Source organism: Streptomyces sp. NPDC028910, from assembly GCF_055564955.1.
In genome coordinates this window covers 56,876-172,218 of sequence record NZ_JBVHVF010000012.1, presented here as the reverse complement: position 1 = coordinate 172,218, position 115,343 = coordinate 56,876, and the positions used below count along the sequence as shown (strand labels likewise).

Below are 115,343 nucleotides of genomic sequence, written 5' to 3'. Positions count from 1 at the left end.
AGAACACCCCATCCACTCCCTGACGGCGGACTGCCACGTGCCGCCGCCGACCCACGAAGAGGGGGCGAACCCACCATGGACGCATTCACCGCGGGTCTCCTGCAGCGCATCAGGACCACGCAGTCGGACCTCAGGCAGGCCCGCGAGACGGGCGACGACTTCCTCGCGGAAGTGGAACTGGCGGAGCTGGAGGACCTCCAGCGCCTTGCCGCCGAGCACGGTGTCCCGGTCTCGGCCACCGTGCCCGCCTGCTGACCTGACCGAGATCTGACCTGACCCGGCGTGACCTGCTGACCAGCACGTACGCGAACCCCGGCGGCCCTAGAGGGCGGCCGGGGTTCGCGTGCGTCCGGCAACCGGCCGCGGGGCTAGTCGTGCCAGGCCCCGCACTCCTCCAGCAGCGGCTGGAGCGAGGCGAAGACGGCCGGGGTGGCGGCCAGGACCAGCTCCCCCGAGGCCGGCTCACCGGGACGGCCCCCCGTCACGGCGCCCGCTTCCCGGGCGATCAGCTCACCGGCGGCCAGGTCCCAGGGGTTGAGGCCCCGCTCGTAGTACCCGTCCAACCGCCCGGCGGCCACGTCACACAGGTCCAGGGCCGCCGAACCGCCCCGCCGGATGTCCCGCACCCGCGGGATGATCCGCGCCACGACCTCGGCCTGGTGGGCCCGCCGGGTCTGCACGTACGCGAAGCCGGTCCCGAGCAGCGCCTGGTCCAGCGGCGCCGCCGGCCTGCACGCCAGGCGGGCCGTACCCAGCCACGCCCCGCCGCCGAGCACCGCGTGGCAGGTCTCCCCGCGCATCGGCGCCGCGACGACGCCCACCACGGTCTCGCCCCCGTACTCGGCCGCGATGGACACGCCCCAGCTCGGAAGCCCGTAGAGGTAGTTCACGGTGCCGTCCAGCGGGTCGATGACCCAGCGCACCCCGCTCGTCCCCGGGGTGTCCGAGCCCTCCTCCCCCAGCAGCCCGTCCTCGGGCCGCCGCTCCGCGAGGAGGCCGGTGATCAGCTTCTCCGCCGCGATGTCCATCTCGGTCACCACGTCGATCGGGCTGCTCTTCGTCGCCGACACCGCCAGATCGGCCGGCCGTCCGTCGCGCAGCAGCGCCCCGGCCTGCCGGGCGGCCTCCAGGCCCACGTCCAGCAGTTCGGCCTTCAGCTCTTCAGAGATCACGGTCTCGGCTTCCTACGCGTAGGGACTGTCCGCGCCCGCGGCCGCCGGCCGGGGGCTGCGCGCCGGGCAGCAGCCCACCGCGCACAGGTCATGGCTCTGGCCCAGCTGGCCCACCCAGCATTCCTCGGCCGTCTCCCCGCGCTCCCGGGCGGCCCGCTCCAGCACCAGCTCCCGTACGGCCTGCGCGAACAGCGGATCGGCGCCGACGGTCGCGGAGCGCGCGACGGGCAGGCCCAGTTCGGCCGCCTTGGCGGTGGCCTCGGTGTCGAGGTCGTACAGGACCTCCATGTGGTCGGAGACGAAGCCGATGGGCACCATGACGGCCGCGGGCGCGCCCGCCGCGTGCAGGGCCTCCAGGTGGTCGCAGATGTCCGGCTCCAGCCACGGGATGTGCGGGGCGCCGCTGCGGGACTGGTAGACGAGCTTCCAGGGGTGCGCGACACCGGTCCGCTGGGCCACGGTGTCCGCGATCACCTCGGCGACGTCGAGGTGCTGCTTGACGTACGCCCCGCCCGCGCCGCCCTCGGTGTGGTCCTCGACGGGGCCGGAGGTGTCCGCGGCGGCGGTCGGGATGGAGTGCGTGGTGAAGGCGAGGTGGGCGCCGTCACGGACCTCGTCGGGCAGCGCGGCGAGCGAGGCCAGCACCCCCTCGATCATGGGCTCCACGAAGCCGGGGTGGTTGAAGTAGTGCCGCAGCTTGTCGACCCGCGGCAGCTCCACGCCTTCCTCGGCCAGGGTGGCCAGCGCGTCGGCGAGGTTCTCGCGGTACTGCCGGCAGCCCGAGTACGAGGCGTACGCGCTGGTGGCGAGAACCGCGATCCGGCGGCGCCCGTCGGCCACCATCTCCCGCATGACGTCGGTCAGGTACGGGGCCCAGTTCCGGTTGCCCCAGTAGACCGGCAGGTCCAGCCCGTGCTCCGCGAAGTCCTTGCGCAGCGCGTCGAGCAGCGCGCGGTTCTGCGCGTTGATCGGGCTGACCCCGCCGAAGCCGAAGTAGTGCTGCCCGACCTCCTTGAGCCGCTCGCGCGGGATCCCGCGCCCGCGCGTGACGTTCTCCAGGAACGGCACGACGTCGTCGGGTCCCTCGGGGCCGCCGAAGGAGAGCAGCAGAAGGGCGTCGTACGGGGCGGCGGTCCCGCCGGCGGGCGGGAGGAGCTGGTCTGACATGCGTCGAATCCTGCCACCCGGCGCGCTCGGGAGAGAAGCGGCCCGGCCAGCGCCCGCCCCGCAGCCCAGGTAAGGTGACCCTAAGTTCTTGAGTCGGAACCTTCCCCGTGCGGGTGCCCCGTGGGCGGTCCTAACCTGTATGGGCCCACGACGTCCCTTACGGAGGGCCCTTGCCCAGTCCCTATCGCGCGATCTTCGCGGCCCCTGGCTCCAAGGGGTTCAGCGCCGCCGGCCTCATAGGCCGGATGCCGCTCTCCATGGTCGGCATCGGCATCCTCACGATGATCACCGAGCTCGGCCGCAGCTACGGCCTGGCCGGCGCGCTCACGGCCACGATCGCCCTCTCCGCCGCCGCGGTGGGCCCCCAGGTCTCCCGGCTCGTGGACCAGTACGGGCAGCGGCGCGTGCTGCGCCCGGCGACGCTCGTGGCGGTTGCCGCGGTCACGGGGCTGCTCTTCGCGGCGGCCGACGGCTGGCCGGACTGGACCCTCTTCGCCTTCGCCGTCGTCGCGGGCTGCGTGCCGAGCGTCGGCTCGATGGTCCGGGCCCGGTGGACGGCCATCTTCCGCGACACGCCCCAGCTGCACACGGCGTACTCCTTCGAGTCCATCGTGGACGAGCTCTGCTTCATCGTCGGCCCGCCCCTGGCCGCCGCGCTGTCCGCCGGGTGGTTCCCCGAGGCGGGCCCGCTGGTCGCCGTCGTCTGCCTGCTGGTCGGCGTCTGGTGGCTGACCGCCCTGCGCGACACCGAACCCGAGGCGCATCCCCGGCACGCGCAGTCCGACACCTCCTCCGCCCTGCGCTCCCCCGGCCTGCAGGTACTCGTGGCGACCTTCGTCGCCACCGGCACGATCTTCGGTTCCGTCGACGTGGCGACCCTGGCCTTCGCCGAGGAGCAGGGCAGCAAGTCCACCGGCGGCGTGCTGCTGGCGGTCTGGGCCGTCGGCTCCTGCCTGGCGGGCATCGTCTTCGGGCTGCTGCACTTCAAGGGCCGGGCCGAACCAAGGTGGTTGCTGGGCATCTGTGCGATGGCCGTGAGTATGATCCCCCTCCTACTGGCCGGGAACCTCGCGCTTCTGGCCGTGGCGCTCTTCGTCTCGGGCCTCGCCATCGCTCCCACGATGATCACCACGATGGCCCTGATCGAGGCGCACGTACCACACGCGAAGCTGACCGAGGGCATGACCTGGATCAGCACCGGCCTCGCGGTCGGTATCGCACTGGGGTCCTCCGTGACCGGCTGGGTCGTCGACGCAGCCGGGGCGCAGACCGGGTACGTCGTCTCGCTCGCGGCGGGGACCGCCGCGGCCGCGGTCGGGTTCGCGGGTTACCGCCGGCTGAAGAGGCCGGCGCAAGGGGAGGAGCCAGCTACCGATGGGGACGGCGACAGCAGGGAAGAACAGCCAGACCGCGTGGCATAACTGGGCGGGCAACGTCACCGCCACGCCCGCCCGCGTGGTGACCCCGGCCTCGGTCGGGGAGCTCCAGGAGACGGTCCGCAGGGCCGCCGCGGAGGGACTGCGGGTGAAGGCGGTCGGCACCGGCCACTCCTTCACCGCGGCCGCCGCGACCGACGGGGTCCTCGTACGCCCGCAGGCCCTGGCCGGGATCCGGTCCATAGACCGGACCGCCGGCACCGTCACGGTGGCGGCGGGCACCGTCCTCAAGGACCTCAACCGGGCCCTGGCCGGGGAAGGCCTCTCGCTCACCAACATGGGCGACATCATGGAGCAGACGGTCTCCGGCGCCACCAGCACCGGCACCCACGGCACCGGCCGCGACTCGGCCTCCATCGCCGCCCAGATCCGGGGTCTGGAACTGGTCACCGCCGACGGCAGGCTGCTGACGTGCTCCGAGAAGGAGAATCCCGAGGTCTTCGCGGCCGCCCGGCTCGGCATCGGCGCGCTCGGCATAGTCACCGCGATCACCTTCGCCGCGGAGCCCCTCTTCTTCCTGACCGCCCGTGAGGAGCCCATGGGCTTCGACCGGGTCACGGCCGAGTTCGACGAGCACGTCGCGGAGAACGAGCACTTCGAGTTCTACTGGTTCCCGCACACCGGCAACTGCAACACCAAGCGCAACAACCGCAGCCAGGGCCCCGCCGCCCCGCCCGGACCGGTGAGCGCCTGGATCGAGGACGAGTTGCTCTCCAACGGCCTCTTCCAGGCCGTCAACTCGCTGGGCCGCGCGGTCCCGGCCACCATTCCCGCCATCGCCCGCGTGGCCAGCCGCGCCCTGTCGGCGCGTACGTACACGGACATCCCGTACAAGGTGTTCACCAGTCCGCGCCGGGTGCGGTTCGTGGAGATGGAGTACGCCCTGCCCCGCGAGCGGGTGGTCGAGGCGCTGCGGGAACTGCGGGCGGTGGTCGACCGCTCCGGGCTGCGGATCAGCTTCCCGGTGGAGGTGCGCACGGCCCCGGCGGACGACATCACGCTGTCGACGGCCTCGGGGCGCGAGACGGCGTACATCGCGGTGCACATGTACAAGGGCACCCCCTACCAGGCCTACTTCACGGCGGCCGAGCGCGTCTTCACCGCGCACGGCGGGCGTCCGCACTGGGGCAAGGTGCACACGCGGGACGCCGCTTACTTCGCGGAGGTCTACCCGCGGTTCGGCGAGTTCACCGCGCTCCGGGACCGACTGGACCCGGACCGGGTCTTCGGCAACGACTACCTGCGGCGCGTCCTGGGCGACTGAGTTCAGGGAGCGCTGTTACGGACAGCCGAGCGAAGCGGATAGTTCCATTTCTGGTGATTCCGTGAAGCAAGACACCCGAAAACGGACTGCGCGTGCAGGTGGGACCCGGCGGAGGGCAGCACAACTCCCGCCGTCCGGGAGAAGTTCGGCGGCGCGGCGGTCCACCCAGGTGGCCCGAATGGAGTACTGTGGCGAGCCCTGGGGCCGTCCTTCCTTTCGGATGTCCGGACCCGGGAGAGGGGGCCGGCTGATGGAAAACGGCACTCAAAGACCGGTGATGCCGCGGTATCGCACGGGCTCCTGCTGCGCACAGTAATCGTTCGGTCACTGTGCGTGCCCAACAGGTAACCGTGCCATAACGGCGATCAAGGGCGCATGCCCGACACGCCGGTTTAACTCGGCAAGGTTGTGGCAGGCTGCACCCGGGCAGGCCACACTCGACTAGCGGAAGCAGCGACGCACGTGACGTCGGCAGGCACCACCCGGGAGGTCCCCATGCCCGAACTGCGTGTCGTGGCCGTCTCAAATGACGGCACACGACTGGTGCTCAAGGCTGGGGACAGCACGGAGTACACGCTTCCGATCGACGAGCGGCTGCGGGCTGCCGTGCGCAACGACCGCGCGCGCCTGAACCAGATCGAGATCGAGGTGGAGAGCCACCTCCGCCCCCGCGACATCCAGGCCCGCATACGGGCCGGTGCCTCCGCGGAGGAGGTCGCTCAACTCGCCGGCATCCCCGTCGACCGCGTACGCCGCTTCGAGGGCCCGGTGCTCGCGGAGCGCGCGTTCATGGCCGAGCGGGCCCGCAAGACCCCCGTGCGCCGCCCCGGCGAGAACACCGGGCCGCAGCTCGGCGAGGCCGTGCAGGAGCGCCTGACCCTGCGCGGGGCGGAGAAGGAATCCGTCCAGTGGGACTCCTGGCGCCGCGACGACGGCACGTGGGAGGTCCTCCTCGTCTACCGGGTCGCGGGCGAGCCGCACTCGGCGAGCTGGACCTACGACCCGCCGCGCCGGCTCGTCGTGGCCGTGGATGACGAGGCCCGTTCCCTGATCGGCGAGTCCGAGGACCTGCCGGCGACGCCCGAGCCGAGCTTCCCCTTCGTGCCGAGGATCGCGCGGCTGCCGCGCGACCGGCCGCTGGACCGTGCGCTGGACCGGCAGCTGGAGCGGACGACCAGCCACGCAGCGCCCGCGCCGGACCCGGAGGAGGAGCGGGACACGCTGACGAGCCTGCTGGAGGCGGTTCCGAGCTTCCGTGGCGACATGGTGGTCCCGGAGCGCACCGACGCCCCGGCGACGGAACCGGAGGCGGAGGAGCCGCCGGCCCCGGCCGCTTCGGCGGGCGCCGGTTCCGCGTACGCCGATGTCCTGATGCCCCGCACGGTGGCGGGCCACCGCGACCGTCTGACGGGCACCACCGACCGGCAGGCCGAGGCCGACGGGGTCCGCCCCGGGCGCCGTGCGGCGGTGCCCAGCTGGGACGAGATCGTCTTCGGCACCCGCCGCAAGAAGCAGGAATAGCGTGCGCGGGGTCCGCCGCCGGCCGGCGGCGGACCCCGGCTCGTCACATCCGCTACTGCGGCAACGGCCCCGTGGCCACCGGGCGGTCGGGGTCGCCGGACCACTCCGACCAGCTGCCCGCGTAGAGGTCGGACGAGATGCCGGCCACCTCCAGGGCGAGGACCTCATGGGCTCCGGAGACTCCCGAGCCGCAGTACACGCCCACCGGGGTCCCCTCGGACGCGCCGAGCCCCTCGAAGCGGGCCCGCAGTGCGTCCGCCGGCAGGAAACGGCCGTCCGGGCCCACGTTCTCCGTGGTCGGAGCCGACAGCGCGCCCGGGATGTGGCCGCCGACCGGATCGATCGGCTCCACCTCGCCGCGGTACCGCTCTCCCGCCCGGGCGTCCAGCAGCACCCCCGTACGCGCCCGCACGGCCGCCGCGTCGGCGTCCAGGAGCCCGACCGCTCCCGGACTTGGCTTGAAATCACCCTCGGTGGGACTCACCCGGTCGGCCGTCACCGCACCTCCCGCCGCCGTCCACGCGGCCAGTCCCCCGTCGAGCACTCGCACGTTCGGGTGACCCGTCCAGCGGAGCAGCCACCACGCCCGGGCCGCCGCCCAGCCCTGGCCGCCGTCGTACACGACCACGGGCACGTCCGCCGAGACGCCGGCCCGCCGCATCACCGCCCCGAAGGCCTCCGGGTCCGGCAGCGGGTGCCGCCCGCCCGACCCGGCCGGACCTGCCAGTTCACGGTCCAGGTCGACGTACACCGCGCCGGGCAGGTGCCCGGCCTCGTACGCGGGCCGCTGGTCGGGGCCACCCAGCTGCCAGCGGACGTCCAGCAGCACCGGGGGCCGGGAACCGGCCAGCTCGCTCTTCAGTTCGGCGGCGGAGAGGATCGCAGATGTCACAGTCATGTCCGCCATCTTCCTCCCCGCCCGGCGCCGCCGTGACAAGCCCGTGACCGGCGGGGCGCAGCGATCCGGTCAACTCCGTGCCGGGGGCCCGCGATGCGGCCCGGTCGGGGCGCGCCGAGCCCTCCGTAGTGGAAGCATCAGCACCGGTAAGCGGCACGACGGAGGAGACGGCTGACATGACCGAGGCAGCGCAAGCAACCCGGCGACGCACGCCCGGCACCCCGTGCTGGGTGAGCCTCATGGTGCACGGCCTCGGGACCACCGAGGACTTCTACGCCGATCTCTTCGGCTGGGAGTACGTACCGGGGCCCGAGCAGCTCGGCCCGTACGTCCGGGCCCTGCTGGACGGCCGCGAGGTGGCCGGGATCGGTCAGATGCCGCCGGACCGGCATCTTCCGGTCGCCTGGACCACGTACCTCGCCACGGACGACGCCGACGCGACGGCCGAGACGGTCCGTTCGTGCGGCGGCACGGTCGCGGTGGGGCCGCTGGACGCCGGTGTCGCCGGACGGGTGGCGATCTGCTCCGACCCGCTGGGCGCGATCTTCGGGCTGTGGCAGGCGCAGAGCCACATGGGCACCCGGCTGCACGGCGCGCCGGGCACCCCGGTCTGGAACGAGCTGGTCACGCAGGACACCTCGACGGTCGGCAAGTTCTACGAGCACGTCTTCGGCCACGAGGCGAAGACGCACTCCACGGCCTCCGACGACTTCGACTACCTCACCCTCCGGCTGGAGGGCCGCCCGGTGGCCTCCGTGCACGGCGTCGGCCGCTCCCTGCCGCACGACCGGGGCCCGCACTGGATGGCGTACTTCGAGGTGGAGGACACCGACGCGGCCGCGGCCCGGGTCGCCGAGCTCGGCGGGCGCGTCGTCGACCCGCCGCGCGAGGGCCTGCGGGGCCGGCAGGCCACGGTCGCGGACCCGGAGGGCGCGGTCTTCGCCCTCGTGCGGTCACGGCCCGACACCCCCTAGGGTCGCCGCCTCATCCGCTCCGGAGCCCGGTCACTCGGCCGGGACGGGCACGGGGACGGGAACGGGAACGGGGTGGAGGGTGGCCTCGCCGGTGACCTGGATCCCGGTTCGCCCTCCAGGGGCCACGGGCGCCCGGCCGGGGACGCGGACGTCGACCGGTTGCTCCATTCCGTCGACGGCGACGGTGACCATGGCGTCGTGGCCGTAGAAGCGGACGTCCGTCACGGTGCCCCGGGCCTGCGCCGAGTCGGCGTCGCTCAGCCGGAGCTGCTCCGGCCTCAGCAGCACCATGCCCTCGCCCCGCACGCCCGGTTGACGGTCCGTCAACGCGACCCGGCCGAGCGGGGTGGTCGCCGTGTCCCGCTCCGCGGTGCCGCAGACCATCACGGCGTCACCGACGAAGGCGGCCACCCAGGGGTCGGCGGGGCGGTGGTAGACCTCCTGGGGGCTGGCGCACTGGGCCACGCGGCCGTCGCGGACGACCGCGACGAGGTCCGCCGTGGACAGGGCCTCCTGCTGGTCGTGGGTGACCATGACGGCGGTGGCCCCGGTGGCCCGCAGGGCCGCGCGCACGTCGGCGCGTACGCCCGTGCGCAGGGCGCTGTCGAGGGCGTTGAACGGCTCGTCGAGCAGCACCAGTTGCGGCCGCGGGGCGAGGGCGCGGGCCAGTGCGACGCGCTGCTGCTGGCCGCCGGAGAGTTCGTGCGGCATCCGGTCGCCGTAGCCGGCGAGTCCGACCAGCTCCAGCATCTCCTCGACGCGGGCCCGGCGCGCGGCCCGGTCCGTGCCGGTGAGGCCGAAGGCGATGTTGCGCGCCACGCCGAGGTGCGGGAACAGCGCGCCTTCCTGGGGGACGATGCCGATGCGGCGCCGCTCGGGCGGGAGGTGGACGCCGGGGCCGCCGAGGGTGCGGCCGCCGATGGTGACGCTGCCCGCGTCGGCGCGCAGGAATCCGGCGATGACGCGCAGCAGTGTGGTCTTGCCGCAGCCGGAGGGGCCGAGGACGGCCGCCAGGGCGCCGCCGGGGACGGTGAGGTCGAGCCCGTCGAGGACGGTGGCACCGGAGCCGTAGGCCTTGGCCAGTCCCGTGATCTTCAGGTCGGTCATGTGCGGTGCCTTCCGAGGAGGTACGAGGGCACGGCGGCCAGCAGGATCAGCGCCGCGGCGTAGGGGGCCGCGGCGGCGAACGATCCGGTGCCCGTCTCCGTCCAGAGACGGGTGGCCAGGGTGTCCATGCCGGTGGGGCGCAGCAGGAGGGTCGCGGGCAGTTCCTTCATGCAGACCACGAAGGTCAGGGCGGCTCCGGCGGCGACGCCGGGGGCGGCCAGCGGCACGGTCACCTCGCGCAGCACCCGCAGCGGGGAGCGGCCGAGCGAGCGGGCGACGTCCTCCAGGACCGGCGGGGACTGGAGGACGGCGGCGCGGGTGGCGCCCACCGCCACGGGCAGGAAGAGCACGGCGTAGGCGCAGACCAGCAGCGGGAGTTCCTGGTAGAGCGGTTCGGCGTAGCGGACCGCGAAGAAGACCAGGGACAGGGCGACGGTGATGCCGGGCAGGGCGTGCCCCGCGTAGGCGGACTGCTCCAGGAGGTGTGCGGTGCGGCCGCGGTGGCGGGCGGCGATCACGCCGACGGGCAGCGCGAGCAGCGTGGTGAGGGCGGCGCCCGCGGCGGCGGCGCCGAGGGTGGTGCCGGCGGTGTCGAGGAGCCGGGCGGGGTCCCAGGTCGCGGAGTTGCCCACGGCGAGCCAGTACCCGAGGGTGCCCAGCGGGGTGAGGACGGCGACGGCGGTGACCGCCGCGCACCATGCCAGGGCGGGTATGCGCCAGCGGCCCAGCGGTGCGGGGACGGCGGGGCGCGCGGTGCCGGCTCCCGTCCTGGCGTGGCCGGCGCGGCCCCGGGTGCGCGCCTCGGCGGCCACGAGCAGGATGGTCATCACCACCAGGACGACGCTCAGCGCGGCGGCCGGGGTGCGGTCGAAGCTGGCGCGGTAGGAGGTGTAGATGCCGCGGGTGAAGGTGTCGTACCGCATCAGGGAGACGGCGCCGAAGTCGGAGAACACGTACAGCGCGACCAGTACGGCGCCGCCCGCGGCCGCGGGGCGCACCTGCGGCAGCGTGACGCGCAGGAAGGTCTTCAGCGGTCCGTGGCCGAGCGAGCGGGCGACCTCCTCCTGTGCCGGGTCGGTGCCGCGCAGCGCGGCCGTGACGGGCAGGTAGACGTACGGGAAGCTCACCAGGGTCAGGGCCAGGGCCGCGCCGGTGAAGCCGACGAGCTGGGGGAAGGCGGACAGCCAGGCGAAGGCGGCGACGTAGCTGGGCACGGCCAGCGGCAGGGTCACGAGCACCGACCAGGCCCGGGCGCCGGGCAGCGCGGTCCGTACGGTCAGCCAGGCCAGCGACACGCCCAGCAGCAGACTGGCGGTCATGACGACCGCGGCGAGGGTCAGGCTGCGGCCGAGCAGTTGGGCGGTGCGCTCGTTGGCGATGACGTCCCAGGCGAAGGCGGGGCCGCGCTCCAGGGAGCGGACCGCGAGGTAGCCGAGGGGCAGCAGCGCGAACACCGCGGCGACGGCCGCGGGCACCAGCAGGACGGCCGGCGGGCGGGCCCCGGCACGCAGCCGCCCGGCCGGCGTGGTGACACCGGTCGGGCGGGCGGCCGGATCCGCCTGTGGGAGGGGATCCGTGGACGGCATGACGGCTCAGACCATCCCGGCGTCCTGCAGCATCTTCAGGGTCTCCTGAAGGGATTCGAGCTTGCCGAGGTCGATCTTCGGAGCGTCGAGGGAGGCCAGCGGCGGCAGATCCTTGACCGTGCTGGTGACGCCGGCGGCCAGCGGATATTCCTTGGTGTCCTCGGCGAAGTACTTCTGCGCCTTTTCGGACAGCAGGAAATCGACGGCCTTCTGGGCTGCCGCGGACTGGGAACTGCCCTTGACGATGCCGACTCCGGCCGCGTTGACGAGGGAGCCCGGGTCGCCGCCCGGCAGGAAATGGATCTTCGACTTGACCTTGGCCTCGCCCTTTTCGGCGACCTGCTCGTACCAGTAGTAGTGGTTGACGAGGCCGAGCGCGACCTCGCCCTTTCCGACGCCGTCGAGCACCTTGAGGTTGTTGTCGTACACCTTCGGTTCGTTGGCCTTGAGGCCCTTGAGCCAGGCGCGGGTCGCGTCGTCGCCTTCGAGTACGCGCATGCCGGTGACGAAGGCCTGGAAGGAGGCGTTGGTCGGGACGTAGCCGATCTTGCCCTTCCACTCCGGCTTGACCAGGTCGTGCACGCTGTCGGGAACCTTGGCGACCTGGCCGGGGTGGTACGCGAGGACGCGTACGCGCCCGGAGGTACCCACCCAGTCGCCCGCGCCGCCGCGGAACGCCGGGTCGACCTTGTCGAGCGACTCCTGGGGCAGCTTCTCCAGCAGGCCCTTGGTGGACAGGGCGCCGAGGGCTCCCGCGTCCTGCGAGAAGAACAGGCCCGCCTTGGTCTTGGCGCCCTCTTCCTGGATCTGGGCCGCGAGTTCGGCGCTCTCGCCGTAGCGGACGGCGACCGTGGTGCCGACGGCCTTCTCCAGGTCGTCCAGGAGCGGCTTGACCAGCTTCTCGTTGCGGCCCGAGTAGATGACGAGCCCTGCGTCGTCCTCGTCGACGCCACAACCGGCGGCAGCGGGGAGGAGGAGCGCTGCCGCGAGGAGCGCGGTCAGACGTCGGACAGAGGGGCGTCGCATGGAAAGCCTTCCTGCATGTGCAGCGGAGAACCTTTAACGCCCAATAAGTAAGGTAAAGCTAACCTAAAGGTCAAGAGTGACGCAGGCAACGTTTTGATCGCGTCGGCGAGGCGGCGGAGCCGACCCTACCGGTGATTTTCCTGTGGATCTTTAATGAGCAGGATGTGACTTTCCTGTGACTATCCAATGAGGTAAGGCTTTCCTAAGATTCGCACGTGACGCCCCCTTCCGCCCTGCTCCCAGGTATCAAAACCGTCCCGTTCGCCCGTGCCCTCGGGGCCCACGGCGACCGCGCCGCGGTGATCACGGCCGACGGTCCGGTGACCTACCGCGAGCTCGCCGCACGCGTGGACGCGACGGCCCGCCGCCTCGGCCGGGAGCGCCGGCTGATCCTGCTGTTCGGCGCCAACACCCTCGACGCGCTCGTCATCCACCTCGCGGCGCTCGCGGCGGGGCACCCCGTGCTGCTCGTACCCGGCGACCACCCGGAGGCCGTGCAGCCCCTGATCGACGCGTACGACCCGGACGTCGTGGCCCGCCCGGACGGCGGTCAGTGGGTGCTCGACGAACGGCGCCCGGTCTCCGCCCACACCCTGCACCCGGACCTCGCGCTGCTGCTGAGCACCTCCGGGTCCACCGGATCGCCCAAGCTCGTCCGGCTCTCGCACGAGAACCTCCAGTCCAACGCCGAGTCGATCGCGCAGTACCTCGACATCCGGGACACGGACCGGGCCGCGACCACCCTGCCCATGCACTACTGCTACGGCCTTTCCGTCATCCACAGCCACCTGCTGCGCGGCGCCGGGCTGATCCTCACCGACCTCTCCGTCGCCGACTCCTGCTTCTGGGAGCTGTTCCGCACCGGCCGCGGCACGACCTTCGCGGGGGTCCCGTACACCTTCGACCTGCTGGACCGGGTCGGATTCGCCTCGATGGAACTGCCCCATCTGCGCTACGTGACCCAGGCGGGCGGGCGGCTGGCCCCCGACCGGGTCAGGGAGTACGCCGCGCTGGGCCGCGCCGCCGGCTGGGAGCTGTTCGTGATGTACGGCCAGACCGAGGCCACGGCCCGCATGGCCTACCTGCCCCCGGCCCTCGCCGAGACCCGCCCCGAAGCGGCCGGAGTCGCCGTCCCCGGCGGCTCGTTCCGGCTCCGGCCGCTGCCGGACTGGCCCGGGGAGGACACCGGCGAGCTGGTGTACGCGGGCCCCAACGTCATGCTCGGCTACGCCCACACCCCGCAGGACCTCGCGCTGGGCCGGACCACGGCGGAGCTGCACACCGGCGACATCGCGCGGCTCACCCCCGGGGGGCTCTACGAGATCGTGGGCCGCCACAGCCGGTTCGTGAAGATACTCGGCCTGCGCATCGACCCCGCGCAGGTCGAGGCGATGCTCGCACGGCACGGCGTCACCGCCCTGTGCGCGGGCGACGACGAAGCCCTCGCCGTCGCCGCCACCGGTACGCGCGCCTCCGACGCCCGGCGGATCCGGAGGCTGGTGAGCGACGAGTGCGGTCTGCCGGCGCGCGCGGTACGGGTCCGCGTCGTGCCCGAACTGCCGCGCCTGGCCACCGGCAAGCCCGACTACCGGGCGGTCCGCGAACTGGGCCGAGCCGTCGCCGAGGACGCGTCCGGTACGGGGACCGGCCGGGGCGCGGACCCCGAGGACCTGCGCGCCCTCTACGCGGCGATCCTGGACAAGCCCCTGGCGGAGGTGACGCGGGACAGCTCCTTCGTCACCCTGGGGGGCGATTCCCTCTCGTACGTCGAGATGTCGCTCCACCTGGAGGAGCGGCTCGGCCACCTGCCGGTCAACTGGCACACGACGCCGATCCGGGACCTGCGGCCGCCCGAGCGGGGGCTCCCCTCCCACCGGCGCGCCCTGGAGACCGGCGTCGCCCTGCGCGCCATGGCGATCTTCTGCATCGTCGGTTCTCACATCCACGTGTTCGGGATCAAGGGCGGGGCGCACCTGCTGCTCGCCCTCGCGGGATTCAACTTCGCGCGCTTCCACCTGACCGGCGCCGAGCGCCGCGAGCGCGTGCGCCGCATCGGGACCAGCATCGCCCGCATCGCGGTGCCGAGCATGGTGTGGATCGGCTTCGTGCTGCTCCTCAACGACGACTACACCCTCGCCAACCTCGCCCTGCTCGACAGCGTCTTCGGTCCGCAGGACAGCAAGACGGGCATGCAGTTCTGGTTCATCGAGGCCCTGGTCTACATCCTGGTGGCCGCCGTCGCCGTGCTGAGCGTCCCCTGGGTGGACCGGGCCGAGCGCCGCTTCCCCTACGCCCTGCCCCTGACGATCGCGGCCGTGGGCCTGCTCACCCGCTACGACCTCCTCGGCCTCCCGGACCGGACCCGGATCCCGGACGCGATCACGGTCTTCTGGCTGTTCGCGCTGGGCTGGGCGGCCGCGAAGGCGACCACCTGGCGCCGGCGGCTGGTGGTCACCGCGGCGGCGGTGGCCACGGTGCCCGGCTTCTTCCCCGGCGACCCCGGACGGGAGGCGATCGTCGTCGCCGCCTTCGCCCTGCTGGTGTGGGTCCCCACCCTGCCCGGCCGGGAGCGCGTCAACCAGCTGGCCGGCCTCCTGGCGACGAGCTCGCTCTACATCTACCTGACGCACTGGCAGATCTTCCCCCTCATCGAGGGGTTCTCCCGGCACCTGGCGTTCCTCGCCTCGCTCCTCTTCGGCATCGCCTACGCCGCGGCCGCGAACCGCCTGATGAGGGCGCTGCCTTCGGTGAGCGGGCGGTGGCCGCGGCGCGGCGGCTCGCGGCCCGCCTGACGGAGCCGCTCACCAGCCTCCCGTGCGCACCGGCCGCGCGTCGTCCCCGGGCGCCTTGGCGGTGACCATCAGGCCGGCGATCAGGGCCGCGAGCAGCATGCTGCCCGCGGCCCAGAGGAGGTTGGTGAGGTGGTTCCCCATCAGGCCGGTGAGCAAGGCCCCGCCCATCGCGCCGCCCACGTGCTGGGCGGCGATGACGGTCGCGGAGGTCGCCCCGGAGCGCTCCGGGGCGATGGCGGCGGTCGCGGTGGCGAAGACCGGTACGAAGGCGATACCGAGGCCGAGGCCCGTGAGGACCATGCCGGGCAGGACGCCGACCGCGTACCCGCCGTCGATATCGAGAGCGGCCAGGAGCAGCAGCCCGCCCGCCGCGACCACCAGGCCGGCCACCATCAGGGTGCGGGGCGCGACACGGTGGAGCAGGCGGGCGGAGAGCTGGGTGGAGCCGATGACCGCCGCGGCGGCCATGGGCAGCAGGGCCACTCCCGTCTCGGACGGGCTGTAGCCGTGGACGTGCTGGAGGGAGAGGGAGACGGTCACGGACAAGGCGACGACGCCGACGCCGGCCAGGAGCAGGGCCAGGACGGCGCCGAGGCGGTCGCGGGCACGGACGCCCGCCGGATCGGGGAAGCGGCTCGACATCCTGGTGTGCCACCACAGGAAGACCACGAACAGGATGACGCCGGTCACCGACGTGACCAGGATCAGCGGGCTGATCGCGCCGCTCAGCTCGGCCTCGGTGAGGGCGTAGGTGAGGGCGAGGAATGCGCCGGTGCCGAGCACCGCGCCCAGCGAGTCGAAGCGGACGCCGGTGCCGGCCGGGGCGTCGTGCAGCAGGGTGAGCGCGCCGATCAGGGCGATCACGGCGAGGGTGACGGTGGCGTACAGGACCCCGCGCCAGGACAGGAGCTCCGCGATCCAGCCGCCCGTGAACAGGCCGAGGGCGGAACCGCCGCCGACGACCGCGGCGTAGACACCGAAGGCCTTGTTCCGTTCCTTCGGGTCGGTGAAGCCGGTGGTCACGAGGGCCAGCGCGGCCGGGGTCAGCAGCGCGGCGAAGACGCCCTGGAGGGCGCGGGCCCAGACCAGCAGGGTGGGATCGCCGGCCAGGCCGCCGAGCGCGGCGGCCACCGCGCTGCCGCCCAGGCCGGTGATCAGCATCGTCCTGCGCCCCACCAGGTCCGCGAGGTGCCCGCCGAGCAGCACCAGGCCGCCGAGGGTGAGCACATAGACCTTGAACATCAGGGCCAGGTCGTCGCCCCGAAGGCCGAAGTCGGCCTGGACGGAGGGCACCATGGTGTTGAAGGTGGCCACGTCGAACAGCACCATCAGCTGCGCCAGGGCGATCACCGCCAGGCCCCACCAGCGCCGGGGGTGGGGTGGGGCAGGGGGTGAGGGCGCGGACCAGGCGCCCGGGGCAGGGCCCGGGGGCGGTCCGAATCCCTGGGCGGGGCCGAAGTGTGCCGGGGCCGTCGGGGCGTACGCGGGCGGTGGGGGCAGCGGATTGTTCTGGAGCTGGAGCTGGGGCTGCGCGGACGGCATCCGGGGGTCCGGCTGCGCGGCGGGCGTCCCGGCGGGCGTCCCCGCGGGCGTCCCGGCCGGGGCTTCGGGTCGGGCTTCGGGGGCGTAGTCCAGCAACCGGGCGGCATGACGGCCCAGTTGCGCCAGCACCGCGCCCGGCAGCCATTCCTCGGCCTGGTCCGTCGCCGTGCGTGCGGCCACCTCGTGCGGAGTGGGCCTCTTGGCCGGGTCCTTGTCCAGACACGCGCGTACGAGATCGACGAGTGCCTCCGGCACGCCGGTCAGGTCCGCCTCCTCCTCGGCGATCCGGAAGAGGTGGGCGTTCAGGCCGGTGTCCCTGGCGCCGAAGAGGAGGCGTCCGGTGGCGGCGTAGACGAGGACGGCGCCCAGGCAGAAGACGTCGCTGGCGGGGGTGAGTTCGAGACCGCGGACCTGTTCCGGCGACATGAAGCCGGCGGAGCCGATCAGCATGCCGGTGTGGGTGTGCAGGCTGTCCCCGGCGAGGCTGTCCATCGCCCGCGCGATGCCGAAGTCGATGACGCGGGGGCCGTCGACCGTGACGAGGACGTTTGAGGGCTTGAGGTCACGATGGATCAGACCCGCCTCGTGGACGGCCTGCAAGGCGAGGGCCAGGCGGTTGGCGAGGGTGTGGACCGAGTGCTCCGGCAGCGGCCCGAAGTCCTCGGCGACCACGGTGTGCAGGTCGGGCCCCGGGATGTACTGGGTCGCCACCCAGGGCACGGCGGCCTCGGGGTCGGCATCGAGCACGTCCGCCGTCCAACTTCCGCCCACCCGCCGTGCGGCGGCCACCTCACGGGCGAAGCGCTTGCGGAACTCGGGGTGGCCGGCGTACTCCGCCTGCACGACCTTGACGGCCACGGTACGTCCGCCCTCGGAACGCCCCAGATAGACCAGGCCCATACCGCCCGCGCCCAGCCGGGCGATCAGACGGTACGGGCCTATGCGGGTCGGGTCTTCGGTGATCAGCTGGTCCACATGGCCAAGATAGTCCAACTATCCAACGGAGGTGGGGTCATCACCCGGATCGTAGGGCGGCTGGCCGGTGAGGGAATCCGCTCGTGGACGCGGCCGTCAACTGCCACCCTGGACGGATGCTGTTGAAGCTGACCGGGTCCAGTTGTTCCGGCAAGTCCACCCTGGCCTTCGCCGTAGCCGACCGGCTGCCCGGTGTCGCCGTGCACGACTTCGACGAGCTCGGCGTTCCGGGGGGCGCCGATCGGCAGTGGCGCCATCGGATGACAGAGCTGTGGGGGCGACGTGCAAGGGAGTGCCAGGACCGGGGGATCGACCTCCTGCTGACGGGGCAGTCGCCGTTGGGGGAGGTACTGGCCGCTCCCTCCGCCCCGCTCCTGGACGGGATCGCGGTATGCCTGGTCGACGTCGCCGACGACGTCCGGCGGGACCGGCTCGCCGCCCGCGACCCCGGCGCATGGGACACGGCGGCGGTCGACGCCTTCGTCGGCTGGGCCGCCTGGCACCGCGGGCACGCCCGCGACCCCCGGCACCGGCCCGACGTCCTCGCCGACGGCGCCTGGCCGGACATGGCCTGGCAGCGCTGGGCGGGGTGGACGGCGGCCGACCCCCGATGGCAGGTCCACGTGCTCGACACCACGGACCAGCCGGTCGCGGCTGCCGTCGGCCGGGTCGAGCGGTGGGTGAGCGCGCAACGCGATGCGCTCAGGACCGGCAGGCTCCCGCTGAGCCGGGGCTGGGCGGAGCGGACGCCCGCGTAGCAGGGCGCCGCGTCCCGGCTCCTCCCGCCCCCGGCGCTACCTGGCGGTCAGGTCCCTCAGGGCGATGTTCAGTTCGAGGACGTTCACTCGCGGCTCCCCCATGAAGCCGAGGGTGCGGCCGTCGGTGTGGTCCCTCACGAGCTTCTCGACCTGCGCGACGTCGAGCCGGTTCCGCTCGGCGACCCGGTGGACCTGGAGCTTCGCGTACGCCGGGGAGATGTGCGGGTCCAGACCGGATCCGGAGGAGGTGACGGCCTCGGCCGGTACGTCCTCGGGCCTGACCTGGTGGTCCGCGGTGGAGTTGTCGGCCACGACGGCTTCCTTGGCCTGCGTCACCGCCTTGATCAGGCCCTCGTCGTCCCCGGCCTTGTTGGTCGCACCCGAGACGATCAACGAGTACCGCGTGTTCACGCTGTTGCTGCCCAGCCCGTGGGAGGGACGCGGCTGGAACCACCTGAGGTCCGGCTCGGCCGGCTCTTCGGCGTCGTGCGGGTCCCGCTTCGGCAGGTCGTACCTCTGCCCGATGAGGGAGGAGCCGACGACCCGGCCGCTCGCGTCCTTGATCTCGGAGCCGTTGGCCTTGTCGTGGAAGGCCGCTTGGGCGATCCCGGTGACCGCGAGCGGGTAGAGGACGCCGCAGATCGCGGTCAGGACGAGGAGGGCGCGCAGGCCCGCTCCCAGCAGGCGTGCGGTGTTGGCTACGGAGTTGTTCATGGCGGGTCACCCAATGCCGGGGATGAGGGAGATGAGCAGGTCGATGAGCTTGATGCCGATGAACGGGGCGATCAGGCCGCCGAGTCCGTAGAGGCCCAGGTTGCGGCGGAGCATCCTGTCGGCGCTGGTCGGCCGGTACTGGACGCCCTTCAGGGCGAGCGGGACCAGGGCGATGATGATCAGCGCGTTGAAGACGACGGCGGAGAGGATCGCGGTCTCGGGCGAGTGCAGGCCCATGATGTTGAGCTTGTCGAGGCCCGGGTAGACCACCGCGAACATGGCCGGGATGATCGCGAAGTACTTCGCGACGTCGTTGGCGATGGAGAAGGTGGTCAGCGCGCCCCGGGTGATGAGGAGCTGCTTGCCGATCTCGACGATCTCGATGAGCTTGGTGGGGTCGGAGTCCAGGTCCACCATGTTCCCGGCCTCCTTGGCGGCCGAGGTGCCCGTGTTCATCGCCACGCCGACATCGGCCTGGGCCAGGGCGGGGGCGTCGTTCGTACCGTCACCCGTCATCGCGACCAGCTTGCCGCCCGCCTGCTCGCGCTTGATGAGGGCCATCTTGTCCTCGGGCGTCGCCTCGGCGAGGAAGTCGTCGACCCCGGCCTCGTCCGCGATGGCCTTCGCGGTCAGCGGATTGTCACCCGTGATCATGATGGTCCTGATGCCCATCCGGCGCAGCTCGTCGAACCGCTCCCGCATGCCCTCCTTGACCACGTCCTTGAGGTGGACGACGCCGAGGACGCGGGCACCCCCGTCGTCCTCGACGGCGACGAGCAGCGGCGTGCCGCCGGCCTGGGAGATGGTGTCGGTGAGCGCCTGGACGTCGTCGGACACGGCGCCACCCCGTTCGGTGACCCACGCGACGACCGAACCGGCCGCGCCCTTGCGGACCTTGCGGGCCCGGCCGTTCTCGCTCATGTCCACACCCGACATACGGGTCTGGGCGGTGAAGGCGATCCACTCGGCCTGCGCGAGCTCGCCCCGGTGGCGTTCGCGCAGCCCGTACCCCTCCTTGGCGAGGACCACGATCGAGCGGCCCTCGGGGGTCTCGTCGGCGAGGGAGGAGAGCTGGGCGGCGTCCGCGAGTTCGGCCGCGGTGGCGCCCTCGACCGGGACGAACTCGGCCGCCCGGCGGTTGCCCAAGGTGATGGTTCCGGTCTTGTCGAGCAGCAGCGTGGACACGTCGCCCGCGGCCTCGACGGCCCGTCCGGACATGGCGAGGACGTTGCGCTGGACGAGCCGGTCCATGCCCGCGATGCCGATGGCGGAGAGCAGCGCACCGATCGTCGTCGGGATCAGGCAGACCAGCAGTGCGACCAGGACGATCATCGACTGCTCGGCGCCCGCGTAGATCGCGAAGGGCTGCAGGGTGACCACGGCCAGCAGGAAGACGATCGTCAGGGACGCCAGCAGGATGTTGAGGGCGATCTCGTTCGGCGTCTTCTGCCGGGCCGCGCCTTCGACCAGGTTGATCATGCGGTCGATGAAGGTCTCGCCGGGCTTCGTCGTGATCTTGATGACGATCCGGTCCGAGAGCACCTTCGTACCGCCCGTGACGGCGCTGCGGTCGCCGCCGGACTCGCGGATCACCGGGGCGGATTCGCCCGTGATCGCGGACTCGTCGACGGAGGCGACGCCCTCGACGACGTCACCGTCGCCCGGGATGATGTCGCCCGCCTCGCAGACCACCAGGTCGCCGATCTTCAGATCGGTGCCGGGCACCCGCTCTTCGGCCTTGCCGGCCAGCCGCCGGGCGACCGTGTCGGTCTTGGCCTTGCGCAGGGTGTCCGCCTGGGCCTTGCCGCGGCCCTCGGCCACCGCCTCGGCCAGGTTCGCGAAGAGCGTGGTCAGCCACAGCCAGGCGGTGATCGCCCAGCCGAACCAGTCCGTCGGATCCTTGACCGCCAGCACGGTCGTCACGACCGATCCCACGAGGACGACGAACATCACCGGGGACTTCGCCATCACCCGCGGGTCGAGCTTGCGCACCGCGTCCGGGAAGGACGTGACCAGCTGCTTGGGGTCGAACAGTCCTCCGCCGACCCGGCCCCCCTCGGGCTCGTGCCCGGTCGGCGCGTCCTGGTGGGGTGCGCGGGCGGGAGCGGACGTGGTGGGAGTGGGCGCAGGGGCACTCGACGCGGTGGGAGTCGACGTGGTGGGAGTGGACATCTCGTCCTCGTGCTTCTTCATGTCGGTGGTCACGACGCCAGCCCTTCGGCGAGCGGACCCAGCGCGAGGGCCGGGAAGTAGGTCAGACCGGCGATGATCATGATCGTGCCGACCAGCAGGCCGGCGAAGAGCGGCTTGTCGGTCCGCAGAGTGCCCGCCGTCGCCGGGACGGGCTGCTGCTCGGCGAGCGAGCCGGCCAGCGCGAGGACGAACACCATCGGCAGGAAGCGGCCCAGCAACATCGCGAGACCGATGGTGCTGTTGAACCACTGGGTGTCGGCGTTCAGGCCGGCGAAGGCCGAGCCGTTGTTGTTCGCGCCGGAGGTGTAGGCGTAGAGGATCTCGGAGAAGCCGTGCGCCCCGCTGTTGGCCATGGACCCGGCCGGGGTCCCCAGCGCCATCGCGGCGGCGGTGAAGGAGAGCGCCAGGGCCGGGGTGACGAGGATGTAGCAGGCCGCGAACTTGATCTCGCGGGTGCCGATCTTCTTGCCGAGGTACTCGGGCGTGCGGCCGACCATCAGCCCGGCCAGGAACACCGCGATGACCGCCATGACGAGCATCCCGTAGAGGCCGGACCCGACCCCGCCGGGTGCGATCTCGCCGAGCTGCATGCCGAGCAGCTGGATGCCGCCGCCCAGTCCCGTGTAGGAGGAGTGGAAGGAGTTGACGGCGCCGGTGGAGGTGAGGGTGGTGGCGACGGAGAAGATCGCCGATCCGCCGATCCCGAAACGGGTCTCCTTGCCTTCCATCGCCCCGCCGGCGATGTCGAAGGCGGGGCCGTGGTGGGCGGACTCGGTCCACATCATCAGCGCGGTGAAGCCGAGCCAGATGGCGGCCATCGTCGCCAGGACCGCGTACCCCTGCTTCAGCGAGCCGGCCATGCGCCCGAAGGTGCGGGTCAGCGAGAGCGGGATGACGAGGATCAGGAAGATCTCGAAGAGGTTGGACAGCGGGTTCGGGTTCTCGAAGGGGTGGGCGGAGTTGGCGTTGAAGTAGCCGCCGCCGTTGGTGCCCAGCTCCTTGATGACCTCCTGCGAGGCCACGGCCCCGCCGTTCCACTGCTGCGTCCCGCCCGGGCCGTGTCCGTTCAAGAACTGGCCGACCTCGTGGATTCCGGCGAAGTTCTGGATCGCGCCGCACGCGACCAGGACCAGTGCGCCGACCACCGAGATCGGCAGCAGGATCCGTACGACGCCCCGTACGAGGTCGGCCCAGAAGTTGCCGAGCTCGCCGGTCCGGGAGCGCGCGAAGCCCCGTACGAGGGCCACCGCGACGGCCATGCCGACGGCCGCCGAGACGAAGTTCTGCACCGCGAGGCCGCCGGTCTGCACGACGTGGCCCATGGCCTGCTCGCCGGCGTACGACTGCCAGTTGGTGTTCGCCACGAAGGACGCGGCGGTGTTGAACGCCTGGTCGGGGTCTATGGACCGGAAGCCGAGGGACCCCGGCAGGGAACCCTGCAGGCGCTGGAGGCCGTACAGGAACAGGACGCTCACCGCGGAGAAGGCGAGCACGCCGCGCAGGTAGGCAGGCCAGCGCATCTCGGCGTCCGGGTTGGCGCCGATCGCCTTGTAGATCCACTTCTCCGGCTTGTAGTGCTTCTCGGAGGCGTACACCCGGGCCATGTGGTCCCCGAGCGGACGGTGGGCGAGCGCCAGCACCGCGACGAGCGCCAGCAGCTGGAGCACGCCGGCAAGAACAGGACTCATCGGGGCTAGAACCTCTCCGGGAACACCAGGGCGAGGACGAGGTAGCCCAGGAGAGAGGCGGCGACCAGCAGACCGATCACGTTTTCGGCGGTCACAGCCTGGTCACCCCCTTGGCGACGAGTGCGACCAGCGCGAAGACCGCGAGGATGGTGGCGACGAAGGCCAGATCGGCCATCGTGAGCTCCCGAAGAGGTTCGGAGGTATTCGGACAGCTCGAGAGAACACCCCCGTCAGGCCCGCGAAGACTCCCTTGACGGGGCCCATACGCCTCCGGTGGCGACTTTGACGCCCCTCTAACGGCGCCGCGCTCCGCCTGCGTCCCCGGGGGATTCCAGCCAGCCGGACCTCCGGTCAGGACATGGGCGAGGCCAGGTTCGGCTTGCGCTCCACCTCGGTGACCTTCACGTCCTCCCTCTCCGAAGCCCCGAACGCTTCGACGATCACCCCGCTGCTGGTGCCGGTGACTTCCAGGGCCAGGTGGCTGCCCATCATGCGCAGGTCGAGCCGCGCCCGGGGCGCACCCGCATGGTCAGGCATCGCGTGGGTCACGGACGCCGGATAGTCCAGGCCCTCCAGCTTCTTCCGCATCGCCTGGAAGCTGGTGGTCTCGGTGCCCTTGAACGCCTCGCTGATGCGCTTCGCGTGCTCATCGCCGCTGCACTTCTCGATACCGGTCAGTGGCACTTCCTTGACCGGCTTGGGCTGTGCGGAGGAAGGGGTCGACGTCGGCGGCGCGGGAGCGTCCGAAGGAAGCGGAACCGGAATCTCTCCCCCGGCGCCCGGCCTGCCCGGCGCGCTCGGCGGGGTCCGGCCCGGGCCGTAGCTGGGCGTGGAAGAGCCCTCCCAGCCGGGCAGGTCCTCGGGCCTGGGCGGCTCACCGTTCGCGCCGCCCTGGGGTGCGTCGGGGTCGCAGCTTCGCATGATGCTGGCCATCAGCTGAAGGAGGCGCAGCTCCGGATCGTTCTCGATCGAGGGGGCGTCCGGAGGGGTCGTCGCCTGGACGGCGCCGCCCGCGGGGGCATGCTCGGCGATGGCGTTGTGGGCGGCGCAGCCGGACAGCGCGATGCAGGCGAGTGCGGCCACCAGCACGGCCTTGGGGAGGGGTTTCGGTCGCATGCCCGCATCATGCAGCGTACCGATCGCGGCGTACATGAGTACGTGTACTCATCTCGATCATTTTGAGCCAACCCGCAGGTGGGAGGCCTCTTTTGACTACCTCTCAGTAACCGTTGCGCACCGGCGTCCGCACTCCTATGGTCCATGATCATCGATCACCACGGGTCGACCTGATGGAGGGAAAACCGTGCGCAGAACTGCGCTCCCCGTCGTTGCCGCCGTGTCCATGGCCCTGCTGATTCCCCAGCAGTCGGCCTCGGCTACCGAGCTGCCCACGCAGCCCCTCGCCCAGGGCGAGATCCAGTACATAGGCCCCGGCATGTACCTGTCCGCGAGCGACAGTTACCAGATCTCCGAGAACGATGTTCCGGCTGGTCTGATGAGCCGGTCCCACACCGTCGCCGGCCAGGCGCAGGGCGTCTCGCAGGCGCAGGACGCCCCCACCACGCGCTCCGACCTCGGTGTGTTCGGCCCGAGTTGGGAAGCCGAATTCCTCGGCGGGCAGCTCAACCGGAAGCTGGTTCCGGGCTCCGGTGCGATCACCACCACGGACCTGGACACCAACGAATCCACCCGCTACGACCTGACCGATTCCGTCGCCGCTCCCAACGGCGGCAGCGTCAACACCTACAAGGCGTCCGACGGCTCCACCGTGGTCGAGAGCATCACGTGGGACGACCTCGCGGGTCAGCTGAAGACCACCGTCGTGGAGACCCTGAACCTCGACCTGACCAAGGCCGACGCGGGCGACAACACCCCCACCGACCAGTTGGGCAACCCGATCTCGGCGGCCGACCTCAAGCCTTCCTACACGTGGAAGCAGGTCGGCGGCACGGGCGACACCTGGCGCGTCACCGCCGTGGGCAACAAGGCGTACAAGCAGTCCACGGTCTCCTACGACAGCGTGGGCCGCGTGTCCACCGTCAAGGAGCCGGCCCGGGGCGAGGCCCCGGCGCAGTCCCTCAAGGTCAACTACGCCACCGCGACCACCGCGTCCGGTGAGACCCTCGGCGACGTGGCCGGCCAGGTGAAGGACATCACCCTCACCGCCGGAGAGACCGTACAGACGCTGGCCCGTTACTCCTACGACGGCTCCGGGCTGCTGCGGAAGGTCGCCAACCCCGCCGAGGGCACCGACCTGAACGCCTATACCTACGACAGCAACGACCGCGTCGCCACCGCCACCGCTGACGACGGTGCCCGCTGGGAGCTGACGTTCGCCGGTGACGCCGCCGCCCCGCAGGCGCAGGAGACCACCGGCACCCGCCCCGCGCCGGACAGCTCGCTCGAGGGTGCCCCCAGCATCTCCGAGGCTGACGGCGTCACCCCGGCTGCCGCGGACTTCACCGGCGGGGAGATCACCGACCCGCAGGCGTACCCGCGCTACTGCTCCACCCCTGCGACCTGGATGTGGTACCAGTACTCCGGTTGTGCCACGAAGGTCGCGCACTACGGCTGGCGCAGCCCGTACTTCAAGTGGACCCCCACCGGCGCCCGTGTGGTCGGCGTCAACCACGACCACTGCACCAAGCCGGGTCCGGACCGGCCCATGGGCTGGGACTTCCGCGCCGCGTGCGACTCGCATGACTACGGCTACGGAACCATCGGCAACACCTACAAGGGTTACCGCTACTACCTGGACCGCAACAAGGGCATCGCTGTCGACGTCACGTTCTACAACCAGCTCTACTACAACACCTGCCCGGCCTACTTCTTCAGGAGCGCCTGCCGGTCCACGGCCTACACGTACTACACGGCCGTCTTCTACGGCGGACGCCCGAAGAACGGCGCTGACGCCACCTGATCCACCAGCTGTCCCGGCCCGTTGAACGCGAGGGGGCCGGGCGGCGAGAACACCTCGCTGCCCGGCCCCCCTTTTGCGCGCCCGAACGCCCTTTCCTCGATGGAGTAGCAAGTGAAGAGACCCGTATGGGCCTTGGTCACCGCCACGGCGGCCGCCATGGTGCTCACCGCGATACCGGCGAACACGAACCCCCTGCTCGGCACCAGCCCCGCCTTCGCGACGGAGACCGGACCCGTTGACCCGCCGCTGCTCGACGAGACCGCGACCGGCGGCACCGTCCGCGTCAACGTCGTCACCGACCAGCGCACGGACCTGTCCTCCGCCTCCGAAGCGGGCGAAACCCTCGTCTCGTACGACACCCTGCCCCTGGTCACCCTCCGCGTGGACAACGCGGGCCTCCAGCAGCTGAACAGCAAGCCCGGCGTCATCAGCGTCACCAAGGACGTCCCGGTCGCACCCACGCTGAACGAATCCACCGTCAAGATCGGCAGCGCCGCCGCCACCACCGCCGGAAAGACCGGCACCGGCACCACCGTCGCGATCCTCGACACCGGCGTCGCCGCCAAGCACCCCTTCTTCACGGGCCGCGTCAAGGCCGAGGCGTGCTTCTCCGTCAACGACGAAAGCTACGGCGCGACCAGCCTGTGCCCCAACGGCACCGCCCAGCAGGAAGGCGCCGGCAGCGCCGACGCCGAAGCCGGCCCGTGCGCCACCATGAGCGCCGCGTGCTCCCACGGAACCCACGTCGCCGGTATCGCCGCCGGTAACGGAGCCGGTATCAGCGGCGCGCCCACGCGCGGTGTCGCCCCCGGCGCGGACCTCGTCGCCGTCCAGGTGTTCTCCAAGTTCGACTCCGACGACTACTGCGGAGCCGGGGCCAGCCCGTGCGTGCTCAGCTTCACCAGCTCCCAGATCAAGGGGCTGGAGAAGGTCCACGCGCTGAAGAAGGCCGGAACGAACATCGTCGCCGCCAACATGAGCCTGGGCGGCGGACGCTGGACCAGCGCCTGCGCCACCGACCCGCGCAAGGCGATCATCGACAGCCTGCTCACCGAGGGTGTCGCCACGGTCGTCGCGGCCGGCAACAACGGCTACACCGACGCGGTCAGCGCTCCCGGCTGCGTGTCCTCCGCCGTCACGGTGGGCTCCACCACCGACGACGACCAGCTCTCCGCGTTCACCAACCGCGGCCCGCTGCTCGACCTGTTCGCCCCCGGCACCTCCATCGTCTCCTCCGTGCCCGGCAACACCTACGGCAGCAAGAACGGCACCTCCATGGCCGCGCCCCACGTGGCCGGCGCCCTCGCCGTACTGAAGCAGGCCTACCCGACCGAGGGCATCACCAGCCTGGTATCGCTCCTCGCCACCAGCGGCACCCCGATCGCCTACACCGGGGCGAGCACGCCGCGCATCGATGTCGGCAAGGCCGTCACCGCGATCGAACCGAAGCCCGAAGAGGACAAGAAGCCCCGCGCCTTCCACGTCGACAACGACAAGGACGTGGTCATCCCCGACGGCGTGGGCTCCCCGGCCCCCGGCCCGGCCGCCAACTCGCCGGTCACCGTCAGCGAGTACCCGGGCAACGCGTCGAGCAAGACCACCGCCTACGTCAACATCACCCACACCTACCGGGGCGACATCAAGCTCGAACTCGTCTCCCCGACCGGCAAGGTCTTCCTGCTCAAGGCGTCCAGCGGTTCCGACGGCGCGGACAACATCGTCGGCGAGTTCACGGTCGACGCCTCCGACCAGCCGGCCAACGGCCAGTGGAACCTGCGGATGACCGACGTGGACGACGTGGACACGGGCAAGCTCACCACCTGGTCGCTGATCTTCCCGACCCCGTTCGAGAAGACCGTCACCGAGCCCGTACCGGACACCGGCACCCTCGCCTCCACCATCACGGTGGCCAATATCGACGGCAACGCCGCCGGGCCGCTCCAGGTCTACACGAACATCACCCACACCAAGATCGGTGACCTGCGGCTCATCCTCACGAGCCCGGACAGCAAGTCCTACACGCTCAAGCCCTACGGCTCCGAGCCCGGCGGCACCCTCGCCACCACCTACGGTGTGGACGCCACCAACGCGGTCGCCAACGGCGTCTGGACCCTGAAGGTCACCGATTCCACCGGCGGCTCCACCGGCGAGCTGAAGGGCTGGTCGCTGGGCTTCCCGGCGTACGAGAACCAGACCGTCAAGCCCGTGCCGGACAAGAACTACGACGAGATCTGGACCAAGGTCGACGGCCTGTCCGGAACCGGCTCCAGCAAGCTCCAGGTGTACGTGCACGTCGAGCATCAGAAGCTGTCCGACCTGAAGCTCGACCTGATCGCCCCGAACGGCTCCTTCCACCTGCTCAAGGCGGCCGGTACGTCCGGTACGACCACGGGGACGGGAACCTTCAAGAAGGTCTACACGGTCGACGTGACCGACCTGCCGGTCAACGGCTGGTGGAAGCTCCGCGTCGATGACGTGATGACCGGCAACACCGGCACGGTCAACAACTTCGTCGTCAGGTTCTAGCCCCCGACCGACGGCGAACCGGCGCGCCCCCGCACCTGTCCCGTGCGGGGGCGCGCCCCTGAAACGAAAGGCCCACCCGCGCTACATGAAGAACAAGACCCGCACCCGCACGGGCACCGTGCTCGCCGCCGTGGCCGCTGCCACGGCCCTGGTCGCGACCACCGCCACCAGCGCGCACGCGGCCGAATACAAGGTCACCTCGAACTGCGACGTGCCCTGGATCAACTGCGCCAACGAGCCGCTCCTGATGCTCTTCTACAACTCCAAGGAGCTGGCGGTGAAGGACGGTTACTACACCTCCAGCTGGTCCTCGTTCTACGGCAACGTCTACGACTACCACGGGTCCAGCCAGTACCAGGGCTCGACGCTCAGCACCTACCGGTACGTCTTCAACGGCAACGGCACCGGGTCCTGGCAGTACATGAAGAACAACGCCGCCTCGGTGCAGAACTGCTCCGGCACCGACGCCTACCGCGTGTACTACAACTCCGGATACGGCGGCACCTCTCAGTACTTCCAGAAGCGGGAGCCTTGGGGGAACTGCCCGTGGTCGAACCTGATCACAGCGCTGAAGAACGAGAACGCCTCCCAGCACTTCGCCTGACCCCGAAAGGAAGCCGAGCCCGTGAAGTTTCACCAGCGCGTATCCGCCGCCACGGTGGTGGTGGTCGCGACCACCGGCATGCTCACCGCCTGCACCAGCGGCAGCACGCCGCCCGTCACGCCGGCGAAGCCGGTGGCCGGGGACCAGCCGATGGTCGACAAGGAGAAGTGGCCCAAGCCCACCCCGGAGCGCGGCCTGGCCAAGGGCATGACGCTGCCGCTCGAGGCGTACATGCAGACCTACCAGGAGACCGTCGTCCTCGACGGGGCCATGCGGCGCCTCCAGGAGCGGTGCATGGCGGACTACGGTCTTCCGGTCCAGTTGCCGGTGGAGGGCACGAACCCGCCGCCGAACGACAACGACGCGAACATGGAACGCCGCTACGGTCTGACCGACCGGGAAGCGGCAGCCGCGTACGGATACGGTCTGCCCGGAGAGGCCACCGGGCCCGTGCGGCAGAAGCTCCCGGAGCTGGAGCCGGTCGCGATCGAGGTCCTCACCGGCCGGAAACCGGCCGCCGCCGCGAAGAACATGCCGCAGCAGCAGGCCGAGCCCGCCCGCGACTCCCACAACGGCAAGAAGCTCCATGACGGCGGGTGCACTGGCTGGGCGGCCCGGCAGATCGACGAACCCACGCAGGACGAGCTGACCTTCATCGCCGAGGTGAACGGCACCTCCTTCACGCGGTCGATGCAGCTCCCGGCCGTCAAGAAGGCCCTGACCCAGTGGTCGCAGTGCATGGACGGCAAGGGGCACAAGGGTCTCGCGACCCCGTTCGACGCGGCCAACCAGGTGCCTCACGTGGAGGGCAAGCCCTCCACGGAGGAGAGGGACATCGCGGTGGCGGAGGTCGACTGCAAGACGCAGACCGGCCTGGTCGAGGTGTGGTTCAAGGAGGAGTCCAAGCTCCAGACCGCGCTGATCGCCGAGCACGGCAGCACGCTGGACACCATCCGGTCGCGCAACGCCGCCGCGGTGCGCGCGGCCGGTGAGAAGACCGGCCACTGACGAGCCGACTCCGGCGCGCACGGGTCGAGCCACGGCCGGTCGTTCGGGTCAGCCTCGCCTCCTGCCGACGGCGTAGGCGAGGCCCCAGGCTGCTGCCGCCGCGACGACGAGGCCCAACAGGGAGAGCCCTTCCGTATCGCTCTGGGCACCCCACCATGCCTTGGCCGGGAAGAAGGGGTCGACCTCCATCATGTCGCCGATGGCAGCAGGCGTTTCGCGATCGGCGAGGATGAGCGGAATCGCGTTGGTGTAACCGAAGAAGGCGCCGAGCGGGGCCACGATGGCCGCGCCGATCCGGGCACCGTTGCTGCGCCGGCCCACCAGGCCCGCCAGGGCGCCGACAGCCACTCCGTTGAGGAGGGCATGGACCATGTAAAGGGTGTGCGCCTGGTTTTCCGACTGGTCTTCGTATGTGGCCAAGAGGATGCCGGTGTAGAGCACCGAGACGACGACCGAGGCGAGCAGCCCGAGGAAGAACGCCCCGACCGGGTGGCCCGGGTTCGGCCGCTGTCCGGAGGGGGCGGGGTGGGGGTACGGCTGGCCGGGCGGCTGCTGCATCGGCCAGCCCGGCTGCGCCGGTGCCTGCCCCGGCACGGGCGGCGGGCCACCGTAGCCCAAGGACTCCTGGGACACGGCAGGTTGGTGGTACGGGTTGTGCTGCGGCGGCTGGTGCTGGCTCATGATCCCCCATTGAAAGAAGAAGGTAGGGGAAGCAAGCTATCAACGAGTTCAGGCGTGGTTGACCGGGAGGACGTCCGGGGAAGCGAGGACAGCTTGCCCTCCCCCGCCCGGTCGTCCCGCGTGGCTGGGACCGGGCTCAGGAACGCTTCGTGGCGGTGAAGAGGTACCGATTCAGACTGAAGAAATAGTCGTGGCCGAGTCCACGCAGGTCGTTCGACCAGGCGGCGGCCTCGTCATCGGTCAGTCCGCTGCGCCCGACGACGTACGAGGCGACGATGTCGATCAGGCCGGCGCTGTACGTGTCGCGCCGGTAGCCGACGTTGAGCAGCGGTATGACGAGCGGTGGGGACGTCTCGAAACCGGCCCGGCGCAAAGCCGGGAGAAGGGTGCGGGGGAGGTGCGGATCGGCGAGATGCTGATCCCATGCGGCGAGCATCCGCGTCATCCGCGGCTGGTCGGTGCAGTGCCACACGAGGGAGTCCCAGTCGGTGTCCAGCACCGCGACCCGCCCACCCGGCACGAGCACCCGGTGGATCTCGGCGAGCGCGCCCGCCACGTCCGGGACGTATTCCAGGACTTGCGTCGACACCGCCACGTCGACGCTCGCATCGGCGCACGGCAAGTGATCTGCCGCCGCGGGTCGCAGGTCGACCTTGGCCCCGCCCGGCACAACAGCCCGGGAGCGGGCCAGCGCCAGCATGCTTTCGCTCACGTCGACGCCGATGACGTGACCGTGTGTGCCGACGGCCGCGGCCATCTCCGCGGCCAGGAGACCCGGTCCGCACCCGATGTCGAGCACGCGCTCGCCGGGCCGCAGCGCGAGGGTGTCGAGGACGGTGCGGCGCTGCGCGACGACGTCCGGTGTGCGGTAGGTCCGCTCGATCCTGCGTGCCGCTTCCGCGTTGAAGGTGAGCATGTCGGTCATGATGTGCTCCTCGGGTGGGTGGTCTCGCCGGGCTCCGCGAGCTCGGCGAGATAGTCCTGGGCTGAGTCGTAGGCAAAGGTCAGGATCCGTGTGCCGGGACGGCAGGTCCGCGCACAGGCGAGTGCGGCGACGACGTTGGCCGCGGAGGACAAACCGACCGCAAGGCCTTCGACCCGCATCAGCGTCCGCATCATCGTCGCGGCCTCGTCCTCGGTGACGACGATCTCCTCGTCGATGAGCGCGACGTCGAGGTTGGCGGGCACCAGTCCGACGGCCAGACCTTGCAATCGGTGTGTGGTGAACCGGTTTTGGGTGAACGAGCATCCCGGAGGCGTGACCGCGGCGATCCGCAGATCCGGTCGGTGTCGGCGCAGAGTCCGGCCGATTCCGGTGAGATGCCCGCCGGTCCCGACGCCAGCGATCATCACGTCCGGCAGTTCGCCGGCGAATGCGTCCAACAGCTCGATGGCGGTGGTCCGGTCGTGCATGGCTGGGTTCGCGGGGTTGGCCTGCTGGTTGAGCAGGATCCAGTCCGGGTGCTCGAACTGCAGTTCCATCGCCTTCTCGCCGTGCGAGTTGCCGCCCAGACGGTGATCGGACAACACGATCTCGGCACCGAACGCTCGGAGGAGCCGCTGCTTGGCCGGGCTGTAGTTGTCCGGGATGACGAGGACCAGGCGGTATCCGAGCGATGCGGCGACCATCGCGAGCCCGATGCCGGTGTTCCCACCGGTGGGTTCGAGGATGGTCTGCCCGGAGCCGCGTACGAGGAGCCCCTCCTGCTCGGCGGCCAGCACCATGTTGAGCGCGATCCGTGCCTTGTGGCTTCCGCCCGGGTTCAGCATCTCCAGTTTCAGGTACACGGTCCGGTCCAGGCCGGCGGTCAGCCGCCGCATTTCGAGCAGCGGCGTGCGGCCGATGAGATCCAGCACCGAGGAGGCGATCACGGGCGTGGCCATGTCCATCACCCCGCCCCGGCCCGTGACGCGGCGGAGCCGGCTCCACCGCCACGCGTTCGCCGGACACCGGCGGCACGGGGTACCAGGATCGACGTACTGGTGCCGTCGGGCACGGTCAGCCGGACATGCGCAGGGGGCCTGCCGGCCGCTCCGTCCAGCCCGAGCAGCAGATGCCGGTTGCCGCGGTCGAGAACCACCACCGGCGTGGCGTTCTGGCGGCGGCCGGACAGTCCCTCCACGCGGAGGCCGGGATGGGCCAGACCGCTGCCGCGCACCAGGAGGAGGCCTTCGCCGATCACTTCGATAGCGGTGATGCCGATGGTGGCTGCGCCCCGGATCTCCTGATAGTGGTTCAACACGCTCACCCGGGCACCTGCCTGGATGTCGCGCTGCACGAGGGCATGGCATCCGATCACGACGTCGTCACCGACCTTCACCGGGCCGAGAATGCGTGCGAACGCACCGATCTCGACTCGCGAGCCGATGGCCGGGTGCCGCCGGCCTCGCGGATTGTCCGCGATTCCCCTCGATCCCAGGACGACACCCTGCAGGACGTAGCAGTCGTCGCCCAGGGTCGCTGTCTCGCCGATGACCGTCCCCATGCCGTGGTCGACGACGAATCGCCTGCCGATCACGGCCGCCGGGTGGATTTCGACCCCCGTCTCCACCGTGGCCTGCTCGGCGATGGAGCGCGCGAGCATCCGCAGGTGACTGCTGTCGGCATCGGAGCGCGGGGGCGTGCCGAGGATCGAATGCGCCAGTCGATGGCTCAGCACTGCCCGGAAGCATCGGTAGGAGCCCACGACCTCACGCCATGAGCCGTGGGCCGCGGGATCTCGCTGCGTGAAGGCGAGCAGGTCGCCTTCCACCAGGTCGACGAGCTCAGGTGAGCACGGTTTCCACGCCCCGAGCACCGAGCGGATCTGGCGCATCCGCGGACGCGCGACGTCCCACAGCACGGCAGCCAGCGCCGCGTGCCGCTCCCGGGCCTCCGCATCGCCCACGGCGATCAGGTGCGAACGGCTACGTTTCATCGAACAACCTCCCCAGTTCACGTTGGTATGCCGCTTCCTCCTCCGGATCGCCGCAGACGATCACATACAGGAATCCGCCCTTCCCGGATGCCGGCGAGACGGGCATCGTCATGAGCACGCCGCGCCCTCGATCACGGTCGAACAGGAGGCCGGCATCGGCCACGGTCTCCAGGAAGCCCGCAGTGGAGATCGGCTTCCAGGTCGCGGGGGTGAGCCGCTGGCTGAGCACCGTCATCTCGTCGGGCAACAGGCCCGCCATGGTGTCGTAGAGGTGAGTGGATGTCGTCGTCCGGGCGTTGACCTCGGTGAAGGCGATCCGCCCGTCCCCGGTGGCCACCGCGTCGGCGCAGAGCTGCCCTCGGTATCCGATGCCGTGGTAGGCACGGGCCAGGGTCTCGGCCCCGGAGACCAGCTCCCGACGTTGTGACTCGGTCAGCGAGCGCGCCGGGAACGTCTCGAAGGCAAGCCTCCGGTCGATGAAGGACAGGTGGCCGACGCCTCCCAGCTCGACCCCGGCATCGGTCAGGGCGTACTCGGCGTAGTAACTGGCGGTGGCATCGAGCAGCTGCTCGACCACGACGGCGTACCTGCCGTCCGCGGATGCCCAGTCCCACCGGTCACGCCAGTACCGCGACACGGCGTCCTGCCGTCCGTCCAGCTCGTGTACCGTCCGGCCGCCGACGTGATGGGGTGCGTCCCTGCCTGGCCGCAGGACCATCTCGTTGCCCGCCCCGGCCCCGTGGTGCGCCATCTTCACCATCACGTCGTGGCCCGCGTCCAGCAGCCACTGGGTCGCCGCAGTCGCCTCAAGGGGGTTGCGGCACACCGACCCCGCCGCGACGCGCACGCCGCCACCTGCGGCCAGGGCTCGGAAGGTCGCCTTACTGTTGGCCAGCTCACCTCCGCCCTGGGCGATGAAGTCGGCTCCCGGCAGGCGATCCCGGATGCCGAGTCGTGATGCGAACTCGCTCAACTGGGCGGACGGGAACAGGCTGAACACCTCGGTGACGCGGGCGACGTCCCGGGCGATCGAGTCGAGGAACCGCCGGTCGAACAGCGCGAGGAAGTCGATCCGTCGCCCGCCGTGCAGGCCCTCGGGACACAGACGGACGTCCACCCGGGACATGTCGGTTCCTTTGACCCTGCCGACGTGCCGGACGAAGGCCGGATCCGGCGTGTCGGAGACGAGGACGAGATCGCCTTCCTCCGCGAACCAGAACACGCGTTGCGCCCAGGCTCGGGGGTCCGGCCGGAGAAAGAGGGTGTCGTCGATGTCGTTCGCAATCAAGAGTCTCATCGCATCCCCATCGCCGGTGCCCCGTGCGTGAGGCGCAGGGGCGCGCCGACCGAAGCGACTTCGCTCCTGGCCTGGAGTGCGGCGCGGCCGCGCTCGTCGTGGATCGCTCGTACCCGGGCCACGACCTCGGTCATGACGTGCCGGCACTCGGCTTCGTCCGCCGCGGCGACGGTCGCGTACCCGATCCCGGCGGACGAGGTCTCGGACATGTCCCGCATCGGCACGCCCAGGGGCACGAGAACGACGCCGTCGACACCCGGGACCGCCTTGATGTCGGCCTCGTGCACGGTGTTCGGGAACCCGGCCACCGACGGCAGGTGAACCCATCCGTGGACCTTGTCCGGCGACGCCGTGAGCGTTTCCACCTCGTCTCCCGTGAACAGCTGCGTGGCGGCGGCGAACAGGTCGAGGCCGATCGTCTTCTCAGCCACCGTCCACAACCCGCTGCCGCCGGGTCGGCAGGCGAGTTCATTGGCGACGAACCCGCCCGGGTGGCCGAACGCCTCGAAGTGGAAAACGCCGGTCTCCAGTCCGAGCGCCCTGAGCGCGCGCGTCGCGAACTCGTTCGCGGCGGCGTACGCGCCGCGATGCCTGGCGGGAGGCAGGCCCATCGACCGGGTCGGCTCGCCCCGCTTGGTGCACAGCAATGGTTCGCCGTACCGGGAGACCATCAGCCTGCCGATCGCTCCGTTCCGGACGAAGCCGTCGAAGTGCCATTCCGGGCCGTCTATGAACTCCTCCACGAGAACCCTGCGCAGCTGGGGGTTGTGCCGCGCGACCCGCACGATGTCGTGGACGGTCTCCGCGACGGACACCGACTCCGCGCCGCCGGCGGCCGGCGGCTTGACGACGACCGGGAACACCAGGCCGGCCGCGGCCAGCAGCGTGCGCACGGCGTCGACGGACTGCGCCGCCGCCTCCGGCAGGACCGCGAACTTCGCCGTCGGGACGTCTGCCTCGCGCCACTTGGTCTTCTGCAGGGCCTTGTCCCGGCAGGCGAGTGCGACGGCGGGGTCCAGAGCGATGGCGCCGAGCTGCTTGCCGAGGATGGCGGAACCGACGACGCCGTACTCGTTGGTCGTCAGCACGGCGTCCACCTTCGGTATCGGTCCGAGGTGGTGCAGAGCCGACCACAGCGCTTCCACATGGCGGTAGGAATCGACCGCGCAGGCGCGCGTCGCGAGTTCCCTGAGCCCGGGGGTGCGGTACATCCGGTCCCCGTCCGCCGCCTCGTACAGCACCGTGATCTCGTGGCCGCCGCGGTGGAGCCCGCGGATCGCTTTGGGATGTGCGCCGATGTGCAGAACGTGCATGGTCTTCCTCCTTCAAGAGTGGGTGATCGGGCCGTGGTGGATTCGGACGCCCGGGTCGGGGCCGGGTGCGCGCCGCGGGGGGCGATCCGGAACGGCGAAGTACTCCTGGCACTCGCCGGTCCGGCGGACGTCCCAGGTCGCGCAGTGCAGCGAGCCGCCGAACTCGTAGACATTGCGGAACGGGACCGTGAGGACCTCGAACCCCAGCCCGCGCAGCAGCTCGTGCAGGTTCTTCTCGCTCGCTTCGCAGACGACCACGTCCGGAGCGACGCTCAGCAGGTTCATCGACAGCCATTTGGAGGACTGGCAGTAGCGGGGCATCTCGTCATTGCCGTACGCCGGCGTCGGCGCGTCGACGAGTCGCCATCCGTTGCGGAGGAAGAACTCCCGCTCGTCGGCCTTGAGCGGCCGGTCCGGGTTCGTGAGCACCAGCCCTGGTCGCAGCGGGACGAACGTGCAGTCGATATGGGAGGGAAAGAAATCGAGCGGGAAATGCAGGACATGGACGCGGAAACCGCGAGGTTCGAGCTCTCTTCGCAGCCAGCGGATACCCGCCCGGTTGGTCGTCATGGATTCCTGGACGAAGATGTCACGGCCCGCCCTCGTGATGTCAGCCGCGTCGAAGACCACTTCGTCCTGCGTGACGCAGAACTCGAAGTCGTGCATCCTCGCGTGCCGCTCATCCAGGGTCAGCCCCCAGAATTCCGGGCGGTACATCGTGTCGCCCATGGAGGGCTTCGGAGCCGCGGTCCACACCACGCGCTCGTCGGCGGTCCAGTAGTCGTAGACGAGGCTCCGGTACGGCAGGTACTCGAAGAACCTGGCTCTCCGCGACATCGTGGCCTCGATGATCTGGTTCCCCACCGTGATGAGGACGTCGCGAGGACAGACGGAGCAGTACTGGTTCGCGACCTCGAAGGACGGCGTCTTCACGGCCGTGGTGAAATCAGCGGCGCCGGGACGGCGAACCGTCACCCCGAGCGTGCGCAGGAGCTCGGCGAGCCCTTCGAGCTCGTCGTTCGCGCGGGCTATCACGTCGGGCGACTTCGGCCCGGTGGGAAAGCTCCGACCGCTGGGGGTCCCGCGGAGTTGGGGGCGGTATCCGGATTCGGTGGGTTCGAAGCAGGCTCCGTCCGCGCGGCCGATGAGGATCTCCTCAAGCGGGTCCCATTCGTTCCACGAATTGACGATCGGGCCGGCAAGCGCTCCGGGCCGGGTCACCCTTGACGCGTCGGCGTCGATGTCCGCCTGCTGCGGGGAAGCAATCTCCAAAGTCATGTCAATCCCTCTCTGAGTCGGCATATGCCTTGATTTCAGACGGCTCCCTGGCGAGTTCCTTGGTGGCCGCCCGGTCCGAGGACTCGGATTCCCATCGGGTGAACTTCGGCAGGGCAACGGCCAGCAACGCTGCCGCGAGAACGGATGTCGCGCCGCCGATGACGGCGGACAGGCCGGGTGAGGTGATCGCGCCGAGCGCCCCGGCACGCATACCGCCGAGCTGTGGACCTCCGGCGCCCACGACGAATTCGACCGCGCTCACCCTGCTCCGGTAGCTGTCGTCCACCGTGGTCTGGACGATCGTCGTGAGGAAGACGACGCTGACGACGTCCGCCATACCCGCGACCACCAGGAGCGCGATCGCGAGTACCGGAACCTGCACCAGCCCGAAGACCGCGATGCAGGTTCCCCATGCGGCACCCGCGAGCAGCATGCCCCGGCCCTTGTGGGCGACTCGACCGGCCCGCCCGGAGAACAGCGATCCCAGGACGCCTCCGACGGCCGGCGCCGCCATCAGCATGCCGAGCGTCTCGGCACTGCCACCCAGATTCAGGTCATTGATCGCCGGAAGCAGCGCGGTCGGGGTCGCGAGCAGCGTCAGGCTGAGGTCGGCGAGGAATGCACCCCTGAGGACGTCGTTCACGCGGATGTAGCGCAGGGCGGCGACGATGGCCTTGGCACCGGGGCGGGCGATCGATCCTTTCGGCGGCATGGCCGGGAGTTTCGCGACGACGTAGATCGCGGCGATGAAACTGAGAGCGTCCACGGCGTAACAGACCTGCAGTCCCCAGACACCGGCGACCGCACCGGCGAGGAGCGGACCTGCGATCCCGGCGACATGCATGGTGAGCATGGTGAGGGCGGCGCCTGCCGGGATCTGGTCCTTGGGCAGCAGGTGCGCCATGAAGGTGCGTTTGGCCGGGACGCTGATGGCACCGAGGGTCGACTGGGCGGTGCAGAGGACATACAGCAGCCAGAGCCGGTCGCTTCCGGCGATGGCCTGCACGGCGAATGCCAGCGACACCGCCACCTGACCGATGCCGGCGAAAAGGACGATCTTCCTGCGGTCATACGTGTCGCCGAGCGTGCCTCCGACGAGCGCTACGGACAGCATGGGAATCACGGTGCACAAACCGATGACGCCGACCGCCAGAGTGCTCTTCGTAAGCAGATAGACCTGGAGCGCCACGGCGAAAACGGTCATCTGTCCGCCCACGCCGGAAACGGCTTGCCCGATCCAGAGCAGGCGGAATGCCGGCGACTGCCGCAGTGGCGTCACGTCGAGCATCAGTTTCCCGGCCATGCCATCCAGATCCTTCCTCGCTCGCGCATCAATGGCGAAGGCTCACGGGCAGCGCTTCCAGATTGCGAAGCGTCGCGGAGCGCATGTATCTGGGCTCGCCGGCCAAGGTCAATGCCGACGGCCGCTCGTTCAGGAAGTCGATGAGCTCGTACAGCCAGTCCGTTGCGAGTTGCGCGCCGGCGCAGATGTGCGGACCCCATCCGAATCCCAGATGCTGGTTGGGCGAACGGTCGAGAATGAGCTCGTCCGGCCGGTCGAAGTACTCCGGATCCCGGTTGGCAGCGGCGAAAAGGGTCACGACGGCCTCACCCCGCTCGATCGTGGTGTCGCCGATCCTCGTTCGCTCGGTCGCCACCCGGCTCGTGCCTTGCGCCGGGCTGCAGAAGCGGATCAGCTCCGCCACCCCCGTAGCCGTCAGGCTGCGATCGCGCAGCTGATCGAGCACGTGTGGATGCTGCAGCAGAGTCAGGACGACGGCTCCGGTCGAGGCATAGACCGTGCTGTAACTGGCGTTGAAAACCGCACTCACCGTGTTCCGGACGTATGTGTCCGGCATCGTTTTCGTGTGCGGGCTCTCCCGCAGGCTCGCGATCATTCCCGGAAGCCGGGTCTCCGCGAACCAGGTCTTCATCATCGCGTGAAGTTCGAGTCCCACTTCCTCCCCGGGCTCGCTGTGGCTCGGCTCGAGCCCGCTGTCCATCCGCCTGGTCAGCCCTTCGAAGATCCTCACGTATGTTTCCAGCGGCGGCGGTTCCACGCCGACCAGGTCACAGGTGATCTGCAGCGCCAGCGGGGCCGCGATCTCGCTCATGAGGTCGAACTCGTCGCGATCGCGGAGCCGTTCGAAATGCCCCTCGAGATCGGGTCGGGCGCGCCGACAGATGTCCCGCATCTCCGGTGCCCGCATGGCGTTGACGATCAGAGCACGCAACCTCGCCTGCTCCGGCGGGTCCTGGTACTGGATGTTCAGTCGCTCATCGGGAACGTCGGCGCCGACTCGGCGCAAGTCCCGAGCCCACAACGCGTGGTTGCGCAACACGTCGCGGCAATCGCGGTATCGAGTGAGCACCCAGGACTGCATCTGCTCGTGCCAGAACACCGGCGCACGGGCACGCAACTCGGCATAGACCGGATACGGGTCGACAATCGTTGACCAGTCCAGCGGGTTGTAGCTGATGGATGTCGTCATTGCCCTTCGTTCCCTTTTCGGTCTCGGCGGATCATGTGTGAAGTGAAGTGAAGTGAAGAGAAGTGAGGTCGGGCCCGGCATCTCCCGGGCCCGACCTGCTTGAACTAAAGGCAATGGTCATACCGCATGGCGACCCCTCCTTTCCCCGTGAGAAATATCGGCCGCGGACTCTTAAGCCATGCGGCAGGCGACGGACGGAACCGCCTTGGTGTGTACTGTCGGCGATGCGAAGGCCGTGGCCGGGACCAGCACGACGGTGCCGACCAGAGCCAGGGTGGCCGTGGCCGCCGACAGACGACGCGTCCAGAAATGCCCATTCATCGGATCCTCCTCAGGAGGTGAAAGCTCGGCCTCGTATTTCGTTATGGGTAGGAGTTGGGATGAGGCCGTGACGTCAAATAAACCCGACCGCCCCATACGCGTCATGTCACTGGAGAACGTGACTTGACGTCCTTACGTAATTCGGTAGGAGCCATGCCGACGGCATGCCGGGAACGGTAAGTGGCCGGCATATCACTGTCCGAACATGAAGATGGACGTCGTCCGGTCAGGCGGGGACGTGAGTGTTCGCCTTGTCCCGCGGGGCACGGACGATCAAGGGTTCGGGTTCCCGTATCCGCTGGTCACGTGCGCTTCTTCGGCCAGTCGTAGCTGCTGGGCACGTCGACCTTCAGGTCTACGGGTCCGTATACGAGCGCGATCTCGTCGTGGTCCCGGAGCTCGATCGCGGCCGGGTCGCCGGGGCGCTCCTTGCCGTTCACGTAGGCGCGGAATTCGTTGGCGCCGTCGGCCTTGAGCCCGCCGATGGAGTCCTCGGTGAGGGCGACGTCCCATTCGGTCATGAACTGGCCGAGGGAGAAGACGGCCTTGACCGGGGACTCGACGTGGACGACCCCGTTCTCCGCGTGTGTGTGCAGCGGGCTGATCTGCTGCGTCTTCTGGTCTATGCCGATGTTCCCGGGGACGACCACCGGTTTACCGTTCACGATGATGTCCAAGTGGACGTGGATGTGCTCGACTTGGCCCTCGGCCCCGAGCATCGGCAGCCCGGCTGCCGCGACCCGCGCAGAAGGATCACTCGGCGCCGGCCACGGCGGGCTGGTCGTACGGCCCGAGGCGGTCATCATCGGAGTGGCCGGTATGCCGGCCTCGGGAGCCGTGGAACGGGACGGCCCGCCGCTCATGGAGAGCCCCGCGATCGTGAGCCCGGCGATGACCACGGCCACCACGATGCTCACGATCAGTGTGAACCGCAGTCGGCGGCGGCGTTCGGCACGCGCCTGTTCACGCAGCGCGGCAGCTCGGGCACTGCGGCCCTGCGACGGTCTCCTGTCGGGCATGGGAGGCATGAGACGGTCACTGTTCCTCGGCAGTCGGGCGACCACACCCTGCGCGTAAACCGGACAATCAGACGAGCCCTACCTCAAGGCTACGCGTCGGCGACACTCCGGGCTTCCCGGCTCGCCGCGGCAGCACGGGTCAGCCCGACGTGACCGGCAGTACGTCAGGCGACAGCGCGCCCGCATGGGCCGCGGCGCTCGTCATCCGCTTGCGGTGGTGGCGGCGGCACAGGACCTCGTAGCCGATCTCCTCGGCCGGGCGATTCACGTCGCCGACGACGACCTGGGCGCCCTCGACGACCATTTCGCCGCCCACCGTACGGGCGTTGTGCGTGGCGCGGGCGCCGCACCAGCACAGGGCCTCGACCTGGAGCTGTTCGATCCGGTCCGCCAGCTCGATCAGCCGCTGCGAGCCCGGGAAGAGCTTGGTGCGGAAGTCCGTCGTGATGCCGAAGGCGAAGACGTCCATGTCGAGGTCGTCCACGATCCGCGCGAGCTGGTCGATCTGGTCGGGGGCCAGGAACTGCGCCTCGTCCACGATCACGTAATCGGCCTTCCCGCCCTTGGACAGCTGGTCCACGAGGTACGCGTACAGGTCCATGCCCTCGGTCGCCTCGACCGCCTCCGTCACCAGGCCGAGGCGCGAGGACAGCTTGCCCTCCCCCGCCCGGTCGTCCCGCGTGAAGATCACACCCTGGAGCCCACGAGCAGACCGGTTGTGGCCGATCTGGAGCGCCAGGGTGCTCTTTCCGCAGTCCATCGTTCCGGAGAAGAACACCAGCTCGGGCATGGGAAGTACGGGACCTTTCGGGTCGTGGGCAGGGGCTGCGGAGGGCCGACGGGATCAGGTGCGGATCTCGAGCAGCGGGACGAGCTGCTCCGCCGCGGTCAAGGAGCCGTGCATCCCGACGAGCCCGGACTCGTTCGGCTCGTTGCGCGAAGCGGTGATGGCGACATCGGCCTGCGCGGCCGCGACCACGTCGCCGATGCGTCCGAACACGCGCTCGTCGCACTCCCCCGGCGGGCCGAACCAGCCCAGTTCCAGGGCTTCTTCGCGGCTCGCGACCCAGAACCGGTCGCCGAGCACCTCGCGCCACACGGTCAGCACGTCGGCCTGCGCGCCCGGCACCGCGTACACGTGCCGGGCCCGGCCCTCGCCGCCCAGCAGGGCCACACCGGCGCCCAGTTCCCAGTCCTCGTCGAAGTCGAACCGCGAGTCCTCGTCGAAGGGGACGTCGACCATGCCGTGGTCCGCGGTCACGTACAGCGCGGTGCGCGGCGGCAGCTGCTCGGCGAGCCGCTGGACGAGCCGGTCGACGTACATCAGCTGGCCGCGCCAGGCGTCGGAGTCCACGCCGTGGCGGTGGCCGGCCCCGTCGAGCTCGCTGTAGTACGTGTAGACGAGCGAGCGGTCACCGGCCGCGAGGCGCTCGGCCGCGAGGTCCATGCGCTCCTCGCCGGTCATCCGGCCGAGGAAGGTGCCGCCGCTCAGCGCGACCTTGGTGAGCGGGGTGGTCTGGAACGCGGGCGAGGACACCTGCGCGGTCGCCACCCCGGCCTTGTCGGCCTGCTGGAAGACGGTCGGGTACGGCTGCCAGGACTTGGGCTCGGTCCACGGGTGCCAGCGGAGCTGGTTCATCAGCCCGCCGGTGGCCGGGTTGCGGACGGCGTAGCCGGGCAGGCCGTGGCGGGCGGGCGGCAGGCCGGTGCCGACGGAGGCCAGCGAGGTGGCCGTGGTCGCGGGGAAGCCCGCCGTGATCGGGCGGCCGGTGCCGCCGCGCGAGCTGCCGAGCAGGGAGGTGAGGTACGGGGCCTCGTCCGGGTGGGCCCTGATCTGGTCCCAGCCCATGCCGTCGACCAGGAACACGCAGTTCCGGTCGGCCGGGGTCAGCTCGGCGATGCCGGCGGTGAAGCCGGGCACGCCCTGGCCGGCCACGAGCGTGGGCAGCAGGTCGGCGAGCGACCCGGCGCCGTACTCCGGGACGGGGGCGCCGGCCAGGTCCAGCAGCTCCGGCTCGGGCCAGCCCTGCGCCGCGGAGTACGCCATCAGCGGGCGGAAGGGGAGGTCGCAGCAGTCGCCTCGGAGAGTGCCTGCGCGAAGAGCAGGGTCTGGCGCACCGCCTCCGGGCCGTCGCCGGCCTCGCTGACCCGCAGGCTGAGGTCGTCGGCGGTGGAGTTGCCGGTGTAGCCGTGGTCGGAGTCGCAGTTCGGGTCGCCGCAGGCGGCCGGCTCCAGGTCGATCCGGGAGACCGCGCCCCAGCCGATGGTCAGGACGACCTCGCGGGGCAGGGTGCCCGGCGTGTAGGACTCCGGGTTCGCGACGACACGGCTGAGCACCACGGAGGAGATGCTGGACAGCTTGACCGACTCGGTGGAGGTGGTCGCGTACGGGGACGGCGATCCGGCGTCGGCGGCCTGCTCGTCGGTGTGGCTGACGATGAAGCGGTTGCCGGTCAGGACCAGCACGGTGACGTGGCGGCGCACCTCGTTGGAGTCGAAGGTCGTCTCCTGGTGGACCAGGTACGACGAAATCGGCTCGCCGCCCACCGCGGCCTCCACGGCCTCGGCCACGAGGGCCGGGTAGTAGCCGCTGCGCTCGATCGCCGTGCGCAGCCCCTGGGTCGTCGTACCGGATTTCGCCATGAGGTCCATCCTAAGGCCCTTACGGGACCCTCAGGCCGCGCCGTACCCCGTCAGTAACTGGGCAGGGTCCGCGGGCCGAGGTCGCCCCGGGCCGGCGGGTGGGCGACGCGGACGGTGGCGCTGAGTACGGAGATCCCCTCGGCGGCGACCACGACGGGCTCCAGCGAGACCCCGATCACCTCGGGGTGGTCGTCCACGAGGCGGGACACCCGCAGGATCAGCTCCTCCAGTGCGGGGGTGTCGACGGGGTCGCTGCCGCGCCAGCCGAAGAGGAGCGGGGCGGCCCGGATGGAGCGGATCAGGTCGGCGGCGTCCCGGTCGGTGGCCGGCACGAGACGGTGGGCGGTGTCGCCGAGCAGCTCGGAGGGGACGCCGGCGAGCCCGAAGGAGACGACCGCGCCCGCGGCCGGGTCGATGACGGAGCGCACGACGGTGTCGACCCCGCGGGGCACCATCGCCTGGACCACGGGCTGGAGCTCCGAGGGCTTGCCGAGCAGGGCGGTGAGGTCGTCGTACGAGCGCCTCAGCTCGGCCTCGTCCCTGAGGTCGAGCCGTACGCCGCCCAGGTCCGCGCGGTGGCGCAGGTGCGGGGCGGTGGTCTTGAGGGCGACGGGGTAGCCCAGGATCCCGGCGGCCCGGACCGCCGCGTCGGGGCTCGGCGCGGGCAGGGTGGACAGGACGCGGATCCCGTACCGGGCGAGCAGCTCGCGGCCGTCCCAGTCGGCCAGGGTCACCGCTGCCCCGTCCTCGACGTCCGCCAGCAGTGCGGCGAGCTGGGCGGCGGCCCCGGCCTCGTCCATGTCCTCGAATTCGGGGACCTGCCCGGCCACGGCGGTGGCCCGCCGCCACTGTCCGTAGCGCACGGCCTCCGCCACGGCCTTCACGGCCCGCTCGGCGGCCGGGTAGCTGGGGATCCGGTCCGGGTCGGCGTGCACGGCCGCGGCGGCGGCCGCGAGGGCGGCCGGGGTCCAGGCGACGTCCGGGGCGGGCGGGGCGGGCGTGGTGGAGGCCGGGTCGGCGGGACCGCGGGCCGCGGACAGCGCCTGCACCAGTTCGCCGAGTTCCACGTGCACGACCGCCACCGGCTTGCCCGGCGCTTCGGCCACGGCCTCCCGCAGCGCGTCGGCCAGGTCGTCGGCCGGCGCGTGCTCGCTCACCCACGGAATGGCCGTGACCACCACCGCGTCGCAGTCGTCGGAGGCGAGCGCGGCGGCCAGGGCGGCGCGGAAGTCCGCCGGGGAAGCCGCCGTCGTCAGGTCCAGCGGCGGCAGCGGCCGCAGGCCCTGGGTCAGGCAGGCGTCGTAGGTGAGCACTCCGAGGGACTCGGAGTTGCCGAGAATCGCGATCCGGGGCCCGGCGGGCAGCGGCTGCGCGGCCAGCAGCAGGCCGACGTCCACCAACTCCGTGACCGTGTCGACCCGGATGACGCCCGCCTGCCGCAGCAGCTCGGAGACGGTGGCCTCCGGCAGCCTGGTGTCGGGGACGACGTGCCCGGCGGGGGTGTGGCGGCCGCCCTTGGCGACGACCACCGGCTTCGCGGCCGCCGTCCGGCGCGCGAGGCGGGTGAACTTGCGCGGGTTGCCAAGGGTTTCGAGGTACATCAGGGCGACGTCGGTCGCCTCGTCGTCGTACCAGTACTGGAGGATGTCGTTGCCGGAGACGTCGGCCCGGTTCCCGGCCGAGACGAAGGAGGACAGTCCCTCGCCGCGCCGGAGCAGGGCGGAGAGCAGGGCGATCCCGATCGCCCCGGACTGCGTGAACAGGCCGATCCGGCCGCGCATCGGCATCGGGGCGGGCGTCAGCGAGGCGTTGAGCTCCACCTCCGGCGCGGTGTTGATCACCCCGTAGGCGTTCGGCCCGATCAGCCGCATCCCGTACGAGCGCACCTGCCGCACCAGTTCGCGCTGGCGGGCGAGTCCCTCCGGGCCGCTCTCCCCGTATCCGGCGGACAGCACGACGAGCCCCTGCACCCCGTGCTCGCCGCAGGCGGCCACCGCGTCGGGGACCCGGTCGGCCGGCACCGCGATCACCGCGAGGTCGACCGGGGCGCCGATCGCCTCGATCGTGCGGTAGGCCCGTACGCCGTCGAGCAGGTCGCGCGTGACGGCCTCGTTGACGGCGTAGAGGTGGCCGTGGAAGCCGCTGTCCCGCAGGTTGCGCAGCGCGGCGGCGCCCACGCCCGCGCCGGAGCGGCTGACTCCGATCACCGCGACCGAGCCGGGGGCCAGCAGCCTCTGCACCGAGCGGGCCTCGGCGCGCTGTTCGCGGGCGCGCTGGACGGCGAGGGACTCGGCGGTGGGTTCGAGGTCGAGGGTGAGGTGGACGGAGCCGTCCTCGAAGCTGCGCTTCTGCTGGTACCCGACGTCCGTGAACACTTTGATCATCTTGTTGTTGGCGGGCAGCACTTCGGCGGCGAACCGGCGGATGCCGCGCTCCCGGGCCACCGCGCCGATGTGTTCGAGGAGCGCGGAGGCGACTCCGCGGCCCTGGTGGGCGTCCTGGACGAGGAAGGCGACCTCGGCCTCGTCGGCGGGCGCGGAGGCCGGCCGGCCGTCGGGGCCGATGCGGTCGTAGCGCACGGTGCCGATGAACTCCCCGCCGATGGTCGCGGCGAGGCCGACCCGGTCCACGTAGTCGTGGTGCGTGAAGCGGTGCACGTCGCGGTCGGAGAGCCGGGGGTAGGGGGCGAAGAAGCGGTAGTACTTCGACTCGTCCGAGACCTGCTCGTAGAAGCTGACGAGCCGGCCCGCGTCCTCGGTGGTGATGGGCCTGATCCGGGCGGTGCCGCCGTCGCGCAGGACGACATCGGCTTCCCAGTGGGCCGGGTAGGAGGGGTCCGACTCGATGGTCATGGGCCTACCTTAAGGCCGGATCGGGCCGGGCAGCGCTCGCGCGGCGCATTAGGCGGGATGGGACAAATCAGTGCAAGCTGGGGAAGGTCGAGCGGCGGAGGATTCGGGCCGAAGATCGGTCGGAGCATTCAGGGCGTCGTGAGAGACTGGTCTAGACAACCGTAAGAACCTGAAGGGCATCACCATGGCAGAGCGCCGCGTCAACGTCGGTTGGGCCGAGGGCCTGCACGCTCGTCCCGCCTCGATCTTCGTCCGTGCGACGACCGCTTCCGGCGTCCCGGTGACCATCGCGAAGTCCGGCGGCGACCCCGTCAACGCCGCCTCCATGCTGGCGGTTCTGGGCCTGGGCGCCCAGGGCGGCGAGGAGATCGTCCTCTCCTCCGAGGCCGAGGGTGCGGAGGTCGCACTGGACCGCCTCGCGAAGCTGGTCGCCGAGGGTCTCGAGGAGCTCCCCGAGACCGTCTGACCCTTCGGGTTCGACATCACGCGAAGCCGCGGCCCCGCACGCTCCGGGGGGCCGCGGCTTCGCCGTTTCCGTTCTTCCCGCCCCTCCGGTTCGACTTCCGTGGCGCGGGAATTCAGCTCCGCAGGATTTCGGCACGGCGGCACGAGGGAAATGGCGACACCGTGTCGCGGCGGAATTCACCCGCGCCGCAAATCCGGCCGCCCAGCTAATGCGCACCGGTCCGGAATTCAGGCAGCGGTGCGCGATACCGCCCTTTGTATACGCCTCCTGTTAATGCCGGCCGCTCGACATGTTTACGGCAGGTTGCGAAGTCCTCACCGCCGGCCGGAGCCGCGGCCGGTGGGCCGCCGCCGCCCGGTCGGCGTGGACCGCGGTCAGCGCCCGCGCCCGTTCGGCGTCCCCGCGCGCCACCGCGTCCACGATCGCGCCGTGCTCCGCCCAGGACTCCACGGGCCGGGCCGGTGCCTCCACCACGTACATCCAGGCGACCTTGTGCCGCATCTGGGTGAGAAGTGCGATCAGCCCCGGGCTGCCGGAGGCCTGCGCGAGCGTCTCGTGGAACCAGCCGCCCAGGGACCGCAGATCCTCCCCCTGACCCCGCCTGGCCCGCTCCTGCCCCAGCCTGGCCAGCCCGCGCAACACCTTGAGGTGCGCCTCGGTGCGCCGCCGGGCGGCCCTGGCGGCCGCCAGGGGCTCCAGCAGCATCCGCACCTCCAGCAGGTCCGTCGCCTCCTGCTCGGTCGGCTCGGCCACACAGGCCCCCGCATGGCGGCGCGTGGTCACGAACCCCTCCGACTCCAGGGTCCGCAGCGCCTCGCGGACCGGGACGCGCGAGACTCCGTACCGGCGGGCCAGCACCTCCTCGGTCAGCCGACTGCCCGGTTCGAACACCCCGGAGACGATGTCGTCGCGGATTGCTGTGCATACCGCGTGCGCGGGAATACGCAAGACCGAACCTCCGCCTATTTCCGACTGCCAGCCTCATTGCACGCACCTGCGCGCCCTGCGACTCTATTGCAGCACACGATAATTTCCGAGAGCGGCCGGAAATACGAAACATTTGCCCGGGAACGCAACACGAAGGCCCCGGCTCGGGGAGCCGGGGCCTTCGGTGAAGCGATGGTGCGGCGGTGCGTTGGGCGCGGGGACGGAATCAGAGGCTGACGCCGTGCGAGCGCAGGTACGCGACCGGGTCGATGTCCGAGCCGTAGGAGGCGCCGGTGCGGGCCTCGAAGTGCAGGTGCGGGCCACTGGAGTTGCCGGTGGAGCCCGACAGGCCGATCTGCTGGCCGGCGGCCACCTGCTGGCCGACGGAGACGCTCAGCGAGGAGAGGTGCCCGTACTGCGTGTACGTACCGTCGTGGTGCTTGATGACGACGTTGTTGCCGTACGCGCCACCCCAGCCGGCCTCGACGACGGTGCCGACGCCCACCGCGCGGACCGAGGTGCCGGAGGAGGCGTGGATGTCGATGCCGGTGTGGCTGCCGGAGGACCACATGCCGCCGCCCGCGTGGTACTGCGTGCTGACGTACGAGCCCTCGACCGGGGCGACGAAGGTGTTGAGGCGCTTGCGCTCCTCCTCGCGGGCGGCGCGCTCGGCGGCGTCGCGCTCGGCCTTCGCCTTGGCCTCGGCGAGGCGCTTGGCCTCGGCGGCCCGCTGCTTCGCCTCCGCCTCGGCCTGCGCCTTGGCGGCGGCCTCGTCGGCCGCGCGCTGCTGGGACTCGGCCTGGTCGGCGATGTCGCCCGCGAGGTCCTCGGCGACGACCACGGCGCCCAGCCCGTTGTCCTGGGCGGAGTTGCTGCTGTGGTTGTCCGCGGCGAAGGCCGGGGCGGCGAGGGAACCGACGACGCCGGTGGTGGCGAGTGCGGCGATGCCGGCGTAACCGGCGGTCTTGCGGCTCAGACGGCTGGAACCACGGTGCTTACCGGAACCAGCGGGACGACTGCCAAACGCCATGAAGGGTTTGATCCTTTCCTTCCTTCTCGCCTACCGGGTTAGCTGACGGGTTCGGAGCAGGAAGGTCTCCTACGGGCCTCCTCTTGCGAGGGGGTCCGATTCACCCCAGGGACTCATGTGGGTCCCCGGCTCCCCAGGCTCGCGCCTGACGGGGACTCGGCGATCGCTGTCCGGTGCCGCGGGTGCGGCGGGCACAACTGACGGACAGCACGGCCGACGCTAGGCGGATCATCAGTCAATCGCCAAACAGACACGCCTTTTTGTTGCGTACGCCACACCACATAAAAGCAACCTCACCACCAAACGGACAAAAGGGGCCCCGGCGGATAAACCGCCGGGGCCCCTTGCCGTTCACGCCGATGGGCCGTCAGTTGGCCATGGCCGCGCCGTCCGTTGGCCCATGGCCGCGCCGTCAGTTGCTGACGACCGTGACCTCACCGATCCCGAGGGCCCGCACGGGCTCCTCGATCTGCGCCGCGTCGCCCACCAGGACGGTGACCAGCCGGTCCGCCGGGAAGGCCTTCACGACCGCGGAAGTCGCCTCCACCGTGCCCGTTTCGGCGAGCCGCGCGTACAACTGCGCCTGGTAGTCGTCCGGCAGCTCCTGCTCGACCTGGTCGGCGAGGGTGCCGGCGACCGAGGCCGCCGTCTCGAACTTCAGCGGGGCCACGCCCACCAAGTTCTGTACGGCCACGTCGCGTTCGGCGTCGGTCAGACCGCCCTCCGCGAGGGTGCGCAGCACCTTCCAGAGGTCCTCCAGCGCCGGACCGGTGTTCGGGGTGTCCACCGAGCCGCTGATGGCGAGCATCGAGGCGCCCTTCCCGTCGGCGGTGGAGCGCAGCACCTGCCCGAAGGCGCGCACGCCGTAGGTGTACCCCTTCTCCTCGCGCAGCACCTTGTCCAGGCGGGAGGTGAGGGTGCCGCCCAGGCAGTACGTGCCCAGCACCTGGGCCGCCCACACCCGGTCGTGACGGTCCGGCCCGATCCGGCCGATCAGCAGCTGCGTCTGGACGGCGCCGGGCCGGTCCACGATGACCACGCGGCCGGTGTCGTCGGCGGTCACCGGCGGCACCGGAAGGGCCTCGGCGGTCCCGCCCGTCCACGCGCCCAGGGTGTCCGCCAGCACGGCGTCCAGGTCGATGCCGGTCAGGTCGCCGACGACCACCGCGGTGGCGGTGGCGGGGCGCACGTGGGCCTCGTAGAAGGCGCGTACGGCGGCGGAGTCGATCCGGGCGACCGTCTCCTCGGTGCCCTGGCGCGGCCGGGACATCCGCAGGGACGCCGGGAAGAGCTCCTTGGAGAGCTGCTTGGCGGCGCGGCGCTGCGGGTTGGCCAGCTCGTGCGGGATCTCGTCGAGCCGGTTGCGCACCAGCCGGTCGACCTCGGCGTCGGCGAAGGCGGGGGCGCGCAGCGCCTCGGCGAGCAGGCCCAGCGCCTTGGGCAGCCGGGAGGCCGGGACCTCCAGGGAGACCCGGATGCCCGGGTGGTCGGCGTGCGCGTCGAGGGTGGCGCCGCAGCGCTCCAGCTCCGCCGCGAACTCCTCGGCGGAGTGCTTGTCGGTGCCCTCGGAGAGAGCGCGCGCCATGATGGTCGCCACGCCGTCCAGGCCCTCGGGCTCGGCGTCGAGCGGGGCGGCGAGGTTGACCTCGACCGCGATCACCTGCTGGCCCGGCCGGTGGCAGCGCAGCAGGGTCAGTCCGTTGGACAGCTGCGCCCTGTCGGGGGCCGGGAAGGCCCACGGCTGCGGCTCGCCGGCCTGCGGGCGCGGGTGGAAGGTCATCGTGACGGCTGCGGTGTCGCTCACTGCTCCGCCCCTTCGTTCTCGTCGTGCCCGTCGGTCTCGTCGCTCTCATCGGACCCGTCCGCCGCGATCGGCTCGTAGACGAGCACCGCGCGGTTGTCCGGGCGCAGTCGGGCCGCGGCCACGGCCCGCACCTCGTCGGCGGTGATGTCGAGGACGCGCTGGACGGCGGTCAGCGCCAGCTGCGGGTCGCCGAACAGCACCGCGAAGCGGCACAGTTCGTCGGCGCGGCCGGCCACCGTGCTCAGCCGGTCCAGCCATTCGCGCTCCAGCTGCGCCTGGGCGCGCTCCATCTCCTCGGCCGTCGGGCCCTCGGCGGCGAACCGCGCGAGCTCCTCGTCCACGGCCGCCTCGATGGCGGGGACCTCGACCCCGCTGGAGATCTTGACGTCGAGCCAGCCCAGCGAGGGCGCCCCGGCCAGGCGCAGCATGCCGAAGCCCGCCGCGACGGCCGTCTGGTCGCGGCGTACCAGCCGGTTGTGCAGCAGCGAGGACTCGCCGCCGCCCAGGATGGTCAGCGCCACGTCGGCGGCGTCGCACTCGCGGGTGCCGTCGTGCGGCAGCCGGTAGGCGGCCATCAGCGCGCGCGCCGGGACCTCCTCGACGATCTCCTCGCGCAGCTGCTTACCCATGATGTCGGGCAGCGAGCCGTCGCGGGGCGGCTGCTTGCCGTCGTGCGCGGGAATGGTGCCGAAGTACTTCTCGACCCAGGCGAGCGTCTGCTCGGGGTCGATGTCGCCGACGACCGAGAGCACCGCGTTGTTGGGCGCGTAGTACGTACGGAAGAAGGCGCGCGCGTCCTCCAGGGAGGCGGCGTCGAGATCGGCCATGGAACCGATCGGAGTGTGGTGGTACGGGTGGCCCTCGGGGTACGCCAGGGCGGTGAGCTTCTCGAAGGCCGTGCCGTACGGGACGTTGTCGTACCGCTGGCGGCGTTCGTTCTTGACGACGTCGCGCTGGTTCTCCATGGATTCGTCGTCCAGGGCGGCCAGCAGGGACCCCATCCGGTCCGCCTCCAGCCACAGCGCGAGCTCCAGCTGGTGGGTCGGCATCGTCTCGAAGTAGTTGGTGCGCTCGAAGCTGGTGGTGCCGTTGAGGGAGCCGCCGGCGCCCTGGACCAGCTCGAAGTGCCCGTTGCCCGGTACGCTCGCCGACCCCTGGAACATCAGGTGCTCGAAGAGGTGAGCCAGGCCGGTACGCCCCTTGACTTCGTGGCGCGAGCCGACGTCGTACCAGAGGCAGACCGCGGCGACCGGGGTCAGGTGGTCCTCGGAGAGCACCACGCGCAGGCCGTTGGCCAGCCGGTGCTCGGTCGCTGTCAGGCCGCCGGAGCCGGCCTGCGCTGTGGCCGTGTGACCCATGGGCATGTGGTCCCTTCGATCGCGATGCAGAGATTTCTGTCAGACCTGCCACTGTATGCAAGCGCGTCGGCAGCCGGATAAGTTCCCGGGTCACTCCCCCGGGGTCGGAGTCGGCGTTGTCGGAGCCTCGGGCCACAATGGTCCGCGTCGTACCCAGCCGGACACCCGCAAGACCAGACCCAGCCAGACCAGCCAGACCCACACGACCCACAAGATCCACACGACCCAGCCCACAGCCAGCCACACACCCAGCACACCCCATTCTTGGTTAAGGAGCCGCGCAGCGATGGCCCGCCGCAGCACGAAGACCCCGCCGCCGGAGGATTTCGAGGAGAAGATCCTCGACATCGACGTCGTCGACGAAATGCAGGGCTCCTTCCTCGAGTACGCGTACTCGGTGATCTACTCCCGTGCCCTGCCCGACGCCCGGGACGGCATGAAGCCGGTGCACCGCCGCATCGTGTACCAGATGAACGAGATGGGTCTGCGCCCCGACCGCGGCTACGTGAAGTGCGCCCGTGTCGTCGGCGAGGTCATGGGCAAGCTCCACCCGCACGGTGACGCGTCGATCTACGACGCCCTCGTGCGCATGGCCCAGCCCTTCTCGATGCGGCTGCCGCTGGTCGACGGACACGGCAACTTCGGCTCGCTCGGCAACGACGACCCGCCCGCCGCGATGCGTTACACCGAGTGCAAGATGGCCGACGCCACGTCACTGATGACGGAGTCGATCGACGAGGACACCGTCGACTTCACCGCCAACTACGACGGCCAGGAGCGCGAGCCCGTCGCACTGCCCGCCGCCTACCCGAACCTGCTGGTCAACGGCGCGTCCGGAATCGCGGTCGGCATGGCGACCAACATGCCCCCGCACAACCTGGGCGAGGTCATCGCGGCCGCCCGGCACCTGATCCGCCACCCGCACGCGGACCTGGAGGCGCTGATGCGCTTCGTGCCGGGTCCCGACCTGCCCACGGGCGGCCGGATCGTCGGCCTCTCGGGGATCAAGGACGCGTACGAGAACGGCCGCGGCACCTTCAAGATCCGCGCGACGGTGGCCGTGGAGAACGTGACGGCGCGCCGCAAGGGCCTGGTCGTCACGGAACTGCCCTTCACGGTGGGCCCCGAGAAGGTCATCGCGAAGATCAAGGACCTGGTGGGCTCGAAGAAGCTCCAGGGCATCGCCGACGTCAAGGACCTCACCGACCGCTCGCACGGTCTGCGCCTGGTCATCGAGATCAAGAACGGCTTCCACCCGGAGGCCGTGCTGGAGCAGCTCTACAAGCTGACGCCGATGGAGGAGTCCTTCGGCATCAACAACGTCGCGCTGGTGGACGGGCAGCCGCTGACGCTGGGCCTCAAGGAGCTGCTGGAGGTCTACCTCGACCACCGCTTCGAGGTCGTCCGGCGGCGCAGCGAGTTCCGCCGCACCAAGCGCCGCGACCGGCTCCACCTCGTCGAGGGCCTGCTGGTGGCCCTCATCGACATCGACGAGGTCATCCGGCTCATCCGGGACAGCGAGAACTCCGCCCAGGCCAAGGCCCGGCTGATGGAACGGTTCTCGCTGAGCGAGATCCAGACCCAGTACATCCTGGACACCCCGCTGCGCCGGCTCACCAAGTTCGACCGCATCGAGCTGGAGTCCGAGCGCGACCGGCTGACCGGCGAGATCGACGAGCTGACCGGGATCCTGGAGTCCGACAGCGAGCTGCGCAAGCTGGTCTCCTCGGAACTGGCGGCGGTCGCGAAGAAGTTCGGCACCGAGCGCCGTACGGTCCTGCTGGAGTCGGCGGGCACCACGGTGGCGGCGGTTCCGCTGGAGGTCGCGGACGATCCCTGCCGGGTGCTGCTCTCGTCGACGGGCCTGCTCGCGCGGACCGTGACCGGCGAGCCGCTGGCGGAGGCCGACGGCAAGCGCGCCAAGCACGACCTGATCGTCTCGCAGGTCCTGGCGACGGCCCGGGCCGAGGTCGGCGTGGTGACGTCGGCGGGGCGCCTGCTGCGCCTGTCCGTGATCGACCTGCCACAGCTGCCGGACACGGCGGCCGCGCCGACCCTGGCGGGAGGCGCGCCCGTCACCGAGTTCCTCTCCACCCTGGAGCCGGACGAGAAGGTGATCTGCCTGATCTCGCTGGACGAGTCCTCGCAGGGGCTGGCGCTGGGCACCGAACAGGGCGTGGTCAAGCGCGTCGTGCCGGACTACCCGGCCAACAAGGACGAGCTGGAGGTCATCACCCTCAAGGACGGTGACCGGATCGTCGGCGCGGTCGAGCTGAGCACGGGCGAGGAGGACCTGGTCTTCATCACCGACGACGCCCAGCTGCTGCGCTACCCGGCGGCCCAGGTCCGCCCGCAGGGCCGCCCTGCGGGCGGCATGGCGGGCATCAAGCTCGCCGACGGAGCCAAGGTGATCCACTTCTCGGCGGTCGACCCCGGCCGGGACGCCATGGTGTTCACGGTGGCGGGCTCGCACGGAACCCTGGACGACTCGGTGCTGTCCGGGAAGCTGACCCCCTTCGACCAGTACCCGCGCAAGGGCCGTGCCACCGGTGGCGTGCGCTGCCAGCGGTTCCTGAAGGGCGAGGACGTGCTGGTGCTGGCCTGGGCCGGGAACGCCCCGGTCCGCGCGGCGGCGGCGAACGGCACTCCGGCCGAGCTGCCGCCCGTGGACCCGCGCCGGGACGGCTCGGGGGCGGCGCTGCCGTCGGCCGTCGCGGCCCTGGCGGGAGCCGCGCTGTAGGACGTACGACGACGTTCAGGTGGTACGCCCGACGGGGACGTCCCACCTGAACGGCGACTAGTGTTTTCCCTCTTGGCACTGGCGGGTGGGGGAGAACAGAGCTGATGAGTCGTCGCGCGGGCGGAGTGATCGGGGACTGGGCCGAGGCCCAGCGCCGGACGCAGCAGACGCAGTTGATCCAGCAGCGCCAGGCGGAGCGTCGGCGGCGGGAGCAGCAGGCCGCCGACCGGCAGCAGCGCGAGGCCGAGGCCCGGCGGCGTACGGAGCAGATCGAGGCGGAAGTCGCCGCCCTGCAGGGCCTGCTGGCCGCGGGGTGCCGGGCACCGGCGTTCCGGATGGCCGGGCTGGTCCGGTCCGAGCAGCTCGAAGCCTTCGACCCGGGCACGCTGGCGCACCCCGTGCCGATGCCGCAGCTGCACCAGTTCCAGCAGCAGAGCACGGGCTGGACGCTCGGCTCGAACCGGCGGGCGCAGGCGGAGCGCGAGGCACACGCCCGGTACACGCAGGCCTGGCAGGCCGCGCACGCCGCGGAGGCGCGACGACAGCAGCAGCTGGCGGCGTACCGGCAGCAGTACGACCGGTGGGCGGCGGAGCAGCTCGCCGGGATCCGGGCGCACAACAGCGGGCTCGCCGAGCTGGCCGTGGCGCTGCGCGCGGGCGACGCGGAGGCGGTGGTGGAGTACTTCTCGGCGGCCCTGTACGCCTCGACGGCCTGGCCCGAGGCGCTGCCGCGGCAGGTGGCGGCCGCGTACGACCCGGGGGCGCGCCAGCTGGTCCTGGACTGGGAGCTGCCGGGGTACGCGGTGGTGCCGGAGGCCAAGTCGGTGCGGTACGTGCCCAGTACGGGCCAGGACAAGGAGACGGCCCGACCGGCCACGCAGCGGCGGGCGCTGTACCGGGACCTGCTGGCGCAGTGCGTGCTGTTGGTGGTGCGGGAGCTGTACGCGGCGGACGAGTTCGGCGTGCTCGACTCGGTGGTGGTCAACGGCTTCGTGGACGCCCACGATCCGGTGACGGGCCTGGAGGCGCAACTCGTGCTGGCCACGGTGTCGGTGGCCCGGTCCCCCTTCGCGGGGCTGCGGCTGGAGCAGGTCAGCGCGGTGGACTGCCTGGTGGAGGGGTTGCGCGGGCAGCTCTCGGCGCGGCCCGACCAGCTGACCGCGGTACGTCCCGGCCGCAGGCCCGACGAGGTCGGCGGAGGGGTCGTCAGCCACGGCGGGCACACGGGCGGAGACCAGGACGAGCCCGACCTCTTCGCGATGGACCCGATCGACTTCGAGCGGCTCGTGGCGGACCTCTTCCGGGCGATGGGCATGGAGGCGGTGACCACGCAGCGGTCGGGCGACGGCGGTGTGGACATCGAGGCGCGCGACCCGGCCCCGCTGCGGGGCGGGCGGATCGTGGTGCAGGTCAAGCGCTACCGGCACCGGCTCAATCCCGACGTGGTGCGGGAGCTGTACGGCACGGTCCAGGCGACGGGCGCGAACAAGGGTGTGCTGGTCACCACCGCGTCCTTCGGAGCCGGGTCGTACGAGTTCGCCGAGGGCAAGCCGCTGGAGTTGGTGCCCGGCGTCAAGCTCGTGGAACTGCTGCACGAGTACGGGCTGCGCGGCCGCCTGGGCGGCGGCCCGGCGGCCGGGGTCCCGGCGCAGCGGACGACGGGGCCCGGCCGCTCCGCCCGGTCCGCCCGGTCCGCTGAGCACAACGTGCTCGGGATGTCCTGGTCGGGCCCGGTCGCGCTCGACGTGTGCGCGCTGGTCTGCACGGGCAACCGGGTGCTGAGCGAGGACCACTTCGTCTTCTTCAACAACCCGCGCACCCCGGACGGTTCGGTACGGGCGCGCGCGCACGCGGCCCCGGACAAGGCCGCGGTGGAGGTCGCCTTCGAAGCCCTGCCGCAGGAGGCCGACCGCCTGGTCCTGGTCGCCGCGGTCGACCCGGAGGCCGATCCGCACGCCGACCTGGCCGGTTTCACGGACGCCCGGATCCGGCTCCTGGACGCGGCGGGCGCTGAGGCCGGGCAGCTCGAGGTCTCCGACGGCCGGGCCGGTGAGACGGCGCTGGTGCTGGGCTCCTTCCGGCGCCGGGCGAACGGCGACTGGGACTTCGTGGTCGGCGGCAAGGGCTACCGGGGCGGGCTGGAGGATCTGCTGCGGGAGTACGGGGTCGAGGTCGCCTAGGCGTCGAGGCCCTCGGGGTCGCGGTCCGCGGGCTCGGGGGCGAGCTCGGGCGCCGCGGGCTGGGCCACGTACCGCAGCACGCCCCACATGCTCTCGGGGCGCGCGTCCTCGGGGGACTCCTCGCGGCATCGCGCCAGCTCCCGCAGGAGTTCCGCGCCGTCTGTGCCGGAGCCGATCAGGACCAGCCGCGTCAGGCGCGCTTCGCCCCGCCCCCAGGGCTGCGGGGCGAAGCGGAGGAAGCGGCCGACCGCGTGGACCTCGTAGCGTTCCTCGTGCCCGGGGACGCCGAAGTAGACGAAGCCCTTGATCCGGTAGAGTCCGGCCGGGCGGCGGTCGAGGAAGTCGATGAACCGGCGCGGGGACAGGGCCTGGTCGGAGGTGAACTCCGTGCTCTCGTAGGCCGCGTGTGCGTGGGTGCGGTGGTCATGGCCGTCGGCCTCCCGGAGCAGGTCCTCGAAGGAGAGCTGCCCCCGGGTCTCGGTCCAGGGCCGGCGGTCGAAGAGCAGTTCCGGATCGATCCGCCCGTGGTCGGCGCCCACGACCGGGATGCCGGGGGCGCAGAGCGCGGCGAGCTCCTTCTCGATCCGGGCCCGTTCGCCGGCGTCGACCCGGTCGGTCTTGTTGAGCACCACCAGGTCCGCGACGGCGAGGTGCCGGTCGGTCTCCGGGTGCCTGGCGCGGGTCGCGTCGAATTCGGCCGCGTCCACGACCTCCACCATTCCGCCGTACCGGATGGCGGGATTCTCGCTGGCCATGAGCATCCGGATCATCTCCTGGGGCTCGGCCAGCCCGCTCGCCTCGATGACGATCACGTCGATCCGGTGGGCGGGAGCGGAGAGCTTCTCCAGGTACGTGTCCAGCTCGCTGCCGTCGACCGCGCAGCACAGGCAGCCGCCGCCGAGGGAGACCATCGAGTCCCCGACCTGGCCGGCCACCGACATCGCGTCGACCTCGATCGATCCGAAGTCGTTGACGACGACCCCGATCCGGGTGCCCCCGCGGCTGGCGAGGAGGTGGTTCAGCACGGTGGTCTTGCCGGATCCGAGGAAACCGGCGAGGACGACGACGGGGATGGGCTGCCTGCTGTTCACCCGGCGATCGTAGCCAGGCTCCGTCAGTCGAGGAGCGGCACCGGCTGGGGCGGCGTGGGGCCGGTGTACCGGGCGGCCGGGCGGATGATCTTCGAATCGGCGGCCTGCTCCAGGACGTTCGCGCTCCAGCCGACCACCCGCGCGGCGCAGAAGGTCGGGGTGAACATCTCGCGCGGCAGCCCGCACAGCTCCATGACCACGCCCGCGTAGAACTCCACGTTGGTGTGCAGCTCCCGGCCCGGCTTCAGTTCGGCGAGGATCTCCTCGACCTGGCGCTCGACCTCGACGGCGAAGTCCACGAGCGGTCCGCCGAACTGGACGGCGATGTCCCTCAGCATGCGCGAGCGGGGGTCCTCGGTGCGGTAGACGGGGTGGCCGAAGCCCATGATCCGGTCGCCCGCCAGGACCCGTTCGCGGATCCACGGCCCGATCCGGTCCACGGTGCCGATGGCGTCGAGGGTGTCCAGGGCCCTGCTGGGGGCGCCGCCGTGCAGCGGTCCGGAGAGCGCGCCGATCGCCCCGGTCAGGCAGGCCGCGACGTCGGCGCCGGTGGAGGCGATCACGCGGGCGGTGAAGGTCGAGGCGTTGAAGCCGTGGTCCACGGTGGATATCAGGTACCGCTCGACCGCGCGGGCCACGACCGGGTCGGGCTCCTGGCCGGTCAGCATGTAGAGGTAATTGGCGGCGTACGGGAGGTCGTCGCGCGGTTCCACCGGCTCCAGACCCTGTCCCAGCCGGTGCAGGGCGGTCAGCAGGGTCGGTACGGCGGCGCAGGCGGCCAGCGCGTCGGCGGCCCGGCGGCCGGGGTCCAGGTCGTACACCGGGCGGAAGCCGGCGGCAGCGCCGAGCAGCGAGAGCGCGGTGCGCAGCCCGGCGAGCGGGCCGGAGAGCCGGCTGGCCCGGGCCAGGCCCGGCAGGGCGTCCCGTACCTCCTCGGGCAGCCGGCGCAGCGGGGCGATCTCGGCGGCGAAGGCGGCCCGCTCGGCGGCGTCCGCGGGCAGTGCGCCGCGGAACATCAGGTGCCACACGTCTTCGAAGCTGCGGCCGGCGGCGAGCTCGACGGCGGAGTACTGGCGGTAGTGGTAGAAGCCCTCACGGCCCCGGACGTCGCCCAGCTCGGTTTCGGTGACCACCACTCCCGCGAGGCCGCGGGGTCCGTCGACGGTGCTGTCGTTGGTTTTCATGGATCGACCATCCATGATGGATTGAATCCTTGTCAATATTGATTGAATCAACATCTCTGTCCATCTGTAGGGTATGCGTCATGAGCGATCAGAGCGACCAGAGAGACGCCGGGCGCAGGCTCAGCACCCTGGAGGCGGCGCGGGTACTCGGGGTGAAACCGGCGACGGTGTACGCGTACGTCAGCCGGGGCCAGCTCGCCAGCCGCCGTGATCCGGCCGGGCGCGGCAGCACCTTCGACGCGGCCGAGGTGGAGGCGCTGGCCGCGCGCAGCCGGCGCGAGGCGGCGGCCCCCGCCGGGGAACTGGCCGTCCGCACGGCGCTCACCCTCATCGAGCCCGACCGGTACTGCTTCCGGGGCGTGGACGCCGTGGCGCTGGCCTCGCGGTACCGCTACGAGGAGGTCGCCGAGTGGCTCTGGACGGGGACCGTCGCGCACGGGGCCCGGTTCACCGCTCCGCCGCAGGCGCTGGCGGCGGCCCGGCGGGCGGTGGCGGCACTGCCGGAACACAGCGGTCCCATCGACCGGCTGCGGGTGGCGGTCGCCGCCGCCGCGGTGGCGGATCCGCTGCGCTTCGACCTGTCCGAGGAGGCGGTACTCGGCTCCGCGCGCTGTCTGATTCCCACGCTGGTCGGCGCGCTGCCCGCGGTGGGCCCGGCCCAGTGGGCCGGGGACGGCCGGATCGCCCGGAACCTCTGGTCGCGGTTGACGGCGCGGGAGCCGGACCCGGACGCGCTGGCCGTGCTGGACCTCGCGCTGGCACTGCTGGTCGACCACGATCTGGCCGCCTCGACCCTGGCCGTACGGGTGGCCGCTTCGGCGCGGGCCCATCCGTACGCGGCGGTCTCGGCCGGGCTCGGCGCCCTCGAAGGTCCGCTCCACGGCGCGGCCGGGCGGCTCGCGCACCGGATGCTGGTGGAGGTACTGGAACAGGGCGGGGCCGCGCCGGTGGTGGCGGAGTACCTGCGGGCGGGCCGCCGGGTCCCGGGGCTGGGCCACCGGCTCTACCAGGGCGAGGACCCGCGGGCGCGGGCGCTCTTCGCCCGGCTGGAAGGACTGGAGCAGGCCGGTCCCGCCCTGCGTGCGGCGCGCGAGGTGGCCGCGGTGATGGCTCGCCAGGGCGGGCTGCACCCCAATGTGGACCTGGCGCTGGCGGTGCTGACGGTGTCGTGCGGGATGGCGCCCGAGGCCGGGGAGACGGTCTTCGCGGTGGCCCGTACGGCGGGCTGGATCGCGCACGCCCTGGAGGAGTACCAGGAGCGGCCGCTGCGCATGCGGCCGAGCGGTCAGTACCACGGCCCCCGCCCGCCCCAGCCGATGCCGTAAGGGGCCGGACCGGCCCCGTCACTCCCGGTGGACCGGAGTGGGGTATCCGACAAGCCGGGCGAAAACATTCCGCTTGTGCCCGGGCCGACCTACCGTTGCTGCCCATGCGGTTCCCCCTCATGAGCGCTCGGCGGCTCGGGCTGCCCAGACGGGCCGTCTCCCAGATCCTCCTGACCCAGCTGGCCATCGCCGCCGGGGTCCTCTTCCTGGCCACCGGACTGTTCCTCGCACCGCTGAGCGCGCAGCTCGACGACCAGGCCATGCGGCGGGCCCTGGCCATCGCGCAGAGCGCCGCGGCCGACCCCTCGCTGGCCGCCGGCCTCCTGGACTCCGGGCCCTCGGCGGACAGCCCGGTACAGGCCTCGGCCGAGCGGATCCGCCGGGCCACCGGCGCCGAGTACGTGGTCGTCCTCGACCTGGACGGCATCCGCCGCTCGCACCCCAGCCCCGACCGGATCGGGCTGCCCGTCTCCACGGACCCGAGCGACGCCCTGGCGGGCCGCGAGGTCATGGAGATCGACGAGGGCACCCTGGGCCGCTCCGCCCGCGGCAAGGTCCCGCTCCTCGCGGCCGACGGCGAGATCGTCGGCGCCGTCTCGGTCGGCATCGCCTACGACAGCGTCCGCGACCGGCTGCTCGGTGCCATCCCCGGCCTGCTCGCCTACGCGGGCGGCGCCCTGGCGGCGGGCGCCCTCGCCGCTTATCTGCTGTCCCGCAGGATCCAGCGCCAGACCCGGGACCTGGCCTTCTCCGACATCGCCGGCCTGCTCGCCGAGCGCGAGGCGATGCTGCACTCCATCCGCGAAGGCGTGATCGCCCTCGCCCCGGACGGCCGGGTCCGGCTGGTCAACGACGAGGCCGCCCGCCTGCTGGGCCTCACACCGGACTCCACCGCCGCCCTCACGGGACGCCCGCTGGACGAGGTACTCGGTGCGGGCCGCACCGCCGACGTCCTGTCGGGCCGCGTCGCCGGCCAGGACCTGCTCACCGTCCAGGGCCCCCGCGTGCTGGTCGCCAACCGGATGCCCACCGAGGACGGCGGCGCCGTCGCCACCCTGCGCGACCGCACCGAGCTGGAACACCTGGGCCGCGAGCTCGACTCCACCCGGGGCCTCATCGATGCCCTGCGCGCCCAGGACCACGAGCACGCCAACCGCCTCCACACCCTCCTCGGCCTCCTGGAGCTGGGCCTGCACGAGGAGGCGGTGGAGTTCGTGACGGAGGTCGTCGGGGTGCACCGTACGACCGCCGAACAGGTCACCGAGAAGGTCCACGACCCGCTGCTGGCCGCCCTTCTGGTGGGCAAGGCGACCGTCGCGGCCGAGCGCGGCGTCCCCCTGCGCCTGGCCGGGAACACCCTCCTCCCCGACCGCCTGGTGGACCCGGGCGGCCTCGTCACGATCGTCGGCAATCTGGTGGACAACGCCCTGGACGCCGCCGCCGGTTCGACGTCGCCCCTGGTCGAAGTGGAGCTGCGCGCGCAGGGCCGTACCGCCGTGCTGCGGGTGCGCGACAGCGGCCCCGGGGTACCTGCCGCGCGCCGCGAGGAGATCTTCACGGAGGGCTGGTCGACCAAGCAGCCCAGGGCCCACCGCGAGCGCGGGCTGGGCCTCGCCCTCGTACGCCGCCTCGCGGAGCGGCAGGGCGGCAGCGCCCGGGCCGGTGAAGCAGCGGACGGAGGGGCGGAGTTCTCCGTCGTACTCCCGGAGGCCCTGCGATGAACGAGACCCCGATCCACGTATTGGTCGTCGACGACGACATGCGTGTTGCCCGGATCAACGCGGCGTACGTGGCGAAGGTTCCCGGTTTCCGGGTGACGGCGCAGGCCCATTCGGCGGCCGAGGCCCTGGAGTTCCTCACCGCGCATCCGGTGGACCTCGTCCTCCTGGACCACTACCTCCCCGACGAGAACGGCCTGGACCTGGTCCGCCGGCTGCGCCAGCTCGGCCACAGCACCGATGTGATCATGGTCACCGCCGCCCGCGACCTCGCCACCGTCCAGGCCGCCATGCGCCTCGGCGCCCTCCAGTACCTGGTCAAACCCTTCACCTTCGCCGGGCTGCGCACCCGGCTGGAGGCGTACGGATCCCTGCGCCGCGCCCTGAACACGGGCGGGGAGGCCGAACAGGCCGAGGTGGACCGGATCTTCGGCGCCCTCGCCGCCGCGGGTCCTGTGAACGAGCTCCCCAAGGGCCACTCTCCCACCACCGCGGAACTGGTCCGCCAGGTCCTGCGCTCCGCCGACGGCCCCTTGTCCACCCAGCAGATCGCCGACCGCGCGGGCATCAGCCGCCAGACCGCCCAGCGCTACCTGAAGCTCCTCGAACGCACCGCCCGCGTCACCCTGGCGCTGCGTTACGGCGAGACCGGCCGCCCGGAGCACCGCTACACCTGGCTCCCGTCGGAGGGGCCTGCCTGACAGGCTCAGACCGCTCCGGCGCCGGTCAGGGAGCGGACCTCGGTCTCCGCGTGCTTCGCCTCGTCCGGCTCCTCGCGGGAGGTGACCGTGCCCAGCCAGCCCGCCAGGAAGCCCAGCGGAATCGAGACGATCCCCGGGTTCTGGAGCGGGAAGTACTGGAAGTCCACTCCCGGGAAGAGCGACTCCGCGCTGCCCGAGACCACCGGCGAGACCAGTACCAGCAGCACCGCCGGCACCAGGCCGCCGTACACGGACCAGATGGCTCCGCGCGTGGTGAAGCCCCGCCAGAAGAGCGAGTACAGCAGCACCGGCAGATTGGCCGAGGCCGCCACCGCGAAGGCCAGCCCCACCAGGAAGGCCACGTTGAGGTTCTGGGCGAGCAGCCCGAGGGCGATCGCCACCGCCCCGATGCCCACCGCCGCCACCCGGGCCACCGAGACCTCGCTGCGCTGCCTGGCGCGGCGGCGCTTGAGGGAGGCGTACAGGTCGTGGGCGACGGAGGCCGAGGAGGCCAGGGTGATCCCGGCCACCACCGCCAGGATGGTGGCGAAGGCGATGGCGGCGACGAAGGCGAACAGCACCGCGCCCCCGGTGGATCCGGCGCCCCCGCCGAGGAAGGCCGCGAGCAGCGGAACGGCCGTGTTCCCGGAGGCGTTGGAGGCCCGTACCGCGTCCGGGCCCACGAGCGCGGCCGCCCCGAAGCCGAGCACGATGGTCATCAGGTAGAAGCCGCCGATCAGCGCGATCGCCCACACCACCGAGCGGCGGGCCGCCCGCGCGGTGGGCACGGTGTAGAAGCGCGACAGGATGTGCGGCAGCCCGGCGGTCCCGAGGACCAGCGCGAGGCCGAGGCTGATGAAGTCGAAGCGGGCGGTCCAGTCCCCGCCGTACTTGAGGCCTGGGCTCAGGAATCCGAGCCCGTGCCCGCTGCGGTCGGCGGCGCTGGTGAGCAACTGGTCGACGTTCCCGTGGAAGCGCAGCAGCACGAGCACGGTCAGGGTGATCGCCCCGCCCATCAGCAGCACGGCCTTCACGATCTGGATCCACGTGGTGGCCCGCATCCCGCCGAAGGACACGTAGACCACCATCAGCGCGCCCACCCCGACCACGGCCAGGGTCCGGGCCGAGGCGCTCGGACTCCCGAGCAGCAGGCCGACCAGGCTGCCGGCGCCGACCATCTGCGCGACGAGGTAGAGCACGGAGACGACGACCGAGGAGGTGCCGGCCGCGATCCGTACCGGACGCTCGCTCATGCGGGCGGCGACCACGTCGGCGAGGGTGAAGCGCCCGCAGTTGCGGACCAGTTCGGCGACGAGGAACAGCACCACCAGCCAGGCGACGAGGAAGCCCACCGAGTAGAGCATGCCGTCGTAGCCGAAGAGCGCGATCAGGCCGGAGATTCCGAGGAACGAGGCGGCGGACATGTAGTCGCCCGCGATGGCGAAACCGTTCTCCATGGGCGAGAACAACCGCCCGCCCGCGTAGAACTCCTCGGCCGACCCGTGCCGGTTGCGGCTGACCCAGGTGGTGATGCCCAGGGTGACCGCGATGAAGACGCTGAACAGGATCAGCGCGAGGGCCTGGTGCTCGGTGGTCACCGGCCGGCCCCCCTCGCCCGGGTCCGCTCCTGGTCGCGTTCCTGCTCGAAGACGGTCCAGCGCAGGTCGAGCGCCGCCCGGTCCCGGCGCAGCCGCGCGTGCCGGGCGTACGCCCAGGTCAGCAGGAAGGTGCTGAGGAACTGGCCGAGCCCCGCGAGCATGGCCACGTTGACCGCGCCCGCCACGGGCCGGGCCATCAGCCCGGGCGCGGCGGTGGCGGCGACCACGTAGGCGACGTACCAGAGGAAGAAGCCGGCGGTCGCGGGAACGACGAACCCGCGGTAGCGGCTGCGGACCTCCTGGAAGGCGGCGCTGCGCTGCACTTCGAGGTAGATGTCGGATGCGCCGGGCGCGGGGAGGCCGCCGGGCGCCGGGCGCGGCGGGGAGGTTTCCGTACCCTCGCCCCAGCCGACGGCCAGCGCGTCGTACCAGGGGTCGTCCAGCCGGATCGTTCCGGCATCACGACCTTCGTGCTTGTCCACCGAACTCTCCTTGTCCGCCGCCGCATTGGCTGCGTGCTCACAAGGATGTGCGGAATGGACGCTTCCGGACTGGTGTCCCGGCGCTCTTCACTCCAACAGGTGATGGAGCGAAGAGCGCCGGTATGCCGTGGCGCCACGTCGGTGTCAGCCGGCGCCGGCCACCGGTACCACGGGTACCACCGGCGCCACCCGGGATCAGGCGTCGATGCGCGAGCGGTCCAGGGTCGCCGCGGAGCTCGTGATGAACTCCTTGCGCGGGGCCACCTCATTGCCCATGAGCAGGTCGAAGACCTGCTCGGCCGAGTCCAGGTCGCCGATGTTGATCCGGCGCAGGGTGCGGAAGCGGGGGTCCATGGTGGTCTCCGCCAGCTGGTCCGCGTCCATCTCGCCGAGGCCCTTGTAACGCTGGATCGAGTCCTTGTACCGGATGTTCTTGCGCTGGTACTCCAAAAGGGTCTGGCGCAGCTCGTTGTCCGAATACGTGTAGACGTACTTGTCCTGGCCCTTCTTCGGCTGGACCAGCTCGATCCGGTGCAGCGGCGGCACGGCCGCGAAGACCCGGCCGGCTTCGACCATCGGCCGCATGTACCGCTGGAAGAGCGTGAGCAGCAGGCAGCGGATGTGCGCGCCGTCCACATCGGCGTCGACGAGGAGCACGATCTTGCCGTAGCGGGCGGCGTCGATGTCGAAGGTCCGGCCCGAGCCGGCTCCTATGACCTGGATGATCGCCCCGCACTCGGCGTTCTTGAGCATGTCCGAGATCGAGGACTTCTGGACGTTGAGGATCTTGCCGCGGATGGGCAGGAGCGCCTGGAATTCGGAGTTCCGGGCGAGCTTCGCGGTGCCGAGGGCGGAGTCCCCCTCGACGATGAAGAGCTCGCTGCGCTCCACGTCGTCGCTGCGGCAGTCGGCCAGCTTGGCGGGGAGCGAGGAGGTCTCCAGCGCGGTCTTGCGGCGCTGCGCCTCCTTGTGCTGACGGGCCGCGATCCGGGTCCGGGCGGCCGCGACGATCTTCTCCATCACGGCGCGGGCCTGCTGCTTGTCGTCGCGCTTGGTGGAGGTCAGGAAGGCCTTGAGCTCCTTGGCGACCACGGCGGCGACGATCCGGGTGGCCGCCGAGGTGCCGAGCACCTCCTTGGTCTGGCCCTCGAACTGCGGCTCGGCGAGGCGGACGGTGACGACGGCCGTCATGCCCTCCATCGCGTCGTCCTTGACCACGTCGTCCTCGGCGACGCGCAGCAGCTTGGCCGAGCGCAGCACCTCGTTCACGGTCTTGGTGACCGAGCGTTCGAATCCGGAGACGTGGGTGCCGCCCTTGGGAGTGGCGATGATGTTCACGAAGGACTTGACGTTGGTCTCGTACCCCGTGCCCCAGCGCAGGGCGATGTCCACGCCGAGCTCGCGGGTGACCTCGGTGGGGGTCATGTGGCCGCGGTCGTCGAGGACCGGGACGGTCTCCTTGAAGGTGCCCGTGCCGGTCAGGCGCAGCACGTCGCAGACGGCCTTGTCCTGGGTGAGGTACTCGCAGAATTCGCTGATGCCGCCGTCGAAGCGGAAGCTCTCCTCGGTCTTGCCCGCGCCGTCGATGCCCCGCTCGTCGCGGACGACCAGGGTCAGGCCGGGGACGAGGAAGGCGGTCTGGCGGGCCCGCTGGTAGAGCGTCTCCAGATTGAGCCGGGCGTCCTTGAGGAAGATCTGGCGGTCGGCCCAGTAGCGGACCCTGGTGCCCGTGCGTCCCTTGGGCACCCGCTTGACCTTGCGCAGGCCGTTGGCGGGGTCGAAGGGACTGTCGGCGCCCTGCTCGGTGAACATCCCGGGGACGCCGCGGCGGAAGCTGATGGCGTGGGTCGCGCTGTTGCGGTCGACCTCGACGTCCAGACGGGCGGAGAGGGCGTTGACCACGGAGGCGCCGACGCCGTGCAGGCCGCCGGAGGCCGCGTACGAGCCGCCGCCGAACTTGCCGCCGGCGTGCAGCTTGGTCATGACGACCTCGACGCCGGACAGGCCGGTCTTGGGCTCGACGTCCACGGGAATGCCGCGGCCGTTGTCCCGGACCTCGACGGAGGCGTCCTCGTGGAGGATCACCTCGATGTGGTCGCAGTAGCCGCCCAGGGCCTCATCGACGGAATTGTCGATGATCTCCCAGAGGCAGTGCATGAGGCCCCGGCTGTCGGTCGAGCCGATATACATGCCGGGGCGCTTGCGGACGGCCTCCAGCCCTTCGAGGACGAGCAGGTGCCGCGCGGTGTAGTTGGAACCGTCCCGGTCTGCTCCGGACAGCAGCGCGCTGGAAGGCACGGACGTGTCGGCGGTCACGCAGTTCGCTCCTCGCTGAATTTCTTTTCCGGCCCGGTCGGGCTCAGAGGTGGCTCGGGTGCCGGTCGAAGGGTACCGAGGCCAGGTAGAGCCGATGCAACGCCACCCTCGCCCCTTCCTCAGCCTAGTCCAGATCCGCACGGATGTTCGATCCCCCGGGCGGGTGAAGGAAACATCACGTTCCCTTCCGCGCATGAACCATTTAGGGTTCGGGCACGTCCTCATGAACAACCTGGCACTGACGCCGGGGAGGATGGAACTGCGACAAGCGCACGACTGACAACGCGAAACCGTAAAGCAACGCAATACGGCTCCTTCGCCGCCAACCGGCAACAGCCGGCCAGCTTCGGAAGGAAGTTTCGAGGAAAAGCCGCGAGCGGGAACGTTTTCGGCCTGGTTGGATGTTGACCCTGGTACGACAGCTCGTCGAGCTAGAGAAGAGGCGACGTGACTACTGTTCTGACACCCGCGACCCCGCTGACGGCCGCTGACCGATGCGACCGTTGCGGCGCCCAGGCATATCTGCGCGTCGTCCTGCTGAGCGGCGGTGAACTGCTCTTCTGCGCCCACCACGGTCGCAAGTTCGAGCCGGAACTCAAGAAGATCGCCGCAGAAATACAGGATGAGACCGAGCGGCTCACGTCCGCTCCGGCTGCCAATGCCGAACCCGAGGACCGCTGACACAGGCCTGCACCTCGCATCCGACGAGCCAGGACCGGCCAGGCCGGTCGACGGGCGGCACCCCTGCGACCCAGGGATGCCGCCCGTCCTCGTATCCACACGTCCACGGCCGACCGTCCCCCAGGGACCGGCGGCCGCCGTACGGACGCTAGCCCGTGCGATGCCCCTGTACGGGCCCTGCGCCGGGTCCCGAGACCCTCGGAGCATGCCACGGGACCTCCGGGCCCCCTCTGGGCTGTGCGCCCTTGTCCGGGGCCCTCACGAAGCCGGCCAGCGGGGCGACGCGCGTATAGACCCCCGGGCTGTCGGCGCGCCCGCAGCCACGCCCCCACGAGACCAGCCCGATGAGCCGCCCCTGCGCCACCAGGGGCCCGCCGCTGTCGCCCTGGCAGGCGTCCTTGCCGCCCCCGCTGTCCCCCGCGCACACCATGGAGTCGGCGCGGTACTGCCCGTCCGCGTCCCCCGGGTAGGCGCGCGCACAGACGTCGTCCGCCAGGACCGTCACGGGCGCGGCCCGCAACGCGTACGCATAGTCACCGAAGCCGCTCGTGTCGCCCCAGCCGTACACCGCCGCTTCGGTCCCCGCGCCGTAGGCGGGATGACCCGCCTCCGCGATGGGGAGCACGTAAGGGGCCGGCACGGACTCGGCCAGTTCCAGGACGGCGAGGTCCCCGGCGTTGCTCGCCGGGTCGTAGGCCGGATTCACCCGGGCCCCGCGCACCGCGATCTCCTGGCCCTCGGCCGCCCCGAGCTCCGTACGCCCGGCGATCACCCGGAAATCGGACACGGACTCCACCGGGCCGCCCAGGACCTCGCGGCCCAGGCAGTGCGCCGCTGTCAGCACCTTGGTCGGGGCCACGATGACGCCCCCGCAGAACTGTCCGCCCCTCGTACCCCCGAACCGGTCACGGCTGGCGAGGGCCACGACCCACGGACTGTCGGCCACCTTCACCGGCTTCCCGCCGATCACCACGCTGTCCGCGGCCGCCTGCGGCACCTGGGCGAGCGGCGCCGCGGCCGCTCCCGCCGCCAGGGTCAGCGCGCCCGCCAGGGCATGGGCAAAGGGACGACGCATGAGGCCTCCTGACTCCGAGTGTGCATGACTCCACCCAGAGTGGGATGCCCGGTGGCCGAGCGCACCCGCGCGGCCACCGTCGCCCTGTTCGTCACCACGCCGTGGCCGGGCCGGCGGCGCCCTGACCGGTCAGTCCAGGTAGTCGCGCAGCACCTGGGAACGGGACGGGTGTCGCAGCTTCGACATCGTCTTCGACTCGATCTGGCGGATCCGCTCACGCGTGACCCCGTAGACCTTGCCGATCTCGTCGAGCGTCTTGGGCTGGCCGTCCGTGAGGCCGAAGCGCATCGAGACCACGCCGGCCTCGCGCTCGCTCAGGGTGTCGAGCACCGAGTGCAGCTGCTCCTGCAGGAGCGTGAAGCTCACGGCATCGGCCGGGACCACGGCCTCGGAGTCCTCGATCAGGTCGCCGAACTCGCTGTCGCCGTCCTCGCCGAGCGGCGTGTGCAGGGAGATCGGCTCGCGGCCGTACTTCTGCACCTCGATGACCTTCTCGGGGGTCATGTCGAGTTCCTTGGCCAGCTCCTCCGGGGTGGGCTCACGGCCCAGGTCCTGGAGCATCTGGCGCTGCACGCGGGCCAGCTTGTTGATGACCTCGACCATGTGCACCGGGATGCGGATGGTGCGGGCCTGGTCGGCCATGGCGCGCGTGATCGCCTGCCTGATCCACCACGTGGCGTACGTGGAGAACTTGTAGCCCTTGGTGTAGTCGAACTTCTCGACCGCGCGGATCAGGCCCAGGTTGCCCTCCTGGATCAGGTCCAGGAAGAGCATGCCGCGGCCGGTGTAGCGCTTGGCCAGGGAGACCACGAGGCGGAGGTTGGCCTCCAGCAGGTGGTTCTTCGCGCGGCGGCCGTCCTCCGCGATGATCTCCAGCTCGCGCTTGAGCTTGGGCGCCAGCTTGTCGGAGTTCGCCAGCTTGTCCTCGGCGAACAGGCCCGCCTCGATGCGCTTGGCGAGCTCCACCTCCTGCTCGGCGTTGAGGAGGGGGACCTTGCCGATCTGCTTGAGGTAGTCCTTGACCGGGTCTGCCGTGGCGCCGGCCACGACGACCTGCTGGGCGGGGGCGTCGTCCTCGTCGTCCGAGATCACGAAGCCCTTGTTCTCGCCGCCCTCCTCCTCTTCGTCGGCCTCGGCCTTCGCGGCTTCGGGACCCTCGTCCGGGGTCTCGTCGTCGCCGGCCTCGTCGGCGGACTTCTTGGAGGCGGTCTTCTTCGCCGCCGTCTTCTTGGCAGCGGTCTTCTTGGCGGGCGCGGCCTTCTTGGCCGCCGTCTTCTTCGCCGCCGCCTTCTTGGGGGCGGGCTCCGTTCCGGGCTCCTCCGCGAGGGCGTCCATGATCTCCGGGTCCACGGCCTCGGCTGCCGGAACCGCGGTGGCCGTGGTGGCCTCGGGCTGCGCCGTCGTCGTCTTGGCCGTCGACTTCTTGACGGGCTCGGTGGCTGTCCGCTTGGCCGGGCTCTTCGCTGCGACGCTCTTGCGGGTGGCGCGCTTGGGCGACTCCGCGGCACTGACCATCAGCGTCACACCCTCTTCCTCGAGGATCTGGTTGAGGCTGCGCAGAACATTCTTCCACTGGGTCGCAGGAATCTGGTCAGCCTCGAAGGCCCGACGCACGTCATCGCCGGCGATCTGCCCCTCGGCCTTGCCCCGCTCGATGAGCGCCATCACAGACTCGGAATCGGCGATCTCCGGCGGGAGCGTACGGGATGTGCTGGCCGACACGAACAACCTCTCGGAACGATGGAAACGGCTTCCGACCCCGGGCCTGGTGGTGCTGGACCGGAGCCGACGACCACCGACCGGGGTTGGGCCGGCGGCGCGGGCAGGGGCCGGGGAGCTGCACAGCACCCCCAAGGGCTGCTGTGTTCCCTCCGTCGGCCATCACCTCTTAGGTCATCGCGTGACCTCGCGGAGCGTTACGCCCAATCTTCGTGGCCCGAATCACACCCCGCATGCACGAATGCTGACCATAGGGGCATATCCGACTTTTCGACGAGGCCGAAACGCCGCGACAGAGCCCCCACATCGGTGTCGCCGGACCCGACCGGGCCCGGCGACATGTCCTGCACCCCCGCGCCCCGCGCGTCCGCCCGTCAGTGCTCGCGCGGGGCGGGGACCACGCGCTCGACCTCGGGGTGAACCGTCAGGAGCTGGCGCATGGCGTTCTCGGCGCCCGTCGCGTCCCCCGCGGCGAGGGCTTCGACCATCCGTGCGTGGTGCGCGACACAGGTCTCGCTCGGGCGGTCGCAGGCGGTGATCGGGCTGCCGGAGACCTGGAGGGCCGCCGAGACGATGCCGGAGAGGTGCTCCAGCATGCGGTTGCCGGCCACCTGGATGAGGAGCGCGTGGAACTCGTGGTCGGCCCGCGCGAAGGTGATCGAGTCGCCCTGGCCGAGGGCGTGGCCCATGATCTCGACCATGTCCGCGAGGCGCTGCTGGATGTCCGGTCGGCCGTGGCCGGCGGCGAGGCGGGCGGCGAGCGGTTCGATGGTCCAGCGGAGCTCGCCCAGCTCGCGGCGCTGATCGTCGCGCTGGGGCCCGAAGGCCCGCCACTCGATGATGTCGGGATCGAGCAGGTTCCAGTCGGCGACGGGGCGGACCCGGGTGCCGACGTTGGGCCGGGCACTGACGAGGCCCTTGGCCTCCAGGACGCGCAGCGATTCGCGGACGACCGTACGGGAGACCTCGAAGCGCTGGCCGATCTCCTCGGGGACCAGTGGGCGGTCCGCGCCGAGGTCGCCGGAGACGATCATCTGGCCGAGCTGCTGGACGAGTTGGCCGTGCAGTCCGCGGCCGCGGCTGCCTGCCGCGCGGCGGCCCACACGGCTCAACTCGACGTCGGCGCCGTCCCAGTGGGGCGCTCCGACGCGGTCGGACCCGGGGGCCTCCGCGTAGGGGTAGCGGTCGAGTTCGCCCGGGCCGGCGAGGCCGGAGTCTGCGTGGCGGGCGGCGGTCATCATGGTGTGCGCAAGGGTACTCACGAATCCTTTGTCGGCCGTGCCTCCATGACCCTTGAGGTCTTTGGTGAAAAGCACACGAAAGGGTGATCGGTGCCACCTACGCAATTGACGACTTATCGTAAAGAACCGGGCCTTTTGCGGGGAGTTGCGGTCCGCTTGACGCGACACGGACCGCAACGGTCCCGTCCATGACTTCTACGGCACCGGAATGATCACCAACGGACCCGGCTGCGCAGTCCGGTGAACCCATAGGCGCACAACAGGACCATCAGCGACAACACCAATGCCGTCCCGACGGGTTGAGCCATCACCCGTAGGGCCCCTACGAGCAGGCGGTCCGCCTCCGGCGGCCACTGCACCCAGCTCAGGCCCCGCAGGCGCGGTCCGAGCCCGGTCATCGGGTACGCGGACGAGCCCTCCAGAGCCTTGCGCACCAGCGGAACCACCATCACCGGTACCGCGAGCACCGCGGCCAGGCCCGCGGTGGCGGACCGGAAGACACCGGAGGCCAGTACGCCGGCCCAGGCGCAGCCGATGAGCAGTCCGGCCCAGCTCGCCGCCGGGGACAGCCACTGCGCCGGGGTGCGCAGCGGCCCGCTGTCGAAGACGAGCGCCAGGGCGGCGGCGTCGGCCGTCACGGCCAGGGCGCCCAGCAGCAGGGCGAGGACGGCGCAGATGCCGAGCTTGGCGGTGAGCAGCCCCATCCGGCGGGGCACGGTGCCACGGTCGGCGGCGAGTGCGGGGTAGCGGTACTCCTCGCCGAAGGCCAGCGCGCCGAGCAGTCCGGCGCCCAGGGCGGCGGGCGGCAGCGGCAGCAGCTCCGGCCAGGCGGCGAGCATCCGGCTCTGCGGGGTGTGCCCGGCCCGGGCCAGCACCAGGGCGGTGAGGACGGAGACCGCGACGACGAGGACGGCGGTGAGGACGGGGGTGGCGGTGCCGAAGACCCGGAGCAACTCGTAGCGCAGCGGCCGCAGCGGCCCCCCGACGCGGCGCACGGCCGAGGCGGGTCGCCGGTAGCGGGCGTGCCGGGCGAAGCCTCCGGAGGTCTCGGCGATGGCCTCGCCGGACTCCGGGGGCGTCCCGGACGCGGCGCGGGCATGCGGGACCGGCGCCGCCGGTGCGCCGGCGTCACCCGTCTCGTCGGCGAGCTGGTGGACCAGCACGCCGTGCCGGAACGCCGCCTCGCCGACCTCGGCGCAGTTGCTGCCGTACACCGACAGGCGACTGCCACTCTCCGCGACGATCTCCACCGAACGCTGGGCGGCCCGGGCCTCCCGGCCCAGTACGTCGGCCAGCCGGGCCGCGTGCGGGGTGCGCACCGCGACCCGCGGGCGCAGCCGGGTCCGGGCGAACTCGGCGGCGTCCTGGTCGGCGACGAGCCGGCCCGCCGCGATGCTGACGACCCGATCGGCGCTACGGGCCGCCTCCTTGGCGTCGGCGGTGGTGAAGAGCACCGCTCCGCCCAGGGAGGCGTGGCCGCGCAGCAACCCGTGCAGCCAGCCGCGTTCGCGGGGGGAGAGTCCGGCGGCGGGCTCGTCCAGCAGCAGGGTGCACGGATCGGCGAGCAGCGCCGAGGCCAGGGCGACCCGGCGTTCCATGCCGAGCGAGAGCGAGCCGAGCCGCTGGTCCCGCAAGCCCGCGATGCCGACGACCTCCAGCATCGTGTCGGCCCGGGAGGCCGGCACGCCGGCGGCGGCGCAGAGCATCCGCAGCTGGTTACGGACGGTCCGCGCGGGATGGCCGGGAACGTCGCCGAGCAGCACGCCGACCTCACGGCCGGGGTGGGGGATCCGGTGCAGCGGGCGGCCGCGGAAGTAGGTGACGCCGCGGCCCGGTTCGAGTTCGAGCATGAGCCGCAGCGCGGTGGTCTTGCCCGATCCCGGCTCGCCGAGCAGGGCGGTCACGCTCCCCGGGCGGGCCTCGAATGTGAGGTCGTCCACGAGGGGCGGGGCGTCGGGGCGGGGGTTGCTGGTGAGTCCGATGGCCTGGAGCATCGCTTCTCTCGCGGGGGGTGAGACCGCTCTGCGGCAGGGTGAATACCGCAAGCAAGATAACGCGATATGTCCGATTTTCGGCGCAACCGGTCCGATGGAATGTCGATATCGCCGTCAGGCTCGGTACGGATGGCGGGCTCGGGCCCCGGCCCGGCGCCGTTAAGCGCCCCGCTCTCGGCGCGCATGTCGCGGTGTCAGACTTCTGGGCGCAGCATCGGCGGGTTGAGGAGGGTGGCCCCACCCGCGCGGAACAGCTGGGCCGGCCGCCCGCCCTGACGGGTCGTCGTCCCTCCGGCCGGCACCAGGAACCCGGGGGTTCCGGTGACCTTGCGGTGGAAGTTGCGCGGGTCGAGGGCCACACCCCAGACGGCCTCGTACACCCGGCGCAGCTCGCCGACGGTGAACTCGGGCGGGCAGAAGGCAGTGGCCAGCGAGGAGTACTCGATCTTCGAGCGGGCCCGCTCCACACCGTCGGCGAGGATCCGGGCATGGTCGAAGGCGAGCCCCGTGGAGGCCTCGTCGGTGGCGGCCAGCAGCTCGTCGACGGGGGCCCAGCGCGCGCTGTTGGCATCGCCCCCGGCGCGCGGAGCCGGCAGGTCCGGAGCCAGCACCAGATGCGCCACGCTGACGACCCGCATCCGCGGATCCCGTTTCGGATCGCCGTAGGTGGCCAGCTGTTCGAGGTGCGCTCCGTTGCCCGCGCCGGGCAGGCCGGGGTCGTGCGCGCACAGGCCGGTCTCCTCGGAGAGCTCCCTGGCGGCGGCCGCCGCCAGGTCCTCGTCCCCGCGGACGAATCCGCCGGGCAGCGCCCAGCGTCCCTGGAACGGCTGCTCACCCCGGCGGACGACCAGCGCGCAGAGCGCGTGGCGCCGCACGGTGAGCACGACCAGGTCGACGGTGACGGCAAAGGGCGGATAGGCCGACGGGTCGTAGGGCGACATGACGCGATCATAGTCGTCTGCCTGACGATAAACAGCGCTTTGGTGACCTTGAAGACACGGTTCCGGAGGCTGAGCGTCCCTGGTCGTTCCGGCTGTCCGGTTTGATCGGCAAGGCGGTCACAGCACTAGCCTCCCAATTGGAGCGCATCGGCTGCCTCCTCCACCATGCCGAGGCCGAGCCGGCTGATCCGGACGGCGAAGGGCTCCCCCGACACGCGCAGGCCGGAGAGCCGGAGAGCGCCGAGGGGCGCGCCGGGCAGGGGGACGAGGGCGACCGTGCCCGCGGGGGCGTCGGGGCGGATCCCGGCGAGGGCGGTCAGGACGTGGACCCCTGCGGCCGCGGCCACGGCGGCCGGACGGCAGGCCGCCGGATGCGGGACGGGGGCGCTGGCGGCGGTGCGCTGCTCGGCCGCGAACATCTCCGGCAGCCGGTACCCGAAGGTCTCCGCCGCGTCCAGCAGCCCTCTGATCAAGCCCGCGGCCTCCTTGTCGAAGCCTGCCTGGGCCAGGCCCGCCACGGCCACGGCGCTCTCGTACGCCCGCACCGCGCCCGAGCGGTGGCCGTACGGGTTGTACCCCGGCTCCCGGGCGGCCATGCTCCGCAGGCCCCATCCGGAATCCATGGCGGGGGCTCCGAGCAGCCGGGCCAGCTGCTCGGCGCGGGCCCGGTCCAGGAGCCCTGGTGCGAGCCGGCCACCACCGAGCAATCCGGTGTCGAGCAGGTGGGCGGCAGCCCCCGTCAACCGCGGCAGTGGCCGTCCGTCGGGATGCAGGGCCGAAGCGGGCCGGCCGCCGTCCGGCCCGTCGATCCAGAACCCGGTCCGGAAGCGCTCCCGCAACGCGGCCGCCCACTCCCGCCACTCCTCGGCGCCGGGCCGCCCGCCCGCGTCGAGGAGGTCCGCGCCGAGCACGGCGGCCCGGTGGGCGTGGGCCTGGGTCTCGCAGCGCCGCGGACCCGGGTCGGGATCGGCCAGGAAGCCGTCCTCCCCCAGAGCGCCGCGCAGCCAGTCGAGGCACCGCTCGGCGGCCGGGAGCAGTCGGGCCACCTCCTCTTCCGGCATGCCCCAGAGCCGGGCTTCGGCGAGGACCGCGGGGAAGGCCAGGGTCGCCTCCGTGCCCGTGCACCCGGGCGGAAGCTGCGGGCCCGCTCCGCGCAGCGGCCCCGGGATCTTTCCGGCGTCGGCCCCGCGTCCGCCGGTCTGGGCCCGGGCCAGGACGCGCAAGGTGGCCGCCGCGAGCCCGGTGCCGAGCGGCAGCGCCATCCGGGCGGCCCAGATCGACTCCGCCGGGGCCAGTCCCAGCCGCCATGGCACGCCCGCTCCCGCGAAGGCGTCGCCCGGCTCCTCGGGGTCCCTCAGGAGCAGTGCGCCCAGGTCTTCGAGGCTGGTCCGGAACCATGCCTCGGCTCTCGGGTCGTCCCCTTCCGCCCGGGCATCGGCCAGCGGGTTGGCCACCTGCCCGGCGCAGGCCCGCACCACCCGGTCCTGCGTGGTCCGCAGCTCGATGGTGCGGGATTCCCCGGGGCCCAGCTCGAGTTGCCAGCGCAGCAGCCCCGCCGAGGCCAGCGCGTCGTCCGGCGGCGGCTCGGCGGCGGTGACGGCCTGCGCCTCGCCGGTGCTCCAGCGCAGCCCGGCCGCGTGCACTCCGGCGGGCAGCTCCGGCCCGGCCCGGCCGGCGGCGACGGCGGCCAGCTCGGCCAGGTCGGTGCCGAGCAGTACCTCCACGGGGAGGCGTACCGGCCGGGCGGAGAAGCTGCGCAGGGTGATCCGCTCGGTGCCGTCCGCGTGCCGGACCCGTTCCACGCCGATGTCCGGGTCGGGGCCGGGCTCGGCCCCGGTGCGCACCGTCGCCGTGAAGGCGGCCCGGTCGGCGCCGAGGCTGCGTCCCTGGACGGCGACCGGGTCCCGGCCGCCGACGCGCAGCACGCAGCGGGAGAGCAGCCGGCGCCCGGACCGGTAGATCCCGTCGATCCCCCGCCCGGTCAGCTGGCCGTGCTCCGGCGAGATGACCAGACAGGGCGCGGCGACGCAGATGACGGCGCCGTGCACGGGCGGCAGTTCGGGCCTGCGGGCGGCGGGCACGCCGGGTGGGCGGGGAGGTGCGGGGTGAGACATGTGTCGCCTTGTCTGCGCTCCGGTCGGTTGAGCTGGGCGGCGGCGTGGCCGGACCCCCACCACCCCCCAGCTGAACGCCCCCACCCCCGCCCGGGTCACGGGCCCGGGCGCCGACCGGGCGAGCCCGGGACGAAGCCCGCGCCGCGGGTTCGGGACCAAAACGCTCGGGAGCAGGCGCATCGGACCACCGCGCGAGGGCCGGCGCGCGTTCACTGCTCACTCCCCGCCGTGCGGCGGGACCCGCGACGGGTCGCCGTCCGGCCCTTGCGGCCGGGGGGACGCGTACCGGCCGCGGAGCGGCCCCTGCAGGGCTCGCGGCGGCGCCGCTCCTCGCGCAGGCACTGCCGGAGCCCCTCGGGGTCGATTCCCTCGTTGCACGCGTGGTGGAGCAGCTGGGCGAAGCGGTACTCGGCGTCCGCCCGCAGGGCCAGACCGAAGGCGATCCGGGCGGTCGGTTCGTCACCGGTGGACCAGGAGACCCAGCCGGCGAGGGTGAGGGGGGCCGCGGCGTGCTCCCCGTAGGCCCCGACGCAGCGGCGGGCGAGGGCCCGCCACAGCCGCAGGGCGGGGGCCGCCTCCTCGTCCTCCATCCACTCGGCCGCGATGTCCCGGATCTCGCGGTCCTGGAGGCCGAGGATCAGAGAGGCGGCCTCGTCGTGGCCGAGCAGCGCGTCGTCCCAGTCGTCGGCGTGGGAACCGCCTTCGAGGGGCGGGGCCAGGGTCATGCGCCGCATCAAGGCCTGCGCCAGGGTGATGGTCTCGGCACCGACCTCCTCCCGGGTGGCCCCGTCGAGGATCCTCGGCATGAGGGCGGCGGCGGCCCGGTCCAGGGCCCTTTCCGCCTCGTCGGCCACGGCCCCGCGCAGCGGTGCCAGCCTGCCCTCGATCTCCTTGAGGGAGCCGCGGACCTGGAGCCCGGCGAACGTCGCCGCCGCGGCCATCACCGAGGTGCCGACCGCGGCCAGCCGACTGCCCTCGGCCGGGCAGCACCGCTCGTCGGGGCACACGTAGGACCAGAATCGGCCGGCGGAGAGGCACAGGGCTTCCAGTACGGGCACGTCCAGTGCGCCGCAGGCCAGCCGGATCCGTTGGGCGAGTGGCCGTAGCCGGGTCATCACCCGCTGACCGCTCTCCTCTCCGCGCGGTTCCTGGCAGAGGTAGACGACGATGCCGTCGGGCTTTTCGCCGCGCCGCTCGCTGCCCCGGATCAGGCAGTCCGCGACCTGGCGGGCGGTGTCCTCCCATTCCGCGGGCGTGGTGGGGATGCCGACGCGGAGACGGCCGCCGAAGCGCCCGCCTTCTCCGTGCACGGCGACCATGACGAGGGAGTCGGTCGGGTGGAAGCCGAGCATGTAGGGCAGCGCGTCGGCCAGTTCGGCCGGGCTGCGCAGGGTGATCTGGGGTCCGGTGCCGGCTCCGGCCGGGTTGATGGAGGGCCGGTCGGACGGGGTGCGTGATTCGTGGTTGTTCGTCATGTCACGAAGGTCCCGTGCATGATCCGATCCGGAAAGCCCTGTGGATAACTGTTGACGCTTCAATATCCACAGGCGCCGAGCGCCATTGGCGCGATGTCACAGGCATCAGGTTGCATGGGGGCATGAACCCAGACCTGAGGTCCTCGGCCGACTCCGTACTAGCCCGTCTCGTGGGCGACCCCACGGGGACCGCTCGGCTGCGGGAGGACCAGTGGCGGGCGATCGAGGCACTCGTCGCGCACAAGCGGCGGGCGCTGGTGGTGCAGCGCACGGGCTGGGGCAAGTCCGCGGTGTACTTCGTCGCCACCTCGCTCCTGCGGGCGAGCGGCGCCGGCCCCACTGTGATCGTCTCCCCGCTCCTCGCTCTGATGCGCAATCAGGTCGAAGCGGCGGCCCGGGCCGGGATCCACGCCCGCACCATCAATTCCGCCAATCCCGAGGAGTGGGAGGGGATCCAGGCGGAGGTCGCGGCGGGTGAGGTCGACGTCCTACTGGTGAGCCCCGAGCGGCTCAACAATCCCGACTTCCGCGATCAGGTCCTCCCCAAGCTCTCCGCCGCGACCGGCCTGCTCGTGGTGGACGAGGCCCACTGCATCTCCGACTGGGGACACGACTTCCGCCCCGACTATCGCCGCCTGCGCACGATGCTGGCCGACCTTCCGCCCGGTGTCCCGGTCCTCGCCACGACCGCCACGGCCAACGCCCGCGTGACCGCCGACGTCGCCGAACAGCTGGGCACCGGAGCCGGCACGGACGCACTGGTGCTGCGGGGCCCGCTGGACCGCGAGAGCCTCAGCCTGGCGGTCCTGACCCTGCCCGACGCGGCGCACCGGCTGGCCTGGCTCGCCGACCACCTCGGCGAGCTGCCCGGCTCCGGGATCATCTACACGCTGACGGTGGCGGCGGCCGAGGAGGTCACCGCGTACCTGCGCCACCGCGGGCACACGGTGGCCTCGTACACCGGCAGGACGGAGAACGCGGACCGCCAGCAGGCCGAGGACGACCTCCAGGCGAACCGGGTCAAGGCGCTGGTGGCCACCTCCGCCCTCGGGATGGGCTTCGACAAGCCCGACCTGGGCTTCGTGGTGCACCTGGGCTCACCTTCGTCCCCCATCGCCTACTACCAGCAGGTCGGCCGCGCCGGCCGTGGTGTGGAGCACGCGGAGGTCCTGCTGCTCCCCGGCCGGGAGGACGAGGCGATCTGGCAGTACTTCGCCTCGGTGGCCTTCCCCCCGGAGGAGCAGGTGCGGCGCACCCTCGACGTCCTGGCCCAGGCCGGACGGCCGCTGTCGCTGCCCGCCATCGAGCCGCTGGTCGATCTGCGCCGCACCCGGTTGGAGACCATGCTCAAGGTCCTCGACGTGGACGGCGCCGTGCACCGCGTCAAGGGTGGCTGGACCTCCACGGGCGAGCCGTGGGCCTACGACGCCGAGCGTTATGCCTGGGTGGCCCGCCAGCGGGCCGCCGAGCAGCAGGCCATGCGCGACTACGCGGCGACCACGGAATGCCGGATGGAGTTCCTGCGCCGCCAGCTCGACGACGAGGAGGCCGCGCCCTGCGGCCGCTGTGACAACTGCGCCGGGGCCCGGTTCACCGTGGAGGTCTCCGCCACCGCGCTCGACACCGCGCGCGGCGAGCTCGGCCGCCCGGGCGTGGAGCTGGAGCCCCGCAAGATGTGGCCGACCGGGCTCGCGGCGGTCGGCGTCGACCTCAAGGGCCGCATCCCCGCCGGGGAACAGGCCTCGACGGGCCGGGCCCTGGGCCGGCTGTCCGACATCGGCTGGGGCAACCGGCTGCGCCCGATGCTCGCCCCGCAGAGTCCGGACCAACCGGTTCCGGATGACGTAGCGCAGGCCGTGGTCGCGGTACTCGCCGACTGGGCCCGGGGTCCCGGCGGATGGGCCTCCGGGGCGCCGGGCGCACCGGCCCGGCCGGTGGGCGTGGTCGCCCTGCCTTCGCGCAGCCGACCCCAGTTGGTCGGTTCACTGGCCGCGCGGATCGCCGAGGTCGGGCGCATGCCCCTGCTCGGCACGGTCGCGTATACGGCCCAGGCTCCGGAGTTCGGGCCGGCGACCTCGAACAGCGCCCAGCGGGTGCGGCAGCTCCACCAGTCCCTGACCGTGCCCCCGGAGCTGGCCGCCGCGCTGGCGGAGGCCGCGGGCCCGGTGCTCCTCGTGGACGACCGCGCGGAGAGCGGGTGGACCCTCGCGGTGACGGCCCGGCTGCTGCGCCGGGCGGGCGCGAAGGGGGTGTTCCCGCTGGTGCTGGCGCTCCAGGGATAGCCGAATGCGTCATCCTCGGCGTGGCGGGGCAAGGATATGAACGGCATACCGGGGAATTCCGGTCGGCGGCCTCAATTGCTCGTTGCCGCATGCTCAGAAGCCACGCGAGAATTGGAGTGCTCCCGCTCGGCTCCTCGGCACTCTCCTGGGCCGCGCTGCGGCGCGCCCAGACTCCAGCCGTGCCCGTCCGCGGGCGTGCACCCGAAGGGAGGACCGTGACCTTCGGATTCGCGCCGCCCTCGACCACGTCCCTGACAACGGCCACCGGCGGGGCCAGCCGGCACGGCAGGCTGCTGGAACCAGCGGAATGGACGGCTGCGGGCATTCCCCTGCTCCGCAATCCGCGCGAGGTCGTCAGCGGACTGCACTCCCGGCACAGCCCCGTGCCCTCGACAGCGGTGATAGCCGTCCTCGGCCCTGAGGAGCGGCTCGTGGCGAGCGCCTCCTTCGTGCAGCGGTCGACGTCGGCCGACGGCTGGGAGTACCGCAACGCCCTGCTGTCCCGGCTGCGCCGGATCCTCCCGCACGACCTGCGGCGACGGACCCCGGTGCGGACGGCGGTACTGCTCTACTGCCGCGAGGGCGACGAGCGGTGGACCCAGGAGGACGGGGCGTGGATGTGGGGGCTGCGGGACGCCTGCACCCTGCACGGCCTGCGCTGCGGCGCGTACATCACGCTGACCCGCGCCGGCTGGCAGGTGCTGGGCGAGGGCCGTGGCGGCCGGCGCCCCAGCTCGGAATCGCGGCCGCAGCGCCTTGGCGACACCGTGGCCGAGTTCGCTCCGCTCGCCCTGCACACCGGCGTAGGCGCGGTCGAGGCCCTGCGCCGGACCGCCGCACGCTGAAACCCCGTACGACGCGCACGGTTCGGCGGGCAGGCCTCACGTCCGTACACCCGACACCGGGCGTACGGCGGATCAGGCCCCGCTCCTCTGCCCGCACTTCAGTTCCGGCTTCAGTTCCGGCTTCAGCTCCGTCGTCACCTCAGACTTCAGCTCGGACTTCAGCTGAGACTTCAGCTCGGGCCTCATCACGGACGGGCTTCAGCGGGGCCGGCACGAGGCCCGCCCCGCCCCTCGCCCGCGCCGGGGTACAGGGCGTCAGACGCCCGCACCCAGCACGGAGTTGATCTGCTGCGGGTCACCGCACACGATCAGCAGCGCACCCGCCCGGGTGAGCGCGACCGGCAGGGCGCCCGCGATCGTGTCGACCGGTCCGCCATTGGCCGCGAAGACCACGACGGGACGGCCGGCGGCGCGCTGCACCTGCGCCGCGTCCGCGTAGAAGACGTCGTCCCCGGCGTCGTGCAGGGCCCAGTACGCGGCCTCGCCGAAGGACAGCTCGTGCGCGGCCCACGGGTGCGGGTCGCCGCTGGTGAGCACCAGGATGTCACCGGGCGCGCGCCCGGTGTCGAGCAGCAGGTCGACGGCCTCTTCGGCCGCGTCCAGCGCGCCCTCGGCGGAGGCCGGGATCAGCTGGATCTGCGGCACCGCCGCGGAGACGGACGGTGCGGTGGAGGCGGCGGCAGCAGGGGCTGCGGGAACGGGTCCGGGGGTGGCCTGCGGTGCGCGCTGCGCGGGCGGTGCGGGCCGGGCGGGACCGGGGCGACCGGGCCGCGGTACGGCGGCGGGACGCGGACCAGGTACAGGGCGGGGGGTCTGCGCGGTGCGGCTCGCGGCCGGCGTGACGCGGGGACCCTGGGCACTCTCGTGAATCTGAGGCTCCTCGATGGCGGGTGTGAGAGGCGTGAGTTGATATCTATCAAACACCGGTACGAAACGTACCGGCCGGTGGCACATGGGTGCGATCAGAAATCGAAGCCGAGTTGGCCTCCGTTTTCCAGCTCCATCGATTCCTCGCTGCGGCGCACCTTCTTGAGGTGGCGCCAGCGGGGCAGCGCGTCGAGGTACGCCCACGACAGCCGGTGGTAGGGGGTTGGCCCCAGTTCCTCCAGCGCCGCCCGGTGCACGGGCGAGGGATATCCGGCATTGGCGGCGAAGGCGAAGTGCTCGATCCCACCGCCCGGTTCGCCGAGTTCGGCCATCATGCGGTCGCGGCGCACCTTGGCGATGACCGAGGCCGCGGCGACGGCGATGCAGGACTGGTCGCCCTTGATCACCGTACGGACCTGCCAGGGCGAGCCGAGATAGTCGTGCTTGCCGTCGAGGATCACCGCGTCGGGCCGCACCGGCAGCGCGTCCAGGGCGCGCTCTGCCGCGAGTCGCAGAGCGGCCGTCATCCCCAGTTCGTCGATCTCCTCGGGCGAGGCGTGCCCGAGGGCGTACGCGGTGACCCAGCCCTCCAGGACGTCGAGCAGGGCGTCGCGCCGCTTGGGTGTGAGCAGTTTGGAGTCGGTGAGCCCGGCGGGCGGCCGGCGCAGACCGGTGATCGCCGCACACACGGTGACGGGACCGGCCCAGGCCCCTCGTCCGACTTCGTCGACCCCGGCGATGACCTTGGCGCCGGTGGTTGCACGGAGGGAGCGTTCGACGGCGTGGGTGGGTGCTTCGTACGGCATGGCGCCAGCAAGGTTACGCCGCCCCGAGCCGACTGCACACCCCCGCCCGGGTTGCACCCGCCTCCGATACGGCAGGTGCCCCGCTCCGCGCGTCCCTCGCGGCGCCCGCGACGTCTCACGCCCTGAGCAGCGGCACCATCACCTCGTCGATCAACTCCGCGATCTCCGCATCCTTCCATTCGCTACCGCACACCTTGGCGCGGTACATCAGCATCGCCGGAATGACATCCACGACAAACGGACCAGTCGCGTCCGGCCGCACGTCACCTCGCTCGATTCCGCGAAGCACAAGCTCCCTGATCAGCCGCTGGGCCGGCTCGTGGAGACCGGACCAGATGACTCCGTGGAACCGGTCCGTATGCACGTGGTCGCATTCGTGAAGCACCGAGCGCAGCGCCTGCCCGGTACGTGAATGCATGACGTCCCGGGTGCGCACGCACAGCAGGTAAAGGTCCTCGCGGATCGAGCCGTGGTCGGGAATCTCACCGATCTGTGGCAGACCGGTCCGCAGCGCATGGGCGACCAGGTCCGCCTTGGACGGCCAGCGCCGGTAGAGCGCGGCCTTCCCGGTGTGCGCGCCGGCCGCGACACCCTCCATGGTGAGCGCGTTCCAGCCGACCGTGCTCAGTTGCTCCAACGCGGCGTCGAGAATCGCCCGTTCGAGTTCGGGACCGCGCCTGCGCCCCGGCGACGCCGCCGACCAGCGCGAACCGACCATCTCCCCACCTCCGACCGCCTTGCGCGCCCGCCGCACGTATTTTCAGCCTTAGTGAACGCTTGTGTTCCCTAAGGCTCGACTCCTACCGTGGGCCCGTAGTGAACGACTACGTTCACTATTTCACTTTGGGGGGGATCCTCAGTGACAAGCTCTCAACTCGCCACACCTCGGATACCGGGGGCGGCCCGCCGGGAGGGGCGCCCCGGAGTGGCGCTCGCCGTCATCGCCGCATGTCAGCTCATGGTCGTCCTCGACGCGACGATCGTGAACATCGCGCTCCCGCACATCCAGAGCGCCCTGGACTTCACCACCACCGACCTCTCCTGGGTGCTCAGCGCCTACACCCTCACCTTCGGCGGCCTGCTGCTGCTCGGCGGCCGGGCCGGCGACATCCTGGGCCGGCGCAGCGTGTTCCTCGCCGGCATCCTGCTCTTCACCCTGGCCTCCCTCCTCGGCGGCTTCGCCCAGGAGCCCTGGCACCTGCTCGCCGCCCGCGCCCTGCAAGGGGTCGGCGGCGCGATCGCCTCCCCGACCTCGCTCGCCCTGATCACCACGACCTTCGCCGAAGGCCCGGAACGCAACCGGGCCTTCGGGGTGTTCGCCGCCGTCTCCGCGGGCGGCGGCGCGATCGGCCTGCTCGCCGGCGGCATGCTGACCGAGTGGCTCGACTGGCGCTGGGTCCTCTTCGTCAACGTGCCGATCGGCGTGCTGATCGCGGTCCTCACCCCGCTCTACATCACCGAGTCCGAGCGCCACCCCGGCCGCTTCGACATCGCCGGAGCCCTCACCTCCACCGGCGGCATGGCCTCGCTCGTCTACGGCTTCATCCGCGCCTCGGAGGAGGGCTGGCGCGACCCCCTGACCGTCGGCTCGTTCGCCGCGGCCCTCGTCCTGCTCGCGCTCTTCGTCCTCGTCGAGTCGCGCGCCCGCGAGCCGATCATCCCGCTGCGCATGTTCGCCGACCGCAACCGCACCGGCACCTACGTGATCATGCTCGCCCTGGCCGCGGCGATGTTCGGCATGTTCTTCTTCATCGTCCAGTTCGTGCAGAACGTGCTGGGCTTCTCCCCGATCCAGTCCGGGGTCGGCTTCCTGCCCGTGACGGTCGCCATCGTCACCGCCGCCGGTCTCTCGCAGCGTTTCCTGCCGCGCTTCGGTCCCAAGCCCTTCATGGTCATCGGATCCGCGCTCACCGGAACCGGGCTCGCCTGGCTGGCCTTCATCCAAACCGACAGCTCGTACGTCTCCGGGGTGCTCGGACCGATGCTGCTGTTCGGTTTCGGCATGGGCCTCAACTTCGTGACCCTCACCCTCACCGCCGTCTCCGGGGTGGCCCCGAAGGAGGCCGGCGCGGCGTCCGGGCTGCTCAACGCCAGCCAGCAGGTCGGCGGCTCGCTGGGCCTGTCCATCCTGGTCACCGTCTTCGGCACGGCCAGCCGCACCGAGGCCGACCAGCAGATCCCGGCCTTCATGGCGCAGGCCGATCCCGACGGGGTGGCCGCCTTCAAGGAGACCGGGCAGCTGCCCGACCCGTGGGGTGACCTCGTCCTCGCCCAGGGCATCTCCACCGCCTTCATCGCCGCGGTGGCGATGGCGGGCCTCGCCCTGGCCACCGCCCTGCTGGTGATCCGCGTGCGCAAGAGCGACGTGGACGCCCTGGCCGGCGCCGCCGCGCAAGGCGGTCCGGCCGCCTGAGCACGGCCTGCCGTACGAGGGCCCGGGCGCGGGACCGCTCCCCGTGCCCGGGCCCTCGTACGTACTCCCTCTGCGCCGGCTAGTACTCGGTGCGGCTGCCGAAGGCGCCCAGGCGCGAACAGACCTCGTACGAGGCGGTCACCGGACGCTCGCGCAGGATCTGCCGGGCCCGGTACTCGCCCATGCTCATGGCGTACCAGGGGACGTCTCCGGCCTTGGTCACCTCGTCGTTGATCCCGCGCAGGGCGCAGGACCGCTGGGGCTCGGGCAGCCGGTCCAGGGCGGGCACGGCGTCCGCCGACAGCGACTGGAAGTAGGCCAGGTCGATCTTCTTGTCCGTCCCGAAGCGGGCCACGTTCCGCTCGGCGACCATGCCGTCCGGGGACAGCAGGCCGAAGGCCAGCACAGCGGCCGCCGCGCTGCCGGCGACCGCGCGCGGCAGCCAGCGCGCACCGAACACCCCGGCCGCCATGATCAGTACGATGACCAGCCCGAGCCACAGCTCCATCGCGGCCACCGACACACGCAGCCTGGTCAGCCCGTACGCGTCCACGTAGAGGTCCATCCGGCGCAGCGCGGCGGCGACGACGACCAGCGTCAGCGCGCACAGCACCCCGAGGACGACACGGACGAAGCGCCGGTCGCCGGCTCCGGAGCGCGGAGCCCAGCGCAGGGCGAGAGCGATCACGGCGAGGGTGAGCAGTGTGGCCCAGAGCAGCTGCCAGAAGCCCTGGCGGGCGTATTCGGCGTAGGTGAGGCCGGTGCTCTGCAGGACCTTGTCGTAGCCCCCGAACAGGACGGCCAGCTGGACGGCGTTGAAGCCTGCGAAGAGCAGGTTGAGCACGACGAGCGGAAGGGCCCATTCGACCCGGGAGCGCGGCTTGCCGGGGGCGACCTTGATCCGGTCCCAGCGCAGGGGGGCCGCGGCGGCGCGGGCTGCGGCGAGCGCGAGGAGCGTGCCGAGCAGGAAGAGCAGGAACCGGATGGGCCCGTCCCCGATCGAGACGTCGGGCATCAGGCCGCCGAGGAGATCGGCGAAGGCGGCGTCGGCGGAGGCGAACAGCGTGCCGAAGAGCACCAGCAGGGCCACGGCCACACCGGCCGCCTTGGCCACGGGCAGCCAGCGGTCCTTGCTGACGCCACCGCGCGACCTCAGCCCCACCCAGGCCCAGCCGACCCCGGACACGGCAGCGTCGAAGAAGCCGAGCGGGCTGAGCAGGACGCCGGGCCAGGTACGGCTGCCGTGCAGGGCGAGCGCGCCCAGCAGGACGGCGGACAGGATCGCGAGGGTGGACGGCCACGCGGAGTCGCGCAGGGCGGGTACGGCGAGGAGGGCGAGGCAGCCGATCGCCCACACCACGCTCCAGGCCCGGGCCGAACGACGGGCCGTGCGGGCGGCGACGTACGCGGCGACGACGGCGGGCACCACCGCGACCAGCAGGCCGGGACCCATGCCGTCGCCGAGGAGCAGGGCGGAGGCCAGGCCCGCGAGAAGGGCGGCGACGATGGTCGCGGTCCGGACGGGGGCGGCCTCGGCGGGGCGCACCAGCGTGGCCCACGTGGGCGAAGCGGAGGCCTTCGCGCGGGCGGTTGCCCGTGCACGCTGCTCCGGCGACTGCCAGGCCTGCCACGCGGCGGCGTCGGCGGGCACGCCTGACGGTGGACCGGCCACGCCGGCGGGTCCTGGCCCGGCCACGTCCGGACGTGCGGGCGAATCCCCGGCTGTGGCCTCCGCGTTGACCGCGGCTTTGGACTGGGCTTCGTCCGCCCCGCCGGTGTTCTCTGACATCGGTTCCCTCCCCTGTCGGCCACCCCGTCGTTCCGGTGGGGAGGCGAAGCCGACAGCGTAGGCCGATGCCATGCAGTTTTGAACAGGCTCAAAAGATCCCTGTGGCAGGACCGTGACAATCGGAACGGGATATTTCGCCCGCCTCGGACGTACGGACTCAAGGGCTGCCACGAACCAACGGACACCCCGACCCCGACACCCGACACCCGGACACCCGGACACCCGGGCGCCCCGGCCGAACACCCGCTAGCGCGCCGCCGTCTTCGGAAGCCAGGCCGGCAGTGCCTCGGTGCGCGCCAGCCACGCGGCCGGCAGCACCGCGTCCCCGCGCGCCCCCAGCACCCCGCCGACGATCGCGCAGGTCGTGTCGACGTCCCCGCCCACCTGCGCGGTGGTCCAGAACGCCCGCTCGTAGTCGTCCAGCGCACGCGCCGCCGACCAGAGGGCGAAGGGCACGGTGTCATGGGCGCTCGTGCGGCGCCCGCAGCCCAGAACCGCCGCGACCGTGGTCGCGTCGCCGTAGTCCAGCATGTCCCGCGCCCGCCGCAGCCCGGCGCCCACCGCGCTGCGCGGCACCAGCGCGATCACCCCGTCCAGCAGGTCGGAGGCCTTCGGCGGCGCTTCCGTGGCCGCGGCCAGCGCCGCCGCCGCGGCGACGGCCATCGCCCCGCACACGGCCTCGCGGTGCTGGTGGGTGGTGTAGGCGGAGATCTCCGCCTGGTGCGTGGCCTGCTCGGGGTCGTCGGCGTACCAGGCGCCCAGCGGCGCGATGCGCATGGCGGCGCCATTGCCCCACGAGCCCTGCCCGTTGAAGAGTTCGGCGGCCAGCGTGCGCCAGTCCTCGCCCTCGCGGATCAGGCGCAGCATCCGGTTCACGGCAGGCCCGTAGCCCCGGTCGAAGTCGTGGTGGTGGGCGAAGGAACGCGCGAGCGCGTCCTGGTCGATCCGTCCGTGTTCGGCCAGCACGGCCACCACCGAGCAGGCCATCTCGGTGTCGTCGGTCCACTGCCAGGTCTCGGTGCCGGAGGGCAGCTCTCGCCGCTTGAGCAGCGGGTAGTTCACGGGGACGAAGTACTGGGAGCCCAGGGCGTCACCCAGCGCCAGCCCGCGCAGGCTGGACATGGCGCGTGCGTAGCGCCGCTCGGGAGTGGAATCAGGGGTCATCGCGGGTCACTCTAGCCGTCCAGGTCATAAGGCTCGGGTGTGGTCCACCGCTCAAATGGGCGGTCCAACCGGTACCGGCCGTCCGGGCCGAGCAGCAGCATCCGGAATTCACCGTTGCCGGGATTGGACAGGGCCTCGAATTCGGCCACCGACCAGTGGAACCAGCGCATGCAGAACAGCCGCATCGTCAGCCCGTGCGTCACCAGCAGCACGTTCTCGGGATGGTCCGGGGCCTCGAAGCTGCGGTAGAGACTTTCCAGGAAGGCGCCCACCCTGTCGTACACGTCGGCCCCCGACTCGCCCTGCGCGAACCGGTAGAAGAAGTGTCCGTACGCGTCCCGGTACGCCTTCTGCAGCCGTACGTCGTCCCGGTCCTGCCAGTTCCCCCAGTCCTGCTCGCGCAGCCTCGGCTCCTCGCGGACTCGCACGCGTGAGGGATCCAGCCGCAGCTCCCGGAAGGTCTGCAGGGTGCGGCGGTACGGGGAGACGTACGCGCTGATCGTCTCGCCGCCGAAGAGCTCGCGCAGCCGTACCCCGGCCGCCGCCGCCTGCTCGCGCCCGGTCCGGGTCAGCCGCAGGGCGTGGTCGGGCTCCCGCTCGTACACCGAGTCGTCGGCGTTTCCCTCCGATTCCCCGTGCCGGACTAGGACGATGCGCCGTGGTCGAACCATCCCACGACCCTATTCGGCCACCGGCCGGCCGGCCGCCCGGGCACGCCGGTCGGCCTGGCGGTCGTCGTACGGTCATACCGTCCAGGAGGGTTCGAGGTCGACGACGTCACCGGTGAGGGCCTCGACATCGGCCTGGATCTGGGCGCGCAGGGACAGCCGCTCGACCCGCTCCTGCCGGTACTTGCCGTGCTCGGCGGCGGCGTGCCACATCGACAGCACCAGGAACTCCCGGCCCGGGGCCTCCCCGAAGAGGCCGCGGATCATCCCGGGCGAGCCCGCCATGGCCGGATTCCACACCTTCTCCTGCATGAGGGCGAAGTGGTCGACCCGGCCCTCCCGGACCCGGGTGTGCGCGACCCGCACGACGTCGGCATCGGTGAAGCGCGGCTCGAAGCCCGTCTTCACGTCGAAGCGGTGATCGAAGAGGGTGACTCGCGCATCGGTGTAGGTGCCGTTCTGGGCGGCGGCCAGCCGGTCGTGCGAGCGGGCCATGAAGGAGTCGTAGAAGGACCGGCTCTCCCAGAACGCGAAGACATGCGCGACCCCCTGCCGGCCCCGGCTCCAGCCGCCGCCCTGCCCCCGGAATCCCGGCTCGCCCGGCAGCCCCGCCCATTTTCGCTGCCCGCGCTCGAACCCGCGTCGGTCCGTCACCGTGCAGCGAATCCACTTGACCAGCACTGCGCCATCGTACGGGCCCGGCGCGGCCCGGGTCAGTCCCCGGCGCGGTGGATCCGCACCAGTTCCGCCGCGTCCCGCTCGGGCAGCCGAAGCCCGAACTCCCGGTCGAGCATGGCGAGCAGCTCGTCCGGGCCGACGAGCTCCCGCTCGGCCCGCCCGTCGGGATACAGACGGGTGAGTTCCCGCCCGATGAGCGCCCGGCGGACGGCATCGCCCGGGAGCTGGACGATGACCCTCCCGATGAAGGAGGAGCCGGGGTGGGTGGAGCTGTAGTGGTTGAGCAGGACGTAGTCGACGGGGTGGTAGCGCTGGGGGGGGAAGGCGTAGAGGTCCCGCCAGGTTCCTCCGCGCAGCAGGCACAGCACGAGGATGCCGTCCTCCTCCTCGCGGACGCGGTACGTCCATTCCCCCTGCTGCACCTCGGCACCGGGCCGCGCCAGCGGAACCGGCTCGCGAGGGCCCTGGTAGCCGAAACCGGCGTCGCACAGCCATGGTTCACCCTCGACGGTGACGACGAGGACGGCGTGCGTCACGGCCAGCAGGGAGTCCCCACGGGTGCGGTTGCGGGCACCGCGCCCGACGACCTCGAAGCCGATCCGCTCCAGGGCAGCGGCCAGCAGCGAGTTCTGCTCGTAGCAGTAGCCGCCTCGACGGCCGTGCACGAGCTTGTCCTCGATCGACTTGACGTCCAGCGCGACGGGGCGGCCGAGCAGGACATCCAGGCTCTCGAAGGTGATGGCGGCGGTATGGGCCCGGTGCACTGCGTACAACGTGGGGAGGTCGGGCCGGAGTTCCCCGGCCGGCCCCGAACCTCCCTCATACCCGATCCGCGTCAGATACGCGTCCAGGTCCAGCTCGCCACCGCTCCACATGGTCCCCATCTGACCCATCTCCCCCATCTCCCCCATCTCCCGGTTCCCCGTTTCCCCCGCGGCGCCTGCCGTCGCAGACCGTGATATTCGGGGGCACGGATTGGTCCACACCCGCACAATGATCGCCATGACGGCCCTGCACACCAACCCGCTCTTCGCCCGCCTCGCCGACGCCGAACGCATCCTGGTCGCCGGCGCGGGCGGCGGCTTCGACATCTACGCCGGCCTTCCCCTCGCCCTCTCCCTCCTGCACCAGGGCAAGGAGGTCCACCTGGCGAACCTCTCCTTCAGCCACCTCGCCGGACTGCCCGTCGAGGAGTGGGCGGCCCCCGACCTCGCCGCCGTCACCCCGCACTCGGCGCCCCATCAGACCTACTTTCCCGAGCGGACACTCGCCCGGTGGCTGGAGGCGCACGGCTACCCGGCCACCGTCTACGCCTTCCCCCAGATCGGGGTGCAGCCGCTGCGCGCGGCCTACCGCGCCCTGGTCGACCTCCACCGCATCGACGCGATCGTCCTGGTCGACGGCGGCACGGACATCCTGATGCGGGGTGACGAGGCGGGCCTCGGCACCCCCGAGGAGGATCTGACCAGCGTGGCGGCGCTGGCCGCGCTGGACGACGTGCCGCAGCGCCTCGTCGTGTCGGTAGGCTTCGGCGTGGACGCGTACCACGGGGTCAGCCACGCCCTGGTGCTGGAGAACATCGCGGCGCTGGAGCGCGAGGGGGCGTACCTCGGCGCGTTCTCCATACCGCGCGCCACCCGCGAGGGCGCGCTCTTCCTGGACGCGGTGGCGCACGCCCAGGAGCAGACCCCGGAGCGTCCCAGCATCGTGAACGGCTCGATCGCCGCGGCCGTCCGGGGCTCCTTCGGCGACGTCCAGTTCACCACCCGCACCCAGGGCAGCGAGCTCTTCGTGAACCCGCTGATGTCCCTGTGTTTCGCCTTCGACCTGCCGGGCCTGGCGGCGCGCTGCCTCTACCTGGACCGCATCGAGGACACCCACGTGATGCGCCAGGTCCATTCCCGGATCGCGGAATTCCGCGAGGATCTCGTCACCCGCCCGTCCCGCCGCATCCCCCACTGAGCCCGGCAGTCCAGACCCCTGTTGGGGCGGATTGCGCCCAGATCTTCGGCACAGGCACGACGAAGGGGACCGGCCTTCGGGCCGGTCCCCTTCGTGAGCTGCTGGTCAGCTACCCGTGCGGGCTACGTCGGATGGTGCGTCCCACGCGGCTGCGCCCGGTATCAGCTGCAGCCGCTGGTGGAGCCGCAGCCCTCGCAGATGTAGCAGGAGCCGGCGCGCTGCATCTTCGTACCGCAGGAGAAGCAGAGCGGGGCGTCGGCGGAGACGCCGAGCTGCATCTCGACCAGTTCGGCGTTGCTGTGGGCCGTCTTCGGAGCCGGGACCGGAGCGGCCGCGACCGGCTTCGGGGCCGCCGGCACGGCGGCCAGCGGGGCCGACTGCGCCAGGGACTCGGTGTCCAGCTCGTCCTCGAGGGGCTCGTAGGAGCCGGTCTCCAGGTGGCGCTGGCGCTCCTCGGCGGTGTGGATGCCGAGGGCCGAGCGGGTCTCGAAGGGCAGGAAGTCGAGCGCCAGGCGGCGGAAGATGTAGTCGACGATCGACTGCGCCATCCGCACGTCCGGGTCGTCCGTCATGCCGGCCGGCTCGAAGCGCATGTTGGTGAACTTCGAGACGTAGGTCTCCAGCGGCACGCCGTACTGCAGGCCGACCGAAACGGCGATCGAGAAGGCGTCCATCATGCCCGCGAGGGTCGAACCCTGCTTGGACATCTTCAGGAAGACCTCGCCCAGACCGTCGTCCGGGTAGGAGTTCGCGGTCATGTAGCCCTCGGCGCCACCGACCGTGAAGGAGGTGGTGATGCCCGGGCGGCCCTTGGGGAGGCGCTTGCGGACGGGGCGGTACTCGATGACCTTCTCGACGGCGGCGCGGATGGTCTCCTCCGTCTTGGCGGTGACCTCCTGCTTCTCCTCCTCCTTCTTCTTGGCGGAGAGGGGCTGGCCGACCTTGCAGTTGTCGCGGTAGATCGCGAGCGCCTTGACGCCCATCTTCCACGCCTCGAAGTAGATCTCCTCGATCTCCTCGACGGTCGCCGACTCCGGCATGTTGACCGTCTTCGAGATCGCGCCGGAGATCCAGGGCTGGATCGCGGCCATCATGCGGACGTGGCCCATCGGGGAGATGGCACGCTCGCCCATGGCGCAGTCGAAGATCGAGTAGTGCTCGGTCTTCAGGCCGGGGGCGTCGACGACCACACCGTGTTCGGCGATGTGGGCGACGATGGCCTCGATCTGCTCCTCCTGGTAACCCAGGCGGCGCAGGGCCTGCGGGACGGTGCCGTTGACGATCTGCATCGAGCCGCCGCCGACGAGCTTCTTGAACTTGACCAGGGCCAGGTCCGGCTCGACACCGGTGGTGTCACAGGACATCGCGAGACCGATGGTGCCGGTCGGCGCCAGGACGGAGGCCTGGGAGTTGCGGAAGCCGTTCTTCTCGCCGAGGCGCTGGACGTCCTGCCAGGCCTCGGTGGCCGCGGCCCAGATCGTGTTGTCCAGGTCGTCGGTGCGCGGCGCGACGGCGTTGGCGTCGGCGTGCTGCTTCATGACGCGCTTGTGCGCCTCGGCGTTGCGGGCGTAGCCGTCGTACGGGCCGACGATGGCGGCCAGCTCGGCGGAGCGCTTGTACGCCGTGCCGGTCATCAGCGAGGTGATCGACGCGGCGAGGGTGCGGCCGCCGTCCGAGTCGTACGCGTGGCCGGTGGCCATCAGCAGGGCGCCGAGGTTGGCGTAGCCGATGCCCAGCTGGCGGAAGGCGCGGGTGTTCTCGCCGATCTTCTGCGTGGGGAAGTCCGCGAAGCAGATGGAGATGTCCATCGCGGTGATGACGAGCTCGACGACCTTGGCGAAGCGCTCGGCGTCGAAGGACTGGTTGCCCTTGCCGTCGTCGTTGAGGAACTTCATCAGGTTGAGCGAGGCGAGGTTGCAGGACGTGTTGTCCAGGTGCATGTACTCGCTGCAGGGGTTGGACGCGGTGATGCGGCCGGACTCGGGGCAGGTGTGCCAGTTGTTGATCACACCGTCGTACTGGATGCCCGGGTCCGCGCAGGCCCACGCGGCCTCGGCGAGCTTGCGGAAGAGCGCCTTCGCGTCGACCTCCTCGATGACCTCGCCGGTCATGCGGGCACGCAGGCCGAACTTGGTGCCGTTCTCGACGGCCGTCATGAACTCGTCGTTCACGCGGACGGAGTTGTTGGCGTTCTGGTACTGGACGGACGTGATGTCGTCGCCGCCCAGGTCCATGTCGAAGCCCGCGTCGCGCAGGGCGCGGATCTTCTCCTCCTCCTTCACCTTGGTCTCGATGAAGGCCTCGACGTCCGGGTGGTCCACGTCCAGGACGACCATCTTGGCCGCGCGGCGGGTGGCGCCGCCCGACTTGATCGTTCCGGCGGACGCGTCGGCGCCGCGCATGAAGGAGACCGGGCCGGAAGCGTTGCCGCCGGAGGAGAGGAGCTCCTTGGAGGAGCGGATGCGGGAGAGGTTCAGGCCGGCGCCGGAGCCGCCCTTGAAGATCATGCCCTCTTCCTTGTACCAGTCGAGGATCGACTCCATGGAGTCGTCGACGGCCAGGATGAAGCAGGCGGAGACCTGCTGCGGCTGGGGCGTGCCGACGTTGAACCACACCGGCGAGTTGAAGCTGAAGATCTGGTGCAGGAGGGCGTACGTGAGCTCGTGCTCGAAGATCTCCGCGTCGGCGGGCGACGAGAAGTAGTCGAAGTCCTCGCCGGCCTTCGTGTACGTCTTCACGATCCGGTCGATCAGCTGCTTCAGACCGGTCTCGCGCTGCGCGGTGCCGACCGCGCCGCGGAAGTACTTGCTGGTGACGATGTTGACCGCGTTCACCGACCAGAAGTCGGGGAACTCGACGCCACGCTGCTCGAAATTGACCGAGCCGTCGCGCCAGTTGGTCATGACGACGTCACGGCGCTCCCAGCTCACCTCGTCGTAGGGGTGCACGCCGGGGGTCGTGTGGATGCGCTCGATACGCAGGCCGCCCTTGGCAGCCTTGGTCCCCTTGGCGCGGGAACCACGTGCCGAGCTGCTCGCCGTCTCTGTCATGCCGCCTCCCATATGCGGGCAAAAACGCCCTAATGTGCCAGCGATATTCCGCGGCACGGTGCTATGTCTCTGTTTCTACGTGTGTCTCCCCCGGCTACCGCCGGGAGGGGCCCCTGGGCTGACCGGCCGCGTCGCGCTGCTCGTGCTCGCGGCGCGGGCCGTTCCGGTCAGTCGGCGGCGCAGGCGGGCACGGGGACCGAACCGGTCCCGCCGGGCTCGCGCTCAGGGTGAGGCCGCTGCTCGCGCAGTTCCGCGATGGCGGTCTCGAAGTCTTCAAGGGTGTCGAACGCTTTGTAAACGGACGCGAAGCGCAGGTACGCGACCAGATCGAGCTCCTGCAACGGACCGAGTATGGCCAGACCCACGTCGTGGGTGGTCAGCTCGGCACTCCCGGTGGCGCGCACCGCCTCCTCGACCCGCTGGCCGAGCTTGGCGAGGGCGTCCTCGGTGACCGGCCGCCCCTGGCACGCCTTGCGCACGCCGGAGATGACCTTGGTACGACTGAAGGGTTCGGTCACCCCGCTGCGCTTGATCACCATCAGCGAGGCCGTCTCCACCGTCGTGAAGCGACGGGAGCAGTCGGGGCACTGACGGCGCCGGCGGATCGACGTGCCGTCGTCCGTGGTGCGGCTGTCGACGACGCGGCTGTCGGGGTGCCTGCAGAAGGGGCAGTGCATGGTTCCCTCACCCTCCCTCTTGGCACGACTGAATCACCCCACGGAGCCCCTGAACGGCAGAGACAGGCTCTACCGGGGGCTCTTGGAGCAGCCACCAGCATATGCGATGCCGGGACCCTCGACAGACCCGAGGACCACAACTTCTGGGCGGCCGCGCTCATCCAACCACTAGATCTTGGGTTGCGGTGGATTTAGACGGCTCTGCGTGTCGCGGCGTCCGATAGGCGGATACGAGGCCTCCCGGTGCCACACTGAGCACGGACCCGGACAGTGGCGACCCGACCGGGAAGGGTACCGTAAGCAGCGGATGCCGAGCCGAACCCGCGTTCGGCAAACCGATCGTCTATACACCCCTCGATATGCCCACGCGAGATGATCTGCGATTTTTCACTCGAACGTGTGTTTGGCGCAACCTTTCGAAAGCAACTACCGTTGTCCAGCTAGGGAGAACATTTCGAGAGGGGCCGACGTGACCACCACCGCAGACAGTGCCGCCATCACTGCCCAGAACCGCTCCCAGAGCCGACTCGAGCCGGTGCATGCCATGAACGACGCAAACCTGAACCCGGATGCGGAGCCCGTAGTACGCCCCGCACGCTCGCTGCCAGGTCGACCTCCAGGCATCCGCGCCGACAGCTCCGGGCTCACGGACCGGCAGCGGAGGGTCATCGAGGTCATTCGCGACTCCGTGCAGCGCCGGGGTTACCCGCCGTCGATGCGCGAGATCGGCCAGGCGGTCGGCCTGTCCAGCACGTCCTCGGTCGCGCACCAGCTGATGGCCCTGGAGAGGAAGGGCTTCCTGCGCCGTGACCCGCACCGGCCCCGGGCCTACGAGGTGCGTGGCTCCGACCAGCCGAGCTCGCAGCCCACGGACACCACCGGCAAGCCCGCCGCGTCCTACGTTCCCCTGGTCGGCCGGATCGCGGCCGGCGGCCCGATCCTCGCCGAGGAGTCGGTCGAGGACGTGTTCCCGCTCCCCCGCCAGCTCGTCGGCGACGGCGAGCTGTTCGTCCTCAAGGTCGTCGGCGACTCGATGATCGAGGCCGCCATCTGTGACGGCGACTGGGTCACGGTCCGTCGCCAGCCGGTGGCGGAGAACGGCGACATCGTCGCCGCGATGCTGGACGGCGAGGCCACCGTCAAGCGCTTCAAGCGCGAGGACGGCCATGTCTGGCTCCTCCCGCACAACTCCGCCTACCAGCCGATTCCCGGCGATGAGGCGACCATCCTCGGCAAGGTCGTCGCGGTACTGCGACGGGTCTGAGCCCGCCGCCGCCATCCAGCCCCCGGGACCCACTGCGCCGGTCCCGGGGGTTGTTCTGTGCCCGGACCGGCGGACCGGCCCGGGGGACCGGCGGACCGCTCGGCCCGGGGACCGGCGGACTACTTGCCGTCGGCCGTGGCCGTCGCGTCGATCGCGGCGAGGGAGCGGCGGACCTGGTTGCGGTCCGTGGTGTACCAGAAGTCCGGCAGCGTGGCCCGCAGGAAGCTCCCGTACCGGGCCGTGGCCAGCCGCGGGTCCAGGACCGCCACGACACCCCGGTCGCCCGTGGCCCGTACGAGGCGACCCGCGCCCTGGGCCATCAGCAGGGCGGCGTGCGTGGCCGCGACGGCCATGAAGCCGTTGCCGCCGTGCTCCTCCACCGACTTCTGGCGGGCGCTCATCAGCGGGTCGTCGGGGCGCGGGAAGGGGATCCGGTCCATGACCACGAGCTGACAGCTGGGCCCGGGCACGTCCACTCCCTGCCAGAGCGACAGCGTCCCGAACAGGCAGGTCTTCGGATCGGCGGCGAACGCCTTGATCAACTCGCCGAGCGTCTCCTCGCCCTGGAGCAGGATCGGGTTGTCGAGCCGGGCGCGCAGCTCCTCGGCGGCCGCCTTTGCGCCGCGCATGGAGGAGAAGAGTCCGAGGGTACGGCCGCCGGCCGCCTCGATCAGCTCGGCGAGCTCGTCCATCATGTCGCCGCGGGTCCCCTCGCGGCCCGGCGTGGCCAGGTGCTTGGCGACGTAGAGGATGCCCTGCTTCGGGTAGTCGAAGGGCGAGCCCACGTCGAGTCCCCGCCAGACGGGTACGTCGTCCCCCTCGACCCCCTCGGGGGACAGGCCCAAGGAGGCAGCGACCCCGTTGAAGTCGCCGCCCAGTTTGAGGGTGGCCGAGGTCAGGACCACGGAGCGGTCCTCGAACAGCTTCTCGCGCAGCAGGCCGGACACCGACAGCGGAGCGACCCGGAGGGTGGCGCCGAAGCGGTCGTGGCGCTCGTACCAGACGACGTCGTACTCGGAGCCGTTGGTGATCCGCTCCGCCACCCCGTGGACGCTTTCCACCGCGGCCAGGGCCTGCTTGCGTACCGCGTCCTCGTCGTGCACGGACTTGTCGCGGGTCGAACCGATCGCCGAGATCACATTGCGCGCGGCGTCACGCAGTGCCATCAGCGCGTAGCCGAGGTCTTCGGGGAGCTGCTCCAGGCGGCCCGGGAGCGCGAGCTCCATGACCCGCTCGAAGGACTCGGAGGCCGTCTGCAGGGCATCGGCCGTCTTTTCGTCGACCAGCTTGGCAGCACGCTTCACGGCCCGGTTGACCTGCCCGGGCGTGAGCTCGCCGGTGGCGACCCCGGTCACCCGGGAGACCAGCTCGTGGGCCTCGTCAACGATCAGCACCTCGTGCTGCGGAAGCACGGGGGCGCCCTCGATGGCGTCGATGGCGAGCAGCGCGTGGTTGGTGACGACCACGTCCGCCAGCTTGGCCCGCTCGCGTGCGGCTTCCGCGAAGCACTCGGCTCCGTACGCGCACTTCGTCGCGCCCAGGCACTCGCGGGAGGAGACGGAGATCTGCGACCAGGCCTTGTCCGATACGCCCGGTGTCAGGTCATCGCGGTCGCCGGTCTCCGTCTCGTCCGCCCAGTCGCGCAGGCGCAGGAGGTCCTTGCCGAGCTTGCTGGTGGGGGTGGCCGCTTCGAACTGGTCGAAGAGGCCCTCCTCCTCGTCCTGCGGAGCACCCTCGTGCAGCCGGTGCAGGCACAGATAGTTGGACCGGCCCTTGAGCATGGCGAACTGCGGGCGGCGGCGCAGCTGCGGATGCAGCGCCTCCACCGTCCGGGGCAGATCGCGCTCGACGAGCTGCCGCTGGAGGGCGAGGGTCGCGGTGGCCACGACCACGCGCTCGCCGTGGGCGAGGGCCGGCACCAGGTAGCCGAGGGACTTGCCGGTGCCGGTACCGGCCTGGATGAGCCGGTGGGAGTTGTCGTCGATCGCTTCGGCGACGGCTTCGGCCATGGCCACCTGGCCGGGGCGCTCCGTGCCGCCGACGGCGGAGACGGCGGCGTGCAGCAGGTCGGGGAGGGAGGGCTTCGTCATAGCACTGCCAACCCTACGGGGCCCCACCGACAGCGAGCGCACCGACGATGAATCATGGCCGGTACAAGGGGTTGAGTACGGTGCCGTGCCGCACGGCGTGCGGGCGGTCGGGGCGGTCGCGGTAGCCGTCTTCGTAGAGCCGGTTCCGGTTCAGGCAGAGCCGCTCGATGCGTTCGCCGAGCAGGTCGAAGAGCTCGTAGCGGTCCTTGAGCTCGGGGAAACGGGCCTGGTGGCGCAGGATCTCCGCCCGCACGAGGGACCAGAAATCACTCTCCGGGACGCCGAGGCGGTCCTCGCACAGGGCCGAGAGGTAGCGGAAGACGCCGACGAAGAGCCCGGAGTGGATGAACTGGGGCAGGAAGTCGGCGGGCTCGGTGAGCAGGGCCGCTCGGACCTCGTCGGGCAGGGAGTCCAGCTCGGGCAGCGGTTCGTCGCTGATGTTGATGTCGTCCACGAAGTCCTTGACCGCGAGCCGGACAGGTACGTCGTGTTCGTCGAAGATCACGATGGCGTTCTCGCCGTGCGGGGAGAAGACGGTGCCGTAGCGGTAGAGGAAGTGGAGCAGCGGGGGCAGGACGGCGGCGAAGAGGCGCTGCAACCAGGCGGTGGGGGTCAGACCGGACCGGGCGACGAGCTCGGCGGTGAAGGACCGGCCGCGCGGGTCGGTGTGGAGGAGGGAGGCGAGCGTACGGGCGCGCTCGCCAGGGGCGAGGAGGCCGGCGAGGGGCTCGCGCCAGATCGCGCCGAGGAGCTCCTTGTACTGGTACGGGACATCGGGGAGCTCGTCGTAGACCGGGTGGCGGACGGTGACGGAGGCGACCTCGCCGAGCAGGATGACCCGGCATTCCTCCCTGAGGAAGGGGTCGGCGTCGCGGAGGGAGTGGATCCAGGCGGTGACGGCGGGGGCGGCGAGGGCGAGGTCGGAGGGCAGGCCCCGCCAGACCATGGTGTTGAAGACGGAGAGCGGGAGTTTGACGCTGTGCCGGTCGGGGCGGCTGAGGTTGAGGAAGGTGCGGATCGACTGCTGGGGCAGGCGCACGTCGGGGTCGGCGGGGAGCGGCACGAGGGCGTCGGAGGCGAGGGCCGGGGCGAAGAGGGGCAGGACGACCTCGTCCCACTGCCAGGGGTGGACCGGGAGGTAGAGGTAGCGGACCGGGTCGAGACCGCGGTCGCGCAGGGTCTGGTCGAAGGCCGCGCGGGTGACGGGGTCGAGCTCGGCGGAGTAGAGGCGGGCGGGATCCTCCAGCCCGGCGGTGCCGCGGTAGGCGGCGAGCGAGGTGTGGGCGGCGAGCCAGGGCAGCCGCTGGCGGGTGCGTGCCTCGGGGGCCCAGGCCGCGGTGTCGGAGGCGGAGAGTCCGATGCGGCCCTTGTTGAGGACGAGCCAGGGGTGGCCGGTCTGGTGGCCTTCGAGGGCGGCGTAGTCGAGGTCCGCGAGGACGTCGGCGGTGAGGGCGGTGTGCTCGATCCGGGCGTCGGCCGCGAGGGTGGCGCTCAGCTCCCGGACGAGGTGGCCGAGCGTGGGTCCGTCGAGGCCGAGGAGGGTGCGGGCGCGGATGAGGAAGGCGTACGGGTCGCCGAAGGCCGTCGGGCTTCCCCATCCGGTCGGCAGGGCCGGGGAGGGGGGCGGGGGCGGCGGGGTGAGGGTGATGGTGTCCGGGCTGACGTGCCAGCTGCCGTACGAACGGCGGCGGGCGCGGAAGCCGAGGCTGCTGCCGTCGTCGAGGGTCAGGGTCCATGCGTCGCCGGCGGCGGCCGGGGTGGGAACGGGGTTGATGATCTCCTCGTAGGCGAACTCGGCGAGCATCTTGGCGAGCAGTCGGCGCGCGGCGAAGTCCCAGGTCGTACGGGTGAGTTCGGGTGGTGTGCAGGGGTGCTGGGGTGAGGGTGGCACGGCGGGTTCCGCCGTGTCGGGTGCGGCTGCGGGGAAGTTCGGCACGAGACTCCTCGAAGATCGGGAACTTTGCTGCGCGACGCAGAGTTTTCGAAGGGAGAGGTGCGAAGCGGCGACGACGGTCAGGGCTTGCGGGGCGGCACTCAGAGGAGATTGCGCAGCGCCCGCTCCCGGATCATCAGAGCGGCGCGCTTCTCGGGAAGGTCGATTTCCGCGTAACAGCGGAAACCAGAGTTCAGGAAGGCTGATACGGAGGGGGTGTTGCGGATGTCCGGTTCCGCGATGACGCGTGTGCAGCGGGGGCGGTTGCCGAGGACCAGGTCGGCGACGGCGCGCAGTAGGGTCGTGCCCAGACCGCGGCCGCGGTTCGTGCCGTCTCCGATGAGCAGGTGGATACCCGTGTCGTCGGGGCGCGCGGGGTAGTGCCGGGAGAGCGGGTCGAGGTCGGCCCGGTAGATCTCCCAGTAGCTCATCGGCGTGCCGTCGAGGAGGCCGAGGCAGGGGATGCTGCGGCCGTCGCCGTCGAGCTGGGCCCGTAGGTGGGCGGCGGTGACCGCGGCGGGGCCGGCGAGCTCCCAGTAGGCGGCCACGTCGGGGTCGTTCATCCAGCCGGTGAGGAGCTCCAGGTCGCGGTCCGGGCGTACGGGCTCGAGGCGGAAGGCTCCGGCGGGTGTGGTGGTGCTGCCCCAGGTGGCCGGGGAATCGAGCAGGTCGGCTTCGGCGAGCAGCGGCAACAGGTCGGCGTTGAGGCGTGCTTCGACGATGTCGTCCATGGCGTCGAGCGCGGGTCCGGCGGAAGGGGCAGGGGTGTCGGTGGAGCGCATCGGGGGCTCTTCTCCGCGTCGGCGCCGACGCGTCAATCGTGAAGGGGGTTGGTGATGGTGACGTAGACGGACTGGGTGTCGACGGGGCCGACCAGCTCGTCGAGACCGCCCAGGCGGGTGAGGAGGTTCGCCTTGCAGCGCAGGGTGGGCGAGTCGAGCAGCCGCGTGGGGAGCGGGCCGAGGTCCGCGGCCTTGGCGAGGAAGCGGCGGAAGGCGGCGAGGAGGACGCGTTCGTCGGCGAGCCGCTGGGATCCGAAGGCGCCGATGAGGCCGAGCACGTTGTTGATGCCGAGGTAGTAGGCGAAGCGTTCGTCGGTGACGGCGTCGGAGACGAAAGTGTCGCTGGCGCTGCCGATACTGGGGAGCCGGTGCTCCAGTTCCGCGCGGCGGGATTCGCGGAAGTAGTAGCCCTGGTTGTCGCGGTAGCGGCCGCCGATCGGCCAGCCGGCCGGGTCGAGGAGGACCAGGGTGTTCTGCTGGTGTGATTCGAGGGCGATGCCGGCGAGCGCGTCGAAGGCGAGGACCGGCAGGACCACGTGGTCGAGGTAGCGCAGGAACCACTCGGCGGCGACGGCGGAGGTGGTGTGTCCGGTGGCGGCGGCGAGGCCGGAGACGAGCTCGGCGAGGCGGGAGCTCATGGCGTTCCGGCCGGGCCATGGGCGGGGAGCGGTGAGCGCGGCGATGCAGACGGCGTCGTCGCCGGAGCGGAAGGGGTTGTGGCGCAGCAGGGCGTCGAGTCCGGGGACCGGGGTGCCGTCCGGGGCGTCCACGGCGACCCAGGCGGGGTCGCGGACGATGTCGAAGCCGGGGTGGGCCGCCTGCCACTGCTCGGCGAGGCCGGTGCGGAGCAGCCGGTGCACCTCGACACCTCGGTGGAGTTCCTTACGGAGGTTCTCGCGGCGGGAGTTGGTGATGCGCAGGCCCAGGGAGAGCTTGAGCATCGCCGGGGCGCCCGGGCGGTGGACGGTGCGGACGGAGGAGGTGGGGTACCAGGGCTCGCCGTACGGGCCCAGGTCGTGCAGGAGTCCTGCGTCGCGGAGGGCGGTGACGGCAGGGCGCTGGAGCAGGTCGCGGGCCTGCCAGGGGTGCAGGGGAAGGGGGGTGGCGCCGTCGGGCAGCGGGAGCCCGGGAGCGAGTCGGCCGAGGAGCTGCGGGGCGGAGACGGGGCGGCCGCTCTCGGTCCAGGCGGATTCGGTGGCGAGGGCGGCGGGTTCGACCGCGAACCAGTGCAGGGGGAAGCAGCCGTGCAGTTCGGGTGAGTAGCGGCGTACCTCGGCCTCGGAGAGTCCTTCGCGGCTCTTCGGGTCCGGTTGGAGGGGGTGACCGAGGAGGAGCGACTGTTCGGCTGTGAGGAAGCGGTCCCCACCTACGGGGGCCGGGGCGGTGGGGCGTTCTCGGCGGTCGGCGATGAACTCGGCGGTACGGCGGACCGAGTCGGCGACCCGGCCGACGAGGTCGGCGCTGCCGCGGCCACCGCTCGTGCCCTCTCGGGCGATGAGCGCGGCGAGGGTGACGGCGTCCAGGGAGGGCGCGGCGGCGGGTGCGCCTTCGAGCCGGGCGGGACCGAAGCGGTGCCAGCCGGCGTGGGACCAGTGGCGGACGAAGACGAGCAGGGCCGTGCCGGATGCGGGAAGGGGGATACGAAGAGGGGTCCCGGCGGGGCCGTCGGGGCGGCCGAGTCCGGCTTCGCGGACCCAGCACCGGAGCAGGTTCTCCACTGCCGCGGCTTCGGCGGCGACGGCCGGGTCGGGGTGGTCCAGGAGGTCGGGCAGCGCGGCCGGCTCCGGTCGGAGGGTGCCTGTCCAGCCGGAACGGGGTCTGGGCGTGCCGTCCTTCTGCCGCGGCACGGTGGCCGTCGGCGCCGTGCCCGCTGCGGGGAGCTGTGGGGGCGGCGCGGCCGGGGTGTCCGCCTGGCCCTGCGGCGGCTGCCCCTCCGGTGTGAGCTCGTCGGGGCAGGCGGGCGTACCGAAGCGGGGCCCGGCGGCCGGGTCGGCGGAGGCGGCGTGCGGTTCGGCGGCCGGGGAGGCGGAGGCGGCGTGCGGTTCGGCGGCTCCGGCTGCCGACGCGGGGGTCGGCCCGTGTTCGGCACCTGGGGCGGTGGTGGGGGGCGACGCCGTCGCGTCTGCTGCGGGAGCGGGCGGCGGCGCTGCGGGGCCGGCGGGCTTCCACGCGGGGGGAGCCGGGTGCAGGGGCCCGGGGGGAGCGGGGTCGGGAGACGTCGCTGACGCGGGCCACGGCTGGCGGCCCTCGGCGGGCGGAGCCGAAGGGCTCTCGGCGGGTCCGGAGGCCTGCGCTTCGGGCACGTTGAGCCGGGGCGCCGGGGACAACCGCGTCGCTGAGCCCGGCCGCGTCGGGGCAGGGGTCCCGGCGGAGTCGCGCGTCGCGGGGGCCGCCGGGGTCGCGGGCTCGATGTCCGGCGGCGATGACGGCTGCCCCGAGGTGACGCTCCCGGGGTCGGGGCGGGGGGTGGTGGCACGCGGGGGCGTCGGCTGCCCGGGGGCGAGGCCGGGGGCCGGGAGCGGCTGCGGGTGGGCCGGTGCCTGTGGTGTGGCGGGCCGGTCGGGTGCCGAGGCCGGTGGTGGCTGGTGGGCGACCGGGGGCTCCGGTAGTGGGTTCGGGTGGATTGGGGTGGTGGGGGTGACGGGAGTGATGGGCGTGGACGGGTGCGGGTCTGGCATCGCGGGTCCTCGGGGTGCGGGTCAGTGGGTCCGGCGGGCGGCGGCCGGGATGGCGTCGGCCAGGCGGTCGAGGACCGCCGCGGCCTGCTCGTCGGTCAGGGTCAGCGGGGGGAGCAGGCGGACTACGGCGCCGTGGCGGCCGCCTAGTTCGACGATCAGGCCGCGGTCCAGACACTCCTGGCGGACGGCCGCGGCGAGGGCCGGTGCGGGGGCCCCGGTGTCGGGATCGGCGAGTTCGACGCCGATCATCAGGCCCCGGCCCCGGACGTCCCCGATACAGGGATGGTCGGAGGCCAGGCCGCGCAGGGCCGTCAGCATCCGCTCGCCCAGCACGGCGGCGCGCTCGGCGAGCCGGTTCTCGCGTACGAAGGCGAGCGTGGCGGTACCGGCGGCCATGGCCAGCTGGTTGCCGCGGAAGGTGCCGGCATGTGCCCCGGGGGCCCAGACGTCCAGGCCCGCCCGGTACACGATCACCGCGAGCGGCAGACTGCCGCCGATTGCCTTGGACAGGACCATCACGTCGGGCACCACCCCGGCGTGGTCGACACCCCAGAAGGCGCCGGTCCGGCCGACGCCCGTCTGCACCTCGTCCGCGATGAGCGGGATCCCCCGGGCCGCGGTGATCTCCCGCATCCGGCGCAGCCAGGCGTCCGGGGCGGGGATGACCCCGCCCTCTCCCTGCACGGGTTCGACGATCATGCCGGCGGGGGCGGCCACCCCGCCCTTGGGGTCGTCGAGCAGGTTCTCCGTCCAGCGCGCGCCGAGTTCGGCGCCCTCGGGGCCGCCGACGCCGAACGGGCAGCGGAAGTCCTGCGGGTACGGCAGCCGGGTCACCCGTACGTCCCGGGCGCCGCCGGAGGCGTCCAGGGCTCCGGCGGTCATGCCGTGGTAGGCCCCCGTGAAGGCGAGCATCCCGGAGCGTCCGGTCGCGGTACGGACCAGTTTGAGGGCGGCCTCCACGGCGTCCGTACCGGCCGGCCCGCAGAACTGGATGCGCGCGTCGGCGGCCAGCGCCGGCGGCAGGTGGGTGAACAGCTCGGTGGTGAAGGCGTCCTTGACCGGGGTCGCGAGGTCCAGGACGTGCAGCGGGGCCCCCGAGTCGAGGACGCCCCGGATCGCTTCGAGCACCACCGGGTGGTTGTGCCCGAGGGCGAGGGTGCCCGCACCGGACAGGCAGTCGAGGTAACGCCGCCCGTCGGCGCCCTCGATGGTCAGCCCACGCGCGCGTACCGGGACGATGGGCAGGGAGCGCGCGTACGTCCGGGCGGCGGACTCCCGCTGCGCCTGCCTGCGCAGGATGCCGTCGGGGGTGACGGAACCGGCAGCTCCGCCCGGTCCACCGAAGCCGCCGGGGAGGCCGCCGGAGCCTGGTACCCGGCTCCCCTGCGGCGGCACTTGAGGGGGGATCTCTGTCGCGGCCGCCTCGGCGGCCGGCTCGGTGAAAGCCACGAGTGTCGGTCCTCCCGCACTGATTGCTCTTCCGGATCGCGCCTCGAACATGAGCGCTGCTCCCCCATCCCCCGTACGTACCAACGACGGTGACGGCAACGGATCACGGGTGTGCCCAAGATCCTTGTCCCACAAGGGGCGAGCATGAGGAACCGCCGCCCCGGGCTGTGTCGTCCTGGGCGGCAGCGGCATAGTGGGGGCTGCACTCCACGCCTCGAAATCACCAGGGGGACGAACGACATGCGACCGAACCGACCGGTCACCGCGATCCTGTGCGCGGCCGCGCTCGCGCTGACCGCGGCTGCCTGCGGCCCCGGCGACGGGGAGGCCGGCGGCGACGCCAAGCCGACCGTGGCGGCGAGCCTGCCGGGCACGGACGGGATCAAGATCCCGGACCAGCTCAAGGACAAGCTCAAGGAACGCGGTATCGACCTGGAGAAGTGGAGGGGGGGTGAGTGGAAGAACTGGAAGAAGGAGGACTGGCTCCGTGAGGCGGGCGACTACATCAACCCGATCATCGAGGGCCTGTGGGACCCGGACCGCATGCGTGACGCGGAGCAGCCGCAGCGTCCGGTCGTCGACCCGGACACGGGCAAGGACCAGGGCGTCACCGACCCGGCCCCGGCGGCGGTGACGGCCAAGCAGGCGAAGCCGCCCTACCACCAGAGCGTTCCCGAGTCCGGCAAGGTCTTCTTCGACGGGCCCGAGGGCTCGATGGTCTGCTCGGCGACCGTGGTCAAGGACCCGGCTCATCCCGGCAAGTCGAACATGGTCTGGACGGCGGGCCACTGCGTGCACGCGGGCAAGTCCGGCGGCTGGTATCGCAACATCGCCTTCGTGCCCTCCTACAACAACGCGGGCAAGCCGGCGGCGCAGCTCAAGGGCACGCCCCGCGAGCAGGTGGCCCCGTACGGCGTCTGGTGGAGTGACTGGGCGCAGACCTCCGACCAGTGGATCGCGACGGGCGGTCCGACCGGCGGCGCGGGTGCCCCGTACGACTTCGCGGTGCTGCACGTGACGCCGGAGAAGGGCAGCGGCAAGTCGCTGGAGGAGACGGTCGGTTCCGCGCTCCCGGTGGAGTTCGCCGCTCCGGCCGTGCAGAAGGTCGCGAGCATCACGGCGACGGGCTACCCGGCGGCGGCTCCGTTCGACGGCCAGCGGGCCTTCCAGTGCACGGACAAGCCGGGCCGGCTGTCCTTGAACGCGAACGACCCGGTGATGTACCGCATCGGCTGCACCATGACCGGTGGTTCCTCCGGTGGTGGCTGGGTCGCGGCGGGCGCCGACGGCAAGCCGGCCCTGGTCTCGAACACCTCGATCGGCCCGGCCAAGGCTGGCTGGCTGGCCGGACCGCGGCTCGGTCCTGAGGCGAAGGGCATCTTCGACGCCGTCAGCGGCAAGTTCAAGTAGCCCCGGAGCGAGAGTGAATGAGTGAATGAATGACTGAGGGCCCCCCGCATCGCAGGGGGCCCTCAGTCATTCAGCCGTCAAGCCGTCAAGCCGTCGAGCCCTCGAGCCGTCGAGCCGTCGAGCCGTCGAGCCGTCAAAGCGACTTACCGCTTCGCGAGCGCGTACGGCGCCAGGTCCGCCGCCAGTTCCTGGTGGACCCGCGCCCTGAGCAGGGTGCCCTCCGGGGTGTGCTCCTCGGAGATCACCTCGCCCTCGGCATGCGCCTTGGCGACCAGCGAGCCGCGCGTGTACGGCACCATGGCCTCCACCTCGACCTCGGGCCGGGGCAGTTCGGAATCGATGAGCGTGAGGAGTTCCTCGATGCCCATGCCCGTCCGGGCCGAGACGGCGATGGAGTGCCGCTCGATCCGCAGCAACCGCTGCAGTACGAGCGGATCCGAGGCGTCCGCCTTGTTGATCACGACGATCTCGGGCACGTTCACCGCGCCGACCTCGCGGATCACCTCGCGCACCGCCGCCAGCTGCTCCTCCGGCGCCGGGTGTGAACCGTCCACGATGTGCAGGATCAGGTCGGAGTCCCCGACCTCCTCCATCGTGGAGCGGAACGCCTCGACGAGGTGGTGCGGCAGGTGCCGGACGAAGCCGACCGTGTCGGCCAGGGTGTAGATGCGGCCGCTCGGCGTCTCGGCCCGGCGCACGGTCGGGTCGAGGGTGGCGAACAGTGCGTTCTCCACCAGCACGCCCGCGCCCGTGAGGCGGTTGAGCAGCGAGGACTTGCCCGCGTTGGTGTAGCCGGCGATGGCGACCGAGGGCACCTTGTTGCGGCGCCGTTCCTGCCGCTTGATGTCGCGGCCGGTCTTCATCTCCGCGATCTCCCGGCGCATCTTCGCCATCTTCTCGCGGATCCGGCGCCGGTCGGTCTCGATCTTGGTCTCACCGGGGCCTCGGGTGGCCATGCCGCCACCACCGCCGCCGCCCATCTGCCGGGACAGCGAGGCACCCCAGCCACGCAGTCTCGGCAGCATGTACTGCATCTGCGCGAGCGCGACCTGTGCCTTGCCCTCTCGGGACTTGGCGTGCTGGGCGAAGATGTCGAGGATGAGGGCGGTCCGGTCGACCACCTTCACCTTGACGACGTCCTCGAGGGCGATGAGCTGGCCGGGGCTGAGTTCGCCGTCGCAGACGACGGTGTCGGCGCCGCTCTCCATGACGATGTCACGCAGCTCGCGCGCCTTGCCCGAGCCGATGAAGGTGGCCGGGTCCGGCTTGTCGCGGCGCTGGATCACACCGTCGAGTACGAGGGCACCCGCCGTCTCGGCGAGGGCGGCGAGCTCCGCGAGGGAGTTCTCCGCGTCGATCACCGTGCCGGAGGTCCAGACACCGACGAGCACGACGCGCTCCAGGCGCAGCTGCCGGTACTCGACCTCGGTGACGTCTTCGAGCTCGGTGGAGAGGCCGGCCACGCGGCGCAGGGCCGCGCGCTCCGAGCGTTCGAACTGCTCGCCGTCCCGGTCTCCGTCGATCTCGTGGCTCCAGGCGACGTCCTCTTCCATCAGGGCATCGGCCCGAAGGCTCTCGGTGAAGCTCTGCGTGTCCCGCACGTCCTGTGCGTCCCGCGCGTCCTGGGAAGGGGAAGAAGAGGAGGTCATTGGATCCTTACGTCGTTTCGAATAGCACTGTCACGTTGACTGTCATGTCCAACGTGTCACACCGTCCGGGGATTCCCCGAACGGCCCCGTCGATGGTGACATGCCCGTTCCCCGCGGGTCACACGCTTTATTCGACGGGTGCGGCCGGGCCGCTCCACTCCGGGTGCCCGGGCATCGCCGGGGTCGTCTTCCCGTACAGCCACGGCTCCAGGAAGGCTCCGAGGTCCCGGCCCGCCTCCTGTGAGGCCAGGCGTACGAAGTCCGCCGTGCCCGCGACCCCGTCCCGGTACTCCGAGACCCAGCGCCGCTCGACCCGGTCGAAGGCCTCGGTGCCGATCTCCTGCCGCAGCGCGTAGAGGATCAGTGCGGCCCCGTCGTAGACCACCGGCCGGAACAGCCCGATCTTCTCGCCGGGCGCCGGGGCCTTCGGGGCGGCCGGCGGGCCGCCCGCCGCCCGCCACTGGTCGGAGCGCTGGTACGCCTCGCGCATGCGCCGCTCCAGGGAGTACTTGCCGAGCCCGTCCGCGTACAGGGCCTCGTACCAGGTGGCGTGTCCCTCGTTGAGCCACAGGTCCGACCAGGTCCGCGGGGTGACGCTGTCGCCGAACCACTGGTGGGCCAGCTCGTGGACCATGACGGCTTCGACGTACCACTCGGGGTAGCCCTCGCCCGAGAACAGGCCGTTCTCGAAGAGGGAGAGGGTCTGCGTCTCCAGCTCGAAGCCGGTCGTGGCCCGCGCGATCAGCACCCCGTAGTTCTCGAAGGGGTAGCGGCCGACCCGCTCCTCCATCCACGCGATGTGGCCGGCGGTCTTCTTCAGCCACGGGGCCAGGCGCCCCCGGTCCTCCGCGGGCACCACGTCGCGCAGCGGCAGCCCGTGCGGTCCGGTGCCGTGCACGACGGCGGACCGGCCCACCGAGACCTGGGCCAGCTCGGTGGCCATCGGGTGCAGGGTCTTGTACGTCCAGGTCGCCGCCGGGCCGATGCGCACGGCGGGGGCCGTCGCCACCCCGTTGGCGACGGCCGTGAGCGCGGCCGGGGCGGTGATCCGGAAGGTGAAGTACGCCTTGTCGGCGGGGTGGTCGTTGCAGGGGAACACGCGGTGGGCGGCGTCCGCCTGGTTGGCCATGGCCAGGCCGTCCTCGGTGGGCACCCAGCCGCCGTCGCCGCGTCCGCGCGGGTCGCTGGTGTGCCGGACCTCGATGTGCAGCGGCGTGTTGTCCGCCACCGGGTGCGCGGGGGTCAGTACGAGGTCCTCGCCCACGCTCTCGAAGCGCGCCGGCTGCCCGTTGACCCGGGCGGACGCCACCTTGCCGTGGGTGAAGTCAAGGTTGATCCGCTCCATCGGCTCCAGGGCACGGGCGCCGATGACCGTGACGGCGTCGAGCGGGCTCCGGTTGTCCTTGTAGGTGAAGGACAGGTCGTACGAGAGCACGTCGTACCCGGGGTTCCCGAGCTCCGGGAAGAGCCGGTCGCCGATGCCCAGCGGCTTCGGCGGGGGCAGGACGGCGGCGACGAGGGTGAGGGAGGCCGCGGCGAGCAGGGCGGCGCGCAGGCGCGGGGAGGAGAGCTGCATCCACCACCGCTTACCAGCGCCCACCGCACGGCCGTGCACGGCGCGCGACGGGTCCACTCGAACGGGACCTTCCGGGGCCGTCCCGGCCTACGCCGGGTGACCCCCGCGTCCCTCGCCGGCCTGGACCCGGCTGACGTCGTACACACCCGGCACGTCGCGCATCGCCCGCATCAGCGCGGGCAGCCCGGCCGCGTCGGGCAGCTGCAGGGTGTACGTGTGCCGGACCCGCTGCTCGACCGGGGGTTCCACGGTCGCCGATACCACCTCGACCCCCTCCCGGGCGATCGCCTCGGTCAGGTCGGCCAGCAGGTGCGGGCGGCCGAACGATTCGGCGAGCAGTGTGACCCGGCAGTCCGCCGTGGCCCGCCAGTGCACGGCGACGGAGGTGCGCCCCACGGCGCGCATCTGCGCCACCGCCGCGCAGTGGATGCGGTGCACGGTGACGGCCCCGCCCCGGACCAGGAAGCCGGCGACCGCGTCCGGCGGCACCGGCGTGCAGCATCCGGCCAGCCGCACCGGGGCGTCCGGCAGCTCGGCGACCGCGTTGCCTCCGCCGCCGCGGGCACCGACCACGGACAGCGGGGCCCGCGCGGCCGAGGTGGTGGCCATCGCCCGGTCGGGATGGGACTCCAGCCAGCTGCTGATGGCGATCCGGGCGGCCGGGGTCCGCGCGTGGTCCAGCCATTCGGCGGACGGCCCCGAGGAGGCGTCCTGCGCGAGCAGCAGCTGCACGGTGTCCCCGTCGGACAGCGGGGAGGACAGGGAGGTGAGGCGCCCGTTGACCCGGGCGCCGATACAGCCGTGGGCCGCCTCGCCGTGCTGCGCGTAGGCGGCGTCGATGCAGCTGGCCCCGGCCGGCAGGCCCAGCGTGCCTCCGTCCGCCCGGAACACGGTGATTTCCCGGTCCTGGGCCAGTTCCGCGCGGAGCACGCTCCAGAAGGTGTCCGGGTCGGGCGCGGACTGCTGCCAGTCGAGCAGCCTGGACAGCCAGCCGGGCCGCGTCGGGTCGGCCCGCTCCTCGTCCGGGTGGGCGGCGGCGTCCGGTGTGGCGGTGGCGTACGGATTGCCGAGCGCCACCACGCCGGCCTCCGCGACGCGGTGCATCTGCCGGGTCCGCACGATGACCTCGGCCACGAAGCCCTCGGGTGTGGCGACGGCGGTGTGCAGCGACTGGTAGAGGTTGAACTTCGGGGTCGCGATGAAGTCCTTGAACTCCGAGATGACCGGCGTGAAGCAGGTGTGCAGCTCGCCCAGTACCGCGTAGCAGTCGGCGTTCTCGCCGACGAGGACGAGGATGCGGCCGAAGTCGGAGCCGCGCAGCTCGCCGCGGCCGCGGGCGATGCGGTGTACGGAGACGAAGTGCCGCGGCCGTACCTCCACCTCGGCGGCGATGCCGGCGTCGCGCAGGACGCCCCGTACGGAGTCGGCGATGGCGGGCAGCGGGTCGCCCTCCCCGGTGTGGGCCGCGATGAGCGCGCGGGTGCTCTCGTACTCCTCGGGGTGCAGGATCGCGAAGACGAGGTCTTCCAGCTCGGTCTTGAGGGCCTGGACGCCGAGCCGTTCGGCCAGCGGGATGAGGACGTCGCGCGTGACCTTGGCGATGCGGGCCTGTTTCTCGGGGCGCATCACGCCCAGGGTGCGCATGTTGTGCAGCCGGTCGGCGAGTTTGATGGACATGACGCGGACGTCGTTGCCGGTGGCGACGAGCATCTTGCGGAAGGTCTCCGGTTCGGCGGCGGCGCCGTAGTCGATCTTCTCGACCTTGGTGACGCCGTCGACGATGAAGCACACCTCGTCCCCGAATTCCTCCCGTACCTGATCGAGGGTCACATCGGTGTCCTCGACGGTGTCGTGGAGCAGAGAGGCCGTCAAGGTGGTGGTCTCGGCGCCCAGTTCGGCGAGGATCAGGGTGACGGCGAGCGGATGTGTGATGTACGGCTCACCGCTTTTGCGCGTCTGACCGCGGTGCGAGGTCTCGGCGAGGAGGTACGCCCGCCGCAGAACGGACAGATCGGCGTCCGGATGGTGGGCGCGGTGCGCCTCGGCCACGTGGCCGATCGCGTCCGGCAGCCGGTCGCGGGACGTGGGCCCGAGCAGCGCCGCTCGCCCGAGCCGGCGCAGATCGAGCCTGGTCCGGCCCCGTCTGCGGAGCTCAGGGCGCGCTTCGGGATGTGCTTCTGGGTTCGTGGCCTCTGCACTCATGGGCACCTCCGGCGGCTTCGACCGGCGGTGGCGGGCATGGGGTGCGCCCTCAGGGCCGGTGCCTGATGTTACCGACCCCACCACGTGGCGCAGTCCACCTCTCGCTCAGCGTGAAACGGATCACCCATGAGAGGGAATCCTCAGCCGAAAGCCGTTTCGGTGAGCCAGGCCTCGTCGAACTCGCCCTTGGCCACGATCACGGCGGGTCCGGTCATGTCGATCTGCCCGTCGGGGTGCTCGGTGATGACCAGGGTTCCGCCGGGGAGGTCGACGGTGTACGAGACCGGTTCGCCGGTGGTGGCCGGGTCGGCGCCGTCGCGGCGGATGGCGGCGACGGCGACGGCGCAGGCGCCGGTGCCGCAGGAGCGGGTCTCGCCGGAGCCGCGTTCGTGGACGCGCATGGCGACGTGCCGGGGGCCGCGGTCGACGACGAACTCGACGTTGACACCCGTCGGGTAGGCGGACGCCGGGCTGAAGGGCGGGGCGGTGAGCAGGCTCCCGGCGTCGTCGAGGCTTTCAACGAAGGCCACGGCGTGCGGGTTCCCCATGTTCACGTTGCGCGCGGGCCAGCTCCGGGAGCCGACGCTGACCGTGACCTCGCCCTCGGGGAGCTCGGCGCGGCCCATGGAGACGGTGACGTCGCCCGTCTTGTCGAGGTGCACCCGCTTGACGCCGCCGCGGGTGGCGACCGCGAGGTCCCCGGGCTCGACGTGGCCGGCGTACTGGAGGTAGCGGGCGAAGACGCGCACGCCGTTGCCGCACATCTCGGCGATGGAGCCGTCGCTGTTGCGGTAGTCCATGAACCACTCCGCCTCGTCGGCCAGGTGCGCCGCCTCGGGGTGCGCGGCGGACCGGACGACGTGCAGGACGCCGTCCGCGCCGATGCCGGCCCGCCGGTCGCACAGCTTGGCGACGGCGGATGCGGGCAGCTCTACGGCGTTGTCCGGGTCCGGGACGATCACGAAGTCGTTCTCGGTGCCGTGGCCCTTGAGGAAGGAGAGGCTGGTCTGCGTCACCCGCCCATGGTACCGAGCCCCTGCTCAGGGGCACCGAGCGGTCCGCGGCGGTCAGCGGAGCCGGGCGACCCGGTAGACGGCGAGCGCGACGACGGCCAGCACGACCACGGCGTACAGCGCGGCCATGCGCCAGTCGGGGCGGCGGCCGCTCCCCCGGGCCGGGAGCCCGGGCCACGTGTAGCCGACCCGGCGGGCGGCCATCATGCCCCAGCCTCCGGCGCAGCAGCTGATGAGGAAGCCGAGCATGGCGACCACGGCTCCGCCGTCGCCGAACTCGAAGGCGAGCGGGAAGGCGAACATCAGCGAACCGGCGGCGGCGAGCATCACGATGGGGGCGATCTGCCACAGGCGAAGGCGGCGCTGCGGGCGCAGTTCGACCTCGAACTCGGGCCCGGCGGCCGCCTCGGCCTCGGCGGTGTCCGGGCTGTCCGGGCCGTCGGGGGTCAGTCGGGCGGGATCGGCGGGCAGCCCGAGCCCGGCGGACCCGTCCGTTCCGTCGAGAAGCCTCGGGTCCGCTTCCCGCCGGGTGTCGTCCCGCCCGGTGTCACGAGGGCCGGCCTCCATCGCCACGCGCCCTCCCCACTCGGACTCAGTGCGCCGCCATTGACCGCAGGTGACCGCACCCGCAGAGTTTGATGATGGCACGGCCCCGGGCCCCGGACGGGCGCGCGGGGCGTCCCGATGCCATCACGTGATCAGGCTGTGACCGCTCGTTCGACCAACGACTGCGCGAGTCGGGGGAGTTCCCCCCGGTCGGCGGCGGCGCCGCTGAGCCAGTGCACGCGCGGGTCCCGGCGGAACCAGGAGTCCTGGCGGCGGGCGAACCGCTTGGTCGCCCGGACGGTCTCCGCCCGGGCCTCGTCCTCGGTGCATTCCCCGGCCAGCGCCGCCAGCACTTGTTGGTAGCCGAGTGCCCTGGAAGCGGTGATTCCGTCACGCAGCCCCCGGGCTTCCAGCGCTCGGACCTCGTCCACCAACCCGGCCTCCCACATCCGGTCCACCCGCAGCGCGATCCGCTCGTCGAGCTCCGGCCGGGCGACGTCGACGCCGATCTGCACGGTGTCGTAGACGGACTCGTGGCCGGGCAGGTTGGCGGTGAAGGGGCGGCCGGTGATCTCGATGACCTCCAGCGCGCGCACGATGCGGCGGCCGTTGCTGGGCAGGATGGCCTGGGCGGCGGCCGGGTCGGCGGCGGCGAGCCGGGCGTGCAGGGCGCCGGGGCCGCGCAACGTGACCTCTTCCTCCAGC

Annotated in this window: 88 protein-coding genes and 1 riboswitch (1 of these 89 cut by a window edge); of the genes, 24 read left to right on the top strand and 64 right to left on the bottom strand. The window is 71.7% G+C overall.

Translation table 11 applies throughout. From position 1 onward, the window contains the following. Positions 1–75 precede the first annotated feature (75 nt). A complete protein-coding gene (locus tag ACZ4TV_RS17390) occupies positions 76–255 on the top strand; it encodes a hypothetical protein (protein ID WP_468135475.1) in 180 nt (59 codons plus the stop codon). A gap of 113 nt (positions 256–368) precedes the next feature. Here the strand turns inward: ACZ4TV_RS17390 and ACZ4TV_RS17385 are convergent, their stop codons facing one another. Both ACZ4TV_RS17385 and ACZ4TV_RS17380 read right to left on the bottom strand, forming a co-directional pair. After that, entirely contained in the window at positions 369–1,172 is an 804-nt protein-coding gene (locus ACZ4TV_RS17385; RefSeq protein WP_468135473.1) for an inositol monophosphatase family protein, read from the bottom strand. A 12-nt stretch (positions 1,173–1,184) separates the two neighbouring features. Next, positions 1,185–2,339, bottom strand: a complete 1,155-nt coding sequence (locus ACZ4TV_RS17380; protein ID WP_468135471.1) for a ferrochelatase — start codon at positions 2,337–2,339, stop codon at positions 1,185–1,187. A 170-nt stretch (positions 2,340–2,509) separates the two neighbouring features. On the opposite strand from ACZ4TV_RS17380, the gene ACZ4TV_RS17375 reads away from it, so the two are divergent. The 3 genes from ACZ4TV_RS17375 (at position 2,510) to sepH (ending at position 6,560) form a co-directional block, all read left to right on the top strand. After that, positions 2,510–3,760 (top strand): MFS transporter, encoded by a 1,251-nt coding sequence (locus ACZ4TV_RS17375; protein WP_468135469.1) that lies wholly within the window; start codon positions 2,510–2,512, stop codon positions 3,758–3,760. After that, positions 3,714–5,039: a D-arabinono-1,4-lactone oxidase gene (locus tag ACZ4TV_RS17370; protein ID WP_468135467.1), complete on the top strand. Its 1,326-nt coding sequence runs from the start codon at positions 3,714–3,716 to the stop codon at positions 5,037–5,039. The genes ACZ4TV_RS17375 and ACZ4TV_RS17370 overlap by 47 nt, the downstream gene beginning before the upstream one ends. Positions 5,040–5,501: 462 nt before the next feature. After that, on the top strand, positions 5,502–6,560 hold the full coding sequence (gene sepH / locus ACZ4TV_RS17365; RefSeq protein WP_468135465.1) for a septation protein SepH: 1,059 nt from the start codon (positions 5,502–5,504) through the stop codon (positions 6,558–6,560). 52 nt (positions 6,561–6,612) lie between these two features. Here the strand turns inward: sepH and ACZ4TV_RS17360 are convergent, their stop codons facing one another. Continuing rightward, positions 6,613–7,458 carry a sulfurtransferase gene (locus tag ACZ4TV_RS17360; RefSeq protein ID WP_468135463.1) on the bottom strand — a complete coding sequence of 282 codons (846 nt, stop codon included), beginning with the start codon at positions 7,456–7,458 and terminating at the stop codon, positions 6,613–6,615. Between the two features lie 176 nt (positions 7,459–7,634). On the opposite strand from ACZ4TV_RS17360, the gene ACZ4TV_RS17355 reads away from it, so the two are divergent. After that, positions 7,635–8,432, top strand: a complete 798-nt coding sequence (locus ACZ4TV_RS17355) for a VOC family protein (protein ID WP_468135461.1) — start codon at positions 7,635–7,637, stop codon at positions 8,430–8,432. A 30-nt stretch (positions 8,433–8,462) separates the two neighbouring features. Here the strand turns inward: ACZ4TV_RS17355 and ACZ4TV_RS17350 are convergent, their stop codons facing one another. The 3 genes from ACZ4TV_RS17350 to ACZ4TV_RS17340 are packed head-to-tail and all read right to left on the bottom strand — an operon-like array spanning position 8,463 to position 12,151. Next, positions 8,463–9,539, bottom strand: a complete 1,077-nt coding sequence (locus ACZ4TV_RS17350) for an ABC transporter ATP-binding protein (RefSeq protein WP_468135459.1) — start codon at positions 9,537–9,539, stop codon at positions 8,463–8,465. Next, a complete protein-coding gene (locus ACZ4TV_RS17345; RefSeq protein ID WP_468135457.1) occupies positions 9,536–11,125 on the bottom strand; it encodes an ABC transporter permease in 1,590 nt (529 codons plus the stop codon). The genes ACZ4TV_RS17350 and ACZ4TV_RS17345 overlap by 4 nt, the downstream gene beginning before the upstream one ends. A 6-nt stretch (positions 11,126–11,131) precedes the next feature. Then, positions 11,132–12,151, bottom strand: coding sequence for an iron ABC transporter substrate-binding protein (locus ACZ4TV_RS17340; protein WP_468135455.1), 1,020 nt, complete (start codon positions 12,149–12,151; stop codon positions 11,132–11,134). Between the two features lie 215 nt (positions 12,152–12,366). Between ACZ4TV_RS17340 and ACZ4TV_RS17335 the strand changes: the two genes are divergently transcribed. After that, a complete protein-coding gene (locus tag ACZ4TV_RS17335) occupies positions 12,367–14,943 on the top strand; it encodes an AMP-binding protein (protein WP_468135453.1) in 2,577 nt (858 codons plus the stop codon). A 9-nt stretch (positions 14,944–14,952) separates the two neighbouring features. Here the strand turns inward: ACZ4TV_RS17335 and ACZ4TV_RS17330 are convergent, their stop codons facing one another. Then, positions 14,953–17,460: an MDR family MFS transporter gene (locus tag ACZ4TV_RS17330; RefSeq protein ID WP_468135451.1), complete on the bottom strand. Its 2,508-nt coding sequence runs from the start codon at positions 17,458–17,460 to the stop codon at positions 14,953–14,955. 116 nt (positions 17,461–17,576) lie between these two features. Here ACZ4TV_RS17330 and ACZ4TV_RS17325 point away from each other — a divergent pair, with 116 nt between their 5' ends. Next, positions 17,577–18,218, top strand: a complete 642-nt coding sequence (locus ACZ4TV_RS17325; protein ID WP_468135449.1) for a hypothetical protein — start codon at positions 17,577–17,579, stop codon at positions 18,216–18,218. 36 nt (positions 18,219–18,254) lie between these two features. Here the strand turns inward: ACZ4TV_RS17325 and ACZ4TV_RS17320 are convergent, their stop codons facing one another. From ACZ4TV_RS17320 to ACZ4TV_RS17300, 5 genes are all read right to left on the bottom strand, one after another. Beyond that, positions 18,255–18,932 carry a potassium-transporting ATPase subunit C gene (locus ACZ4TV_RS17320; RefSeq protein WP_468135447.1) on the bottom strand — a complete coding sequence of 226 codons (678 nt, stop codon included), beginning with the start codon at positions 18,930–18,932 and terminating at the stop codon, positions 18,255–18,257. Positions 18,933–18,938: 6 nt separating this feature from the next. Next, complete coding sequence (gene kdpB, locus ACZ4TV_RS17315; RefSeq protein WP_468135445.1) at positions 18,939–21,137, bottom strand: potassium-transporting ATPase subunit KdpB; 2,199 nt, start codon at positions 21,135–21,137, stop codon at positions 18,939–18,941. After that, a complete protein-coding gene (gene kdpA, locus ACZ4TV_RS17310; RefSeq protein WP_468135443.1) occupies positions 21,134–22,813 on the bottom strand; it encodes a potassium-transporting ATPase subunit KdpA in 1,680 nt (559 codons plus the stop codon). Before kdpA ends, kdpB begins: the two co-directional genes overlap by 4 nt. Before the next feature lie 5 nt (positions 22,814–22,818). After that, positions 22,819–22,908: a K(+)-transporting ATPase subunit F gene (gene kdpF, locus ACZ4TV_RS17305; protein ID WP_468135441.1), complete on the bottom strand. Its 90-nt coding sequence runs from the start codon at positions 22,906–22,908 to the stop codon at positions 22,819–22,821. A 256-nt stretch (positions 22,909–23,164) separates the two neighbouring features. Continuing rightward, positions 23,165–23,929: a hypothetical protein gene (locus ACZ4TV_RS17300; protein ID WP_468135439.1), complete on the bottom strand. Its 765-nt coding sequence runs from the start codon at positions 23,927–23,929 to the stop codon at positions 23,165–23,167. Between the two features lie 187 nt (positions 23,930–24,116). Here ACZ4TV_RS17300 and ACZ4TV_RS17295 point away from each other — a divergent pair, with 187 nt between their 5' ends. The 4 genes from ACZ4TV_RS17295 (at position 24,117) to ACZ4TV_RS17280 (ending at position 29,871) form a co-directional block, all read left to right on the top strand. Next, entirely contained in the window at positions 24,117–25,733 is a 1,617-nt protein-coding gene (locus ACZ4TV_RS17295) for a phospholipase A2 (protein WP_468135437.1), read from the top strand. A 111-nt stretch (positions 25,734–25,844) separates the two neighbouring features. Beyond that, positions 25,845–28,259, top strand: a complete 2,415-nt coding sequence (locus ACZ4TV_RS17290; RefSeq protein WP_468135435.1) for a proprotein convertase P-domain-containing protein — start codon at positions 25,845–25,847, stop codon at positions 28,257–28,259. Between the two features lie 85 nt (positions 28,260–28,344). Beyond that, positions 28,345–28,863, top strand: a complete 519-nt coding sequence (locus tag ACZ4TV_RS17285) for a hypothetical protein (RefSeq protein ID WP_468135433.1) — start codon at positions 28,345–28,347, stop codon at positions 28,861–28,863. A gap of 21 nt (positions 28,864–28,884) precedes the next feature. Further along, positions 28,885–29,871, top strand: a complete 987-nt coding sequence (locus ACZ4TV_RS17280; RefSeq protein ID WP_468135431.1) for a hypothetical protein — start codon at positions 28,885–28,887, stop codon at positions 29,869–29,871. Positions 29,872–29,919: 48 nt separating this feature from the next. On the opposite strand, the gene ACZ4TV_RS17275 is transcribed toward ACZ4TV_RS17280, so the two are convergent. From ACZ4TV_RS17275 to ACZ4TV_RS17205, 15 genes are all read right to left on the bottom strand, one after another. Then, positions 29,920–30,552 carry a hypothetical protein gene (locus ACZ4TV_RS17275; RefSeq protein WP_468135429.1) on the bottom strand — a complete coding sequence of 211 codons (633 nt, stop codon included), beginning with the start codon at positions 30,550–30,552 and terminating at the stop codon, positions 29,920–29,922. A gap of 136 nt (positions 30,553–30,688) precedes the next feature. Next, the gene (locus ACZ4TV_RS17270; protein ID WP_468135427.1) at positions 30,689–31,477 is read right to left on the bottom strand and encodes a methyltransferase domain-containing protein; all 789 of its coding nucleotides are present in this window, start codon (positions 31,475–31,477) and stop codon (positions 30,689–30,691) included. Next, the gene (locus ACZ4TV_RS17265) at positions 31,474–32,436 is read right to left on the bottom strand and encodes a PLP-dependent cysteine synthase family protein (RefSeq protein WP_468135425.1); all 963 of its coding nucleotides are present in this window, start codon (positions 32,434–32,436) and stop codon (positions 31,474–31,476) included. The genes ACZ4TV_RS17270 and ACZ4TV_RS17265 overlap by 4 nt, the downstream gene beginning before the upstream one ends. Positions 32,437–32,441: 5 nt before the next feature. After that, positions 32,442–33,470, bottom strand: a complete 1,029-nt coding sequence (locus ACZ4TV_RS17260; protein ID WP_468135423.1) for a serine O-acetyltransferase — start codon at positions 33,468–33,470, stop codon at positions 32,442–32,444. Then, complete coding sequence (locus ACZ4TV_RS17255; RefSeq protein WP_468135421.1) at positions 33,460–34,767, bottom strand: preATP grasp domain-containing protein; 1,308 nt, start codon at positions 34,765–34,767, stop codon at positions 33,460–33,462. The genes ACZ4TV_RS17260 and ACZ4TV_RS17255 overlap by 11 nt, the downstream gene beginning before the upstream one ends. Next, positions 34,764–36,080 carry an ATP-grasp domain-containing protein gene (locus ACZ4TV_RS17250; RefSeq protein WP_468135419.1) on the bottom strand — a complete coding sequence of 439 codons (1,317 nt, stop codon included), beginning with the start codon at positions 36,078–36,080 and terminating at the stop codon, positions 34,764–34,766. Before ACZ4TV_RS17250 ends, ACZ4TV_RS17255 begins: the two co-directional genes overlap by 4 nt. A 12-nt stretch (positions 36,081–36,092) precedes the next feature. Continuing rightward, positions 36,093–37,358 carry a glycine amidinotransferase gene (locus tag ACZ4TV_RS17245; RefSeq protein WP_468135417.1) on the bottom strand — a complete coding sequence of 422 codons (1,266 nt, stop codon included), beginning with the start codon at positions 37,356–37,358 and terminating at the stop codon, positions 36,093–36,095. A gap of 1 nt (position 37,359) precedes the next feature. After that, entirely contained in the window at positions 37,360–38,661 is a 1,302-nt protein-coding gene (locus tag ACZ4TV_RS17240) for an MFS transporter (RefSeq protein ID WP_468135415.1), read from the bottom strand. A 28-nt stretch (positions 38,662–38,689) separates the two neighbouring features. Then, a complete protein-coding gene (locus tag ACZ4TV_RS17235; protein ID WP_468135413.1) occupies positions 38,690–39,850 on the bottom strand; it encodes a cytochrome P450 in 1,161 nt (386 codons plus the stop codon). A gap of 171 nt (positions 39,851–40,021) precedes the next feature. Beyond that, entirely contained in the window at positions 40,022–40,171 is a 150-nt protein-coding gene (locus ACZ4TV_RS17230) for a hypothetical protein (protein WP_468135411.1), read from the bottom strand. Between the two features lie 302 nt (positions 40,172–40,473). Next, positions 40,474–41,190: a hypothetical protein gene (locus ACZ4TV_RS17225; RefSeq protein WP_468135409.1), complete on the bottom strand. Its 717-nt coding sequence runs from the start codon at positions 41,188–41,190 to the stop codon at positions 40,474–40,476. A 139-nt stretch (positions 41,191–41,329) separates the two neighbouring features. Next, positions 41,330–41,980 (bottom strand): thymidine kinase, encoded by a 651-nt coding sequence (locus tag ACZ4TV_RS17220; RefSeq protein WP_468135407.1) that lies wholly within the window; start codon positions 41,978–41,980, stop codon positions 41,330–41,332. Positions 41,981–42,034: 54 nt separating this feature from the next. Further along, a complete protein-coding gene (locus tag ACZ4TV_RS17215) occupies positions 42,035–43,237 on the bottom strand; it encodes an alkaline phosphatase family protein (protein ID WP_468135405.1) in 1,203 nt (400 codons plus the stop codon). Next, entirely contained in the window at positions 43,237–43,833 is a 597-nt protein-coding gene (locus tag ACZ4TV_RS17210; protein WP_468135403.1) for a DUF5998 family protein, read from the bottom strand. The genes ACZ4TV_RS17215 and ACZ4TV_RS17210 overlap by 1 nt, the downstream gene beginning before the upstream one ends. A 50-nt stretch (positions 43,834–43,883) precedes the next feature. Then, entirely contained in the window at positions 43,884–46,685 is a 2,802-nt protein-coding gene (locus tag ACZ4TV_RS17205) for a bifunctional acetate--CoA ligase family protein/GNAT family N-acetyltransferase (RefSeq protein WP_468135401.1), read from the bottom strand. A gap of 184 nt (positions 46,686–46,869) precedes the next feature. Between ACZ4TV_RS17205 and ACZ4TV_RS17200 the strand changes: the two genes are divergently transcribed. Continuing rightward, entirely contained in the window at positions 46,870–47,151 is a 282-nt protein-coding gene (locus ACZ4TV_RS17200; protein WP_468135399.1) for an HPr family phosphocarrier protein, read from the top strand. A gap of 270 nt (positions 47,152–47,421) precedes the next feature. On the opposite strand, the gene ACZ4TV_RS17195 is transcribed toward ACZ4TV_RS17200, so the two are convergent. The 4 genes from ACZ4TV_RS17195 to ACZ4TV_RS17180 form a co-directional block, all read right to left on the bottom strand. Then, complete coding sequence (locus tag ACZ4TV_RS17195) at positions 47,422–48,099, bottom strand: GntR family transcriptional regulator (protein WP_468135397.1); 678 nt, start codon at positions 48,097–48,099, stop codon at positions 47,422–47,424. Positions 48,100–48,304: 205 nt separating this feature from the next. Then, on the bottom strand, positions 48,305–49,108 hold the full coding sequence (locus ACZ4TV_RS17190) for a M23 family metallopeptidase (RefSeq protein WP_468135395.1): 804 nt from the start codon (positions 49,106–49,108) through the stop codon (positions 48,305–48,307). A gap of 13 nt (positions 49,109–49,121) precedes the next feature. After that, positions 49,122–49,280, bottom strand: a riboswitch (cyclic di-AMP (ydaO/yuaA leader). A 240-nt stretch (positions 49,281–49,520) separates the two neighbouring features. Beyond that, positions 49,521–50,888 (bottom strand): M16 family metallopeptidase, encoded by a 1,368-nt coding sequence (locus ACZ4TV_RS17185; RefSeq protein ID WP_468135523.1) that lies wholly within the window; start codon positions 50,886–50,888, stop codon positions 49,521–49,523. A 20-nt stretch (positions 50,889–50,908) separates the two neighbouring features. Then, on the bottom strand, positions 50,909–52,276 hold the full coding sequence (locus ACZ4TV_RS17180; RefSeq protein ID WP_468135393.1) for a M16 family metallopeptidase: 1,368 nt from the start codon (positions 52,274–52,276) through the stop codon (positions 50,909–50,911). Positions 52,277–52,556: 280 nt separating this feature from the next. Here ACZ4TV_RS17180 and ACZ4TV_RS17175 point away from each other — a divergent pair, with 280 nt between their 5' ends. Next, a complete protein-coding gene (locus tag ACZ4TV_RS17175; RefSeq protein ID WP_468135391.1) occupies positions 52,557–55,010 on the top strand; it encodes a DNA gyrase/topoisomerase IV subunit A in 2,454 nt (817 codons plus the stop codon). 104 nt (positions 55,011–55,114) lie between these two features. Beyond that, positions 55,115–57,190, top strand: a complete 2,076-nt coding sequence (locus ACZ4TV_RS17170) for a restriction endonuclease (protein ID WP_468135389.1) — start codon at positions 55,115–55,117, stop codon at positions 57,188–57,190. Here the strand turns inward: ACZ4TV_RS17170 and ACZ4TV_RS17165 are convergent. Next, positions 57,187–58,281 (bottom strand): CobW family GTP-binding protein, encoded by a 1,095-nt coding sequence (locus ACZ4TV_RS17165; protein WP_468135387.1) that lies wholly within the window; start codon positions 58,279–58,281, stop codon positions 57,187–57,189. The two genes, ACZ4TV_RS17170 and ACZ4TV_RS17165, sit on opposite strands and share 4 nt — an antisense overlap. 23 nt (positions 58,282–58,304) lie before the next feature. Next, entirely contained in the window at positions 58,305–59,480 is a 1,176-nt protein-coding gene (locus ACZ4TV_RS17160) for a citrate synthase (RefSeq protein ID WP_468135385.1), read from the bottom strand. A gap of 65 nt (positions 59,481–59,545) precedes the next feature. Here ACZ4TV_RS17160 and ACZ4TV_RS17155 point away from each other — a divergent pair, with 65 nt between their 5' ends. The 3 genes from ACZ4TV_RS17155 to ACZ4TV_RS17145 all read left to right on the top strand — a co-directional run bounded on the left by ACZ4TV_RS17155 (position 59,546) and on the right by ACZ4TV_RS17145 (position 63,209). Then, positions 59,546–60,790, top strand: coding sequence for a citrate synthase (locus tag ACZ4TV_RS17155; protein ID WP_468135383.1), 1,245 nt, complete (start codon positions 59,546–59,548; stop codon positions 60,788–60,790). 104 nt (positions 60,791–60,894) lie between these two features. Then, positions 60,895–62,511, top strand: coding sequence for a sensor histidine kinase (locus ACZ4TV_RS17150; protein ID WP_468135381.1), 1,617 nt, complete (start codon positions 60,895–60,897; stop codon positions 62,509–62,511). After that, complete coding sequence (locus ACZ4TV_RS17145; RefSeq protein WP_468135379.1) at positions 62,508–63,209, top strand: response regulator; 702 nt, start codon at positions 62,508–62,510, stop codon at positions 63,207–63,209. Before ACZ4TV_RS17150 ends, ACZ4TV_RS17145 begins: the two co-directional genes overlap by 4 nt. A 5-nt stretch (positions 63,210–63,214) precedes the next feature. On the opposite strand, the gene ACZ4TV_RS17140 is transcribed toward ACZ4TV_RS17145, so the two are convergent. From ACZ4TV_RS17140 to ACZ4TV_RS17130, 3 genes are all read right to left on the bottom strand, one after another. Next, complete coding sequence (locus ACZ4TV_RS17140; RefSeq protein ID WP_468135377.1) at positions 63,215–64,807, bottom strand: solute symporter family protein; 1,593 nt, start codon at positions 64,805–64,807, stop codon at positions 63,215–63,217. Next, entirely contained in the window at positions 64,804–65,289 is a 486-nt protein-coding gene (locus tag ACZ4TV_RS17135) for a DUF485 domain-containing protein (protein WP_468135375.1), read from the bottom strand. Before ACZ4TV_RS17135 ends, ACZ4TV_RS17140 begins: the two co-directional genes overlap by 4 nt. Positions 65,290–65,484: 195 nt before the next feature. Continuing rightward, positions 65,485–67,605 carry a DNA gyrase/topoisomerase IV subunit B gene (locus tag ACZ4TV_RS17130; RefSeq protein ID WP_468135373.1) on the bottom strand — a complete coding sequence of 707 codons (2,121 nt, stop codon included), beginning with the start codon at positions 67,603–67,605 and terminating at the stop codon, positions 65,485–65,487. A 447-nt stretch (positions 67,606–68,052) separates the two neighbouring features. Between ACZ4TV_RS17130 and ACZ4TV_RS17125 the strand changes: the two genes are divergently transcribed. Further along, a complete protein-coding gene (locus ACZ4TV_RS17125; RefSeq protein ID WP_030016583.1) occupies positions 68,053–68,286 on the top strand; it encodes a DUF7455 domain-containing protein in 234 nt (77 codons plus the stop codon). 148 nt (positions 68,287–68,434) lie between these two features. Here ACZ4TV_RS17125 and ACZ4TV_RS17120 read toward each other — a convergent pair whose 3' ends face one another. The 7 genes from ACZ4TV_RS17120 to ACZ4TV_RS17090 form a co-directional block, all read right to left on the bottom strand. Then, positions 68,435–69,361: a serine protease gene (locus tag ACZ4TV_RS17120; RefSeq protein ID WP_468135371.1), complete on the bottom strand. Its 927-nt coding sequence runs from the start codon at positions 69,359–69,361 to the stop codon at positions 68,435–68,437. Between the two features lie 129 nt (positions 69,362–69,490). After that, positions 69,491–71,089, bottom strand: coding sequence for an RNA polymerase sigma factor (locus ACZ4TV_RS17115; RefSeq protein ID WP_468135369.1), 1,599 nt, complete (start codon positions 71,087–71,089; stop codon positions 69,491–69,493). A 365-nt stretch (positions 71,090–71,454) separates the two neighbouring features. Beyond that, entirely contained in the window at positions 71,455–72,396 is a 942-nt protein-coding gene (locus ACZ4TV_RS17110; RefSeq protein ID WP_468135367.1) for a FadR/GntR family transcriptional regulator, read from the bottom strand. 137 nt (positions 72,397–72,533) lie between these two features. Then, positions 72,534–74,315, bottom strand: a complete 1,782-nt coding sequence (locus tag ACZ4TV_RS17105; RefSeq protein ID WP_468135365.1) for an ATP-binding cassette domain-containing protein — start codon at positions 74,313–74,315, stop codon at positions 72,534–72,536. A gap of 194 nt (positions 74,316–74,509) precedes the next feature. Beyond that, positions 74,510–75,256 carry an NUDIX hydrolase gene (locus tag ACZ4TV_RS17100; RefSeq protein ID WP_468135363.1) on the bottom strand — a complete coding sequence of 249 codons (747 nt, stop codon included), beginning with the start codon at positions 75,254–75,256 and terminating at the stop codon, positions 74,510–74,512. Positions 75,257–75,381: 125 nt separating this feature from the next. Continuing rightward, complete coding sequence (locus ACZ4TV_RS17095) at positions 75,382–77,370, bottom strand: glycogen debranching N-terminal domain-containing protein (RefSeq protein WP_468135361.1); 1,989 nt, start codon at positions 77,368–77,370, stop codon at positions 75,382–75,384. Positions 77,371–77,579: 209 nt separating this feature from the next. After that, positions 77,580–78,845, bottom strand: a complete 1,266-nt coding sequence (locus tag ACZ4TV_RS17090) for a DUF4192 domain-containing protein (protein WP_468135359.1) — start codon at positions 78,843–78,845, stop codon at positions 77,580–77,582. 122 nt (positions 78,846–78,967) lie between these two features. On the opposite strand from ACZ4TV_RS17090, the gene ACZ4TV_RS17085 reads away from it, so the two are divergent. Together ACZ4TV_RS17085 and ACZ4TV_RS17080 are read left to right on the top strand one after the other, a co-directional pair. Continuing rightward, on the top strand, positions 78,968–81,127 hold the full coding sequence (locus ACZ4TV_RS17085) for a RecQ family ATP-dependent DNA helicase (RefSeq protein ID WP_468135357.1): 2,160 nt from the start codon (positions 78,968–78,970) through the stop codon (positions 81,125–81,127). Between the two features lie 215 nt (positions 81,128–81,342). After that, positions 81,343–81,972: a hypothetical protein gene (locus ACZ4TV_RS17080; protein ID WP_468135355.1), complete on the top strand. Its 630-nt coding sequence runs from the start codon at positions 81,343–81,345 to the stop codon at positions 81,970–81,972. Positions 81,973–82,227: 255 nt separating this feature from the next. Here the strand turns inward: ACZ4TV_RS17080 and ACZ4TV_RS17075 are convergent, their stop codons facing one another. The 3 genes from ACZ4TV_RS17075 to ACZ4TV_RS17065 form a co-directional block, all read right to left on the bottom strand. Continuing rightward, positions 82,228–82,926: a hypothetical protein gene (locus ACZ4TV_RS17075; protein ID WP_468135353.1), complete on the bottom strand. Its 699-nt coding sequence runs from the start codon at positions 82,924–82,926 to the stop codon at positions 82,228–82,230. Positions 82,927–82,934: 8 nt separating this feature from the next. After that, positions 82,935–83,645, bottom strand: coding sequence for a ribonuclease HII (locus tag ACZ4TV_RS17070; RefSeq protein WP_468135351.1), 711 nt, complete (start codon positions 83,643–83,645; stop codon positions 82,935–82,937). Positions 83,646–83,760: 115 nt separating this feature from the next. Then, positions 83,761–84,363: a TetR/AcrR family transcriptional regulator gene (locus ACZ4TV_RS17065; protein WP_468135349.1), complete on the bottom strand. Its 603-nt coding sequence runs from the start codon at positions 84,361–84,363 to the stop codon at positions 83,761–83,763. A gap of 141 nt (positions 84,364–84,504) precedes the next feature. On the opposite strand from ACZ4TV_RS17065, the gene ACZ4TV_RS17060 reads away from it, so the two are divergent. Next, complete coding sequence (locus ACZ4TV_RS17060; protein ID WP_468135347.1) at positions 84,505–86,058, top strand: MFS transporter; 1,554 nt, start codon at positions 84,505–84,507, stop codon at positions 86,056–86,058. Positions 86,059–86,137: 79 nt separating this feature from the next. On the opposite strand, the gene ACZ4TV_RS17055 is transcribed toward ACZ4TV_RS17060, so the two are convergent. The 5 genes from ACZ4TV_RS17055 to ACZ4TV_RS17035 form a co-directional block, all read right to left on the bottom strand. Then, on the bottom strand, positions 86,138–87,847 hold the full coding sequence (locus ACZ4TV_RS17055; protein WP_468135345.1) for a DUF4153 domain-containing protein: 1,710 nt from the start codon (positions 87,845–87,847) through the stop codon (positions 86,138–86,140). A 246-nt stretch (positions 87,848–88,093) separates the two neighbouring features. Then, on the bottom strand, positions 88,094–89,011 hold the full coding sequence (locus ACZ4TV_RS17050; protein ID WP_468135343.1) for an ADP-ribosylglycohydrolase family protein: 918 nt from the start codon (positions 89,009–89,011) through the stop codon (positions 88,094–88,096). 11 nt (positions 89,012–89,022) lie between these two features. Beyond that, entirely contained in the window at positions 89,023–89,682 is a 660-nt protein-coding gene (locus ACZ4TV_RS17045) for a histidine phosphatase family protein (RefSeq protein WP_468135341.1), read from the bottom strand. A 72-nt stretch (positions 89,683–89,754) separates the two neighbouring features. Next, a complete protein-coding gene (locus ACZ4TV_RS17040) occupies positions 89,755–90,360 on the bottom strand; it encodes a YdbC family protein (protein ID WP_215144515.1) in 606 nt (201 codons plus the stop codon). Between the two features lie 32 nt (positions 90,361–90,392). After that, positions 90,393–91,250, bottom strand: a complete 858-nt coding sequence (locus ACZ4TV_RS17035) for an arylamine N-acetyltransferase family protein (RefSeq protein WP_468135338.1) — start codon at positions 91,248–91,250, stop codon at positions 90,393–90,395. A 109-nt stretch (positions 91,251–91,359) separates the two neighbouring features. On the opposite strand from ACZ4TV_RS17035, the gene ACZ4TV_RS17030 reads away from it, so the two are divergent. Further along, complete coding sequence (locus ACZ4TV_RS17030; protein WP_468135336.1) at positions 91,360–92,319, top strand: DUF1152 domain-containing protein; 960 nt, start codon at positions 91,360–91,362, stop codon at positions 92,317–92,319. A gap of 161 nt (positions 92,320–92,480) precedes the next feature. On the opposite strand, the gene ACZ4TV_RS17025 is transcribed toward ACZ4TV_RS17030, so the two are convergent. Both ACZ4TV_RS17025 and nrdR read right to left on the bottom strand, forming a co-directional pair. Beyond that, positions 92,481–95,369 carry a vitamin B12-dependent ribonucleotide reductase gene (locus tag ACZ4TV_RS17025; protein ID WP_468135334.1) on the bottom strand — a complete coding sequence of 963 codons (2,889 nt, stop codon included), beginning with the start codon at positions 95,367–95,369 and terminating at the stop codon, positions 92,481–92,483. 167 nt (positions 95,370–95,536) lie between these two features. Then, positions 95,537–96,046 (bottom strand): transcriptional regulator NrdR, encoded by a 510-nt coding sequence (gene nrdR / locus ACZ4TV_RS17020; protein WP_468135332.1) that lies wholly within the window; start codon positions 96,044–96,046, stop codon positions 95,537–95,539. A gap of 469 nt (positions 96,047–96,515) precedes the next feature. Between nrdR and lexA the strand changes: the two genes are divergently transcribed. Further along, complete coding sequence (lexA, locus tag ACZ4TV_RS17015; RefSeq protein ID WP_468135330.1) at positions 96,516–97,310, top strand: transcriptional repressor LexA; 795 nt, start codon at positions 96,516–96,518, stop codon at positions 97,308–97,310. 119 nt (positions 97,311–97,429) lie between these two features. On the opposite strand, the gene ACZ4TV_RS17010 is transcribed toward lexA, so the two are convergent. From ACZ4TV_RS17010 to ACZ4TV_RS16990, 5 genes are all read right to left on the bottom strand, one after another. Continuing rightward, positions 97,430–99,400 carry an ATP-dependent DNA helicase gene (locus ACZ4TV_RS17010; RefSeq protein ID WP_468135328.1) on the bottom strand — a complete coding sequence of 657 codons (1,971 nt, stop codon included), beginning with the start codon at positions 99,398–99,400 and terminating at the stop codon, positions 97,430–97,432. Positions 99,401–99,452: 52 nt separating this feature from the next. Further along, a complete protein-coding gene (locus ACZ4TV_RS17005) occupies positions 99,453–101,336 on the bottom strand; it encodes an IucA/IucC family protein (RefSeq protein WP_468135326.1) in 1,884 nt (627 codons plus the stop codon). 98 nt (positions 101,337–101,434) lie between these two features. Next, positions 101,435–102,115: a GNAT family N-acetyltransferase gene (locus ACZ4TV_RS17000; RefSeq protein WP_468135324.1), complete on the bottom strand. Its 681-nt coding sequence runs from the start codon at positions 102,113–102,115 to the stop codon at positions 101,435–101,437. 32 nt (positions 102,116–102,147) lie between these two features. Further along, positions 102,148–104,418 (bottom strand): IucA/IucC family protein, encoded by a 2,271-nt coding sequence (locus ACZ4TV_RS16995; RefSeq protein ID WP_468135322.1) that lies wholly within the window; start codon positions 104,416–104,418, stop codon positions 102,148–102,150. Positions 104,419–104,814: 396 nt separating this feature from the next. Then, the gene (locus ACZ4TV_RS16990) at positions 104,815–106,293 is read right to left on the bottom strand and encodes a diaminobutyrate--2-oxoglutarate transaminase family protein (RefSeq protein ID WP_468135320.1); all 1,479 of its coding nucleotides are present in this window, start codon (positions 106,291–106,293) and stop codon (positions 104,815–104,817) included. 189 nt (positions 106,294–106,482) lie between these two features. Here ACZ4TV_RS16990 and ACZ4TV_RS16985 point away from each other — a divergent pair, with 189 nt between their 5' ends. After that, on the top strand, positions 106,483–107,652 hold the full coding sequence (locus tag ACZ4TV_RS16985) for a trypsin-like serine peptidase (protein ID WP_468135318.1): 1,170 nt from the start codon (positions 106,483–106,485) through the stop codon (positions 107,650–107,652). Positions 107,653–107,795: 143 nt separating this feature from the next. Here ACZ4TV_RS16985 and hflX read toward each other — a convergent pair whose 3' ends face one another. The 6 genes from hflX to miaA form a co-directional block, all read right to left on the bottom strand. Continuing rightward, on the bottom strand, positions 107,796–109,301 hold the full coding sequence (gene hflX, locus ACZ4TV_RS16980) for a GTPase HflX (protein ID WP_468135316.1): 1,506 nt from the start codon (positions 109,299–109,301) through the stop codon (positions 107,796–107,798). A gap of 127 nt (positions 109,302–109,428) precedes the next feature. Further along, positions 109,429–110,877 (bottom strand): M1 family metallopeptidase, encoded by a 1,449-nt coding sequence (locus ACZ4TV_RS16975; protein ID WP_468135314.1) that lies wholly within the window; start codon positions 110,875–110,877, stop codon positions 109,429–109,431. An 87-nt stretch (positions 110,878–110,964) separates the two neighbouring features. After that, positions 110,965–113,079 carry a RelA/SpoT family protein gene (locus ACZ4TV_RS16970; RefSeq protein ID WP_468135312.1) on the bottom strand — a complete coding sequence of 705 codons (2,115 nt, stop codon included), beginning with the start codon at positions 113,077–113,079 and terminating at the stop codon, positions 110,965–110,967. 140 nt (positions 113,080–113,219) lie between these two features. Further along, positions 113,220–114,095, bottom strand: coding sequence for a diaminopimelate epimerase (dapF, locus tag ACZ4TV_RS16965; RefSeq protein ID WP_468135310.1), 876 nt, complete (start codon positions 114,093–114,095; stop codon positions 113,220–113,222). A 51-nt stretch (positions 114,096–114,146) separates the two neighbouring features. Beyond that, on the bottom strand, positions 114,147–114,659 hold the full coding sequence (locus ACZ4TV_RS16960) for a hypothetical protein (RefSeq protein WP_468135521.1): 513 nt from the start codon (positions 114,657–114,659) through the stop codon (positions 114,147–114,149). 131 nt (positions 114,660–114,790) lie between these two features. Beyond that, positions 114,791–115,343, bottom strand: the 3' portion of a protein-coding gene (miaA, locus tag ACZ4TV_RS16955; protein WP_468135308.1) for a tRNA (adenosine(37)-N6)-dimethylallyltransferase MiaA. Its footprint extends 386 nt past the window's final position; only the last 553 of its 939 coding nucleotides appear in the window; its start codon lies off the right edge, out of view — the gene reads right to left on this strand; the stop codon is at positions 114,791–114,793.

Excerpts from the sequence above, each read along its gene's own strand:
- ACZ4TV_RS17390 (WP_468135475.1), top strand. The coding sequence starts at position 76 with ATGGACGCATTCACCGCGGGTCTCCTGCAGCGCATCAGGACCACGCAG.
- ACZ4TV_RS17380 (WP_468135471.1), bottom strand. The coding sequence starts at position 2,339 with ATGTCAGACCAGCTCCTCCCGCCCGCCGGCGGGACCGCCGCCCCGTAC.
- ACZ4TV_RS17370 (WP_468135467.1), top strand. The coding sequence starts at position 3,714 with ATGGGGACGGCGACAGCAGGGAAGAACAGCCAGACCGCGTGGCATAAC.
- ACZ4TV_RS17360 (WP_468135463.1), bottom strand. The coding sequence starts at position 7,458 with ATGACTGTGACATCTGCGATCCTCTCCGCCGCCGAACTGAAGAGCGAG.
- ACZ4TV_RS17355 (WP_468135461.1), top strand. The coding sequence starts at position 7,635 with ATGACCGAGGCAGCGCAAGCAACCCGGCGACGCACGCCCGGCACCCCG.
- ACZ4TV_RS17350 (WP_468135459.1), bottom strand. The coding sequence starts at position 9,539 with ATGACCGACCTGAAGATCACGGGACTGGCCAAGGCCTACGGCTCCGGT.
- ACZ4TV_RS17345 (WP_468135457.1), bottom strand. The coding sequence starts at position 11,125 with ATGCCGTCCACGGATCCCCTCCCACAGGCGGATCCGGCCGCCCGCCCG.
- ACZ4TV_RS17340 (WP_468135455.1), bottom strand. The coding sequence starts at position 12,151 with ATGCGACGCCCCTCTGTCCGACGTCTGACCGCGCTCCTCGCGGCAGCG.
- ACZ4TV_RS17325 (WP_468135449.1), top strand. The coding sequence starts at position 17,577 with ATGCTGTTGAAGCTGACCGGGTCCAGTTGTTCCGGCAAGTCCACCCTG.
- ACZ4TV_RS17320 (WP_468135447.1), bottom strand. The coding sequence starts at position 18,932 with ATGAACAACTCCGTAGCCAACACCGCACGCCTGCTGGGAGCGGGCCTG.
- kdpA (WP_468135443.1), bottom strand. The coding sequence starts at position 22,813 with ATGAGTCCTGTTCTTGCCGGCGTGCTCCAGCTGCTGGCGCTCGTCGCG.
- ACZ4TV_RS17300 (WP_468135439.1), bottom strand. The coding sequence starts at position 23,929 with ATGCGACCGAAACCCCTCCCCAAGGCCGTGCTGGTGGCCGCACTCGCC.
- ACZ4TV_RS17285 (WP_468135433.1), top strand. The coding sequence starts at position 28,345 with ATGAAGAACAAGACCCGCACCCGCACGGGCACCGTGCTCGCCGCCGTG.
- ACZ4TV_RS17275 (WP_468135429.1), bottom strand. The coding sequence starts at position 30,552 with ATGAGCCAGCACCAGCCGCCGCAGCACAACCCGTACCACCAACCTGCC.
- ACZ4TV_RS17270 (WP_468135427.1), bottom strand. The coding sequence starts at position 31,477 with ATGACCGACATGCTCACCTTCAACGCGGAAGCGGCACGCAGGATCGAG.
- ACZ4TV_RS17265 (WP_468135425.1), bottom strand. The coding sequence starts at position 32,436 with ATGGCCACGCCCGTGATCGCCTCCTCGGTGCTGGATCTCATCGGCCGC.
- ACZ4TV_RS17260 (WP_468135423.1), bottom strand. The coding sequence starts at position 33,470 with ATGAAACGTAGCCGTTCGCACCTGATCGCCGTGGGCGATGCGGAGGCC.
- ACZ4TV_RS17255 (WP_468135421.1), bottom strand. The coding sequence starts at position 34,767 with ATGAGACTCTTGATTGCGAACGACATCGACGACACCCTCTTTCTCCGG.
- ACZ4TV_RS17250 (WP_468135419.1), bottom strand. The coding sequence starts at position 36,080 with ATGCACGTTCTGCACATCGGCGCACATCCCAAAGCGATCCGCGGGCTC.
- ACZ4TV_RS17245 (WP_468135417.1), bottom strand. The coding sequence starts at position 37,358 with ATGACTTTGGAGATTGCTTCCCCGCAGCAGGCGGACATCGACGCCGAC.
- ACZ4TV_RS17240 (WP_468135415.1), bottom strand. The coding sequence starts at position 38,661 with ATGGCCGGGAAACTGATGCTCGACGTGACGCCACTGCGGCAGTCGCCG.
- ACZ4TV_RS17235 (WP_468135413.1), bottom strand. The coding sequence starts at position 39,850 with ATGACGACATCCATCAGCTACAACCCGCTGGACTGGTCAACGATTGTC.
- ACZ4TV_RS17230 (WP_468135411.1), bottom strand. The coding sequence starts at position 40,171 with ATGAATGGGCATTTCTGGACGCGTCGTCTGTCGGCGGCCACGGCCACC.
- ACZ4TV_RS17225 (WP_468135409.1), bottom strand. The coding sequence starts at position 41,190 with ATGCCCGACAGGAGACCGTCGCAGGGCCGCAGTGCCCGAGCTGCCGCG.
- ACZ4TV_RS17220 (WP_468135407.1), bottom strand. The coding sequence starts at position 41,980 with ATGCCCGAGCTGGTGTTCTTCTCCGGAACGATGGACTGCGGAAAGAGC.
- ACZ4TV_RS17215 (WP_468135405.1), bottom strand. The coding sequence starts at position 43,237 with ATGGCGTACTCCGCGGCGCAGGGCTGGCCCGAGCCGGAGCTGCTGGAC.
- ACZ4TV_RS17210 (WP_468135403.1), bottom strand. The coding sequence starts at position 43,833 with ATGGCGAAATCCGGTACGACGACCCAGGGGCTGCGCACGGCGATCGAG.
- ACZ4TV_RS17205 (WP_468135401.1), bottom strand. The coding sequence starts at position 46,685 with ATGACCATCGAGTCGGACCCCTCCTACCCGGCCCACTGGGAAGCCGAT.
- ACZ4TV_RS17200 (WP_468135399.1), top strand. The coding sequence starts at position 46,870 with ATGGCAGAGCGCCGCGTCAACGTCGGTTGGGCCGAGGGCCTGCACGCT.
- ACZ4TV_RS17190 (WP_468135395.1), bottom strand. The coding sequence starts at position 49,108 with ATGGCGTTTGGCAGTCGTCCCGCTGGTTCCGGTAAGCACCGTGGTTCC.
- ACZ4TV_RS17185 (WP_468135523.1), bottom strand. The coding sequence starts at position 50,888 with ATGACCTTCCACCCGCGCCCGCAGGCCGGCGAGCCGCAGCCGTGGGCC.
- ACZ4TV_RS17180 (WP_468135393.1), bottom strand. The coding sequence starts at position 52,276 with ATGCCCATGGGTCACACGGCCACAGCGCAGGCCGGCTCCGGCGGCCTG.
- ACZ4TV_RS17175 (WP_468135391.1), top strand. The coding sequence starts at position 52,557 with ATGGCCCGCCGCAGCACGAAGACCCCGCCGCCGGAGGATTTCGAGGAG.
- ACZ4TV_RS17170 (WP_468135389.1), top strand. The coding sequence starts at position 55,115 with ATGAGTCGTCGCGCGGGCGGAGTGATCGGGGACTGGGCCGAGGCCCAG.
- ACZ4TV_RS17160 (WP_468135385.1), bottom strand. The coding sequence starts at position 59,480 with ATGGATGGTCGATCCATGAAAACCAACGACAGCACCGTCGACGGACCC.
- ACZ4TV_RS17155 (WP_468135383.1), top strand. The coding sequence starts at position 59,546 with ATGAGCGATCAGAGCGACCAGAGAGACGCCGGGCGCAGGCTCAGCACC.
- ACZ4TV_RS17150 (WP_468135381.1), top strand. The coding sequence starts at position 60,895 with ATGCGGTTCCCCCTCATGAGCGCTCGGCGGCTCGGGCTGCCCAGACGG.
- ACZ4TV_RS17145 (WP_468135379.1), top strand. The coding sequence starts at position 62,508 with ATGAACGAGACCCCGATCCACGTATTGGTCGTCGACGACGACATGCGT.
- ACZ4TV_RS17120 (WP_468135371.1), bottom strand. The coding sequence starts at position 69,361 with ATGCGTCGTCCCTTTGCCCATGCCCTGGCGGGCGCGCTGACCCTGGCG.
- ACZ4TV_RS17105 (WP_468135365.1), bottom strand. The coding sequence starts at position 74,315 with ATGCTCCAGGCCATCGGACTCACCAGCAACCCCCGCCCCGACGCCCCG.
- ACZ4TV_RS17100 (WP_468135363.1), bottom strand. The coding sequence starts at position 75,256 with ATGTCGCCCTACGACCCGTCGGCCTATCCGCCCTTTGCCGTCACCGTC.
- ACZ4TV_RS17095 (WP_468135361.1), bottom strand. The coding sequence starts at position 77,370 with ATGTCTCACCCCGCACCTCCCCGCCCACCCGGCGTGCCCGCCGCCCGC.
- ACZ4TV_RS17090 (WP_468135359.1), bottom strand. The coding sequence starts at position 78,845 with ATGACGAACAACCACGAATCACGCACCCCGTCCGACCGGCCCTCCATC.
- ACZ4TV_RS17085 (WP_468135357.1), top strand. The coding sequence starts at position 78,968 with ATGAACCCAGACCTGAGGTCCTCGGCCGACTCCGTACTAGCCCGTCTC.
- ACZ4TV_RS17075 (WP_468135353.1), bottom strand. The coding sequence starts at position 82,926 with ATGTGCCACCGGCCGGTACGTTTCGTACCGGTGTTTGATAGATATCAA.
- ACZ4TV_RS17070 (WP_468135351.1), bottom strand. The coding sequence starts at position 83,645 with ATGCCGTACGAAGCACCCACCCACGCCGTCGAACGCTCCCTCCGTGCA.
- ACZ4TV_RS17065 (WP_468135349.1), bottom strand. The coding sequence starts at position 84,363 with ATGGTCGGTTCGCGCTGGTCGGCGGCGTCGCCGGGGCGCAGGCGCGGT.
- ACZ4TV_RS17055 (WP_468135345.1), bottom strand. The coding sequence starts at position 87,847 with ATGTCAGAGAACACCGGCGGGGCGGACGAAGCCCAGTCCAAAGCCGCG.
- ACZ4TV_RS17050 (WP_468135343.1), bottom strand. The coding sequence starts at position 89,011 with ATGACCCCTGATTCCACTCCCGAGCGGCGCTACGCACGCGCCATGTCC.
- ACZ4TV_RS17045 (WP_468135341.1), bottom strand. The coding sequence starts at position 89,682 with ATGGTTCGACCACGGCGCATCGTCCTAGTCCGGCACGGGGAATCGGAG.
- ACZ4TV_RS17035 (WP_468135338.1), bottom strand. The coding sequence starts at position 91,250 with ATGGGTCAGATGGGGACCATGTGGAGCGGTGGCGAGCTGGACCTGGAC.
- ACZ4TV_RS17030 (WP_468135336.1), top strand. The coding sequence starts at position 91,360 with ATGACGGCCCTGCACACCAACCCGCTCTTCGCCCGCCTCGCCGACGCC.
- ACZ4TV_RS17025 (WP_468135334.1), bottom strand. The coding sequence starts at position 95,369 with ATGACAGAGACGGCGAGCAGCTCGGCACGTGGTTCCCGCGCCAAGGGG.
- nrdR (WP_468135332.1), bottom strand. The coding sequence starts at position 96,046 with ATGCACTGCCCCTTCTGCAGGCACCCCGACAGCCGCGTCGTCGACAGC.
- ACZ4TV_RS17010 (WP_468135328.1), bottom strand. The coding sequence starts at position 99,400 with ATGACGAAGCCCTCCCTCCCCGACCTGCTGCACGCCGCCGTCTCCGCC.
- ACZ4TV_RS17000 (WP_468135324.1), bottom strand. The coding sequence starts at position 102,115 with ATGCGCTCCACCGACACCCCTGCCCCTTCCGCCGGACCCGCGCTCGAC.
- ACZ4TV_RS16990 (WP_468135320.1), bottom strand. The coding sequence starts at position 106,293 with ATGTTCGAGGCGCGATCCGGAAGAGCAATCAGTGCGGGAGGACCGACA.
- ACZ4TV_RS16985 (WP_468135318.1), top strand. The coding sequence starts at position 106,483 with ATGCGACCGAACCGACCGGTCACCGCGATCCTGTGCGCGGCCGCGCTC.
- hflX (WP_468135316.1), bottom strand. The coding sequence starts at position 109,301 with ATGACCTCCTCTTCTTCCCCTTCCCAGGACGCGCGGGACGCACAGGAC.
- ACZ4TV_RS16975 (WP_468135314.1), bottom strand. The coding sequence starts at position 110,877 with ATGCAGCTCTCCTCCCCGCGCCTGCGCGCCGCCCTGCTCGCCGCGGCC.
- ACZ4TV_RS16970 (WP_468135312.1), bottom strand. The coding sequence starts at position 113,079 with ATGAGTGCAGAGGCCACGAACCCAGAAGCACATCCCGAAGCGCGCCCT.
- ACZ4TV_RS16960 (WP_468135521.1), bottom strand. The coding sequence starts at position 114,659 with ATGGAGGCCGGCCCTCGTGACACCGGGCGGGACGACACCCGGCGGGAA.